The following is an 85,954-nucleotide window of genomic DNA, read 5'->3' as shown; positions in this document are numbered from 1 at the left end:
GCCGCCAGCGTTCAATCTGAGCCATGATCAAACTCTTCAATTTAAGATTTTGTTCGGCTCAATGAATACTGAACATTCCTTTCGCTAATAAATAGCAGAAGTAATGTTTGAATTGACTGTGCTGAATCTTTCGATTCAATGGTCACTTCGTATCATTGAAACCTAATTTGAAGCCTAAGCTTCTAATTGGATTATCATCAACGAGTGCCCACACAGATTGATAGGTCTATATTTTTAAAGAGCACACTTCGAAGTTCTCTTCAAAGTGGACGGCTATTTTAGCTAGATAACTTATCGTGTCAAACACTTTTTTAAGTTATTTATCTGCGAGTTAATTTTAACTCACTAACCGTAGTTGTTTAGGTTCCGCTTCACTTGCTTTCCCGTGACAACGGAGGCGCATTATAGGGAGTTCATTAAAGAACACAAGTGCATTTTTTAAAAAAACTCACCTTTTTAGTTTATTCGTATAGAAAACAGACAAAAGACTATAAAAAACTATAGAAAAGGGGCCAAACGGCCCCTTTAGTGTGATTTTTATCTCAATTTTACTGTATCCATACAATTATTGATGAGCACAAATTTGGTCATTAGTAACAATTAGCTGCACTGTCTTGTCTGGAACGATTTCACCAGAAAGAATTGATTTGGCTAACGGGTTCTCGACATTCTGCTGAATTGCACGTTTTAAAGGACGCGCACCATACACAGGATCGAAACCAACTTGAGCGATCAAGTCGAGTGCTTTGTCGGAAACTTCTAGTTGATAGCCTTTCTCCTCTAGTCGTTTCGCCAAACGTTCCAATTGAATAGAAGCAATGGACTTAATGTGCTCTTGACCAAGTGGATGGAACACCACGATTTCGTCAACACGGTTCAAGAACTCTGGGCGGAAGTGTTTGCTAACCACATCCATCACTTCACTCTTGATACCTTGATAGTCTAATGTTGCGAAATTCTCTTGGATACGAGATGAACCCAAGTTAGATGTCATGATCACAACCGTATTACGGAAGTCAACAGTACGACCTTGACCATCCGTTAAACGCCCATCATCGAGAACTTGCAGCAGAATGTTAAATACATCCGGATGCGCTTTCTCTACTTCGTCTAACAAAATTACCGAATACGGCTTGCGACGAACCGCTTCAGTTAAGTAACCACCCTCTTCATATCCGACATAGCCTGGAGGAGCACCAACCAACCTTGCCACTGAGTGTTTCTCCATGAACTCAGACATATCGATACGGACCATCGCATCTTCACTGTCGAACATAAAGCTCGCAAGTGTCTTACAAAGCTCTGTTTTGCCCACACCAGTTGGACCTAAAAATAAGAAGGAGCCAATTGGTCGGTTTGGATCAGAAAGCCCAGCTCGACTACGACGAATGGCATTCGATACAACAGAGACCGCTTCGCTTTGCCCTACCACACGATTATGCAGCACGTCTTCCATACGAAGTAGTTTCTCTTTTTCCGCTTCTAGCATCTTGGATACCGGAATGCCGGTTTGCTTAGAAAGTACTTCTGCAATCTCGTTGTCGGTTACTTTATTACGCAATAGCGTCATTTCCTGCATTTCAGCTTGGGTTGCAAGATCTAACTGCTTCTCAAGTTCAGGAATACGACCATATTGAAGCTCCGACATACGGTTTAGATCGCCAGCACGGCGAGCAAACTCCATGTCCATACGAGCTTGTTCAAGCTCAGACTTAATATGTTGAGTGCCAGAAAGAGCTGCTTTTTCTGTATTCCAAACCTCTTCTAGTTCAGCGTACTCACGTTCTTTTTCATTGAGTTCTTCATTAAGCGCTTTCAAACGCTTTTCACTCGCTTCATCGTGCTCGTTACTTAGTGCTTGCTGCTCAATTTTGAGTTGGATGATTTTACGCTCAAGCTTATCCAAGGACTCCGGCTTAGAGTCAATTTGTAAACGAATGCTTGAAGCCGCTTCGTCGATTAAGTCGATCGCTTTATCCGGCAACTGACGGTCGGAGACATAGCGATGTGACAAGCTCGCCGCAGCAACAATCGCTGGGTCAGTAATTTCGACGTGATGATGAAGCTCATAACGCTCCTTCAAGCCACGTAAAATCGCCACGGTATCCTCAACGGTCGGCTCATCCACCAGCACTTTTTGGAAACGACGTTCTAATGCTGCATCTTTTTCGATGTACTGACGATATTCATCCAATGTTGTTGCGCCAACACAGTGCAGCTCACCACGAGCTAATGCCGGTTTTAGCATGTTGCCCGCATCCATTGAGCCTTCACCTTTACCAGCACCGACCATAGTGTGTAGTTCATCAATGAAGAGGATGACGTTGCCTTCTTCTTTAGCAAGTTCATTCAATACTGATTTTAAACGCTCTTCAAATTCCCCACGGTATTTCGCGCCAGCAACCAGTGCGCCCATATCCAGTGATAGCACACGGCGACCACGCAGACCTTCAGGTACTTCATTGTTAACTATGCGCTGCGCTAAGCCTTCAACAATTGCTGTCTTACCTACGCCTGGTTCACCGATAATCACAGGGTTGTTTTTAGTACGACGCTGCAATACCTGGATAGTACGACGGATTTCATCATCACGGCCGATAACCGGATCCAATTTACCTTGCTCTGCACGTTCGGTAAGGTCTATGGTGAACTTTTCCAATGCTTGACGAAGCTCTTCTGCATTCGGATCATTGACCTTTTGACCACCTCTGATCTTTTCGATTGCCTGGCTGACTTTTTGCTCTGTTAAGCCGATCTCTTTGAGCAATTGCCCCAATGGTCCGCGATCTTCTAAAGCGGCAAGCAGGAAGACTTCAGACGAGATATAGGAGTCTTGACGCTTTTGCGCCACTTTGTCACACAGGTTAAACAATGTGCCCATCGAGCTAGAGAGCTGAACATCCCCACCGATGCCACTGACTTTTGGTAATCGATCTAACATTTCACTCAATTTAGAGCGTAAATGCGTTACGTCCACATCCAGCATAGTAAGCAATGGACGAATTGGACTGCCATTTTGATCAAGCAAAGCCACCATGAGGTGAACTGGCTCGATATATTGATGATCGCGCCCTAACGCTAGTGATTGAGCATCAGAGATAGCGATTTGAAACTTACTTGTGAATCGATCAAGACGCATATCTACCTTCCTAACCTCAACTAAAGGAAATTCTTTTGACAGTTAGAAAGATGGATACTCGGGTGGGGAATTTCAAGGGAGTGAATGAATAAAGATAGCTTTGCAAAAATAGTAGTATGCATCTTAGCACTTTGGTGCTTATAGCTAGTCTTCGATCCAAATAAAGGTTGCTTGTCGACCAGTCTTACCATCACGGCGATAAGAGTAAAAAGAGGCTTTATCTTGGTAAGTACAAAGTCCAGAATCAAACACTTGTGTCACACCAGCCCGGTTTAGACGTTGCGTTGCCAGCACCGACATGTCAGCAAACCATTTACCGTCGATATCGCGTGGAGCAAATGCTTGATTCGCCTGTGAATCAAAATCAACAAAAGCTTGCAGAACATCTTCACCCACTTCGAAGGCTTGAGGGCCAATGGCGGGGCCAAGCCACGCTATCACTTCACCAGAAAACAACGCTAACGCATTTTCGACAATGCCATTTGCTAAGCCGCGCCAACCTGCGTGAACAGCGGCTACTTGCGTACCTTGTGTATTAGTCAATAATACAGGTAAACAGTCGGCGGTCATCGCTGAACAAATAACATGGCTTGAAGAAGTAAATACACCATCCGCATCAAGCACCTGTGTTGTTGGTTCATTTGCTTGAGCCACAACGGTTGAATGCGTTTGGTTTAACCAGATTGGCGCATTTGGCATGCTTGCCTGTTGCGCCAACCAAGCTCGGTTCTTCTCTACTAAAGACAAATCATCCCCAACGTGAGCACCTAAATTTAGCCCTTGGTAAGGGCCTGTCGAAAATCCGCCTATGCGTGTTGAGGCGAAAGCTTTGACATTTTTAGGCGCTGGCCAATTCGGAATGATCGTCTTCATATTAGAATTCTTCCGGTAAGCCGTGCTCTTCTGTATCTTGACGAAGCGCTTCAGTCATCACAACCATGTCATCAGGCACTGGAGCATGAAACTCAAGAACTTCGCCCGTAATTGGGTGCTCAAAGCGCAGCATTACTGCGTGCAATGCTTGGCGATCGAAACCCCGGATCATTGCCGTTAGCTCTTCAGACGCACCTGTCGGGATGCGAGCACGTCCACCATATGCAATATCACCGAGCAACGGATGCTGAAGGTAAGACATGTGCACACGAATCTGGTGCGTACGACCCGTTTCTAGACGCAAGCGAATACGCGTGTGTTCGCGGAAGCGTTCAGCAACACGGTAGTGCGTTACTGCTGGTTTGCCCATTGGTGCTACCGCCATAAGCGTGCGCTTAGTAGAGTGACGACCAATCGGTTGATCCACTTTACCGCCCGCAGTCATACGACCAATAGCGATCGCTTCGTACTCACGAGTAATATTACGTTTTTGCAGTGCGCGAACCAGACGAGTTTGTGCAGGAACGGTTTTCGCCACCACCATCAAACCCGTTGTGTCTTTATCCAAACGGTGCACGATACCTGCACGAGGTACTTCTGCAATATCAGGGTAATGATGCAACAACGCATTAAGCACAGTGCCATCAGGCGTACCAGCGCCCGGATGAACCACAAAGTCACGAGGTTTGTTGATAACGATAATATCTTCATCTTCATAGACGATATCTAGCGGGATATCTTGCGCTTCCCAGCGTTCTTCATCTTCTAACTCGGCTTGCAATGTAATTTCCTCGCCACCCATTACTTTGGTACGAGGTTTAGTGACAACTTCACCATCAACTTGAACTTTCCCATCAAGCAGCCACTCTTTTAGGCGCGAGCGAGAGAAGTCCGCGAATAATTCGGCGATAGCTTGGTCTAAACGTTGACCTAACTGGCTATCTTTTACGGTATTTGTTAATACAATCTGCTGAGCCATATCGAACTTTTTTAAAAACTGTGAGACTAATGCTCACGACTGTGAAAAAATAGACTATTACGTCATTGTATCTGTTACTGGAAAGAAAGTAACGGCAGCTTAAGAAATATTTAGATTCAAGGAACAGACTCCTGATATGAAACGTCAGACTTTAACAGGCCTTTTAGCGGTATCCCTTCTGTTTGGATGTGCAAGCAAAGAAGAAATCGTTCCTGATGTGCCGCCTTCGGAACTGTATGCAGACGCACAGATTTCTCTTCAAAGTGGTAATTGGCTTTCTGCAATTGAGAAACTGGAAGCATTAGACTCACGTTACCCATTCGGTGCCTACTCTGAACAGGTGCAGCTTGACCTAATCTATGCGTACTACAAAAACGACGACCTTGCTTTGGGCTTGGCAACCATTTCTCGCTTTATGCGTTTAAACCCAACCCATGAAAAGATGGATTGGGTGCTGTACATGCGAGGTCTAAGCCACATGGCGCAAGATCGTAACTTTATGCATGATTTATTCAGCGTAGATCGAAGCGATCGCGATCCTGAACCGGTAAAAAAAGCGTTTGATGACTTCAAAAAACTACTTCAACGTTACCCGAATAGCCCATATGCAGAAGATTCACAAAAACGTATGGTCGCGCTGAAAAACCGTCTAGCGAACTATGATTTAGCGACTGCTGACTTCTACCTTCGCCGTGAAGCTTGGGTCGCTGCTATTAATCGCAGCCAAGAGCTACAAAAAGCGTATCCAGACACAGAAGCTGCACGTAAGTCACTGACTATCCAGCTAGAGGCCTACAAGCAACTTGGTTTGGAAGACGCCGTAGCAAGAACTGAAAAGCTTATAGAGCTCAACCCTGTGAAGTAATTGAACTTGCTTTAAACTGAACCGCCACCGTTTTTACCGTGGCGGTTTTTTATTACTCTCAATAGTGTATTCAGCCCTTTCTTGATGATCTTCCTAGCTCCACATATGCTTAAAGTTCTCCTCCCCCCTTTATAAAAAGGATGTGAACGTGACGATATCTAAGCTTTGCGCAGTTATGCTGCTCCTATTGTCTGCTTCCGTTTGCGCACTGCAAATCTCGCCGCTCAAACAGCCTCCTTATACCGGAGACCTCGATGTCATCAAGGAGAAGAATGTACTGCGCGTCTTAGTTTCTGCTGATTTAGGCTTTTACTACATTGAGGGCGGCACACCAAAAGGCATAGGCGCGGAATTGCTGGCGCATTTCGAAAAAGACCTTCGTAAACTCAAACCAAAGCTTAACGTACAAATTATTCCTGTTGCCCGCGACCAGCTACTGCCAGCCTTAGAAAACGGTTCAGGTGACTTAGTTGTCGCCAACCTGACTATTACCGACACGCGCAAACAGAAAGTGGAGTTCAGTTCACCCATCCTCACTGGTATTCAAGAGTGGGTAGTGACAAACAAAAGCACACCAGCGATGACGAAAATCGAACAATTGAGCGGCAAAGAGATTTGGGTGCGCGCCAGTTCTAGCTACTTTGAAAGCATTCAGACACTAAATAAGAAACTAAACAAAAAAGGCTTACCGCCTGTTATCGTGCACTTTATTGAAGAAACACTTCAAGATTATGAGCTGGTCGGAATGCTCAACAATGGTTACGTCAAAGCCATTGTTCTCGATAGCCATAAAGCCAAGCTTTGGCTGAAAGTGATGGATGATATTCGGGTTCACAAAAAAATCCCTATCCGCAAAAATGGCAAAATTGCTTGGGCAATGCGAGAAAATAGTCCCAAATTAAAAGCCGTCGTGAATAAGTTCATCCAGAAGTCTCGCTCTGGGACACTACTCGGTAACGTTATTTACGGTAAATACATCGATAACACGGGATGGTTGAACAGAGCTCTTAACCCTAAGAAAATTGCTCAACTAGAAAAACTCGCAGCGCTATTTTCACGCTATGGTGAGAAATACGATATCGACTATTTACTGATCGCTGCAATCGCTTACAAGGAATCAGGATTTAATAACGACCTAGTTGGAAGCCGAGGTGCCGTTGGCATAATGCAAGTCCTACCCAGCACCGCTCAAGATCCGAATATCAATATCAAAAATGTTCGACAATTAGAAAACAACATTCATGCTGGAGTGAAATACTTAGCTTTTTTGCGTAAGCAGTACTTCAGTGATCCTGATATTACTGCACAAAATAAACTCTACTTTACATTGGCGGCTTACAATGCGGGCCCCGGCAATGTAGAGCGTATTCGTAAGCGTGCAGCCCAACAAGGTTACGATCCTAATGTTTGGTTTAATAACGTGGAAGTCGTTATGCGGAAAAGTTTAAGCTCAACGGTTGGGTACGTCACAAGCATTAATCGCTACTACATAATATACAAACAACTAGAAAGTTTGGACCAAGTCAAAAGTCTAGAAAGGGTTTCACTAGCCCCAAAAGACCCCATTTTCATGATACCGCTACGAAAAGTCAGCCAAATGCCAGGCAGTAAAAAGCCGCTTGTACAGTAAGCGGCTTTTTAAATGGATTCATTGGAGAGACTCAGTGATCGTCATCACACCTTACGTGTAGTTAAATTTTAACCACCTCAAATATTAGGCCGTAAAACTTCCCTAAAAACGAGGCCGTTTTCAGCTAAGTACTCTATCCAATCTACGGATTTACTAACCGATAACAAGCAATTTCACGATAAATCTCAGAAGTTCTTGAGTGAGATCACATTCATTTTTCATCATAAAAAACCCGAGCAAAATAATGATCTGAATCACATTTTTTTATGCTTAAAGCGGTAATCTGAACTCAACCCATGAGGGATGCAACAGAGGAAAAACACTTATGACAATGAATATCACTGGCAAAAACATCGAAATCACCTCTGCAATCCGAGCTCATATTGAGAGCAAATTTAAAAAACTGGAGAAATGGCAAGTAGACCTAATTGGTTGCCAAGCAACTTTCAGTGAGGAACCAAACAAACAGAAGAAATTCGAAGCGGTTATCAAAGTTCCTAAAGGCCAGCTCATTGCCTCAGCAACTCACGAAGATCTTTACGCAGCTATCAACGAAGTGGAGCAAAAACTAGAACGACAATTGAACAAGCTGACCCACAAACCTGAAGCTCGACGTGCAAGTAAGCCTGAGCTAGTGGAAGAAGAAGAGTAAACTGAACAGATTGAGGAAATAGCGCCGAAAGGCGCTATTTTTTTGCTTGACGCTCTCCCCAGCCTTGCTTATTGTGTTTAAACACTCATAAATTAAGCACTATTTATGCATTTAACCTCACTGTTTATTTTTGACTTCTTTTTCCTCCCATAGTTGGAGGGGCGAACTCGTTTGTGAAAGAAAAGTCAAAAACAAACAGAAAGCCTCCCAAATCGGGAGGCTTTTTTATAAGGAAAGAATTGATGACTGACCAACCTATTTCCCTCGAAGAAATTCGTTTACGCTTGAATGAGTTGGATGACCAACTTCTCTGCTTATTGTCTGAGCGCCGTAAACTCAGCATTGAAGTAGCCAAAAGCAAAGTACAAACCTCAAAGCCTGTTCGCGACGCCGTCCGTGAACAGCAATTATTGGTCAAGCTGATTTCTAATGGCCAAGATAAATACGAACTTGACGCGCAGTACATCACCAAACTTTTCCATACCATCATTGAAGACTCAGTTCTGCTTCAACAAAGTTATCTGCAAAATCTCGTTAACCCACAGCAAAGCCGTAAGCCACTTGCTCGCGTCGCTTTTTTAGGAGCCAAAGGCTCTTATTCGCACTTGGCAAGTCGTGAATACTTCAGTCGTAAAAATACGGAGCTTATCGAGCTCAACTGCGAGCACTTTAAAGAAGTGACTCAAACGGTTGAATCTGGCCATGCTGATTATGGCGTTCTGCCAATCGAAAACACCAGCTCAGGCTCTATTAATGAAGTGTATGACTTACTACAACACACGACGCTTTACATCGTTGGAGAGCTAACTCAACCAATCGAACACTGCTTGGTTGCGAAAAAAGACATTCGTCTGGAAGATATTAAAACGCTGTATTCTCACCCTCAGCCACACCAACAGTGCAGTGAGTTTTTAAGCCGTATGAAAGGGGTAAAGCTGGAGTCCTGCGCGAGCACAGCAGATGCAATGCAGAAAGTCCAAGAGATGGATCGTGATGATGTAGCTGCAATTGGTAATGCATCAAGCGGTAAGCTATATGGCTTGCAAGCAATTCAAGGCAACATCGCAAACCAAACCGAAAATCATACTCGCTTTATCGTGGTTGCTCGTAAACCGGTTGAAGTTTCTACTCAGATTCCAGCAAAAACCACATTGATCATGTCGACCTCCCAAGAGGCAGGCTCATTGGTTGAAACACTATTAGTGCTGCAACGTTACGGCATCAATATGACCAAGCTAGAATCACGCCCAATTATGGGGAACCCGTGGGAGGAGATGTTCTACGTAGACTTGACATCACATCTTGCTTCGACAGAAATGCAACAGGCACTTGAAGAGCTAACAAAAATCACTAAGCACTTGAAAGTATTAGGCTGTTACCCGAGTGAGAACGTAAAGCCTACGCAAGTAAAATTGAGTTAATAGACACCAGTGAGTAAAAAGATCATGGCAACCCAAAAAGTCGTAATCGCATCGCTAAACCCAGCCAAAATTAATGCAGTTCAAAGTGCATTTCGTAATGCATTTCCGCATCAAGAGTTCAACTTCGTTGGCATCAGTGTACCGAGTGAGGTCGCAGATCAGCCCATGACGAATGAAGAAACTCATCGTGGTGCGCTAAACCGCGTTAAAAACGCAAAAGTAGAGATGCCAAACGCGGATTACTATGTCGGTCTCGAAGCGGGAATTGAAGCAAACGTGACGTTTGCTTGGATGGTGGTTGAATCAGAGACTCACCGCGGTGAATCTCGTTCTGCAAGCTTAATGTTGCCGCCAAAAGTCTTGGAAAAACTCAAGGATGCGAATGAATTGGGAGATGTAATGGACGAAGTGTTTGGTACTGATAACATCAAACAGAAAGGTGGCGCTATTAGCCTGCTAACCCAAAACCAGCTAACTCGAAGCTCGGTCTATCACCAAGCCTTGATTCTGGCTTTAATTCCATTCACAAACCCTGAGCACTTTCCTTCAAATTTATAACACTCAGCCTAGTCTCTAGATACGCAAAAAGGGCGGATATTTCCGCCCTTTGTAATATGTAATCTTAGTCACTTGTAACACCAAGGCCTAAAAGCAAATTGGATATACTGTCTACTTAGATACTGCAACTTGTTCTAACAAGACTTTCAACTTGTCTTTTTCTTCATCAGATTTCGACTTTAGTTCGTTAGAGCCACGAGTAATGGTGGCAATGCCCACACCAAGCATCTGACTGATCTGACGTTGAGATAATTCTCCTTTAAGAAGTTCGTTAATTATATTAACGCGTGATATTAATGACTCTCTCTCATCACGTGACATCAGCATAGTTAACAGCATGTCATCTTGCTGGGTGCCCATACTTGTTCGAATTAGCTCAATAATCTGTTGCCAGTCTTTGTACTCGGGTTCGTGCGACATCAAGTTACCTCACTCAATACTTGGTATTGATCTCATGTTGATTCAAGAACGCGCCATCGATACCCAAAAGATCACGATAGTATGTTTCAAACATCAAGATGTTTTGTACATAACCGCGCGTCTCTTTAAATGGAATTGCCTCAATAAAGGCATAAGCATCCACTTTTCCTTGGGTACGCTCTCGCCACGTTTTTACTCTGTTAGGACCTGCATTATAAGCAGCAAGAGCAAAAATACGATTATTATCGTAATCCTCTAATAAACCTTGCAAATAATGGCTACCAATTTCGATATTTTTTCCTACATTGTAGAGGTCCTGCGTACCTTGATAACTCAACTTATATTTACGTGCCGTGTACTTCGCCGTCGCAGGCATGATCTGCATAAGACCACGAGCGCCAACTGGAGAGCGGGCTTCAACATCTAACGCACTTTCCTGTCGAGCGAGAGACATCATCGTGACGGGATCAATGTTGTGCTTTTTCGCATAAAAGTTAAACCACCAGCGGTGTGCTATTGGGAACCTAAGTTCGATATTATCCCACATCTGCGCTTGAATACTCGCGGTCACCGTTAGGTTATGCCAACGTTTAAATGATGCATAAGCCGCCAACATCGCCTTTTCATCTTTTCCTACGCGGCGCAGTAAGTGTGCCCATTCACTCTTCGCTGCTGCGATTTTATCCGTCGCGATCAACTCTTCGATACGAGCTAGCGAGTCTTGATAGGGTTGAACAACTTTCTTGTCCAACTTAACCGTATGCGTTGGGTATTTGATTGATTGCCCGATTGCATTGGCGGCAGCCACACTGTAGAAGTTTCGTTGCCCAAGCAGAGTTGCTAAACGCTGTTTCCCCGCGATGTCATCACCTAACGCTATTTCACTTCTTCCAAGCCAATATTGCCAGCGTAGCGTGGCTTGTTCTTCTTTATTTAGAACAGCAATCCACTCTTGTACGCCTTTCCAATCTGCATTTTGAATCGCTAAGCGGATGCGCGTTTCAATCAACGGTAAGTACTGACTGGTTTTCGTTTTATCATCGCGCCATTTAGCTAATGACTCAGACTCCGTACGAGTCAATCGAAATGCAATATAGTCGGCAAGTTCTTGCGCTTTTTCTGGAGAAAACTTCTGTCCTTTAATGACGGCATCGTACGCACCTTGTGCTTGGCTAGTGTTCATGCGAGCCAACTTTTCTAACGCATATTCACTTTGCGCTCGATTAAAATCATTCGCAGGTTTTTTCTTCGCGAATTCCCCAACACTTGAAGGATTATCAAACAACGCTTTCATTTCTTTGGCTTGTTGCTTTGCCTGCGCTGATTTAGGCAGTTTGAGCAAGTAACTCATCAAACCGCCATTACGAGCATCAAACGCCAGTAACATACGCTGTAGAATCAGTTCATCGGTACGCTCACCCGCCTTGTCCCATGCTTCAAATAATGGGTCACACTCATCAGCAATGCTGATGCCACGTAACCACATATGTTCAGCCCCTTTAAACGCCGCGACTTTCTTGCCTTGCTTTAATTGAGCTACGTAGAAAATACATTGGTAACGCTCACCACTAGGAATGACTTTTTGAAACTCAGTAATGGTTTTCCAATCTTTTTGCTTATAAAGATGATTGAGGTATGGAGCGCGAACTCGACGAGAAAATGGAAAAGACTCGTGCTCAGAAATAAACTCGTTCACCTGTTGTGGTGACTTTTCCGGTAACTGTCTAATAAAAGTGCGGTAATCCACATAAGGCGTTAGTGGATAGTCAGAAATTTTAGGACGAATCGAAAGGTATCCGTCGATGTCATTTTTATCTAATAAATCTTGAGCTTGCTCATATACTTCGCGCTGCTTTTCCAAACTCAGCGCGGCATTAGCACTCAAACTCATAGCACACAACGCGGCGGCGCAGCATACGTTTTTAGCCAATTCAGATACGTTGAATCTCATTTGTGTCATTTTCCCCAGACATATACTGCCCTAAAGCCTAGTTTTGTTAGAGTTCATGTGATGTTAAGGCAATTTTCACACATGCATCTATTTACACAGAATGCAGATGTCCATGTAAAGCAACTTAGTGTATTAAAAATTGTACTCGTCAAACTTTTAAGACGATGGAGACAAAGCGTTTCTAACTCGCATAGAAAACACTTCGTCATTCTTAACGAATAACAAAAGTGTATACCCTAACCGTGTAAGTTTCCGGTCAGCTCAAAATAAGAAATCCATTCGTTAGGGAAATTCTTGCAATGCGGTAACAAAAACAAAGCACTTGGTATAAAATGATGGGTTTGAATGACAGTTAATTTAGGAACGATCGGCAATGGCTGAATACGTATATACCATGTCGCGGGTGAGCAAAATTGTGCCACCTAAGCGTCAAATTCTTAAAGACATCTCTCTGAGCTTCTTCCCTGGTGCGAAAATCGGTGTTTTAGGTCTGAACGGTGCAGGTAAATCCACACTGCTACGTATCATGGCAGGTATCGACACGGATATCGACGGTGAAGCGCGTCCACAACCTGGTCTAAACGTAGGTTACCTACCTCAGGAACCAGTATTAGACGAATCAAAAACCGTTCGTGAAGTTGTTGAAGAAGCGGTTGCTGACGTTGCTGACGCTCTGAAACGTTTGGACGCAGTCTACGCAGCATACGCTGAACCAGATGCAGACTTCGACGCACTTGCAAAAGAGCAAGGCGAGCTAGAAGCCCTTATCCAAGCGAAAGATGGTCATAACCTAGAAAATGCGCTTGAGCGTGCGGCAAACGCACTTCGTTTACCTGAATGGGACCAAAAAATTGCGCACCTATCAGGTGGTGAACGCCGCCGTGTGGCTATTTGTCGCTTGCTACTTTCTAAGCCAGACATGCTATTGCTTGATGAACCTACCAACCACCTAGATGCAGAATCAGTGGCTTGGCTAGAGCGCTTCTTAGTGGATTACACAGGTACCGTAGTAGCCATCACCCACGACCGTTACTTCCTAGATAACGCTGCGGGCTGGATCTTAGAACTGGACCGTGGTGAAGGTATCCCATGGGAAGGCAACTACACCTCATGGCTGGAGCAAAAAGACGCTCGTCTACAACAAGAAGCCTCCCAAGAGAGTGCTCGCCAAAAGACTATCGAGAAAGAGCTTGAGTGGGTACGTAAAAACCCTAAAGGTCGTCAAGCGAAGTCAAAAGCACGTATGGCTCGCTTTGAAGAACTGCAAAGCTCTGATCACCAAAAACGTAATGAAACCAATGAACTGTTTATCCCACCTGGTGAGCGTCTAGGTGATAAGGTTATTGAAGTGAAGAACCTGACTAAGTCATTTGACGGTCGTGTTCTGATTGATGACCTGTCATTCAGCATCCCTAAAGGTGCGATTGTTGGTATCATCGGTGCGAACGGCGCAGGTAAATCGACGCTATTCAAGATGTTAAGTGGTACTGAACAACCAGACTCGGGCACAATTGAGATGGGCGATACAGTAAAACTAGCATCTGTCGATCAGTTCCGTGACAGCATGGACGATTCTAAAACCGTATTCCAAGAGATCTCTGAAGGTGCTGATATCATTAAGATCAACAACTTCGAAATCCCAGCTCGTGCATACTGTTCACGCTTTAACTTTAAAGGCAGTGACCAACAAAAGATTATTGGTGAACTATCGGGTGGTGAGCGTAACCGAGTCCACCTTGCGAAGCTTCTTAAAGCGGGCGGCAACGTGTTGCTACTCGACGAACCAACCAACGACCTTGACGTTGAAACACTGCGTGCTCTAGAAGAAGCATTACTAGAGTTCCCTGGTTGTGCAATGGTTATCTCGCACGACCGTTGGTTCCTTGACCGTATCGCGACCCACATCATTGACTACCGTGACGAAGGCCAAGTTAACTTCTACGAAGGTAACTACACAGAGTACATGGATTGGTTGAAGAAAACATTGGGTCCTGAAGCCGCAGAACCACACCGTATCAAATACAAGCGTATTGCGAAGTAATCGCAACCCACAAAGTTTGATTGTAATTTGTACAAAGGCCGCTATCATAGCGGCCTTTGTTTTCTTTGTTATAAAAAGAGCTCATTAGCCCGTCTCGTTCGTTAAGAACATGACGTTGCACTTACGTCACTCTGTAGCGACCTCGACACTTTTCAAACAACAATCGAACACTTTTTGTTCGTATTGATATACTATTCAATTCTGTTTGACGACCTGACGAGAATATTCATATGACAGAGAGACGACGCTTTTCACGTATTCTCCATCAAGCTCCAGCTAAGATAGAACAACGTGATTTGGCAATTGAAGCTAGGATTCAAGATCTTTCCTTGCATGGTTTACTCATGAAAGTGGAAGAGACTGAGGCTTTGGATCCAACCCTTCCAGTCCATGTGACTTTTTCATTTGATCAATCCGAACAAGTGATTACGTTAAAAGCGCAAATTGTGAATGTTTCTAAGTGTGAGATTAGGTTGAAGATCGCTAAGGTAGACATCGAAAGCATTAGCCAACTAAAACGATTTATAGAATTGAATGTAGGCAATAACGACCTTCTGAATCGAGAGTTAGAGCACCTCTCTGGTTTTTAGGAGAAAAATAAATGAACGCCTATTTAAGTAACAATAACTATGTCTAAAAAAATCATCATGCAGATCCCGACGAAAGACGGCGATCAGCAGTTCTATTTGGGCCGCAGTTCGGTCCTAGCAGTATTTGCTTCAGTATTGGCATTACCCGCCGTCGTTGGTGGCGCGTGGTACCTTAATCAGCAGCAGATGCACAATAAAGACGAACTAACACAAATCATCGCCAAACTGGAAAGTGAAAAGGCCGAAGTGACGGCTCTTTACGAAGAACAGCTTGATACCAATCATTCGCTTTCCCAGTCTTTGACGGACAAAAACAATCAAATTCAGCTATTGGGCAAACGGGTATTCGACGTTGAATCGGTTTTAGGTCTCGCAGACGAAGAGTTGATGATCGATGAGAACAGCATGGGGTTAGAGGAGCGAATTGACGCAGCCGCTATCGATTCTGCTGTTCGAGCGACGATGTTCCGTTTGATACCAAATGACAGTCCAGTCACATACCAACGTATTTCTTCTTCTTACGGCAGTCGTATTAATCCGATTTCAGGTAAGAGGCATGTTCATACTGGTATCGATCTGACTTGTAAAAGAGGAGAAGAGATCCTGGCACCGGCTGACGGTGTGGTGGAAACCGTTCGCCCGAGCAATCGTGGTTATGGTAACTATGTCACCATTCGTCACTCATTTGGCTTTATGAGCTCCTTTGCTCATCTACAACGCTTCAAAGTGAAAAGCGGTCAGTTTGTTAGTAAAGGCGACATCATTGCTCAATGCGGTAACTCTGGCAACTCCACAGGGCCACACTTGCACTATGAAGTACGCTTCCTCGGACGAGCACTCAACCCTCAATACTTAATGGAGTGGACGCCAGAAAACTTCAATGACGTCTTTGAAAAAGAGAAAAAAGTGAAATGGGGACCTTTGGTTCAATTGATTGATAACGTTGTACGTCTACAAGTCAATTTAACCAATTCACCCTATCGCGATACCAGTATCAACACAGTATCAAGTGAAGATACGAGTAATACTGCGACGAACTGATTTGTCCATCAACACGAAAAAGAGCAGCTTACGCTGCTCTTTTTGTTTCGGACTCTGCACGGCTAAATGACCCGTGATTAGCCGCGATGAATATTATCATTCGCCTGTTTGAGTAAGTTTTGGCTCTCATTCATAAATTGTTGAGAATAAGTACCAAACCAATCACTCACCTGCTTAAAGCTTTCGATGAATCGCGCTTTGTCTCTGCTATCCAGAATCGCTACCGCATCACCTAAACGCTGATGGAATCGCTTGATCATATCGATATTCTCTTGAGAAGAGAAAATGATATCACCGTACAAGTTCGGATCCTGACCAAACAGTCGTCCCACCATCGCCAATTCAAGGCGGTAGATTGGCGAGCTTAACTTCAACAACTGATCGATGTTCGGATTCTCTTTGCTAAGGTGCATACCGTAAGCAAACGACGTGAAGTGGCGCAGCGCCTGAATCAACGTCATGCCATGATCGTGCTCTTGTGCATCGATTTGGCACAAGCTTGCGCCCCAAATCCCAAACTGTTGCAATAGCCATTGGTAATGCTCGTGACCACGGCCATCACAGTACACAATAACCTGCTTGGCAAGGCTCGGAACATCTGGGCCAAACATTGGGTGCAAACCAACCACAGGACCTTGGTGCACATTCAACATTGCTTGCAGAGGCTTCGACTTGATAGAAGTCAGGTCACACAGAATGCAGTCTTGCGGCAAGTTCCCCAGTTTTTCGATCACCCCTTCCGTTAGATGAATCGGCACCGTGACCACGACTAAACCCGCGTTGTCTAGAATCTCATCCGCATGATCCCAGTCTTTACTGCCGAGAACTTTGACCTGGTAGCCCGACAATTTGAACATACGCCCAAACAGGCCACCCAATTGACCATTACCACCAATAATAACAACTGAGCGTAAATCAGGGTTCAAACACTTAAAACCGGAATCTTTCTCGCTGGCATAAGACTCACGCATTGTTCGACGCAGAATATCTTCAATAAGCTGTGGAGGAATTCCCATTTTTTCAGCTTCAGCGCGACGAGAAGCTAACATCGCCGCTTCGCGGTCTGGAGCATAAATTGGCAAACCATGTTCGCTTTTTACTTCCCCAACTTTCTCTACGAGCGCTAAACGCTGAGCCAATAGCTCCAACATTTGCTTGTCGACTGCATCAATCTGATCGCGTAATGCGTTAAGTTCAACTGCCATTGATGTTCCTTAAATCCTGTATTAATTAGCCTTTAGACGATTTTCTAAGAAAGGCACTAGCTCTTCATGTGCATGACGTAATAGTGCCTCAGTTGAATCCCAATTGATACATGCGTCAGTGATAGATACACCGTATTTCATCTCTTCAAGAGCTAAGTCAGAAGATTGATTTCCTTCATTGATATGGCTTTCAATCATAAGACCGATAATAGATTTATTGCCTTCACGGATTTGATGAATCACATCCTCCGCGACTAATGGCTGGCGACGGTAATCTTTACGTGAGTTGGCGTGACTGCAATCCACCATTAATGAAGCATCAAGACCAGATTTCGCCATCTCTTGCTCACACTCAGTGACTGATACCGAATCGTAGTTAGTTTGCTTGCCGCCACGTAAGATCACATGTCCATTAGCATTGCCCTGGGTGGTCAACAGTGCGACTTGTCCCTCACGGTTAATTCCCATAAAACGGTGGCTAGAGGACGCAGCTTGCATCGCGTTAATTGCGGTTGCCAAACTGCCATCGGTGCCATTCTTAAAACCGATTGGCATAGACAGGCCGCTTGCCATTTCACGGTGAGTTTGTGACTCCGTCGTACGAGCACCGATGGCTGCCCAGCTAAAAGTATCCGCCAAGTATTGTGGGCTAATTGGGTCTAGAGCCTCAGTCGCGAGCGGGATTTCCATCTCTGCCAACTCCACCAGAAGTTCGCGTCCAACATGCAGACCGTGTTCAATATCGAAACTGCCGTCTAGGTGTGGGTCATTGATCAGGCCTTTCCAGCCGACCGTGGTGCGCGGCTTCTCAAAGTAAACACGCATAACAATATACAGTTGGTCACTTAGTTGTTCAGAGAGTGCTTTAAGTCGCTTTGCGTAATCCTTCGCCGCTTCTACGTCGTGGATAGAACATGGACCGCATACAACAAGCAGGCGGTGATCCTTCTTGTGAATAATATTAGCGATAGTTTGACGAGACTCTTGAATAAAGCGACGTGCTTTTTCACTCAAAGGAAGCTTGGTTTTTAGTTCCTCCGGAGTAATAAGAACCTGTTCTTCGATAATATTAATATTGCTCAACTCACTTTTCTGCATAACTCTAACCTGTATATTTATTTTTACACCCAACCAAACCTTTGGTGAGACAACTAAGCTTTAACGACAAGATAACAGGCTAAAAAAGAAAAACAAGCGTACAGAATAAAAAACATTTAGTGTAAACCTAGGTTTACAGTTAAATAAAAAGCCAAAGTATAATTAACTTTGGCTTCTCATCGCTGTTTTGAATCTTTTACAAGAGGTTTAGCTAGTCAAGCGTTTCATCGCTTCACTCGCCGCTTTCCACTCTTGAGATAGCTTAAGTTCGCTTGGAGAAAATGACTGTTTTTTCAGTAATCCATCCGCGAGTGGCACGGTTGAAACCGGTAAGTTGTCTAATACCTCAACGTGCGCTTCTCGTTTATTACACATTAACAACATATCGCAACCAGCTCTCAATGCTTGAGCACCTCGCTCGGCTGGGCTGCCCATAATCGCAGCGCCTTCCATGGTCAAGTCATCCGAAAAAACCAAACCTTTAAAACCCAATTGCTGACGCAGGACCTGTTTTAACCAGTATTCAGAACCGCTGGCTGGTTGAGCATCATAATGTGGGAAAATCACGTGAGCAGGCATCATGGCATCTAAAATACCGGCATCAATTTGCGCTTTGAAGATCGCCATATCTTGTTCAAAAATATCACTGCGCTCATCGTATGGTGTTTCTAGATGTGAGTCTGCAATCACGCCACCATGTCCAGGGAAGTGCTTGCCTGTCGTTGCCATGCCAACACTCTTCATTCCCTGCATATATGCAGTGCTATAGCGAAGAATGGTATCGGCATCTTCACCGAATGCGCGGTTACCGATCGCTTTACATTGATGGCCTTGGTCAAGTACCGGGGCAAAGCTTAAATCAATATCATGGGCAATCAGCTCTGCTGCCATTAACCAACCGCCCATACGAGCAAGCTCTTCACCATTTTGATGTTTAGCGTACTCATCAGCAGCAGGAATTAATGAGAAACCTTCACGAAAGCGCTGCACTCGGCCGCCTTCTTGATCCACACCGATCAAAAACGGGCGCTTAGCCGCCTTTCGGATGGATTGAGTAAGTGCTTGAAGCTGTTCGCTATCATGATAGTTGCGAGCAAATAGAATTAAGCCACCAACCGTAGGATGCTCCAAGATTTCTTTGTCTTCAGCGGTCAGTTCATACCCCGCAACGTCAACCCATAACGGTCCCATGTTTTCTCCTCAAAATCGGCTGAATATCTCGTATTCGATGAGGTTATTCGCTTCAGATTTGCTTTACAATAAGTGAATGAAGAATTGACGAGATCGGCTATGAAATTTAACGAACTATACATTGGTGTGATGTCTGGAACGAGTATGGATGGTGTTGATACCGCTCTAGTTGAAATAAGCGATGAGCATGTTCGCCTGATTGCGCACGACGACTACCCAATGCCCGCAGCACTAAAAGACATGCTGTTATCTGTTTGTACCGGTCAAGCAACAAATTTAAAAGCCATAGGTGAACTTGACCATCAGCTCGGCCACCTATTTGCAGATGCTGTGTTACAGCTGCTCAATAAGTCTGGTTACGTCGCAGAGCAAATTCGTGCGATTGGTAATCACGGTCAAACAGTGTTCCATCAGCCTACCGGAAACTTGCCGTTTACCACTCAATTGGGCGATGCCAACATTATCGCGGTCAAGACAGGCATTGATACGGTAGCGGATTTTCGTCGTAAAGACATGGCGCTAGGTGGACAAGGTGCCCCACTCGTCCCTGCTTTCCATAAAAGCATTTTTGCGATGCAGGATTCCACAACTGTGGTGCTTAACATTGGAGGCATTGCCAATATCTCTGTACTGCATCCAGAACAACCAGTCATTGGCTATGACACAGGCCCGGGCAATATGTTGATGGACGCATGGTGTGCGCTGCATAAAGGGCAAAGCTTCGACGAAGATGCACAATTTGCACTTAAAGGAACGGTAAACGCTACTTTGTTGACTCAATTACTCAAAGAAGCTTACCTCACCATGCCAGCCCCTAAAAGTACCGGACGAGAACTGTTCAATATTGACTGGCTGCATCAACAAATGGTCCATCACAAGTTACCAATCGAAGACGTACAACGTACACTTTGCGAGTATTCTGCAATTACCATTGCCAACGAAGTCGACAAGTTTTCTCATGGCATCACACCTCAACTATTGGTCTGTGGCGGTGGAGCAAGAAACCCGCTTTTGATGCAACGACTGGCCAAGTTATTGCCACAATGGAGCGTTGCGACAACGGCAGAAAAAGGTGTTGATGGCGATTACATGGAAGCAATGGCGTTTGCTTGGCTTGCGCAGCGTCATATTCACGGCCTCCCCAGCAACTTACCGGAAGTTACGGGGGCAAGTCGTCTCGCTTCACTGGGTGTACTCTATTCAAAAAATTAAGGGCAATAGATCCTAAACAAAAAGGCTTAATTCATTATGACGAACGATGCACTTATCGCAGCTTTATCCCATCTGGTATCTGAAGGGCGAAATCCAGACACCATGGACATCGACTTGCTGCCTTCTCTCGATATTGTTCAACGCATCAACCAACAGGACAAACTCGTTCCTCTTGCCGTTGAAAAAGTATTGCCTGAGATCGCTGAAGCCGTTGATAAGATCACGGAAGCATTTAAGGTCGGAGGTCGGTTGTTTTACATCGGTGCGGGTACCAGTGGTCGACTTGGCGTTTTGGACGCTTCAGAATGCCCACCAACTTTTGGCACAGATCCAGAGATGGTCGTTGGTATTATTGCCGGTGGAAAAGAGGCAATGTTCCGTGCAAAAGAAGGGGCGGAGGACGACCCTACATTAGGCGAGCAAGATCTTAAAGAGAATACGCTAACACAACGCGATGTCGTCGTTGGTATTGCGGCAAGTGGACGAACACCTTACGTGATTGGTGGCTTAGAGTATGCGAACGAGCTTGGTGCCACCACTGTAGCACTATCTTGTAACCCTGACTCTCCGATTGCAGATATTGCCGATATTGCGATTAGCCCCGTTGTTGGACCTGAAGCGTTAACGGGGTCCACTCGCTTAAAATCAGGGACGGCACAAAAACTCGTACTAAACATGCTCACTACCGCAAGCATGATTCGCCTGGGCAAAAGTTATCAGAACTTAATGGTAGATGTGAAAGCGACGAATGCAAATCTAGTTGCAAGAGCGGCTCGTATTGTTATGCAAGCAACAGATTGTACTAACCAAGAGGCTAAAACGGCTCTCAAAGAAACGGACTACGACGCCAAGTTAGCTATTTTGATGATTTTAACCGGGCTGGATAAAGAAAGCGCGACTGAGCAACTGAAAGCCAAACAAGGATATTTAAGAAAAGTCGTGATCGATCAAGCGAATCAATCTTAATCAATAAAGCGCCTCACTTATTTAAAAGTCAGGCGCCTTTTATGGCTTAATTTAGTAGTTCAATCGTTCAATGTGAGTAATACCGACTTTACCTTCAAGGTCGCTGAACATATGAACCATTGCTGGGTATGGTTGTGCTCCAGGGTAGACAACTTCTGCATTACAGAAAAACGCATAGTTTTGTCCGGCTACGACTTGAGTAGCCACAACCAAAGGGGAGTATTTGACACCGACAAACCCCTCGATACCTTTAGCAAATACTTCTTTATTCTCTGCTGTGAGTTCATGAAATGGACTCCAGCCACCAGCCATTTGCGTTGACATAATGTGATTCCTTTTTTTCTGTGCTCACTATCAAGCAATGTGAACATAGTTTAATAAGGAAGATTTTGCCACATTTATGTGATGCAGACAGTGTAACAACGGCTTTATTGACTATTAATTTGAGTATTCATTCCAACCACGTTGCCATTCCATGCGGAATTTTTGCGCTTGCTCAGTACCTTCACAAACCCCTTCGTAATACTGACCAGATAACCCCATTTGATACGCAAAAGCAGGATTACAGTACTCACGTAAACCTTCTAAATAACCTTGGTCGTAGTCACTTTGCTTAACACTACCCAACTCACGAAGCTCGCTCATCGTGCGCGATGTGTGTCCGGTTATGCCATCTTGATATCCGATCTGATGCCAATCTCCCGACTTGGCAAGATCTGCTGTCGTTGCTGTGCATCCTGCAAGTAAAGCCAGTGCCAGACCTACCGTTACCTTTTTCATGGTTCTTCCTTAAGTAATTGTTTTCAAAAATAAGCTTACCACTAATTATTGGCGCTTGCCGCTGAGCTTGCAGATTTAACCACTGATGACTCAAATCAGCCGCTCAAGACTGTCATCAACCTTTCGCCATTTTTAAAAACCGCTCAAGCAGCATATCGACCACTCAGTGCTCTATTCGACCACTCATCTACTAACCGAATGCATTTAACACAAGTGACGCATAACATGCATCCTGAGATTAAAAAATTACCCTACCCAACTAAGACCAAGGACAATTGCTATGATGTGGTTTCTAACCTGTGTCGCAGCCCTAATCGGCGGATACTTCATCTACGGCGCTTTCGTCGAGAAGATTTTCGGCATCAATGAAAAACGCCAAACGCCAGCTCACACCAAATCGGACGGTGTTGACTTCGTTCCAATGTCAACAAAGAAAGTTTACCTAGTTCAACTACTTAACATCGCAGGTGTTGGTCCAATTTTTGGCCCGATCATGGGGGCACTATACGGTCCTGCGGCGATGCTTTGGATTGTAGTCGGTTGTATTTTTGCTGGTGCAGTACACGATTACTTCTCAGGCATGCTTTCAGTGCGTAACGGCGGTGCATCTGTACCTACCATTACAGGTCGCTACCTAGGTAATGGCGCAAAACACTTTATGAATATTTTTGCCATTGTCCTATTGCTTCTAGTTGGCGTAGTGTTCGTTTCAGCCCCTGCTGGCATGATTACCAACCTCATCAATGATCAAACAAGCTTGAGTGTAAGCATGACAACGATGGTTATTGCTATCTTTGCTTACTACATCATTGCGACGATTGTTCCTGTCGATAAAATCATTGGTCGTTTCTACCCACTGTTTGGCGCCCTACTTATCTTTATGTCTGTTGGCCTAATGACAGCCGTTGCTTTCTCTAGCGAACACACAGTAATGGGTGACTTCCAAGTTTCGGACATGTTCTCTAACCTCAACCCAAATGACATGCCGTTATGGCCTGCATTGTTCATCACTATCGCATGTGGCGCTATCTCTGGCTTCCACGCAACTCAGTCTCCACTGATGGCGCGTTGTATGGAAAATGAGAAAAACGGTCGCTTCGTATTCTACGGTGCAATGATTGGTGAAGGTGTTATCGCGCTAATTTGGTGTGCTATCGCTCTGTCTTTCTTCGGCTCTCTAGACGCTCTATCAGAAGCTGTGAAAAACGGTGGCCCTGGTAACGTGGTATACAGCGCATCATTTGGTCTGCTAGGTGTGTTCGGTGGTATCCTTGCGTTCCTGGGTGTGGTTATCCTACCAATTACGTCTGGCGATACAGCGTTCCGTTCAAGCCGCTTGATCCTTGCTGAATACTTCAACATGGAACAAAAAACGCTACGTAACCGTCTACTGATGGCACTTCCACTGTTCGTTATCGGCGGTATCTTAACTCAAGTAGACTTCGGCATTATCTGGCGCTACTTCGGTTTTGCAAACCAAACAACAGCGGTAATGATGCTTTGGACTGCGTCCGCTTACCTACTGCGTCACAACAAGCTGCACTGGATTACCACTATCCCAGCTATCTTCATGACCACGGTATGTGTCACGTTCATCTTAAACAACAGCTCGCTAGGTTTTGGTCTGCCAATGCAACTATCAACTATCGTAGGTATTGTGTTTGCCCTAGCTGTGACAGGTTACGTTATCAAAACCTCTAAGGGTAAAGGTGAAACTGAACTGGCTGACGAAGAGAAACCACAAGCCGTATCAGAAACAGCGTAATACTCGTCACATCTGAGTGACTAAGATAGGAGCCTGCCAATTGCAGGCTCTTTTTGTTTTATACCCAAGTCACTTTAAGACTCAGAAAGCACAGCGCAGCATCATTTACTTAGCTGTTCTTATCTATCTGAGCCAAGCATCTTGAGGTTACTTAGGTATACAATAACAACATTGATTCTAGGTTAGGTTCACTATGGAACTGGTCATCTCCCTTTTACAACAGATGTGTGTGTACTTAGTTTTGGCTTACATGCTAAGTAAAACGCCAATCATCTTACCTTTGCTGAGTATTTCTTCGCGCTTAAGCCACCGCCTAATTTGTTACGTACTCTTCTCTGGCTTTTGTATTCTCGGCACCTATTTCGGTCTGCACATCAACGATGCTATTGCCAATACTCGTGCGATCGGCGCAGTTATGGGCGGGCTGTTTGGTGGACCTGTTGTAGGTTTCGCCGTCGGATTTACTGGTGGCATCCATCGATACTCTCTTGGTGGCTTTACTGACCTAGCCTGCGCAATTTCAACCACCGCCGAGGGCGTAATTGGTGGCTTGCTCCACGTTTACCTTATCAAGCGAAATAAAGGCGCATTGCTGTTTAATCCAAGCGTCGTATTCAGCGTCACGTTTGTTGCAGAAGTGGTGCAAATGATTTTGCTGCTCGCCGTCGCGAAACCTTTTGATCAAGCCTATGAACTGGTGTCCGCTATTGCAGCGCCTATGATCATCGCGAATTCATTTGGTGCGGCGTTGTTCATGAGTATCCTGCAAGACAGAAAAGCAATCTTTGAAAAGTTTTCTGCGACGTTTTCGCGTCGAGCGCTCACCATTGCTGATCGCTCAGTGGGAATTCTAAGCAACGGCTTCAACACCGAAAACGCAGAGAAAATCGCACGTATTATTTACGAAGAAACCAAAGTGGGCGCTGTCGCGATTACTGACCAAGAAAAGATCTTGGCGTTTGTGGGCATTGGCGATGATCACCATAAACCAAACACGCCGATTTCATCGCAAAGCACATTAGACTCCATGGAGAAAAACGACATCATTTATCTTGATGGTGCGGAGCGTCCATACCAATGCTCCATTGCAAAAGATTGCAAGCTCGGATCTGCGCTGATCATCCCACTGCGTGCAGGGAAAGAGGTCATTGGTACCATAAAGCTGTATGAACCGAAGCGTAAATTGTTCTCGACGGCCAACATGTCGATGGCGGAAGGAATAGCCCAGCTTCTATCTAGCCAAATCCTTTATGGCGATTACCAACAACAACAAGCCTTACTCGCCCAAGCAGAAATAAAATTGCTTCACGCTCAGGTGAATCCACACTTTTTGTTTAATGCACTCAATACTATTAGTGCGATTACTCGTCGTGACCCTGACAAAGCGCGCGAGCTAATCCAAAATCTATCGCACTTCTTCCGCAGCAATTTAAAGCAGAACATTAATACCGTGACGCTAAAGGAAGAGCTTGCACATGTGAACTCGTACTTGAGCATCGAAAAAGCGCGTTTTACGGACCGCTTAGAGGTTGAAATCGATATTCAACCTGAATTGCTGGACATCAAATTACCAAGCTTTACACTCCAGCCTTTGGTTGAGAATGCCATTAAGCATGGCATTTCAAACATGCTTGAAGGTGGTAAAGTTCATATATACAGCGAAGCACACCCACAAGGTCACTTGATTACCGTCGAAGACAACGCAGGCAGTTTTGAGCCGCCAAAAGAAAACCACTCAGGGCTAGGTTTAGAAATTGTCGACAAGCGTCTCACTAATCAATTTGGACGTGATGCAGCGCTAAAAATTACGTGCGAGCCACATCAATTTACTAAAATGAGCTTTATCATTCCCCCAAAATCATAAAAGCACGCTGAAGCAATAAAGGTAATGTTGGATGTTAACCGCACTCGTCATTGATGATGAACAGTTTGCTCGTGAAGAGCTAGCAGAGTTACTGGATGAAACAGGCCAAGTTGAGGTCGTGGGCGATGCCTCAAACGCAATCCTCGGCCTAAAAAAAATCAATGAACTTAAGCCTGATGTGGTGTTTCTCGATATCCAAATGCCTCAAGTCACGGGGATTGAACTACTTGGGATGCTTGATCCAGAAACCATGCCTTATGTGGTTTTTGTCACGGCTTATGATCAGTATGCGATTCAAGCATTTGAAGACAATGCCTTTGATTACTTGCTCAAACCTGTCGACCCATGCCGGCTAACTAAAACGGTAAAACGACTAAACAAAGTCATTAGCCAATCCGCCCTAACGCAACAACTGTCTGCTATTACACCTGACACGTTGGATCAGATACCGTGCATCGGACACAACCGCATCGTTATCATGGCCACCGACACGGTGGAATGTGCTTACAGTGATATCAGCGGCGTGCATGTACGCTCCACCAGCCAAACCGCGAGCACCCAACTGACATTAAAAACGTTGGAAGAGAAAACCCCTCTAGTCCGCTGCCATCGTCAATACTTAGTCAGTATTAAAGCGATTAGCGAAATCAAGTTACTGGAAAATGGGTTAGCGGAAATCATCACCAAAACAGGCTTTGAGATACCAGTAAGCCGCCGCTACTTAAAGGTGCTCAAAGAGATGCTCGGCATTAGCCACTAACACAAAAACTTCACACATCATCGCTGAGTTTCCGCTAGCGTATAAATAGGACGCTCTGAAAAGACGAGGCGATGATGTATAAAGTTTTATTCATATGTAAGCACAACGCTGGACGAAGCGTCCTCGCGGAGTCAATCGCAACCAATATCCTGTCAGCGGATTTTAGTGTCACCAGTGGAGGCTCACATCCCACAGGCAAGGTGCACCCAGTGGTGCAAAAATATTTAGATGACCACCAACTCCCCATTCCGCATATCCACACACATTCATGGGAGGAGCGAACTCAGTTTCTTCCCGACATCGTTATTATTCTCTGTGATTCTTTACATCAAGAAACCGCTCCTCAGTGGCTTGCGGGGGGCGTTCGAGTAAACTGGCAAGTTGATGCTTTTCCGACCTATGGTTCTGATGAAGACATGTACGCACATTGCGAAAAGGTTGCTCAATCGCTTGAGCGAAGAATCACGAAGATGTCTGATATGATTATCGATGGTTTAGGAAAAGACCAAATTCGTGATTACCTAAATGAGTTAAGAGAGATGTAAAAAAGGCGACCCACAGGTCGCCTTTTGAATATTCGATAAATGGAGACTAATCCACTTGCTTGATTTGCAATTCTTTAGGTACTTCAAAGAACATATTCTCTTCACGGCCAAGTACTTCATCAACCGCTTCGGCACCAACGAGTTCTTTGATTCGCTCTAGAATCTGATTAACGAGCTCTTCCGGAGCAGATGCTCCCGCAGTCACGCCGACCTTTGTTTTGCCTTCGAACCACTCAGGTTTGATATCTTCCGGACAGTCGGTTAAGTAGCCAGGTGTCCCTAGCTTTTCAGCTAGCTCTTTAAGACGTGTAGAGTTTGATGAGTTTTTAGAACCCACCACAACCATCACATCTACGTCACCAGCTAATTCACGCACGGCATCTTGGCGGTTTTGTGTCGCATAACAGATATCGTCTTTACGTGGACCTTGGATATCTGGGAACACGCGGCGTAGCTCTTCGATAACATCGGCAGTTTCATCGACAGAAAGCGTCGTTTGGCTTACGTAATGAAGATCGGATGGATCTTTCACAATCGCCTTCAGTTTCTCAACATCGGCTGGAGTTTCAACCAAGTACATACCACCGGTTTCACTGGCGTATTGCCCCATCGTACCTTCGACTTCAGGGTGACCTGCGTGACCAATCAGAACCACTTCCATATTACGACGGCTCGCACGCGCCACTTCCATATGCACTTTGGTTACCAAAGGACACGTTGCGTCAAATACGGTCAAATCACGCAGCTTGGCTTCCTGACGAACCGCCTGCGATACACCATGAGCAGAAAAAATCACAATGTTGTTGTCTGGCACTTCATGCAGCTCTTCAACGAAGATAGCACCACGTTGTTTTAGCCCTTCAACCACAAAACGGTTATGCACCACTTCATGACGCACATAAATCGGTGGCTGATACATCTCTAGCGCACGCTCTACGATGCTAATCGCACGGTCTACACCAGCACAAAAGCCGCGTGGGTTAGCTAATAGGATTTTCATTTCATTGCTCATGGAAATTATCTTTATTGGGTTCGCTATTCTACTGACAAAATTTCAACTTCGAAAGTCACGTCTTGTCCCGCTAGAGGATGGTTGAAGTCCACAGTGACTGAATCGCCTGCAATCTCTGTAATAATGCCCGGGATTTCCATGCCATCAGGGCCACTGAAGGCCATGATTGTACCAACTTCCACTTCTGCATCACCTACAAATTTAGTGCGATCCATATAGTGAATATGATCAGGGTTTGGCATACCAAACGCGTCTTCTGCCTTTAGCTCAATCGCTTTTTGTGCGCCTGTTTCGAGGCCGATCAAGCATTGCTCAAAGTTTTCACTTAAGCTTCCATCACCCATAACAAACTTCGCTGGTTTACCCATGTTATGAGTACTATCTGCAACCGATCCGTCTTTCATTTTAATCGTAAAGTGAAGGGTTACTACCGATTCATTGGTTATTGTTGTCACGTTACTGCTTCCTTGTTCTTGGGTTATTACGCTGTCAGCTTGGTCTTTTTATACATTGATATGATGATTGGCGCTCCAACATAATAAAAAGCGTCGCTCGAATCAACGGGCGACGCTTAGGGTTATTCAACTTTTCGCAATATACACTGCCACTACTTAGGCTTTCGCCTCGTCTTTCTTTCGAAAGCCGTCAAGAATAATCATCGCGGCACCAATACAGATCGCCATGTCAGCAAGGTTGAATGCTGGCCAGTGGTAGTTACCCCAGAAGAAGTCTAGGTAATCAACAACAAAGCCATGAACGACGCGGTCAAACACGTTGCCCACTGCACCACCAATAATCAGTGCATAAGCAATGTTGTTCCATTTTTCTTTTGCTGGAAGCTTGCTCATCCAGTAGGTCAAAAGACCCGTCACAACAAACGCGATACCTGTAAATAACCAACGCTGCCAACCAGCTTGATCGCTCAAGAAGCTGAAAGCGGCACCGTAGTTATGAACGTAAAGTAGGTTGAAGAATGGCAACACCTCAATTCGGTTTGCCCATCCGTAGCCCATGTTGTCCATCACCACCAATTTGATGCCAATATCTGCAATAAATACCAGAATTGCTAACCACAGCCAGCGAACTCCAGATTGCTTTAACGTCAGTGCTTTTTCACTCATTACTTTACCTACAAACAGCCCCAGTAAATACTGGGGCTGTTAATTTTAAAAAAAGTTCAGTCGTTCTAGGCAATTACGCGAATTTACGTACTTCACCTTCGCCGTCTACGTTAGACACACAACGACCACAGATCTTCTCGTGACCTTCGATTGTGCCTACGTCTGGCGTGTGGTGCCAACAACGGTCACACTTCTCGCCTTCAGCTGCAGCTACTTCAACAAACAAGCCTTCGATATCCGTCGCTTGTGCTGCATCAGTCTTCTCACCCAGAGGCTTAACTTTCGCCGCAGAGGTTAGTAGAACAAAGCGCAGTTCATCTTCAAGTTTGTTGATCTTCGCCGCTAGTGCGTCATCAGCAAATAGAGTCACTTCAGCTTGTAGTGCACCACCAATGGTTTTCTCTTTACGCGCATCTTCTAGAAGTTTGTTAACCGCACCACGAACCGCTTGGATCTCAGTCCAGAATTCGTTGTTCAGCTCTTCACCTTCAGCAAGACCGAATAGACCGTCAAACCACTCACCAGTGAATACGAACTTGTCGCGCTCGCCTGGCATTTCGTTCCAAATTTCATCTGCAGTGAACGACATGATAGGAGCCATCCAACGAACAAGCGCTTCAACAATGTAGTAAAGCGCAGTCTGACAGCTACGTTGAGCGTTGCCGCCACGTTTTGCTGTGTACTGACGGTCTTTAATTACGTCTAGGTAGAAAGAGCCCATTTCGATCGAACAGAATTGCATTAGACGCTGAGTCACACCGTGTGTGTTGTACTCTTCGTATGCTTTAACGATCTCTTCTTGTGCTGCTAGTGCACGACCAACCGCCCAGCGATCTAGCGCAACCATCTCTTCAACAGGAACGATGTCTGTTTCAGGGTTGAAGCCGCTCAAGTTAGCTAGGAAGAAACGCGCTGTGTTACGGATACGACGGTACGCATCTGCGCTGCGTTTTAGGATTTCATCAGAAACCGCAACTTCACCCGTGTAGTCTGTAGAAGCAACCCATAGACGAAGAATGTCAGCACCTAGCTTGTTGGTTACGTCTTTTGGCGCAACCACGTTACCGATAGATTTAGACATCTTACGACCCTGACCATCAACCACGAAACCGTGTGTCAGTACTTGTTTGTAAGGTGCTTCGTCTTTCATCGCAATAGATGAAATTAAAGAAGATTGGAACCAACCGCGGTGTTGGTCAGAACCTTCTAGGTATAGGTCTGCACTGTTGCCGTTGTACTCTTCACGAGCATCAACAACAGAGAAGTGAGTGACACCTGAATCGAACCATACGTCTAGCGTATCTAGCACTTTTTCGTATTGGTCAGCGTCAGCACCTAGTAGTTCAGCTGCATCGACATCCCACCATGCTTGGATGCCTTTCTCTTCAACCAGCTTAGCGACTTTCTCGATCAGCTCTAGCGTGTTTGGATGAAGTTCTGCTGTTTCTTTATGAACAAACAGAGCAATTGGCACACCCCAAGTACGTTGACGAGAGATACACCACTCAGGGCGACCTTCGATCATACCTTCGATGCGGCTTTGACCCCACTCAGGCATCCACTCTACATTCTTGATTGACTCTAATGCTTTAGCACGTAGGCCAGCTTGGTCCATAGAAACGAACCATTGAGGTGTAGCACGGAAGATGATTGGAGTCTTATGACGCCAACAGTGTGGGTAGCTGTGCTCGTAAGCGTGGTGGTGTAGTAGTGCACCTTTTTCTTTTAGTACTTCTACTACTGCATCGTTCGCTTTAAATACGTGCTGACCAGCAAATAGCTCTGTATCTGGTAGGTAAACACCGTTTGAGCCAACTGGGTTTGCTACTTCTAGGTTGTACTTATTACCAACCGCGAAGTCTTCTTGACCATGACCAGGTGCAGTGTGAACAACACCAGTACCTGAATCAGTTGTAACGTGATCACCAAGGATCGCCGGTACAGTGAAATCGTAGAATGGGTGTTGGAATTGAGAAAGCTCAAGATCCGCACCTTTCGCAAAACCTAGGTTGTGGAAGTGCTCGATACCAGCACGGTCCATTACGTCTTTCGCCAGCTCAGCAGCAACGATGATACGCTCAGCGTTGTCGCCTTCTGTTTGGATAAGCACGTACTCTAGATCATCACGTAGACATACTGCGCGGTTTGCAGGCAGTGTCCAAGGTGTTGTTGTCCAGATAACGATAGATACGTCACCGTGACCTTCATGACCTTCTGTCAGTTCAAATTTAGATAGCAGTGCCGCTTCGTCAGCCGCTTTAAAACGAACGTCGATAGATGGCGATACTTTATCTTTGTATTCTACTTCCGCTTCAGCAAGAGCAGAACCACAGTCTGTACACCAGTGAACAGGTTTGAAACCTTTTAGCAGGTGACCATTGCTTGCGATCTTACCAAGAGCACGAATAATGTTCGCTTCAGTTGCGAAATCCATAGTGCGGTATGGCTTGTCCCACTCACCCATGATACCAAGGCGTTTGAAGCTCTCTTTCTGACCTTCAACCTGACCTGCTGCGTATTCACGACATTTCTCGCGGAATTCCGCTGCTGTCACTTTTTGGCCTGGCTTACCTACTTTCTTCTCTACCATTAATTCGATTGGTAGACCGTGGCAGTCCCAGCCTGGGATGTAAGGTGCGTCAAAACCTGAAAGTGTTTTGGATTTAATAATAATGTCTTTAAGAATCTTGTTTAGTGCGTGACCAATATGAATGTCACCATTTGCGTAAGGAGGGCCATCGTGCAATACGAATGACTTTTTGCCTTTCTTAGCTTTACGGATTTCACCGTAAAGATCTTCTTTGTACCAACGCTTAAGCATTTCTGGCTCACGATTGGCCAGGTTGCCGCGCATTGGAAACCCTGTTTCAGGTAAGTTCAGGGTATCTTTATACTCACTCATCGATTCTTAATTCCGTTATATTGGGCGAAAATTAGACATTATGTTGAACGGTGGAATAAACCGCTCAACGCTTAAGCTGACGCAGCCACACCCTTGCTGCTTCAGCATCCAATTCGATTTGTTGTTTAAGTGCTTCAAACGACTCAAACTTTTGCTCATCTCGAAGTTTATGCAAAAGTTCCACTTCTAGTTGCTTGCCATATAAATTGGCATGAAAGTCGAATAAGTGCACTTCTAACTGTTGGCGAACACCATTGACGGTTGGTCTTTGACCAATATTAGCAACACCACCAACTGGCTTATTTCCTAAGCCAAGCGCTTGAACAACATAGACTCCGGAAACCGGAGAAACACAGCGTTTCAAAGGAATATTTGCAGTAGGGAACCCAATGGTTCGACCTAGCTTTCTTCCGTGAGAAACACGACCGCTGATGCTGTAGTTTCTTCCCAGCATCTGTTGCGCGGAATGCAAATCGTCACGCGCCAGCGCTTGACGGATAGCCGTACTGCTGACACGTAATTGTTGTAAACAAAAGCTCTGGGTACTTACGACATCAAAGCCGTATTTTTCCCCTGCTTCCTGCAGCATTGCAAAGTTACCTGTACGGCCTTTGCCAAAGCAGAAATCATCACCAACGACAAGAAACTTAACACCCAAACGCTCGACCAACAAGTCACGGATAAACTCTTCCGCGGTTAAACTTGCAAAATGGCGATTGAAATTGACACACAGTAAGCGGTCAATATCGAGCTTACTCAATTGCACGAACTTATCGCGTAATCGCGTCAACCTTGCAGGTGCCTTGTCTTTGGCAAACAGCTCCATCGGCTGAGGTTCAAAGGTCATCACAACAGAAGGCAAGGATAGCCTGTCCGCTTGCTCAGACACTTGCTGCAATACTTGTTGATGGCCTTTATGGACACCATCGAAATTGCCAATAGTCAGCACACAACCATGATGTCGCGGGTTGATATTGTGAATGCCTCTAATCAGTTCCATTGGATACTGCTTTCTGCCTCTGTTTTACTTTACACTGTGTGAAACTGACGGATTATATACTAATCACCCTCAGTCTGTCCCAGCTTTTAGGTCTTTTAAACGCGCACCAGTTAAAAATAGAACCACTAGGTAAACTACTGCTCCTAAACCGATCAACATCCCTAGCACCGCGCTTCGGTGAGCAAAGCTCCAGCCCAGCCATACTGACATATCTTCCAGTTGCCATAAGATTGCCGCAACCATCGCCGCGCCAGCAATAGCTAAACGTATAATAAAGAAGACGGTTCGCTTAGTGATTTGGTATACCTCTGCGATGTGCAGGCCACGATACAGCAGTGCCATATTCACAAATGCCGATAGTGCTGTCGCGATAGCCAAGCCAACGTAGCCATAGAAGTACGCAAAAATTGCATTAAATACCATGTTGGTCACCATCGCAATGATGCCGTATTTCACTGGAGTTTTGGTGTCTTGACGCGAGTAATAACCCGGAGCAAGCACTTTAATCAGCATAAAGTTCAACAAGCCTGAAGCGTAAGCAAAGAGTGACAATGATGCTTGATGTACGTCTTGTGGCGAAAACTCACCTCGCATGAATAACACCATCAACATAGGTTTTGCCAGTACCATCAAACCAAGCATTGCAGGAAGGCCAAGTAAGATCACCATGCGCACCCCCCAGTCCATGGTTTGTGCGAATCCTTCATTTTGTGCGTCAACATGTTTGCGTGATAATGCTGGTAAAATCACCGTTGCAATAGCAATACCAAACAGACCTAACGGGAATTCCAACAAGCGATCTGAATAGTACAACCAACTGATCGAACCGGTTTGCAGAAAGCTGGCAATAAAAGTATCAAACAACAAGTTGATTTGGCTTACCGACACACCGAACAAAGCAGGAATCATTAAGGTTCGGATCTTCACCACGCCCGGATCGCGCCAGCCCCATTTTGGCTTAACCATAACCCCCGCTTTAATAAGGAAAGGGATTTGAAATAAGAACTGAACCAAACCACCAAGGAAAACACCGATGGCAAGACCAATCTCTGGCTGTGACATCTGCGGCGAGATAAACCATGCTGCCAAAATGATCATTACGTTGAGGAAGACGGGAGTAAACGAAGAAACCGCAAACTTACCTAGTGTATTAAGAATGGCTCCCGATAGGGCAACAAAAGTGATGAACCATAAATAAGGAAAGGTAATCTTGAGCATCACGCTAGCAAGTTCGAACTTCTCAGCCGCGGGACCACCATGCATCCAGTCTAGGAACCAACCAAAACCAAACAGTGCAGTCACCACACCGGAACCTAGAATACCTAAGATGGTAACAATTGAGACTATCACCCCCAACGTGCCCGCTGCACGAGCAATGAGCTCCCGAGTTTTATCCATGTCGCCTTGAGCATGGCTTTCCGTTAAAACAGGTACAAACGCTTGGGAAAAAGCACCTTCAGCAAACAAACGTCGTAAAAAATTAGGAATTTTATTGGCGAAGAAAAAGACGTCTGCGCTTGCTCCTGCCCCCATTAAATTTGCCACTACAACATCACGAACTAGGCCAAGAACGCGGGAAATAAATGTCATAGCACTGACGATCATGCCAGACTTGAGTAGTCGTTTACTCACTGTAACCTCGGAATATCACCATAAGACAGCTAACCCTATACTGTTTCTCTGACAGGTGCTGCAAATAGACGTCAAAAATCTATCCGCGGGTTGTAAGGAATAAGTGTGCCTTTCGCGGATAATTATTAGCATTGGTATAAAAATGCTGTTAGAATCCCCGCCATCTTAACCGCGATAACCTCTCTTACCAAAATTTGTTTTGGCTTAGATCGGTTTTTGCACAAATCATTTGACATTTAAGCGCAAATGAGGGATATTCCTCGCCCTTAAATTGTCACAGAACTAAGTTTTTGGGAGTTAGACCCTTGGCAAATAGTAAATCTGCTAAGAAGCGCGCTATCCAAGCTGAGAAACGTCGTCAGCACAATGCTAGCCGTCGCTCAATGATGCGTACTTACATGAAGAAAACTGTTGCTGCTATCGAAGCAGGCGACAAAGAAGCTGCAACTGCTGCATTCGCTGTAGTTACACCTATCCTAGACCGCATGGCAACTAAAGGCCTTATTCACAAGAATAAAGCAGCTCGCCATAAGTCTCGTTTCGCTGCACAAATCAAAGCTCTTTAATAGAGTCCTGATTTTACAGTGAAGAAAAAACCGACCTTGTGTCGGTTTTTTTATATCTACAAAATTTTCTTAATAAAAAAAGCTGGCAATGCCAGCTTTTCTTTTTCTGAATGTCCCATTTAAAGACATCAGCTTATTCATTACCCATATAACGCTCATACTAGAAAGCACTAATAAAACACTTGAGAACAAAGCAAATTGATCGATGAGTAGTACCCTATCATCAAAAGTTTAACGCCACTCTCAAATATTCCAACAAGTTAGATTCACACTCTAAGATGAGCAGTATATTAGGACTATTTAATTAATGTTGAGCACTCTCAGCACAATAAAGACTATGCAGTGTTTTTATTAACGCTTTCACTTCATCACTCTTTAATGTGTAGTACACCGTTTGTGCTTCTTTCCTTGTCGTGACTAACTCATCACGGCGAAGCCAAGCAAGATGCTGAGATAATGCCGACTGGCTTAGCTCTAACTTTGCACACAGCTCTCCCACGGACAGCTCTTGGTTATGCAGCATACAAAGGATTTGTAGGCGTCTCTCGTTTGCCATCGCTTTGAGCAACACGACGGCTTTTGCGGAGTTCTGCTCCATTTCTTGTAGATTCATGTGTTGGACCTCTAGCTACAACTTACTTATTCCAACCCTGGCCAGCTTGTTGTGTTGCACTGATTTATATATCTAAGAAAATCAAGATACACTTCCAGAGTCTTCATTATTAGAACCTCTAATTTAGTTGTTAGTGATACACCAATATTATCCACCAAGGATTTTAATTGGTGCGCCATCAATAATTAATAGTTTTGCTCACTAAAACAAGTATCTTGCTTACTTAGATATTATTTAGAATTATATTTTTATTGATAGTAATCTATTTATTTACGCAACGATACGGGTTTACTCAAACATTTGACTGAAATCAGCATCACAAACATTTTTTACCGCGGGGTGTTGGATCATTCGTTCCGCAAAAATCACGTAGTACTCTTCTTTTAGCCCATCGACATGGCCAATTAGCTGTAAATTTCGGTCGTCTTCAATCTCCGACATGTATACGGTCGGTGCCAAGAAAATCACATCATCGTGGTACCGAGCAAAAGCTTTCATCAACGCAACATCATCAAACTCCCCCAGCACATTGGGTTGAAGGCCTTGACGATCAAACCATTGAATAACTTTACGCCCCATAGCCGTTCGGCTCGCGGGAATCAGAAGTTTTTTTTGTTCCAAGATCTCAGGGAATCGCACATTTTCAATTTCAGAAGAAGCAAAAAAGCTCATGCTACTTTCACCTAACTTTTTGCTATAAAGGCCAGGACTTTGAGTAGAATCAACGGGACAATCCGAAAGGATCATATCTAGCTTGTGCTGAGAAAGGCGTTCAAGTAGCAGTTCGTGGGTCGATTCATAACAGCGTAAATGAATACTGTTATCTTCCGGGACGGTCGTCATCAGTACTTTACTGACCAAGCGTTTAGATAATGCATCGGCTACACCAACTTCAAATAGAATGTTCGAGTGCTGGCTGTAATTGACGATATCTAACATCTCATAGCTCAAACCGAACATCCGGTCGGCGTACTTAAACACAAGCTGACCTAACTCAGTGGGCTCAACTGTACGACCATTGCGCTTGGTTAACTTTCCTTTCATGCGCTCTTCAAGCGCTTTAATCTGTCCTGTCACGGTTTGCGGTGTCAGGAAGAGCGCGTCAGCCGCCTTAGTTACAGAGCCCTGTTTGCACACCATCCAGAAATAATAGAGATGGTTGTAGTTTAGATGTGACATGATCGAGTCCCGAAAAGAAAGTGATACTTTTTATACCAAATGTGACAGAGACAAACAATAAACTCGACAAAACCATACAATACCTTACAAAAGCATAAGTTTTACCGAAAGTATAAAGTCAATACTGTCATAAAAGTTGAACTGATGCGCATTTTTTCTACAAAAAAAGCGCAAAAACCAAACAAAACGAAATCAAAATTTAACCATTAAAATCAATAGGTTAAAAATTAATTTTCTTCTTCTTTCACGCCATTATCAAAAAGAACAATAAAAATCTCTCACAGCAAGAAATTTGTAATATTACTGAAATATTTGTTCTCTAACATCGCCCGCAGATTCAACTACAGACCGAAAAATGAACTGAAAGGTCAACGGAGAAAATTATGATGAACCAAGCTACTTCAACAGTGGCACCAATTTCGAGCACAGCTCGTTGGTTACGCTGGGCTAACTTGGCATTCATGTTATATCTGCTTCTTCTAGCAGTATCTATGGTTGGTAGTGGCTTTAAATGGGCAACTGGCGATCAAGCTAAGGTGCTATTTGAATTTGCCGCACACCCAGTTGCAGGTCTAATGATCGGCTTGGTGGCAACAGCCTTAATTCAGTCTTCAAGTACTGTAACGTCTATTATTGTAGGCTTGGTTGCAGGTGGCTTACCTGTAGAAACCGCTATCCCTATGGTGATGGGTGCTAACATTGGTACCACAGTGACCAATACGCTTGTGTCTCTTGGCCACGTGCGCTGTAAAGAAGAGTTCAAACGTGCATTTGCAAGTGCAACCATTCACGACTTCTTCAACTTGCTTGCTGTCGCTATTTTCCTTCCGTTGGAAATGATGTTCGGCATTTTAGAGAAAGTTTCTCACTGGCTTGTTTCTCCACTGCTTGCTACTGGTGATATGAGCATTAAGGGCTTCAACTTTATTAAACCAATTACAAAGCCAGTCGTAGGCGCAATTAAAGAGCCACTTTCTACCTTCGGTGATACTGTTGGCGGCGTCATGCTTATTGCTTTGGGTATTGCGACTATCTTCGTTGCAATCACAGTGATGGGTAAATTGATGAAGAGCCTAATGGTTGGTCGCGCACGTGAAATTTTGAAAAACGCCATCGGTCGTGGTCCTATTCACGGCATCGTATCAGGCTCAATCGTGACTGTTCTAGTACAATCTTCCTCAACCACGACAAGTTTAATGGTTCCGTTGGTTGGTACTGGCGTGTTGAAAGTACGAGATATCTACCCTTTCACTCTGGGTGCTAACATTGGTACTTGTATTACAGCACTACTAGCAGCGACAGCGGTATCTGGAGAGTTCGCAGTATTCGCACTACAAATCGCTCTAGTCCACTTAGTATTTAACATCATGGCGACGCTGTTTATCTTTGGAATTCCATTCCTACGTGAGATTCCGGTTAAAGGCGCTGAGATGATTTCTGAAATGGCTATTAAGAATAAAGCAGTTGTTGGTGGTTACCTAATGTCAGTATTCGTTATTCTACCAGGTGCAATTCTAGCCCTAACAACGTAACAACAACGACATACCATCGCTTATTGTTTAGGCTCCACATAGTGGAGCCTTTTTTATGATAATTAAACTGTTCAAATCGATTGTCCGGTGATAATTTGAGCCACATCAGCATGCTTATGCTGAGCTATCTCATTTGGAGTCGACAACATGACGCAGCTTAATGACGCTATTTCTGATCAGCTACTCGCAATAGACGAAAACCTAACCCAACTGGTTGCTGATATTGATATCCTCAGTAGCGTGAATCCTCTTAATTATGCTCAAGAAAGAGAACGTTTCATTAAAAACAAATATTCTCAAGAGCCTAATTTTCAATATTCAATTACTAACGTAGATACCCACAGCGCAAAGCGACGCCTATATGAGCTACCTCTAGAAAACATTCAAGACACCCAACTGCAGAGGCTATACGCGGATGTAATTCAGTCTTATGCAGATAAACTGGATCAAGTGAATACCATCGGCACGCAAGAGTTTCTTTATAACTCCTTACGCTATTATGGGGAACCGAGCGCCAAAGATATTGCCAACGCCCATTTCATATTGCACCTTCCTACAGAAGAAGAAAAAGAACCTCAGCACGATAGCCGTGCAATAGCACGTTTCATGCAAAATTTTGCTCAACGCAATGGGTATGCATGTGAAATACAGGTGTTGGACGGGATGTTAGCAAACGCACTAGTTTCAGGGTCTCGAGTCAAAATTAACCACGCGGCGTACATCACCACTGATGAGCTGGAGGCTCTTGCACATCATGAAATGGGAGTACATCTCCTGACTACGCTTAACGGTCGTCAACAACCGCTAAAAGTCCTGAGCTTAGGTTGTCCTGCCAATACCAACACTCAAGAAGGGCTGGCTATATTATGTGAGTATCTGTCAGGACATTTCAGTATCAAGCGCCTAAGAACCTTAGCCTTACGAGTTCTGGCAGTAGAGTCGATGATCAAGGATCGCGATTTCCGCCATACGTTCATGCTATTAAAAGAACAGTATAAAGCTTCTGATCTTCAAGCATTTACAACGACTGCCCGAGTGTATCGAGGTGGAGGTTTAACGAAGGATTACTTGTATCTTAGAGGATTCCGAGAGGTGCTCAATGCCTATGATAAATTGGGCGATGACTTTTCACTATTGTTGTGCGGGAAAACGGAGCTGAAGTACTTTGAGCTTATCCGTTCATTAGTGAGTAAAGAAATATTCACTCAACCTAAGTTTATTAGCCCGGCACTGTCCAAACCGATGCAGACCAACCCAATTCACCGTTATATTGTCAGTGCACTAAAATAATACCTTCTAAGTACAAAAAAGAAAAAAGCTCCATTCGGAGCTTTTTCTATATCTTGAAGAACGATACTCGTTACACTGAGAATGGGTAACGAATAGGATCGTGATGCTCGTACCCTTCAACCCAAAAGTCATCCAGTGTGACCCATGTTTCCAAATCTTCTAGAGATTTAATCTCTGGGTTGATATGGAACGTCGGCGCTTTTAATGGCTCACGCTTCAACTGAACATCGCGCATCAGTTCAAGCTGGTCTTCATAAATGTGAGCATTCACAATCTTATGAAATGCCTGACCAGGTTTCTTGCCCGTAATTTGCGCCATAATCGCCAAGAACACGTAAACTTGAACCATATTGAAGTTTAAGCCAAGCGGTACATCACACGAACGCTGAGTACTATTCAGGTAAAGCGTATCATCCAGCAATGAAAAATGGTGACTGTACATACAAGGACGCAAGCACCCCATGTGGAACTCACCCGGGTTGTAGAAGTTCAAGATTTCACCGCGGTCATCAACACCACGCGTTAAGTCATCCACTATCTTACGTAGCTGGTCAACATGACCACCATCAGGTTTCGCCCAGGCGCGCCCTTGAACCCCATAGACACGGCCCATGTCGTCTTCACCTTTACGGTATGGGTTATTCAACCAGGCATCATTTAGGTTGGCATTGGCATCCCAGGTTTTCGTGCCCAGCTTACGAAAATCTTCCGCATTATCGTAACCGCGAATATACCCTAATAGCTCTGCAACGGCCGCTTTCCAAAAACTTTTACGTGTGGTGACCAACGGAAATTGATTGTTCGCAACATCGTAGGTTAAATCCGCGTTGATTACGGTCAGGCAGCGCTTGCCTGTACGCTCATTTTCAACCCAAACACCTTGGTCAACGATGCGTTGACACAAATCTAAATACTGTTTCACACCAATACCTTACTTCGTCTTTTGTGGTAATTCGTCTTTGTAATGACCACGTTTGTATGCCCAAACCATCATGAGGACACCGATAACCACCATTGGCAGGGATAAAATCTGTCCCATGGAAATAAAGCCACCGAATAAACCCAAATGAGCGTCTGGTTCGCGCACGTACTCAACTAAGAAGCGGAATGTACCATATCCAGCTAAAAATAGCCCTGAAACAGAACCTAGAGGACGAGGTTTCTTGATGAACCAATTCAAGATGAAGAAAAGTACGATACCTTCAAGCGCCATTTCATAAAGCTGTGATGGATGACGTGGCAGTGGACCGCCATTTGGGAAAACGATCGCCCAAGGCACATCCGTTACTCGGCCCCACAACTCGCTGTTCATGAAGTTACCTAAACGCCCCATACCCAAACCAAATGGCACAAGCGGCGCGATAAAGTCAGCAACACCGAAGAAAGTTCGCCCGTTTTTGTGTGCATACCAGAACATCGCAGTAATCACACCCAGTAAGCCCCCGTGGAAAGACATACCACCGGTCCACACTTTAAATAGATACAAAGGGTCAGCCAGGAAGAGCTCAAAATTGTAGAAAAGCACGTAGCCTACACGGCCACCAATCACCACGCCAAGGAAGCCTGCGAACAACAAATCAGAAACCTGCTCTCGTGTCCAACCACTTCCAGGCTTATCTGCACGTCGGTTCGCTAACCATAGAGCAAACATAAAGCCCACAAGGTACATCAAACCGTACCAACGAACCGAAACAGGACCAATAGAGATTAAAACCGGATCAATATTGGGAAATTCAATATATCCCTGAGACATAAATCATTCTCTTCTTATCACAACAAAATAAATATACCCAAGTAACCTCTAGATGCTTGGTTCAGCGAGAATGACTTGGGTACAAACTTAGAGCAGCATGGTCGCTGCAACAAACATTAAGAACACCGCGAATATCTTTTTTAATACCGCAGTTGGAAGGCTAGTTGCGAGCTTCGCACCCACTTTTGTTGTGAGCATCGAGGCCATAGCAATCGCTAATAAAGCGGGAAGATAAACATAGCCAATACTGTATGAAGGTAAGCCTTCCACTTTATAGCCATGTAAGATGAAGCCGATCATACCAGAAATAGCAATCACGCAACCACAAACGGAGGATGAGCCCACCGCTTTACGCATCTCTATCCCATGTTTATTTAAAAATGGTACCGACAGTGAGCCACCACCAATACCAGCAAGGCTTGATACGACACCAATTCCCGTGCCGTAAACTACAGTCACAGGGCTGCTCGGCATAGGTTTACTGCTCGTAACTTTAATGGAACGAAACATTTGTACTGACAGGCAAAGAACAATGACACCAAACACTTTCGGCAAATAGTGTGTAGGGATCCACTCAGCAATATTGGCACCAACAAAGCCACCAATGACCACACCAGGCATCAACCATTTTACGACAAACATATCGACATTGCCGAGCTTAAGGTGATTCATCGCCGATGAGCCAGACGTGACAATAATACTCGCTAACGAAGTGGCTAAGGCCATGTGCATACTCATTTCTGGAGAGATCCCAGCAAGAGGAAGCAAATACAACAAGGCAGGAACAACAATCAAACCACCACCGATACCGAGTAACCCCGCCATCACACCCACAAAAGCGCCTAGCGCCAACAATAACAAAAATAAAGAGACGGTCACGATTTCCTACTTTTTACCTGCACGGATAAAGCCCGCAAAGCCCTGTTGAATGAAGAAGTCATGCATCATTTGATGAATGTCCTCCCCATAGGACTTTGTCATTGCTTGCTCCGCTAATTTTTCTAATTCTTCTTGTTGACTATGACGAATCAAATATTTCACCTTAGCCACGTTGGAGGTGTTCATACTCAAACTGGTATACCCTAACCCAAGTAAGAGAAGAGCGCCAAATGGATCACCCGCTAGCTCACCACAAATACACACGGGCACCTGATATTTATCACACACCTCATGGATTTGCTTAAGCGCTAACAGTACCGCAGGATGCATAGATTCATAGACATCCGCTACGCGCGAATTGTTCCTATCTACCGCTAATAAATACTGAGTTAAATCGTTTGTCCCGACAGAAACAAAATCAACACGGTGAGCAATCGTTGGCAACAGATACACCATCGATGGTACTTCAATCATGACCCCAATTTGTGGGAATTGAATTCTATCATCAAGCAAAACGGCTTCGCTGTGAGCTTGATTAATCAAGCTAATGGCATCGTCTAGCTCTTTTACCCCTGACACCATTGGCAATAAGATACTTAAGTTTCCGCTTTCTGCACTCGCTCTTAACATTGCACGCAGCTGGATCAAGAAAATGTCTGGATGATCCAATGTAAAACGAATGCCACGCCAGCCTAGAAACGGATTATCTTCTTCGATGGGCAAATACGGCAAAGGTTTGTCACCACCAATATCCAAAGTACGCATCACTACTCGTTGATTCGGATAGCTGTTAAGTATTGCTTGGTATTGATGATACTGCTCATCTTCAGAAGGAAAGTGATGCTGAAGTAAAAATGCAATCTCAGTTCGGTACAACCCAACACCATCAACACCTGTGTTGATGGCAATATTACTGTCTGCACTGAGTCCCGCATTCAGCATAATTTCGATATGGTGATTATCTTGCGTAACCGCAGGGAGTGCGAGGTCCTTGTTTACCATGGCAAACAATTCAGACTCTTCGCTTACTAAGCTGCGATACTCTCGCAACAACTGGCGGTTTGGCTCTAAGAAGATCTCACCCGTATAGCCGTCGACTATCCCGAGTTTGCCATTAACCACATCCGGATTAATGTTGGCGCCCATGACTGCAGGGACCCCAAGAGCTCGAGATAAAATGGCAGCGTGAGAGTTAGCGCCTCCCTCTAATGATACGACAGCTAACAAAAACTCTTTAGGTACAGAAGCGAGCAAGGTGGCAGTGAGTTCATTCGCCACCAAAATAATGGGACGATCAATTGCAGAATTTTCTTGCTCGCTGTTGTGTAGAAAATAGAGCAGCCTTTGCCCTAACTCTCGGATATCTTGCGCTCTTTCACGCATGTATACATCCGACATTCTGGCAAATCGATTCGAGTATGACTCTACAACTTGGCGTAACGCCCAGTCTGCCCTATCTCCTTTTTCAATCTGCTTCTTCAAATCACCGCGAAGCATCGGATCATTCAGTAAGTGAGTAAACAGATCGAAGATCGCCAGCGCATCTTTGTTGATTTCACTGTCCAGCTTTTTCCGCATACGGCGAAAGTCATTTAACGCTCGCTCTATGGCCACCAGTAGTGTCTCGTGCTCGCGTTCCTTATCTAACGTGGACGAAGGGAAAACATCCGATAAACTCGGCTGGGTATTGTCGAACCAAAACTCTCCAATCGCGACACCAGTAGACGCAGGCAAACCTTTTAATACCGTGGGTTTAGATGCTAACTGCCAATGCCCAAGATTCTGCGCATGTGCAATGAGCACCGCTAACTGAGCGGATAAGGTAACAAGAAACGATTCTTCCATTTCACTAAACAAGCGCGGCGTTTTTTGTTGGATCACCAACACACCTAAAACTTGTTTACGATGAATGATTGGAGTAGCTAAAAAAGAGTGGTAAATCTGTTCGCCGAGTTGAGGAAAGAATTTGAACTCGGGGTGTTTTGAGGCTTCGGCAAGGTTAAGGGGTTCAGCGCTTCGTTTTACCAACCCAACCAAGCCTTCATTGAAGTTGATATGAATACTATCACCTTCAAAAATAAGGCCTTGAGTTGCCATTAACTCAAGGCGCTGCATTTCTTCATTAGCAAGATAGATAGTACAGCACTCAGTACTAAGGGCAGCACAAGTCTCTTTCACCAATATATCGAGTGCCAGATGCACATCATCGACCCTGGAGACTTTCTCAACTATTTCCCTTAGCTGACTGAGCATGATTATCCTCTACGTTGCTTTTTTCTTTTCCCTTTCGCTTTTCTCTCTCGAAAAGGCATGGCTAAGGATGCAAATTCTTTCATCGCTCGTCGATAAACATCTCGCTTGAAAGAAACAACTTGCCTAACTGGATACCAGTAACTTACCCAGCGCCAACCATCAAATTCAGGGGATTTTCCGCGTTGCATATTAATGCGAGACTCATCGCATTCTAATCTCAGCAGAAACCATTTCTGTTTTTGGCCGATACAAACAGGCTTGGAGTCCCAACGCACCAATCGCTTTGGTAGCTTATATCTTAACCAATGACGACTTGTTGCAATGATCTTAACGTCTTTTTTCGTTAAACCGACTTCTTCATATAACTCCCTGAACATGGCTTGTTCAGGGGTTTCACCTTCGTCAATCCCACCTTGTGGAAATTGCCATGAGTGTTGCCCGTATCGTTTAGCCCAGAAGACCTGACCATGGTTATTACATATCACAATACCAACATTAAGTCGGTAACCATCGCCATCTATCACTGGCTAACCTCTATGAATAAATTTTTTATTACCGTGATTTTTCCACATATCCCCATTACTAGCAAACTTACTGATGTGATATGAGCAAGATTTATTACCTTTTCAGCATTTTTGGATATCTTTTAATCAAACCATACCTTATCAACACAAGAGTGAGACATTGCCCACATTTATTCACCTTTTCTGTGAATAACTTTGTGAAGAATTCAATTCAAATGAGTAATTCAGTTCAATCCCATCAAATGAAAAACAAATGAATAAACAAAAAAACAAACATAAAACATTGATAAAAAAGTATTTATTTTTAAAAATAACGATAATTCGATCTTCAATTTCTTGATGATCTTTTCACCAAACTCAGATCGGTCAAAGATCCACCAACAGGCTATTTATCCACACTTACCTGCTATTCGTTTAGATGATTACAACAAAATCAACCCCAAAAATGCATTTTAACCCCTGTTTATTCATACAGACCCCGTCAGGATCTTATCAATACCTCCTCCACCTGTGGATAAGTTATGAATTGATCGTTCTTACACCGCCTCGGTGAAATCTTAAACAGTAGATTTGGTCGGAGTTTGATAAACTATATTTTTTGTAATACCACCTTGTAACTATGAAACCAGAACCACAAACAGAAGCAGAGCTATTGGAACGAGCGCATGATATGGCAGGACTCAGTTTTGCTGAGTTGGCCGCCGAGGCGAATATGATTGTTCCTGAAAACTTAAAACGTGATAAAGGTTGGGTGGGTCAATTACTCGAATGGCACTTGGGCGCTCCAGCTGGCAGTAAACCTCAACAAGATTTCGCAAAACTAGGGATCGAGTTGAAAAGTATTCCGATCAGTTATTCTGGCAAACCTTTAGAAACAACCTTTGTTTCTGTGGCTCCCCTCACTGGTGTTCATGGTCTTACATGGGAAACAAGTCATGTTCGAAACAAGCTATCTCGCGTGCTTTGGGTACCCGTAGAAGGAGAACGAGAAATCCCACTCGCTGAAAGACGTGTGGGCAGTCCACTCATTTGGTCACCAGATGAAGAAGAAGAACGGATTTTGCGAAATGACTGGGAAGAGTTAATGGAGATGATCGTCTTGGGAAGATTTGATCAAATTTCCGCCAGACACGGAGAAGCGCTGCATCTTCGCCCTAAAGCCGCAAATGCAAAAGCGCTCACCGAAGCATACAACTCAAATGGTAAGCCGATGAAAACTCTGCCCCGAGGCTTTTACCTTAGAACACAGTTTACTGAACAGATCTTACTCAAGCACTACATTAACACTCAACCAGAATAAAACCATATCAGCTATTTAGTGCGTCACGAGCGATAACTCAATATCGCAGTATGAGGCTGCCTCTTCAGTGCCACATTCGTCATACGCATTGCGCAGCCTTAAATACGCTTTATCGACCCCTAGCCTCAATAGTTCTTCTTTTACTAAGTCTAGAGAGCCAAAATGTATCGGGTCTTCACCGTCTTTAATCGGCTCAAGTTGATGCTTGTACTCCACAGCTAAAAGATAGTCAGAGACATCAGAACACCCAATCACAAATACTTTGGGAGTTTTATAAGTATCTTTATGTGGACCATGTAGCCACATGTCCAATTGATGCTTCTGCATAACATACCTCCTTCACACGATTATTTAAGTGTAGTTAGGCTAACTGTAGCTTTCGAGTTTGCTCTCCCTTTATACGTAAATCATTTGCGATTGCGGCTAAAAATCCCCTATATTGGAGTCACTTATTTAGTCGGTAACTCTTCAAGGACGTGATATGCAATACACAAAACTACCGCACTCATCACTTGAGATCAGTAAAATCTGCCTCGGCACTATGACGTTTGGCGAGCAAAACACAGAAAAGGACGCCTTTGAACAGCTCGACTTTGCCCTCGATCATGGGGTGAACTTCATCGATACCGCAGAGATGTACCCTGTACCGCCAAGATCGGAAACACAAGGGCTTACCGAGCAATACATCGGTAATTGGTTAGCAAAAAGCGGCAAAAGAGAAAAAGTAGTACTGGCAACAAAAGTGGCAGGCCCTCGCAATGTTCCTCACATTAGAGACAACATGAGCCTTAATCGTCGCCACATCCATACAGCGATTGATGACAGCCTTAATCGTCTACAAACCGATTATGTCGATTTGTACCAACTACATTGGCCGCAGCGTCAAACCAACTGCTTTGGTCAACTCAACTACCCATACCCTGACAAACAAGAAGAAGTCACGTTAATTGAAACGTTGGAAGCGCTTACTGAATTAGTGAATGCAGGTAAAGTGCGCTATATCGGCGTATCCAACGAGACGCCGTGGGGTGTGATGTCGCTACTGCGTTTGGCAGAAAAACACGATTTGCCAAGAATTGTCTCCATTCAAAACCCATATAACTTATTGAACCGCAGCTTCGAAGTTGGCTTGTCTGAAATCAGCCATTACGAAGGCGTTCAGTTACTTGCCTACTCTCCTTTGGCATTTGGCTGCCTGAGTGGTAAATACCTAAACGGGGCAAAACCTGAAGGCGCTCGATGCACTAAGTGGGAGCGTTTTGCGCGCTACTTCACTCCGCAAGGTGTTAAAGCGACCGAAGCTTACGTCAATTTAGCTCAAGAGCATGGTCTAAACCCTGCACAAATGGCGCTCGCGTTTGTCAATCAGCGTCCATTTGTTGCTTCTAACATTATCGGAGCAACAAACCTAGACCAATTAAAAGCCAATATCGACAGTATTGATTTGCAACTTAGCGACGAACTACTTACTGAAATTCAAGCAATAGGTACAACTTACTCGAATCCTTGCCCTTAACAGTACCACCTTCAAACGAAAACAGCTGATCTTCAAGATCAGCTGTTTATCCAATGAAGTCATACTTCATATAAAAAGTTAAGCGTGTTGAATGACTCGTTAGCAACTCAGTCAGCCCAACACGCTAACGATTACGTCATTATTCGCGACGTTAAGACTCGACGAAGGTGACGAACTCGACGTTCAACTTTTACTGCATCCGGAACATTGGCACGTGTAGAACGACCATCGCGATCTAAACCAATATCTCTCAATAGATGAACATTCGTCCATGGAATATCATGAGCAGTTCGACGTATGGTGCGCTGCCATTGCTTTTCTTCGCGTTTAAGGTCTGCTTTCAATAGCAAAGTGGCCAATTGTAGGTAAATAGAGTGACGCATAATATTTTCTCCGATTATCGATGTATTCGACTGGGAAAAATAGTGCGTAAAATGAACAGAAATATTCTGTTGATACTAAGCCGCTACTTTTCCGCAGCCTAGTAATAAATATGATAGGTTACGGATTAATTTTTATCTTGTGAGCCAGTGGTATTGGTATCATCCGATTTAAGGGTTATCGGAGCGATAGGCATACGATCAGCGCAAGCAGTGGTGTTAACAACGTAATGTTTCATCTTGCGCCTCCTAGCTAAAAATTAATCCGTTTATGAAAGGTATAACTCACTGAGTTACGGTTAAATTGTAAGCTTTGATGAATATATATCAAACATTTTTTGCCTTTTTGATTAAAAACAAATCAATACACCTCAATTTAGTTTCATATACTTTTATGTATAACATATTCACCTGAGGAATATATAAATTTGCGGATTTTATAAATCAAACCAAACAAAAAATAAAAAGAGCGGCTCTGTGGCCACTCTTTTATTGTATTTATTCGCCTATTTGACACAGGGAAAGGCCAACTACATGGCTTGTTCGGAAATCAAATTATGTTTATTAAGTAGTCGATACATGGTTGCACGCGAAACTCCTAGCTCTTTCGCCGCATTTGAAACTTGACCAGAATGAGATTCCAAAACAACTAGCAACGCATCACGTTCACTCTTCTCACGGATTGATTTCAAGCTGCGCTTTGAGTCATTACGTTGAGGTAAATCTAAGTGATGCTCTTCAATCATTACGCTGTCGGACATTAATACCGCTCGCTTCACTTGGTTCATCAGCTCACGCACATTTCCAGGCCAGAAATAACGTGTCAGTGCCTTGAATGCATCCTCAGAAAAGCTTTTTGCTTGCGAGTTGTACTCTTTTGAGAACTCTTGTAAGTAGAAACGAGCCAGCAATGCGATGTCACTCGCACGTTCTTTCAAGCTAGGGACATTGATGCGCAAAACGTTGATGTAATGGTAAAGCTCTTCATTGAAGTCACCGTCAATCAAAGCTTTTTCAACATCTGACGAGTTAGCAGCAAGAATACGCACGTTAACCGCTTTTACGCCATCTTTGGTATCAATGGTGCCTTCTTGCAAGAATCTCAGCAGATTCATTTGCTGCTCTTTTGAAATGGTAAGAATGTCGTTAAACAACACGGTGCCGCCATCTGCTTGTTCAAGCAGGCATGCTTCCATATCTTCATCGGCGTTAATACCAAATACTTCAGCTTGGAAACGTTGTTCATTGAGTGCGCGACAGTTAATTGCCATAAACGGTTTATGAGAGCGTGAAGAGACTTTATGGATGGCCCTAGCAACCGCCTCTTTACCAGTCCCACTTTCCCCAGAAATCAGAATACTGACGTCCGTTGGACCAATGCGCTTCACTTGATCGCGTAAACGTTTCATCGGGATAGATTCACCGATCAAACCCATATCTAAACTGCTACCAAAACTAGGCCAAACTTTTTTCTCCAACTTAAGCATGCCAAGCTGGTGACCTATTGTGCTTAATAACTGTGCATCTGGGATCGGCGCTGTGAAAAAATCGATACAAAAGTTAACAATGAACTGGCATATGGTGTCAGTGCCAAGCTGAGATTCACGAATAAACGCTAACCAACGTACGTGTTTGTGAGAGCTGACTAAGTTCGCCAAACCATTCAAGCTGAACTCGTCATGGCTGAGATCAACAATACCGATACATGGACCAATATCTTCTAACAGCGTATTAGCTTTGCGTAAGTCACCTACTTGGTGACACTTCCAGCCCACTTGCTCCAGTACCGATAACCAAGGCTCATAAGTACCGCCAACTACCACAAGCGATCCCGGGATGGAATCCATCTTAAACTGCCCAGCCATTCTCTAACCCTTTTTCATTGTTAATAGAAATTTTGTGCCACAAACTTATCTTTGCGAGCGGGTAACATTATCGAGACTCCGCCCCCTCACGTCTGTCTCAGTATTAAGACTATGCAATAGATTGAGATTTGGCGAATGTTTATTTGCATATCCCATTAAAAGGCAAATGCAACAACTTGAATCAGCTTAACTAAAAGGCAAAAAAAAACCACCCGAAGGTGGTTTTTTACTCATCCTATCGAATTACGCTTGCGGGCGCATTGCAGGGAATAAGATCACGTCACGGATAGTGTGCGTGTTAGTCAGTAGCATAACCAAACGGTCGATACCGATACCTTGGCCTGCTGTTGGCGGTAGGCCGTGCTCTAGAGCAGTGATGTAGTCTGCATCGTAGAACATTGCTTCGTCGTCACCAGACTCTTTCGCTTCAACCTGTGCTTTAAAGCGTGCATCTTGGTCTTCAGCATCGTTAAGCTCTGAGAAACCGTTCGCTACTTCACGGCCACCGATAAAGAACTCAAAGCGGTCTGTAAAGAACGGGTTGTCATCGCTACGACGAGCTAGTGGAGAGATATCTGCTGGGTAGCCAGTGATGAACGTAGGCTGCATTAGCTTAGGTTCTGCTGTTTCACCAAAGATCTCTTCAAGAAGCTGACCACATGTCCAGAAAGGTTCTACTTCAACGTGAACAGATTTCGCGATAGAAACCATTAGATCACGGTTTTGTAGGTCTTCTTCTGTTAGCGCTTGGATTTGCGCGTGGTCTGGGTTGTAGTGCTTGATTGCTTCGAACATGCTCATACGAGTGTAAGTACCACCAAACTCAACCGTTTCATCACCGTAAGGCATTGACGTTGAACCTAGAACTTCTTGCGCCACTGAGCTTAGTAGTTCTTCAGTTAGGTCCATCAGATCTTTGTAGTCTGCGTACGCCATGTAGAATTCCATCATTGTGAATTCTGGGTTGTGGCGTGGAGAAAGGCCTTCGTTACGGAAGTTACGGTTGATTTCGAATACGCGATCAAAACCACCAACAACTAGACGCTTCAGGTATAGCTCTGGCGCGATACGTAGGTACATTGGCATGTCTAGTGCGTTGTGGTGCGTGATGAATGGACGCGCACTCGCACCGCCAGGGATAACGTGCATCATTGGCGTTTCAACTTCCATGAACTGCTTAGAGATCATGAAGTTGCGGATTGCAGACATTACTTTAGAACGTACTACGAACGCTTGACGAGAGTCTTCGTTAACGATCAGATCAACGTAACGTTGGCGGTAACGCATCTCTTGGTCAGTTAGACCGTGGAACTTTTCTGGAAGTGGACGTAGTGCTTTGGTTAGCAACTCGTACTCTTCCATGTTCACGTATAGGTCACCTTTACCAGACTTATGAAGTGCACCTTTAACACCGATGATGTCACCGATATCTAGACCTTGGTATTTTTCTTTAAGTACTTTTTGAACCGCTTTGTCAGCGTAAGCTTGGATACGGCCAGAAGTTTCTTGAATTACCAAGAATGGACCACGTTTAGCCATGATACGGCCAGCGATTGCTACTACGTGGTTAAGCTCTTCTAGCTCTTCCTTCGTCTTTTCACCGAACTCTTTCTGAAGGTCGCCCGCTAGTGCGTCACGACGGAAGTCGTTTGGATGGCCGTTCGCTTTGCAGCTCTTTCGGATTGCATCCAGTTTAGCGCGGCGTTCAGCAATCAGCTTATTTTCTTCTAGTACAGTTTCGTTTTGAACAGCATCAGTCATTTTCGATGTATCCTGTTTTTGTCGGTGAAAAGCTTTATAGACCTGATTTCAGGCTAGCTTCAATAAATTTGTCCAGATCGCCATCAAGAACCGCTTGAGTATTACGGTTTTCAATGCCCGTACGGAGGTCCTTAATACGTGAGTCATCCAATACGTAAGAACGGATCTGGCTACCCCAGCCAATGTCAGACTTAGCGTCTTCATTAGCTTGTTTTTCCGCATTTTGCTTTTGCAATTCAAGCTCAAATAGCTTCGCTCGAAGCTGTTTCATTGCCTGATCTTTGTTCTTATGTTGAGAACGGTCATTCTGACACTGAACCACTGTGTTCGTAGGTACGTGCGTAATACGTACCGCAGATTCTGTGGTGTTTACGTGCTGACCACCTGCGCCTGACGCACGGTAAACGTCAATACGTAGGTCGGAAGGATTAATGTCGATGTCGATGTTTTCATCAATCTCTGGATAGATGAACGCAGAAGCAAATGACGTATGGCGACGACCGCCTGAATCGAACGGAGATTTACGAACAAGACGATGAACGCCCGTTTCAGTACGTAACCAACCGTACGCATACTCACCAGAGATGCGAACTGTTGCCGACTTAAGACCCGCGACTTCACCTTCAGATACTTCAATCACTTCAGCTTTGAAGCCCTTCGCTTCTGCCCAACGTAGGTACATACGCAGCAGCATGTTAGTCCAGTCTTGTGCTTCTGTACCACCAGAGCCAGCTTGCAAATCGATGTAACAATCAGAGCTATCGTGGTCGCCAGAGAACATACGACGGAATTCAAGCTTTTCTAGCTTCTCTTCCAACTCAGCAAGTTCTGGTTCAATTTCGTCAAATGTTTCTTGATCTTCTTCTTCTACAGCCAGCTCAAGAAGACCTTCTACATCTTCCACACCTTGCTCTAGTTGATCAATGGTTTCAACAACCGCTTCTAGTGATGCACGCTCTTTACCCAGTGCTTGCGCACGCTCAGGTTCGTTCCATACATCTGGTTGTTCAAGTTCTGCGTTGACTTCTTCTAGACGCTCTTTCTTCGCGTCATAGTCAAAGATACCCCCTCAGGACATTTGTGCGCTGAGACACGTCCTGCAGACGGTTTTTAATTGGATTGATTTCAAACATGTTTACTCAACATTTTAGAATAGAATTTAACCGAGAAATTCTACTGAAAAATGTGACCGAGATACAGGAAAATTTCGGATGAGAAATCAGATTGCGGTGAGAGAGAGCACGGTCATAAAATTTTACACCCACTTAGGGGCAACCGTACTCTATAAGAAAGGTTAATCTAGGTATTACTTAGCTTCGATATGATCGATCATCAATTGCAATGATTGATTACCACGAAATTCATTCACATCCAGCTTATACGCGAGACGTACTGTTTTAACCGATGCATCTGGCCATCGGCGTAGATCAACATTGAATGCAATGCCGTCGATCATCACATTGGTAGGGTGACCTTTATAAAGCGGCTCTAACATCAATTTAAGATGCTTCTCACCCACCAGCTTTTGATGCAGTACTTTAAACTCACCATCAAAGATTGGCTCTGGGAAAGCTTGTCCAAAAGGGCCACCCGATCGCAGCTGTTCAGCAACATGCATAGAGAACTCTTCCGGCTTAAGTTCACCATCTGACATGATCACGCCTTTTAGCGCCGCTTCATCGAGTTCCTTTTTTACCACTTCATCAAACAAACGACTGAAACGCTCAAAATCCTGCTCTTTAATCGTTAAGCCTGCTGCCATAGCGTGTCCACCAAACTTGATGATCAAACCCGGGTTTTGTGTGTCGATGAAATCCAACGCATCGCGCATGTGTAGCCCCGGAATAGAACGACACGAGCCTTTAATCGTCCCTTCTCCGCCATCAGCAAATGCAATGACTGGACGGTGAAACTTCTCTTTAATACGCGAAGCCAAAATACCAATCACACCTTGATGCCAATCACGTTGGAACAAGGCTAGGCCATAAGGAAGCTCATTGCCTTCACCAAACTGAAGGCGCTCACAGAAAGCCATCGCTTCTTGCTTCATGCCTTCTTCAATCTCTTTACGAGTTTGGTTCAAGCCATCCAATTCACTTGCCATGCGACGAGCAGCGTGGATGTTGTTACACATCAGCAGTTCAACACCGAAAGACATGTCATCAAGACGGCCTGCTGCGTTAATACGTGGACCTAAAGCAAAGCCAAAGTCAGACGCAACTAAACGACGCGCATCGCGCTTCGCGACCTCAATTAATGCCTGGATGCCGGGACGCGCTTTGCCCGCACGAATACGTTGCAAGCCTTGGTGTACAAGAATGCGGTTGTTTTCATCCAATGGAACGACGTCGGCGACGGTACCCAGTGCAACAAGGTCAATCAGTTCCATCAACTTGGGCTCTTGCATCCCCTGTTCTGCAAACCAATTGTGTTTTCGCATATGAACGCATAGTGCCATCATGAGATAAAACGCGACCCCTACACCCGCAAGCGCTTTAGATGGAAAGCTACAGCTCTCAAGGTTTGGGTTCACCATTGCATCCACATCAGGCAACACTTGTCCTGGCAAGTGGTGATCGGTAACAAGCACGGTAATGCCATTTTCTTTTGCGTAACGCACGCCTTCGATTGATGAGACGCCGTTATCCACCGTCATGATCATCTCAGCGCCAAGCTCTAAGGCTTGGTCAACGACTTCTGGGCTTAACCCATAACCGTCTTCAAAACGATTTGGCACTAGGTAATCCACATTGTGACTACCAAGCATGCGCAGCGCGAGTACTGATAATGCTGAGCTTGTCGCGCCATCAGCGTCAAAATCACCGACAACGATGATGCGTTTTTGTTCTTTTATCCCCTGAAACAAAAGATCGACAGCTTGCTCAATCCCCCCGAGTTTTTGATATGAATGCAACCCACGGGCCGACGTTTCTAATTGTGAAAGATCCGTTATCCCACGGTTGATGTAGATACGTTTAAGAATCGGAGGAATGGAATCAGGAAGAAGGGAAAGATCAGGTTCAGGACGTCGTTGAATTTCTATCATGCTTAAAAGAGCCGACAACTTTGCCGACTCTGCTCCTAATGGATTATAGTTGCTTTAAACGTTTCAATAGCTCTGCAGGTGGTAGGTAGCCACCAACCATTTCGCCATTCGGTAAGAAGATTGCTGGCGTACCAGAAATACCCAATTGGCGACCTAGATTGTAATGCGCCTGGATGGTTTCTTTACACTGTTTCAGGTCTTTCGCAGGGTTATCAAATGTACGATTCACTTTCGCGTTGTGCATTGCCGACGCCGGATCTTCAGCACACCAAATCGTTGCCATTTGTTCTGCCACAGGGCCAGTTGCACCTTGGCGAGGGTAAGCCATGTAACGCACTGTAATACCTAGATCATTATAGCCTTGCATTTGGCTATGCAGACGCACACAGTAACCACATGTGATATCGGTGAATACGGTCACAACGTACTTTTCATCGTCGGCTTTGTATTCGATCATGCTATCGGAGAACTGCGCAATTTTCTCGGCGTTAAGCGGCGCTTGACGCTCTGCTATGACATCTTTGTAACTGCCATCATCATTAATGGCATAAAGCGTACCGGCGATAAAATGGCTACCATCATTTGAAGCAAACAGGATCCCGCCATTGGTTTGAATTTCCAATAAGCCAGCAACGTCTGATGGTTGAATATCAACGATAGATAAACCAAGCTTTGAGAACTTAGTTTTTAATGCTGCTTCATCAAAGCCGCTTTGTGCAGCTGGCGCCACTTGTTGCGCAGGAGTCTCCGTTTGAGCCTGACTTTCTTCTGCACCACAAGCGGTAACAAAAAATGGTAAAGTCAGCAGAGTTAGTCGGCGTAATACGCTCATGAAATTCACCTTAATGTAAAATCGTTTTTCCAAGAGGACATGGATGAATCTAACCATTGTTATGCTCTTGGGTGGTGTTGACTGTGGATCTGCTTCAATCGTTCAGTCGCCACGTGAGTATAAATTTGCGTGGTCGATAAGTCACTATGTCCTAAAAGCATCTGTACGACCCTGAGATCTGCGCCATAGTTCAATAAATGCGTGGCAAAGGCATGACGCAGTACGTGCGGCGACAGCTGATCAGTATCAATCCCTGCTATCAAAGCATAGTATTTAATACGGTGCCAAAACGTCTGACGAGTCATCTGTCTTGCGCGTTTACTAGGAAAAACAATATCAGATGATGTATCACCAAGTAACGCAGGGCGCCCTTGTTGAATGAACGTCTCGATCCAATCGACCGCGTTTTCCCCCATAGGAACCAGGCGTTCTTTACCACCTTTACCAGTCACGCGCACCACCCCTTGGCGCAAGCTAACATTTTCCATGGTCAAACTGACGAGCTCTGTCACACGCAACCCTGTCGCGTAGAGTAGCTCTAGCATCGCTTTATCGCGCAATTCTATAGGGTCATTCGGGTCTGGCGCTTCGAGCAACGCGTCCACTTGCTCTTCACTAATATCTTTGGGTAAACGTTGTGGCAGTTTAGGGCTAACCAAGAGCGCACTCGGGTCATCAGCGCGCACCTTCTCACGATGCAGGTATTGAAATAAACGACGAATAGCCGACAACATACGCGCACGGGACGTCTGTTTGTAATCTAAGTCTACAAGGTGGCTTTGATATTCTTGCAAGCCAGACAAACTGATAAAATCAAGACGGTATCGATGTTTTTCCATCCACACGAGCAGCTTCATTAAATCGTTTCGGTAGGAAGCCAACGTGTTCTCTGATAGACCACGCTCCATCCACATCGCATCTAAGAATTGCTCAACAAGCGAAAAATCTTGTTGATTGACAGGCTGTTGTGCCGTCATGAATGCTTCCTTATCTGTTTATATTTACAGTATTTAGATTAAAGCACCTGCCAATCCAATACCATAAAAAATCATCCCACATAGGATATTCGCTGCAATCTTCCTCAATTTATGGTTAGAATCTTCCACAACAGCAACACAAATAACGACGAATATAATGAAAATCGGACTCTTTTACGGCTCAACGACCTGCTACACCGAAATGGCAGCAGAGAAAATTCGTACCCTTATTGGTGAAGACCTTGTCGACATTCACAATGTGAAAGAGACACCGTTATCACTAATGGCGGACTACGACTTATTACTCCTTGGCATCTCAACTTGGGATTTTGGTGAAATTCAAGAAGATTGGAACGCGATTTGGCAAGACATCGCGACCACACCACTGAAAGGCAAAGTTGTAGCGCTGTTTGGTCTGGGTGACCAAGAAGGTTACGGAGAGTGGTATTTAGATGCGATGGGCTTACTTCACGATGAATTGCAAGCCACAGGCGCAACCTTTATCGGTTACTGGCCAAATGAAGGCTACGAATTTGAAGCATCGAAAGCATTGATCGAAGATGGCAGCAAGTTTGTTGGACTTGCGTTAGATGAAGACTCACAGTACGAACTGAGTGATGAACGCATCGAAAAATGGTGTGAACAAGTTCTTGTGGAATTCCACGACACGCTTTAATAGCGCAAACACGTCATCATTAAAAAGTAAAAAGCCCGATGAAGTAATTCATCGGGCTTTTTATTATCTTGATAACGCGAAGTGATTACGCGGTTTCTTGTGCTAGCTCTGGGCGAGGTTTCGCGATGAAGAACATGCACACGATAGCCGCAAATGTTGGAAGCACCCAGCCCATGCCGACTTCGAATAATGGCAACATGTTAAACGCAGAAACATCAATACCCGATACTTTTGCCGCATCAACCAACGCAAACAGCAGAGATACAAGCAGTACTGCACGGTAAGCAAAGCGTGGATTCGGCAGTTTGCTGCGCACAAATGTTAGTGCAACCAACGCAATCGCCACAGGGTACAGCGCAAACAATACTGGCACTGACAGAGAAATCAGCTGCGCAAGACCAACGTTTGCAACCAATGCACAAACAGAACCATTAATCAGTACCCATTGCTTGTATGACAGTGGTGTTTTCGAGCTGAAGAAATCTGAACACGCAGAAATCAAGCCAATCGCGGTTGTCAGACACGCTAGCAATACGATGACAGACAGAACGATTTGACCGTATGGACCAAACAACGCTTGAACGTATTGGCTAAGCACTAGGCCACCATTATCAGCACCAGCAGCAACCGTTGCACTCGTCGCACCTAAGTAAAATAGTGAGATGTAAACAAACGCAAGACCAGCAGCAGCAATACAACCTGCATAGATCAGATATTTAGTAGTTGCAGAGCGCTCAGTAATGCCTTTACCGCGCAGTGCATCAACCATCAGCATACCAAACATCAATGACGCGAACGTATCCATTGTGTTGTAGCCTTCTAAGAAGCCTTTGGTCAGAGGCTGCGTTAGGTATTCACCGTGCGCGCCAATCATATCGCCCTGAGGATCAAGGAAGACAGCGACAGCAAGAATGATCAAACCAACGAACAATGCTGGTGTCAGTACTTTACCGATAAGATCGATCAAACGGCCTTGGAACCATGAGAACATCATCGCTGCGATAAAGAAGATCACTGAGAACGCTGTCAGATGCGTTTGTGATGCCTCAAGGAAGAAAGGTTTCACCGCCATCTCGTAAGCCACTAGGCCAGTACGAGGCGCTGCAAACGCAGGACCAATGATGATGAAAATCAGTGCAGCCATAAGAACTGCCGCTTTTTTCGGAAGGTCTTGCGTTAAGTGATCCCAAGAACCACCAGCAACAGCAATAGCAACGATAGTAATAAGAGGTAGACCTACCGCTGTCAGCAAGAAACCAAACATAGCTGGCATTAAGTTTTCACCCGCTAACTGACCCGCTAGAGGTGGAAAGATAATATTGCCCGCACCTAAAAAGAACGCAAATAGCATAAAGCCTACTGCGATAATATCTGTTAGTTTTAACGTCTGCTTCACAGATAACCCTTGTCTTTTAATTAATGAATGTTGTGTATGCTTAGACCACTTTTTGTATACCTAAAGTCAATAAGTACACGTGGTTCAATCTATAAAATTTTCGCCGCATAATGACGAAAGACTCATCATTTGGCAACCTTTAAGAAAAAAACACCATATTAATTTAGTTTTCAAACTTAAAAGCAGTGGATATAACCAGATCCAAATAACAGACCAGTTCTTTATCTCGATCAATTAACAATACAATTTAATAACCAACAAAACAACAATCTATACAATTAATAAACAATAGAGTAATCCACTTAATTATTGAGCAAATATAAAACAATCATGAAGAACAAAAAACTGAAAACTAAAGGCTTCAATTTTAAGCAATTTTGTATTGAGGGCGGCGAGAGTGGTATGCCAGTCAGCACAGATGGGGTAATGCTTGGTGCTTGGATTCAAAGCCCTAACGACGCTAAAATTCTCGATATTGGCACTGGCACTGGCCTGCTTGCCCTGATGTGTGCTCAACGCTTTACAGAAGCTCAAATAACCGCGGTCGATATCGAATTAACAGCCGTTGCTGCCGCGCAAAAAAATATGGCCCAGTCTCCTTGGTCAGATCGTGTAAGTGTGCACCACACCGACATACTGCACTTTACGCCGACACATCCATTTCAACGCATCATTTGTAATCCGCCCTACTTCAACAGCGGCGAACAATCGAAACACAGTCAACGTGCAACCGCGAGGCACACTGATACGCTAGGCCATAACACATTGCTACAGCGTTGCTATCATTTGCTTGATGACGAAGGGAGGGCTAGTTTTGTGTTGCCAATCACCGAAGGCGAGCAGTTCATTGAGCTAGCATTAAACCAAGGTTGGTATCTATCGCGGATCTGTCGTGTGCAACCATCAGAAAAGAAACCAGTACACCGACTGTTATTTGAACTATCAAAACGACCTTGCGATTCGCAAACGTCACATTTAATTATCCGTTCAAATGACGGCTATAGTGATGATTTCATCCAGTTAACTCGCGAGTTTTATCTTAAGATGTGAAATAACATGTGATCCTTATCACCAATCACTTTATAATGTGCGACCTTTTTGTATTCTATGCTGTTGTGGCGAACCATTAACCAAGCTTTGCTTGTGGAGAACTCATTGTGATCAGAACCTTTGCTGAACTTGATCTAGACCAAAACCTACTTGAAGCCATTGAAGAGATGGGTTACGAACGCCCAACAAAAATTCAGGCAGAAGCGATTCCACAAGCGTTGGACGGTCGTGACATTCTAGCGTCAGCGCCAACAGGAACTGGTAAAACGGCCGCCTTCGTCCTGCCAGCATTGCAATACTTGCAAGACTTCCCTCGTCGTAAGCCTGGACCTGCGCGTATTTTGATCCTAACGCCTACTCGCGAACTGGCGATGCAAATTGCCGATCAAGCACGTGCTTTGGCAAAAAATACCAAACTCAACATTTTCACCATCACTGGTGGTGTTCAGTACCAAGAGCACGCCGACATCCTTGCAACAACGCAAGACATTGTGGTTGCGACACCTGGCCGTTTAAAAGAATACATTGATGCAGAACGTTTTGATTGTCGTGCAATCGAATGGTTAATCCTTGATGAAGCAGACCGTATGCTAGATATGGGTTTTGCTCCTACTGTCGATCGCCTATCTAACGAATGTCGCTGGCGTAAGCAAACCCTTCTGTTTTCAGCAACGTTAGAAGGGAAAGGCGTAGAAGGCTTTACCGCTGATCTGTTGAATGACCCTGCAGAGATCGACGCAAAATCACCGCTGCGTGAGCGTAAGAAAATTGCTCAGTGGTACCACCGAGCTGATGATGCTGAACACAAACTAGAATTACTAAAACACATTATTACTCAGCAAGCTGAGCGCACTATCGTCTTTTTAAAGACTCGTGAGCGTTTGGCTGAGCTACGAGCGCAGCTTGAAAGCGCACAGATTCCATGTTCTTGGATTCAAGGTGAAATGCCGCAAGATCGTCGTAACAATGCGATTTCTCGCTTCCGCGATGGAACTGTGAATGTGCTGCTCGCGACGGACGTTGCTGCGCGTGGTATCGATCTTCCGGATGTATCACACGTTATCAACTACGATATGCCGCGCACGGCTGATGTTTACCTTCACCGTATCGGCCGTACGGCTCGCGCAGGTAAGAAAGGTAACGCTATCTCAATCGTAGAAGCACACGACCAACCAATGATGGATCGCGTTGCACGTTACGTGAAAGAAGACATCAAAGAGCGTTTCGTGAAAGAGATGCGTCCTAAACACAAAAAGCCTGTGTTTAAGAAGAAAAAGAAAAAAGACGACAAGAAAAAAGTAGCGAAAAAGAAAACCGCTAAGAAGAAGTAATCTTGTTGGGGCCAAGTAGCTCAAGCTAGAAAATAACAAAGGGTTGGCAATGCCAACCCTTTTTCGTTTGTGCTGATAGAGATTAACGTCGATTACGTCTCAATCAGCTTTATTTTTGCTCTTCGCGTTTAAATACTAACTCTGTTGGCGTCGATTCATCTTCCACAAAGTAGTAACCCGCCGTATCAAACTTAGTCAGGTCTGCCACGCTCTCAACACGGTTTTCAATGATGTAACGCGCCATCATACCGCGCGCTTTCTTCGCGTAAAAACTGATGACCTTGTATTGACCATTCTTACAATCTTTGAATACTGGCGTGATCACTTGCGCATCTAAATTCTTTGACTTAACCGCTTTAAAGTATTCATTTGATGCAAGGTTGATAAGGACATTATCACCTTGAGCAGAAATCGCTTCGTTAAGCTTGTCCGTAATAACGTTGCCCCAAAACTGGTACAAGTTCGTACCCTTGTCGTTTGCAAGCTTGGTACCCATTTCAAGACGGTATGGCTGCATCAAATCAAGTGGTTTTAGTAAACCATAGAGACCCGATAGCATACGCAGATGATCTTGAGCATATTCAAAGTCCGCTTCAGATAAACTTTCGGCGTCTAGCCCTGTGTAAACGTCACCTTTAAATGCAAGAATGGCTTGTCGTGAGTTTTCCGTGGTAAACGTTTCACTCCACTCTTGAAATCGGCCCACATTTAAATCGGCAATCTTGTCGCTCACTTTCATTAAAGAGGCAACATCAGCAGGAGTCAGTTTGCGGCATACATCGATAAGCTCTTTTGAGTATTCGACCAACTCAGGTTGAGTAAATTTTTCTGTCGCTAACGGAGACTCGTAATCAAGAGTCTTCGCTGGAGAAACTACGATAAGCATGACTTTCCCTTCTCTAATTTTGTTTTTAATAGGGTACAAAAAAAGCCATGCATTGTCTGCATGGCTTTTTACATCGTACTAATAGCTTTCAACTATGAGTGATAGCTCACTTAGTCTTTTTTATCGTTGTACCAAATGCCTTCTTCAAGCTGAGATTTCAGCTCTGGGAAATCATTCGCATCAAATGTTGGCACTTTGCCTTCACCAAGCTGGCGGTTGTAATCTTTGGCCAGTTTAATCACGATGCCAGATAGCAAGATGATAGCCACTAAGTTAACTATCGCCATCAGACCCATAGAGACATCAGCAAGCGACCATACGACTGGTAACGAAGCTAGTGCACCAAACATCACCATACCAAGAACAATAACGCGGAAAATGCTTAAGCCCGCTTTATGATTGTGCTCTAGGAAGATTAAGTTCGTTTCAGCATACGAGTAGTTTGCAATGATTGAAGTAAACGCAAAGAAGAAGATTGCCACAGCAACAAAGATGCCGCCCCAATCGCCAACTTGTGAGCTCAATGCACGCTGAGTTAGCTCGATACCCGTCACTTCTGTTGCTTGACCGACATACTCACCAGACATCAGGATGATAGCCACTGTTGCAGAACAGATAACGATCGTATCCATGAACACGCCTAGCATCTGTACGTAACCTTGAGACGCTGGGTGTGGTGGGTAAGGTGTTGCTGAAGCTGCCGCGTTAGGTGCAGAACCCATACCTGCTTCATTCGAGAATAGACCGCGCTTGATACCGTTAATCATTGCCTGTGCAATTGCGTAGCCAAGACCACCTGCTGCTGCTTCTTGCAGACCAAATGCACTCTTAAAGATAAGCATCAATACATCAGGTAATTTCTCTAGGTTAGAGAACATGATGAACAGCGCTAGGGCTAGATAAAGTAGTGCCATGATCGGAACGATCATCTCAGCTACTCTTGCGATACGCTTGATGCCACCGAAAATAACAATTGCAGACAGTAAAACAACGGCAATACCAACATACAGGTTATTCCAACCAAATGCGTTGCTCATTGCATTGGCAATTGAGTTAGCTTGTACGGCGTTGAATACCAAACCAAAAGCGATGATTAGGAAAACTGAGAACAACACGCCCATCCAACGCATGCCCAAGCCTTTTTCCATGTAGTAGGCAGGGCCACCACGGTAGTTGCCATCATCATCTTTGGTTTTGTATAGCTGCGCCAGTGTGCTCTCAGCAAACGATGTTGCCATACCAAGCATTGCAATCAGCCACATCCAGAAGATCGCACCAGGACCACCCGCAGTCAATGCAACTGCAACGCCCGCCATGTTACCTGTACCAACACGTGCAGCAAGACTAGTACAAAGCGCTTGGAAAGAGGAAATACCAGCTTTGTCTGCTTTACGACTGTTCTTAAGAACAGAGAACATGTGGCCGAAATGGCGGAACTGAATGAACCCTAATCGAACGGTGAAGTAAATACCAACACCAACAAGAAGATAAACCAGAATCGAGCCCCAGAGGAGATCGTTCATCAAATTGATTAAGTCTGTCATGTGTACCTCAAAGTGAGTTGCGCCAGTCTATGCGTCCTAGCCATCCACCAAATTGCCTGCTAAGTGTCAAAGTGTGCTTAGCTTTTTAAGTAATGTTTATGGGCAATCTAGAATCGTAAACGTCGCTTCATGCATCCATTTTACGTACCAGCGTATTTTTTGACGGGCGGATAATGCAACCTAGGAGCGCAAAAATCAATATGCAACAACAAGAATAACATTGTTATTTTTCACTATAAAGTCACCAAAAAATAACATAAATAGAAGACTTAACACTCAAACTGCGCAACATTTCAATTACCAAACGCCAACATAAATAATTATTCTTCATTAAATGGAATGGTAAACCGTATAAACAAGAACAAGCTAGTATTCACAAGGTGTTACATAAATTTACGCTAGTGACTTACCATCTAATTGAACACTATTTCATCAAACTGATTTTATGCAACTTTAACCTTTGCGCAGTGCACCCATTCATCAAATCGAATTAACATAGAAAATCTCTCTATTTAATCGTTTTCTTGAGATCGTTTGTGCATTTTTTATCCACATAGTTGCAATAAAAAGTGTGATTTTGAGAATATTTTTGCACGAAAATGTCATGCTACCGACACAAATGCGAAATATATCATGGTTATTCTCACGGCTATTGTGGTACTTAAAAAACTCCACAAGGACTGGTTACAACAGTTTAGCTTAAGAAAGGTAAAGGTGGCTTATGGAAGGCTTTCAACTAGATGACATTTTTAATCTGGATACTACCTCAACAACCAAATCTCGTGCCAAACCAGTAAAGCGAAAGTGGCGTGAAATAGAAGAGATGAACGACAGACGCAATTTGCTTAAAGAGCTGCGCGAACTTGATGTCTGTACCGATTATAACTTGGAAGACATTAAACTCTAATTCAAACAAAAGGCACCTTACAGGTGCCTTTTGTTTTTTGTTTACAGTGACCGTAAACACCGTGAGTTTAGTACCAAGGTTTAAGTATGAATACCATTATTACTCAATGAGAATCTTCCGTACTTTTTGCCGAAAAATATGCACACGAAATTTTCGGTTGATTCCCAATAAATAAGAAATATATCTCACAAACCCGAGATACGACTTTCGCTCGCTCAGGTTTCATCATTCAGGCTTAAACATACTCAGTATCACTTTGACGAACACGTTCGGCCAACTGTTTATAACGATCAGCAATCGTGTCACCAAACACAGGATCATCCTCACTGACGCTCCATAAGCTCTCGACATGCTGCCAATCTTCTGTGGTAAATAACTCTTCAATGAGAGGCAAAATTTTTCGCTCTTCTAGCTCCAAGTGGTGCCTTTGCGATTCGATGAAATCTTCTAGGTGAGCGACAAACATGTCTTGTGGCACAACAGCATCCTGAAGGATCATCTCTATCACGGATGAAAACTCTCTGGTTTTACTCGCTAACTCTAGATGCTCTTTCTCTAAATTTTCCATGGTTTGTTGCTTACCATAGTGTTCAAGAAAGTGGTGATAGAGGATATCTTCTTTCGGGTGGTGTACTTTCTCCGAATGATTAGAGAGGTAATCAACAATCTCGCTTACTAACGCATAGTTGATTACACGTTCTTTTTTTATCTCATTGAGCTTATGGCGCAGTATCGCCAACAGACGAACCATATAACCATGTTCGCGTCGAATTCTTTCGATCATCATAGCGTCTCTCCTTAACACCTACTTTTAGTAAGTGTACATGAGAAATTTACTATCAGCCTCGAGCGTGCTCAAAAAAACAGCGATCATAGCATCCATGATCGCTGTCTCTTCATTTATACCGTTAATGGCAAATGCCAGTTAATTGGTGCTTTTTCTTGTGATGTAAGCAACTGGTTTGCTTGAGAGAAATGCTTACAACCGAAAAAGCCTCGATGTGCCGATAACGGCGATGGATGCGGTGCTGCCAAGACATGGTGTTTATTGCGATCGATAAAGCGCCCTTTCTTCTGCGCGTGTGACCCCCACAGCAAGAACACTACACCTTCTTGATGCTGATTAATGGCTTCAATAACTCGATCAGTAAACGTTTCCCAACCTGTCTTTGAATGTGAATGCGCTTTACCTTGCTCCACCGTTAATACCGTATTGAGTAACAATACGCCTTGCTCAGCCCAGCTTTGCAAAAAACCATGCTGAGGGATTTGGAAACCTTCAATATCTTGCGCCAGCTCTTTATACATATTAACCAGTGACGGTGGCGTTTTAATGCCAGGAAGTACAGAGAAACACAGGCCATGCGCCTGATTTGGGCCGTGGTATGGGTCTTGTCCTAGAATCACGACCTTAACGTCTTTGAACTCGGTAAAACGAAACGCGTTAAAGACATCTTTTGCGGGAGGAAAAATAGCTTTGCCTGCGGCGCGTTCGGCTTCAACAAAATTCAAGGTGTCTACAAAGTAGCTCTGCTTTTTCTCTTCGCCGATCACATCGTGCCAAGTGGGTGACTGATTCATGGAAAGTTCCTGTCCTAAATTTTGCTTCTATTCTAACGAGCGAAACTCAAACAAACAAAAACTTACCACGAACTTGAGACAAGTAATAAAAGACTAATGCTTCTGTGGCGTTCGAAAGTGCCCCTGTCCGGTAATGTGACGATTAGGCATCGGTAAGCGAAGCACGCGACGAGTATAAGCATAAGGAGTAAAAGAGAGTGGTCGAGACATGTTGGCATCCTTCTTTGCTAATTCAGAGATTGATGTTCAATGACTAAGAAAGAAAGGTGCCAACTTTGTGGTTACGCCATTAACTGTCAATGGCCGCTAAATGGAATTGACGCAACGTGTTGATCTCTTGCTGCCAAATATCTGGATCAATTGTTTCTAAAATCAGAGGGATACCATCAAAACGAGGGTCTTTCGCGATGTACTCAAAGCAATCCCACCCGATCTCTCCTTTACCAAGAGAATGGTGGCGATCTACTTTGCTGGCAAACTCTACTTTTGAATCATTTAGATGCATTGCTCTTAAATAGTGCATACCTACGATACGGTCGAACTCTGCAAAGGTGCGCTCGCAATCTTCTTTTGTACGTAAGTCATAACCAGCCGTAAAGGTATGGCAGGTATCAATACAAACGCCGACACGATCTTTATCTTCCACTTGCTCGATGATTTCAGCTAGGTGCTCAAACTTCCAGCCTAAGTTAGTGCCTTGACCTGCCGTATTCTCGATAACAGCGATCACATTCGGCACCGCTTTATGCGCAAGATTGATCGACTCGGCGATCGTCGCGAGACACTCCTGTTCAGAGACTTTCTTTAGGTGACTACCCGGATGGAAGTTAAGCAAAGTCAGCCCCAACTGATTACAACGCTCCATTTCATCAATAAATGCCGCGCGGGATTTATTCAGCTTTTCTTCTTCCGGCGCACCCAAGTTAATCAGATAAGAATCATGGGGAAGAATATGTTCTGCTCCGAAACCCAGCATTTTACAGTTCGCTTTAAACGCACTGATGGTTTTTGCTTCTAAAGGCTTCGCCACCCACTGGCGTTGGTTTTTTGTAAATAGTGCGAATGCATTCGCGCCAATTTCACGAGCTCTCAACGGAGCTTGATCGACCCCACCAGCAGCAGAGACATGTGCACCAATGAGTTTATTCCCAAGCTTGTTTTTCATGTTTGTCATTTAATCACTTTAGACTTTCAGTATTGCTACCTAAATACAGATAGTTGCGTTAACCAGTTTAAACTTTAATCTCAATTTGTAGTAAATTTACAACAAAGCCAGTTATTAAATATTTTTTATATTATCAAATAAATTGTAATTGGTTTGTTTTCAAAGGTTTTATTGATTTAACTCAATAAAATCACCTTAATAAAAATAATGTTTTTGGTTGTTTTTTGACTTAAATCAATATTAAAATAGTGGATATTAGCTATATAATACTCAGCTCAACGAAAATTCGAAAATTAACACCAATAATCACCACGTAAGTGGTCTAGGAGATAGTGATGATCCAAGGTATCCAAATTACAAAAGCGGCAAACGACGACCTACTAAACTCTATCTGGCTATTAGATAGCGAAAAAAATGAAGCTCGTTGTGTTGCTGCAACTGCTGGCTACGAAGCAGACCAAGTTATCGCAATCAGCGACCTAGGTGAATACGAAAGCCGTGAAGTTGCAATCGAAACTGCTCCTCGTATCGAAGGCGGCCAACACCTAAACGTGAACGTGCTTAAACGCGAAACACTAGAAGATGCAGTTGCACACCCAGAGAAATACCCACAACTAACTATTCGTGTTTCTGGTTACGCAGTACGTTTTAACTCGCTAACTCCAGAGCAACAACGTGATGTAATCGCTCGTACTTTTACTGAGACTCTATAATCTCTCAGTAAACTAGCTCGCTAGAATTTAAAAAGCTTGGTCAGCAATGACCAAGCTTTTTTGTTTCAGAATCCTTCTAACCCCTTTCTATAATGGAAAGCAACTCTCCTCTAAGGTGCATTTCTTTGCGAAGGATCTTTCTGAAACGCTTGCGCTACAGAGGTTGGATCAAGCCTATCTCTTTGCAGTGACGCCCCTTCTGCCCACCAAATCAATTGATGCATCGTGCGATTCATATAGTTGTCCCACTGCGTCTGCTCCGACTCATCCGCAGCAACGCCCTGTTCATCAAAGACTTCTTGCGCTTTCGGAATGTGGATCATCGCAGAGACAGGTAGACATCCAAGTTCAGATAAGAAGGTACGCATCGACACTGCAGCACGAGCGCCACCCCATTGCCCTGCAGAGTAGGTCACGATAGCACTCGGCTTGTAAGAAAACAGCGAACTGCCGAAATGGTTAAGCATGTTCGCCAAAGCAGGACTCATCGAATGGTTATATTCCGGGCTAACCATCACATACCCATCCGCATGTTTGATTTTGTCTGCTAGCTCACTTAGGTGCTGCGGAACTTTAGAGCGGTGATAAGCAAACTCGGGCTTAAACACATCACCAAAGTCGTAATTCAAAGGGTCGATGATTTCGACCGTATGTTGCGAATGTTGACTCGCGATGAGTTTTTCACACGCTTTACTGACTCGCATTCCTAAACGGGCTGGTCGTGGTGGCGTGCTGTCTCTCACTGAGCCAAGAAAAATCAAAAAATGCATGCTTCTCTTTCCATCTCATTTAGTTAAGTTCGTTTCTCAATCATAAAGAGAGTCACAACTTACCGACAATAAAAAAGGTGAATGATTACTCATTCACCTCTCGTTATTTCTGTTTTTGATACTTACTATACTTTGAAGCTTACTGCACGCGGCGCAGTACTTGTTTCAATGCGTCAAAGTCTGCGTCGAGCTCTTCCGATAGCAGCTCCATCGCAGCGTGCTTCGCTAGTGGCGCAGGAAGCTCGATATCGGATTCTAGAATATCATCCACGACTTCTTTGAACTTCGCAGGGTGAGCAGTACATAGGAACAGACCGGTTTCACCGTCTTGCAATTGTTCTTCAAGAACGCGGTAAGCAATCGCACCGTGCGGTTCGCATAGATAGCCTAGAGCATGTAAGTCTTTCACTGACTGTGCGCTTTGCTCATCAGATACTGCACCTTTACCTAACGTCTCCAAGCCCCACTCTTTCACACGGCACAGCTCTTCGATACGAGGCCAGTTGTTTGGTTGGCTCACGTCCATCGCGTTCGATGTTGTTGCGACTGTTGGTTTTGGCTCCCACTTACCTGTTTCTAGGTAGCGAGGAACCGTGTCATTGGCATTAGTTGCAGCGATAAAGCGTTTGATAGGCAAGCCCAACGCTTTTGCCAATAGACCAGCAGTTAGGTTACCGAAGTTACCGCTTGGTACTGATACCACTAGGTTTTCACGCTCTTGCTTGCTCATTTGCGCAGCTGCTTCAAAGTAGTAACAGATTTGCGCCATCAAACGGCTGATGTTGATTGAGTTTGCAGAGTTCAGACCGATCTCTTCACGCAGTGCAGAATCATCAAAAGCTTGCTTAACCAGTGCCTGACACGCATCGAAGTCTCCATCGATCGCGACAGTATGGATGTTCTTACCAAGCGTACAGAATAGCTTCTCTTGCAGTGGGCTGATCTTACCTTTCGGGTAAAGAATCACAACGTTGATGTCTTCCATACCGTAGAAAGCATGCGCAACGGCTGCGCCAGTATCGCCGGAAGTTGCAGTCAGAATAGTGATCTTGCCGCCGTCCGAAACCGCAGCAAGAGATTGCGCCATAAAGCGACCACCAAAGTCTTTAAATGCAAGCGTTGGACCATGGAACAGTTCCAGAGCGTAAACACCGTCTTTGACCTGATTAATTGGCGCAGGGAATTGGAATGCAGCATCAACAAGAGCATTCACTTGCTCCTCTGTAAGTTCATCTCCAATTAACGCCGATAAAATCTTAGTGCTACGAGAGACAAAGTCTTCTGCAAGCAGCGCATCGATATCTTCAAATTTTGGTAATTCCGATGGGAAAAATAGACCTTGGTTACGGCCTAACCCTTGGCGAACGGCTTGGCCAAAGGAAACTTGTTCATCATTTTCTTTTATATTGTAAAGCTTCATAGCTCACTTCCTGTTACTTTCGAACCCTGCTTATCTAGACGACAAACGTGGACGAATCCTTCTTCGTTTTGTACGTAGTTTTGTTCTAACCAGCGAGCAACTCGCTCAGCGACATCTTTCTCTTTGCAAATACTGAACAGTGTCGGACCACTGCCAGAAATACCGGTTGCCAATGCACCCGCAGACGCTGCGTATTGACGTGCATTCGCAAAACCTGGAAGCAGTTTCTCACGATACGGTTCTGCGATCACGTCTTTGATCATTTTTGCAGCAAGTTCTGGCTGACCAGAATGACACGCATGAATAAAGCCCGCAAGGTGGCGACCATGAGCAATGATATCTTGTCGGCGGTATTGAGATGGTAGGATCTCACGCGCTTCCGCCGTTGATACCTTGATACCCGGATAAGCCATCACCCAGTACCAATCATCAAAGCAAGGCACTTCTTGACTGATGATACCCAACTCTTCAAGCATCAGTTGCACACCACCAAGGTAACATGGCGCAACGTTGTCGTAGTGAATACCACCAGAGATCTTGCCTTCCATCTCTCCCATCAGCGCCAATAATTCTGTCTCGTTAAGTGGCTGTCCATGGAATCGGTTCAATGCATCTAATGCAGCGACGATAGAACATGCACTTGAGCCTAAACCAGAGCCAATTGGCATGTTCTTTTCTAGCGTCATTTCAAGTGGTTTTAGCTCAACACCTTTTTTGTCTAACTCACGAGCAAACACAAGCCAACAGTCGTAAACGATGTTCTCTTTTGGTTCAGTTGGCAATTTCTCAACAAAATCACCCGCCGTTTTAAGGCTGAACGGATCAGCCCCAGATTTCACCAATACACGGTCACCCAATAGTGTACCATCCACTGGAGACACGGCAGCCCCCAGCACATCAAAGCCAACGCTTACATTACCAATTGATGCTGGGGCATAAACCACTACATCCATATCACTTGAACTCATTATTGTTATACCCCTAGTTTCCAACCTAAAGTACGCATCACGTCAGAAAATACACCCGCAGCCGTTACTTCGGTGCCTGCACCATAGCCACGTAACACTAGTGGGATTGGCTGATAGTAACGGCTGTAAAATGCCAGTGCGTTTTCACCGTCCTTGATTTTATACATTGGATCGTTTTCATCCACCGCTGCGATGCTTACTGTGCACTTGCCCTCATTAATCTCACCAACGTAGCGCAGTACTTTGCCTTCTTCTGCTGCCTTTGCAGATAATTCTTTAAAGTAAGCGTCTGCTTCAGGTAAACGCGCCATAAATTCATCAACGCTACCAGAATCATCAAAACCTGGTGGCAGTGCTTGATCAACCACAACGTCTTCTAGTTCTAGAGACATGCCTGCTTCACGAGCCAGGATCAGAAGCTTACGCGCAACATCCATACCAGAAAGGTCATCACGAGGATCCGGTTCAGTAAAACCATTTTCTTTTGCGATATTAGTTGCTTCACTTAGGCTCATACCTTCATCTAACTTACCGAAGATGTATGACAGAGAGCCAGAAAGAATACCGCTGAAGCGCTCTAGCTCATCACCCGCTGAGATTAGGTTTTGCAGGTTTTCGATTACCGGTAGACCCGCCCCCACAGTTGTTTCGTACATCAGCTTGCGACGAGAGCTGCGCGCAACATCGCGAAGCTGATGGTAGTAAGCCATGCTTGCTGTATTTGCTTTTTTATTTGGTGTAACGACATGGAAACCAGCAGCTAGGAAATCAGCGTATTGATTCGCAATATCTTCACTTGATGTACAGTCAACCAATACTGGGTTGATGATGTGGTTACGTTGAACCAAAGAAATCAAACGCGCTAGGCTGAACTCTTCTGTCGCTGCCGACATACGATCACGCCAATGATCGAGTGGCAGACCTTCACTATCAAGCAGAAGACCTTTGCTGTTTGCCAAGCCACACACGCGAATAACGATGCCTTTTTCCGCAAGCTTCGCCTGTTGACGCTCGATCTGATCCACCAGCTCACCACCAACGCCACCAATACCAACCACGAATACGTCTAAGAAGTGCTTAGAGTTGAATAGGTTTTCGTGACACGCTTTGATCGCTTCAGAGATTTTATCTTCAGGAATCACGGCTGAGATAGCACGCTCAGATGAGCCCTGTGCGATGGCTACAATGTTTACGTTCACTTCAGCAAGAGATGAGAAGAAGCGAGATGCAACACCGCGCGATGTACGCATGCCGTCACCAACCAACGTTATGATTGAAACATTATCAATAAACTCGACCGGCTCTAATAAGCTATCTTTCAGTTCCAACTCAAACGCATCGGCCAGTACTTGTTGCGCTTTTGCTTTATCTTCTGCCTCAATACAGAAGCTAATGCTGTACTCAGAAGAAGACTGAGTAATAAGAACAATAGACACACCAGCGGAAGACATTGCGCCAAACACGCGGCTTGCCATGCCAACCATACCCTTCATACCTGGGCCGGAGACGTTAACCATAGTTAGGTCGTTTAGCGTCGTGATACCTTTGATCGCCAGGTTGTCTTCACCAGTGTCTTGCCCAATCAGGGTACCTGCACCTTGTGGGTTAAAGCTGTTTTTGATCAGACATGGGATGTGGAACTGCGCGATAGGAGCAATGGTCTTCGGATGCAAAACGGAAGCACCGAAGTAAGAAAGCTCCATTGCTTCTTGGTAGCTAAGAGATTTAAGTAAGCGAGCATCTTCCACTAAACGAGGGTCGCAGTTGTATACACCGTCTACGTCAGTCCAGATCTCACAACAATCTGCGCGCAGACACGCCGCAAGAACCGCCGCCGAATAATCAGAGCCATTGCGACCAAGTGTTACCAATTCACCTTTCTCGTTACCTGCGGTAAAGCCAGGCATGATATTCACATGGCCCAGAGGAAGAGGGTTTTGGCGGAAGTTTTGCGTTGAAACATCTACATCAACCATGGCTTCAAGGTGATCACCTTTTGCGTATAGGTATTCAACTGGGTCGATAAGATGTGCTGGCTGGCCTTTGGCTTCTAACACCGCTTTCATCAATTGAATCGAAACGCGTTCGCCTTTGCTAATAATACGTGCATTAACATTGTTTGGGCACATGCCAAGAAGATTGATGCCATGAACGAATTGGCGTAATTGAGAGAGAGAAGTTTTCACTTGGTTATCGAAAGCTGAACCATCGATATTGGGTAGTACTGCTTGGATTTGAGTGAAGAGCGTTTTAAACGACTCCTCCAACTCTTTGATTTGTAGTTCTGCTTCACCATTGCGCAATGCGCCTTCAATGACCGCAACCAATTTGTTTGTTGTTTTACCAGGAGCGGAAAGAACAACCGCTACTTCTTCTTGTTGAGCGTTATTGGCAATAATGTCTGCCGCTCTCAAAAAGCGATCTGCATCAGCTAGTGATGATCCGCCAAACTTCAATACTCGCATCCCTTCCTCCGGTATATCTTCTTAAATTTGTCTAAATTCTGGATAAAAAAAGCATAAAAAAAGGCCTGTATCTTGTTGGATACAGGCCTTTTTTGTGAATTTCTTTCGCTCAGCAGCCTGCCCCAACATGTGTCGTGTCGGTAATAATAATGGTCGTGGTCATTACTACTAGGCTGTTAGATGGCATAAATAAATATTCAACGTTAATTGTGTTTGCTTAACTCTACGTTTACCGAGTTTCTGATACATAGTCAACAAAAAATTGTTTGTTTTTCCATCTTTCAGAGATTTCTGCTAATCAATGTCATTGATATTTATAGTTAATTACACATTATTGATCATTTGAAAATCTACAGTTAGTTTTTGTAAAGGACTTAACCATCATCACCAGTTCGGTTTTTTTATCTAATAACTAGTCTGATCTTTGCCATAAAACGTACGATCAAATAATTCGAGAGGGTTGTGACACATAACAACAACTTAACTGTGACTTATGTTCATAGGATCGAATTATTTAGAAAATAGGTGAGCTAGCTTTCATATTCTATGCTTTAATAGTGAGAAGCTTTGGGCGCATACTAATAAAAAAGTTGACACAAGGAGTGGTGAACATGAAAAGAGGGCTTTTTCTGTTGCTGTTTTTTGTGCCTGGTGTTTGTCTAGCCAACGAGCTTCCGCCGCTTCCAGGTAAAACATCCCCTTCTCCTCATAAACTGTTCATTTCCAGCGACAGTTATCAGTCTGACAGTTTTGATGTTTGGAATATCGATACGGGTTACGCTTACGAACTTTTTGATTCGGTAGACGTTTATGTCGGTGCACGAGTCAATAACTCTCCTACCCAAAATCAAAGTGGTTTTTTGAGTGGGATCAGCTATCACTTTAATGATCGTGTCACGCTGAAAAGTACAGTTCGCTCTTACAAGAACGAAACAGCGGAAGGTATTCGCCAAGACGACAGTAGCCTCGCGGCTGAAGTCTCAAGTCGCGTAAAAATTACCGATAAACTGGATCTTCACGCGACTCTTGATTACCAAGATTGGCAACAAGGCTTTGAAGTTGGTCTAGGCTTTCGTTTTTAGAAGTCCAGCTTTTGCTTAGAAATCAATACACCGTTCCAGTCCGCGTAAACGTAGTGCTTAGGTTGAACGATTTGGTTTTGCATCGTTAAGGTTACGTTTACCTCTCCTATCCCACGCTTCTCTGTTTTAAACGGGTTGGTGCCAAGAGCTTGAACGCCAATGTCCTTTTGAGATATTTGTGCTACGTCGCGTATTGCACCATAGACAATGATGCCTTCCCACCCATTTTCTATTCCGAGTATCGCTAATTGATCGCCGAGTAATGCTCTCTGACACGATCCATGCCCGTCAACAATCAATACTTTACCCGTTCCATCTTCGCCCAGTACTTCACGCACTTTCGAGTTATCGTGATAGCAGCGCACCGTAACGATTTCACCGTAAAAAGCGCTACGTTGACCAAAGTTCTGCAATGGTAAAGTAAGCAAGCTCACTTGGTCTTCAAATTGGTCACAAATATCGGGTGTAATGTCTCTCATATTTCCTCCGTGAATTTTCTCACCCAAGCGTTGCTTCAGTGAGCAGTATCCTTTTCTATACCTTTTATACGAGCCGAGGCTTAATGGAGCCTAACATATGCAAAACTTTCGGCTGCGAGCACGCAATTAGATAAAGCTGGTCATTAATGACGTAATAAATCGCGTTTTGTTGAAAGTCATTCGCCAATTCAACGGCTACCTCTGGCGACAACTCGACAGCAAAGCTTTCCTCATACCATGTAAAAGCGCTATCACCTACCGTGACAGGCGCGTAATTAACGTGCTGTAGCTGTTTTTCTAACGCGTGATTGTTTATGCTGTTATCTTCTTTGGACCTCAAGTTACTGTATGGGTTCCAAGCGGTTATCACAGCATAGTTTGAAACACGCCACTCGGCTTCGAATCTGAAAAAAGATTCTGAATAAGCATTCCATAACGATGCGTCTATGTTCGTATTACTTTTTTCTATCATAAGTCTTAAACGATTAATAACAGTTACATTTCATCAATTGATATAAATCAACAAACTGAATGGAATTAACATTTGAGCATTGTTAGCATGCTGTTAACAATATAAAATCCGCTCAATATCTTAGGGTGTTTACGTTTCAGGCCCCACTGAAAGCAGGAAATGAAAGGTAAACAAGCCCTTTAGAATAAACGTCGCCATTGGATACTGGTGAGTTGGCAAAATTCCATGGAGGGCGGATAACTGAAAGAAGTGTTTTTTTGATCAACTTGATTTATTATCAAAATCACATTACCTGTATGTTATATTTTTGCCTAGAATTTATTCTATTAGCACAATTTTGTCACAAATTTAGGTACCGCCAATGCAAACCCCGCAGATTCTTATCGTTGAAGATGAGCAAGTAACTCGTAACACTCTTAAGAGTATTTTTGAAGCAGAGGGATACGCTGTTTTTGAAGCCAGTGACGGTGAAGAGATGCACCAAGTGTTGTCTGATAACTCAGTCAACTTGGTTATTATGGACATTAATCTTCCAGGCAAGAATGGCCTTCTACTAGCGCGTGAATTACGCGAGCAAGCGAACATTGCTTTAATGTTCCTGACAGGCCGTGACAATGAAGTAGACAAGATCCTAGGTCTTGAGATTGGTGCAGATGACTACATCACTAAACCATTCAACCCACGTGAACTAACTATTCGTGCACGTAACCTACTTAGTCGCTCAATGAGCTCTAACGCGGTGCAAGAAGAGAAGCGCTCGGTAGAAAAGTATGAATTCAACGGTTGGGTACTAGACATCAACAGCCGCTCTCTAGTAAGCCCTGCTGGTGATAGCTACAAGCTACCTCGCTCTGAGTTCCGCGCATTACTGCACTTCTGTGAGAACCCGGGTAAGATTCAAACTCGTGCAGATCTTCTTAAGAAGATGACTGGTCGTGAACTTAAGCCACACGACCGTACTGTAGACGTAACGATTCGTCGTATCCGTAAGCACTTTGAGTCTGTTTCAGGTACGCCAGAAATCATCGCCACTATCCACGGCGAAGGTTACCGCTTCTGTGGCGATCTAGAAGACTAGATTTAACCGCTAATATGCAAAGGGCTTGCTCATTGAGCAAGCCCTTTTTGTTTTAGGTCTAACGACTAATGCAACATCATTGCGGTTAATAAACCTTGTTAATCTTCACGTACTTTTCGACTAACCAACGCTGTTTACCCGCATCGTCTAGAAGCACTGCGATATCAACCGATTTTTCTGTGTTCACATCAATGTGAGACGAGAACGCCACCTCCCATCGGCTTTCACTGTGCGTTCGAGTATCTAAAGACGCACTGTCCACCAACCACTCTTTTTGCCCCTGTTTAATAATAAGAGCTTCTGCCGTTAGATTTGCAGGAAGTAACTGATCTCCTTCGAGGTAAAGTGCACCTTGAATACTTTGCTCTTCCACGTCCCCAATATTCGGCATGAGGTTCACCCATAAATTACTTTTGAGCTCAACATTAACCTCATTAATCGTAATCTGACTGTTTTGTTGCCAATTCACATTTGGAACGGAACTACAGCCTGCCATCAATGCCATGGCTAATGCCAATGGTGCGATTCTTTTCATGTTATTTCCTTTGTTCCAACCAACTTTTGAGGACTTGAATATCGTTTTGGTATTCATTTTTGATCTCTTCAACCCAGTCTGAAATGTTTTCCCACCATGCTGGCATATCGGGCGATTGCGCTTTTTGCGCCACACTTTGGATACGTTTCAGGCCAATTGAACCTGCAGCACCTTTGATTTTATGCGCTTCAGAAACAATCCCATCTTGATCTTTCGCTGTCATGTTCGAATCTAAGACATCGATATAGTCTGGCATCATATCTTCAAACATTTTTATGCTGTCGTAGACAGGTTTTGCACCAACAATGTCGACGTAAGACTCTAACATATCCATATCGAGCAAATGTGTCTCAATCACAGGAGAAGGCACTGGCTCTTCCACTGTTTCGGGACCGCTCACCACTTCCTTAGGTTGTTCTAACTGGTGAGCGAAGAATTTATCAATCACTGACTGAATAGCATTCACTGCCAGCGGCTTACTGATCGCATCATCCATGCCGTTATCTAAGTATTCACGACGATCTTTCATTACATTAGCAGTTAAGGCGACCAATGGAGGAAGATTGTTATAATGCTTGCGGTAATAATTGGCGACATCAAAGCCCGTCATATCAGGCAGTTGGATATCCAACAACGCTAAGTCGTATTTTTCTGGCACAAAGTTCACTAACGCTTCTTGGCCCGTCATTGCCACGGTGACAGAGTGCCCTAGGCTCTCTAGTAACGATTTAGCCACAGTTACGTTAAGCTCGATGTCTTCGACCATAAATATGTTGAGGCGCACATTGTCGCGTTTCGCATCAATGACTGGCTCAGCTAGTTCAACAATCGGAACGTGGATCGATACAGTAAAAGTGCTACCAAAGCCTTCCTCACTGGTAACCGTAATGTCACCATCCATCATATTGATCAGTTGCTTAGATACCGCCAAACCAATACCTGTACCGACCGCATGCAGGTTGTCCTTGCCTGATTTCACTTGGTAGTACATCGCAAAGATCTTATCTAGCTCTTCGTCTGGGATACCAATACCAGTGTCTTCCACTTCCATAATAATGGTCGCAAAATCGTCTTCGACATCCGCGCTCACTGTCATCACAACGCCACCTTCTTTGGTGAACTTCATTGCGTTGCTGACCAAGTTCCAAATCACCTGACGTAGACGGGTTGCATCCACTTCAATTGCTTTTGGCAAGTCGCTTAAACGTTCTAAGTCAAAGCGTAACCCTTTTTGTTCCGCCATCAGAGCAGAGATACTCTCAATCTCTGCGACGAAGTCTTCGAAGTTAAGTGGCGCAGGTAATAGTTCTAACTTACGGCGATCAAATTTATCCATATCGATAATATCGTTGAAGATGTTACCTAGCGTAATCGCACTCACATTGATGGTCTGCATGTGTTTACGCTGCTCTTCTGTCAACGGACTATCTAGAAGCATACGACTTAAGCCTACAATGCCATTCAGCGGCGTTCGCAGCTCATGACTGATGGTTGAGATGAAGGTAGTTTTGTCGCGGCTTGCTTTCTCTAACGACTCTTCATGGCGCTTACGTTCAGTGATATCACGACCGAACCCAACGAGACCAAGGTGGCGGCCATCTTTGCTGTAAAATGGCACTTTACGCAGCTCAAAGTAATGCTTGCGACCATCTGGGTATTCGAGCCATTGCTCGTAAGTAATCGCTTGATTATCGGCAAAAACCTTTTGGTCAGTATCAACGATATGCTCGGCGATTTCTTTGCTATACACATCCCAAGGGCTTAATCCGACTAACTGGTGCTCTTTCTTGCCCGTTAGCTCTTCCATCGCGCGGTTACAGCCAGAGAAAACACCATCCGCATTGCGGTAGTAAATTAAGTCTGGTGAGGCATCAATAAATGAACGCAGTAATGCGGTACGTTCTGCCAACTCTAATTGAGTACGTTCGCGTTGGAACACCTCGTTTTCGAGGTCTTGCATCGCCTCTTCACGTGCTTCTTCCGCTTTAATACGCTCTTCAATTTCTTGGTTAAGCTTTTCAATGTTTTGTTGAAGTTGGTAATTCAACTCTTGATCTCGCGAACGCATGTCCTTCAGTTTGGACACCAGCTTAGTTAAACGCTGGCGAGACTCTTCTAGTTGATCGACAACCACAGAGAGGAAGTAAACCGCCCAAGGGGTGATCAATAGACCAAAAAACACCGAACGGACAATGTCGATATCATCTACTCGCCCTTTAAGAGCTAAAGTAATCCCTACCTGCACCACAACAGCTAATGCCACCAGCGCAAGGGCTAGCAAAATAGAGAAGCGAACAATCCCCAGTTTGACTAGCAAGTCGACATAATACTGGGCGAGGTTTTTCATGGGTTTCATTAACTACTCCATGGTGGTGGCTAGATAGCGCCATTCGATGATGAAAAACAGGTAAATGCACTCGACCTAACGCAATTTAGGTCTGTTTGATTAGTGAAAAACACACGGTGCGATCTGCGCTTGTGACACGAGATAGAAAGATAAACCAACGAGCGCACAGGCTTCTGTAAGTTTAACGTGTTTAATACGGTGATTTAAACAATCAGCTATCAACTTAGAGCAAGCGGTCACAAAGCGTTAGCAAGAACTGGGGTGAATACAGGTGCGATTACGTCCATCAGCTTTAGCTTGGTATAACGCACTGTCAGCCATAGCGATGCCCATTTCGGGTTCATCACCATGCTGAGGAATGTAAGAGACCAGACCGATACTGACGGTAAGGCGTTCAGATGCTTCTGAACTGTCGTGTTCCATATCAAGCTGTAGAATTTTCTCATGAATACGCTGTGCTACGTTGCGCGCACCTTCCGTGGTGGTATTCGGCAAGATAAAACCAAACTCCTCGCCACCATAACGCGCAACACAATCCGAAGAACGATTGATGACTTGTGTAAACACGGTAGCGACACTGACTAACGCTTCATCACCTTGTTGGTGACCGTAACAGTCGTTGTAATCTTTGAAAAAGTCGATGTCACATAACATGATGGTGAGCGGCAGCTTTTCTCGAGCGTGGTGGTACCACAATACCTGCAGTTGTTCGTCGAAACGGCGTCGGTTCGATACTTGAGTTAAGCTATCCATAAAGCTCAATTTTTCTAACTCTAGGTTGGCTTTTTCCAACTTTTGTTCTGCAAGATAACGCTCAGAAATATCACGCGCCATGATCAGCACACCATTCGTTCCTGATGCTTTATCTTTAAAAGGCGATTTCACCACATCAAACCACGTACTTTTACCATCACTACTCACGACTTTATCTATGTATCGAACTGGCTCTAACTGGCGTAATGCTTCTAAGTCACTGTCTGCTAAGCGCGCGTACATCTCTTTAGGAATCACGTCTTGGAGGCGCTTACCTATCAAATCAGAAATTTTTGAAATGCCTAACGCCTTAACAAAAGGCTGATTACACGCTTGATAGACCATGTTCTCATTGAAAATACCAATAGAGTCCGGACTGGCATCCAGAATCGTTTGTAAGATAGTATCTCTTTGCGCTAGCGCCACCTCTGTATCTTTGCGACGCTCCATTTCATCTCGCAGATTCTGTTGCATCTTGTGCCATTCAGTCACGTCATGACTAATAGACAGCGTACCGATAAGCTCACCACTCGGCGAAACAAGAGAGTTTTGATTGACTTCCAATAAGCAACTTCGACCTTGTGGATCCGTTGTCCATTTACGTTCGCTTTTTCTGGTCATCTCACCCAAGGCCTTGGATGCGCAAGCTTCTTCCCTTCGCCCTTGCCAGAATTGATCAAATGCTCGATTGGTCGTTAATAGATTGCCTTGGCGGTCTTGGGTACAAATCAGCTCTGAAAGTGAGTCTAATGCCGAACGTGCGATGATTAATTGGGCAAGTTCTTGTTGCTGCTCTTGGTGAGTGGCTTGATATGGCTGAGCATAAAGAATCCAAACTCGATGATTGCGCAATAAACTCTTTCTGCCTGACAGCTCCACTTTAATAGATTCACTATCAGATAGTCGCCAGTCAAAAGCCTGCTGACGAAAATGACGACTAGAGAAGCGATCGAGAAACTGCTCAAGCTCATGAATATCGAATAAAGCAGGATACAAATACCCCGTTCCCAAAGAGCGAATGCCTAACAACTGCATCGCAGCCTGGTTAGATAGCAAGAGCTGAGCATGGCTAGTGTCCACCACTATGACTGGATAGGGAGAATCCGTTACTAGTTGCTTAAGTGATGTCTGAAAGTGCAAATAGATCAGTGCTAACGCGCACACGCCTGCGATTAACAACAAGACGACATAGCCATAACCGCCTTGACCACCCCAAAGCCAATTGAGTAACTGATCCATCGTTTAAACCTTCAAAGAACACTGGTTAAAATATATCAGTTATTTATTGAGCGATCTGCTATTAATTCCGGTTTAGTATAGATAAAGGCATTCCCCGTAAGGCTCCCTTGAGCACCATGAGCACTGAGATCTCGACCAATTTCCGTCATCGCTAGCCAACGGTTTTCACACCACAGAGGCGATAATAACGTGGGCCTCCTGGCTGCTGATGAAACGCGATGATAAATCACATCTGGTGGTGTCATACGAATCATTTCACTGGCGATCGCAACATATTCTTCTAATTCAGGGGCTTCTAGCTTTCCAGCACGCCAAGCTTTCGCCATGGTGCTACCTTCGACAATATGCAAGCCATGTAACTTGATGCCATCCGTTCCCACGGCCAACACTTTTTGCAGCGTTTCAATATTTTCGGCGCGGGTTTCTTTGGGTAAACCCACAATTAAGTGAGTACAAACCTTGATTCCGAGTGTTCGAGCACGCTTAGTGATTTCGGCATAACACTCAAAGTCATGACCACGATTGATACGTTTGAGGGTGTCGTTGTTGGCGGTTTGAAGACCTAGTTCTAGCCAAATTTCATAACCTTGCTGTACATAGCCCGACAGTAAATCCAATACCGCATCAGGGACGCAATCAGGACGCGTCCCCACACAAAGACCAACCATGTCTGCAGCCTTTAGTGCTTCCTCATACATGTTTTTGAGAACTTGTACTTCTGCATAGGTACTGGTGTAGGCCTGAAAATAAGCGAGATACTTCTTCGCTCTGTGAATTTCACCTGCGCGATCTTTTAACTGTTCGTGAATGCTTTTTATCTGGACTTCTTCATCTGCAAACGAAGCCACATTGCAAAATGTACATCCTCCCCGCCCAATCGTGCCATCGCGGTTAGGGCAACTAAATCCACCGTGCAATGTTAACTTATGAACCTTTTCACCGTATCGACGCTGAAGATCTTGGCCGATTGTATTGACCAACTCATGTAACTGCATAAATTCTCACCAACAATAAATCGTAATCAATCTCACTACGATCTATGTAAATAAATTACATCCCTGCAAGAAAAAACACACAATATTAATCAATTCAAACACCCATCATGCAGGTCAAAATCAATAAACTTGCATAATTAAAGACAAAAATCGTTCATGTTGCGTAAATGTTAAACTAAAAATGCATAATTAAACGAAAAAATTGGGTCACAACGCCGACTTTTTCATTGCATTCTGAAGTGACAAAATTGTAGGATACTTACACAACCCCGTTATTTTTGTGACTTTTATTACAAAGCACACTGCGGGATTTGTCGGTGTTATCCCACTCCTACCTATATAAATCACTAGATAGTGATAATAAATAAAGGGATACCACCAAGGATTGTTTTTCTCGCAAAACTTTTCCTGCGAGATACGGAAAGGAATCAAGACCGGTCAACCTAGATCGGTGGCGATAATAAATATAAAGGACAAGACGTAATCAATAGTCTAGGTAGTATTTGCTGCCCGGTACTTTTGCGTCGACATTGAACTGGAAGGATGTATCTATGGTAGATAGAGAGCAAAATCCACAGGGTCTGTACACTCCGGAACTGGAGCATGACGCTTGTGGTATCGGTTTTGTTGCTCACCTTAAAAACCGTAAATCTCATGAAGTAGTGACTCAAGCATTGGATATGCTGGCTCGCATGGAACACCGTGGTGGTCAAGGTTGTGACCCATGCAGCGGTGACGGTGCGGGTATCTTGCTACAAAAACCTCATGAATTCCTATTAGAAGAAGCCGTTAAGCTAGGCATTAAACTGCCTTCGTTTGAAAAGTATGGTGTTGGTGTCGTTCTTTTCCCGAAAGACGAATACAAACGCGAACAATGCCGTGACATTCTAGAACGCAACGCACAGCGTCTAGACCTTGAAGTTATCGGCTACCGCGTATTACCAACCGACAACTCCATGATTGGTGCCGACCCTCTAAGCACAGAGCCTCAATTTGAGCACGTGTTTATCTCCGGCGGCCCTGGCATCACGCCTGAAGAGCTAGAGCGCAAACTGTACGTACTTCGTAACTATACTGTACGTGTTTGCCTAGAAAGCGTTTCGAACATTGGTGACGACTTCTACATTAACTCCATGTCTTACAAGACATTGGTATACAAAGGTCAGTTAACGACCGAGCAAGTACCTCAGTACTTCCTTGATCTACAAAACCCGACCATGGTGACTGCACTGGCGCTGGTACACTCTCGTTTCTCTACCAATACCTTCCCGAAATGGCGTCTTGCACAGCCTTTCCGTTACATTGCCCACAACGGTGAAATCAATACAGTTCGCGGTAACTTGAACTGGATGAAAGCCCGTGAAGCAATCCTAGAATCAGACCTGTTTACTCAGGCTGAAATCGACATGCTTCTTCCAATCTGTCAGGAAGGCAGCTCGGATTCATCTAACTTCGATATGGCACTTGAGCTCCTAGTTCTTTCTGGTCGCAGCCTGCCACACGCATTGATGATGATGATCCCGGAAGCATGGCAAGAAAACAAAAACATGGATCCTAAACGTCGCGCGTTCTATCAGTACCACGCGAACATCATGGAACCATGGGATGGTCCTGCTTCAGTATGTTTTACTGATGGTGTTCAAGTTGGTGCGACACTAGACCGTAACGGTTTGCGCCCTTCTCGCTACACAGTGACCAAAGATAACTTCCTAGTGATGGCATCTGAATCTGGTGTTGTGGATATTGAACCAGAGAACGTAGAGTTCCGTGGTCGTCTACAACCGGGTCGTATCTTCGTTGCAGACCTAGAACAAGGTCGAATCATCTCTGATGAAGAAGTGAAAGACACCATCGCAACGGCACAGCCTTACGAGAAGTGGGTAGAAGAAAACCTACTGAGCTTGAAGAAGCTGCCAGATGCGAGCAACCAGTTCAGCCAACCTAAGCCAGAACACCTTCTACACCGCCAACAAGCGTTTGGCGTAAGCACTGAAGAAGTGAACGAAATCATCGTTCCAATGGCGAATGATGCGAAAGAGCCATTATCAGCAATGGGTGCCGACTGGCCTCTTGCGGTTCTATCTCATCAGTCTCAACATCTTTCAAACTACTTCAAGCAGCTGTTCGCACAGGTAACTAACCCACCGATCGACCCGATCCGTGAGCGTATGGTTATGTCGCTGAACACTTACTTGGGTAAAGACCAAAACCTTCTGACTGAAACACCACTTCACTGTCAGAAAGTAGAATTGGAATCGCCTGTTCTAGCCAACTCTGAGCTTGAAAAACTGCGTGCGATCGATAACGAGCACCTACAAGCGAAAACGTTGGATATCGTATTCCAAGCTAGTGAAGATCAAGGCAAACTTGAGCGTGCATTAAAACGTATCTGCCAATACGCAGAAGACGCGGTTATCGATGGTTATTCAATCATCCTACTCACTGACCGCGCAGTGAATTCAAACCACGCGGCGATCCCAGCAATGCTGGCTGTTGGCGCAGTGCACCACCACTTGATCCGTAAAGGTCTACGTGCGAAGTGTGACATCGTGGTTGAAACTGGTGACGCGCGTGAAACGCACCACTTTGCAACGCTACTTGGTTACGGTGCGAATGCGGTTAA

The 85,954-nt window shown here is 44.4% G+C and carries 75 protein-coding genes and 2 other annotated features (1 of these 77 only partly in view); of the genes, 27 read left to right on the top strand and 48 right to left on the bottom strand.

What is annotated here, in order from left to right; translation table 11 throughout:
* Positions 1-565: 565 nt before the first annotated feature.
* The 3 genes from clpB to rluD form a co-directional block, all read right to left on the bottom strand.
* Complete coding sequence (gene clpB, locus R7044_RS08845; RefSeq protein ID WP_005381873.1) at positions 566-3,139, bottom strand: ATP-dependent chaperone ClpB; 2,574 nt, start codon at positions 3,137-3,139, stop codon at positions 566-568.
* Positions 3,140-3,283: 144 nt separating this feature from the next.
* The gene (gene pgeF, locus R7044_RS08840) at positions 3,284-4,012 is read right to left on the bottom strand and encodes a peptidoglycan editing factor PgeF (RefSeq protein WP_225455473.1); all 729 of its coding nucleotides are present in this window, start codon (positions 4,010-4,012) and stop codon (positions 3,284-3,286) included.
* 1 nt (position 4,013) lies between these two features.
* Positions 4,014-4,991, bottom strand: coding sequence for a 23S rRNA pseudouridine(1911/1915/1917) synthase RluD (gene rluD, locus R7044_RS08835; RefSeq protein ID WP_005381875.1), 978 nt, complete (start codon positions 4,989-4,991; stop codon positions 4,014-4,016).
* 136 nt (positions 4,992-5,127) lie between these two features.
* On the opposite strand from rluD, the gene bamD reads away from it, so the two are divergent.
* The 5 genes from bamD (at position 5,128) to yjjX (ending at position 10,117) form a co-directional block, all read left to right on the top strand.
* Positions 5,128-5,856 (top strand): outer membrane protein assembly factor BamD, encoded by a 729-nt coding sequence (gene bamD / locus R7044_RS08830; protein ID WP_005381876.1) that lies wholly within the window; start codon positions 5,128-5,130, stop codon positions 5,854-5,856.
* Positions 5,857-6,004: 148 nt separating this feature from the next.
* Entirely contained in the window at positions 6,005-7,486 is a 1,482-nt protein-coding gene (locus R7044_RS08825; RefSeq protein WP_309474132.1) for a lytic transglycosylase F, read from the top strand.
* Positions 7,487-7,811: 325 nt separating this feature from the next.
* Positions 7,812-8,138, top strand: a complete 327-nt coding sequence (gene hpf, locus R7044_RS08820) for a ribosome hibernation-promoting factor, HPF/YfiA family (protein WP_005381889.1) — start codon at positions 7,812-7,814, stop codon at positions 8,136-8,138.
* A gap of 108 nt (positions 8,139-8,246) precedes the next feature.
* Positions 8,247-8,368: a sequence feature (Phe leader region), on the top strand.
* A 12-nt stretch (positions 8,369-8,380) separates the two neighbouring features.
* A complete protein-coding gene (gene pheA / locus R7044_RS08815; protein ID WP_225455472.1) occupies positions 8,381-9,559 on the top strand; it encodes a prephenate dehydratase in 1,179 nt (392 codons plus the stop codon).
* 24 nt (positions 9,560-9,583) lie between these two features.
* Positions 9,584-10,117, top strand: a complete 534-nt coding sequence (gene yjjX / locus R7044_RS08810) for an inosine/xanthosine triphosphatase (protein ID WP_005381891.1) — start codon at positions 9,584-9,586, stop codon at positions 10,115-10,117.
* Positions 10,118-10,228: 111 nt separating this feature from the next.
* On the opposite strand, the gene trpR is transcribed toward yjjX, so the two are convergent.
* Together trpR and sltY are read right to left on the bottom strand one after the other, a co-directional pair.
* Positions 10,229-10,537, bottom strand: a complete 309-nt coding sequence (trpR, locus tag R7044_RS08805; RefSeq protein ID WP_005381892.1) for a trp operon repressor — start codon at positions 10,535-10,537, stop codon at positions 10,229-10,231.
* Between the two features lie 13 nt (positions 10,538-10,550).
* Positions 10,551-12,497, bottom strand: a complete 1,947-nt coding sequence (gene sltY / locus R7044_RS08800; protein WP_373921413.1) for a murein transglycosylase — start codon at positions 12,495-12,497, stop codon at positions 10,551-10,553.
* A 364-nt stretch (positions 12,498-12,861) separates the two neighbouring features.
* Here sltY and ettA point away from each other — a divergent pair, with 364 nt between their 5' ends.
* From ettA to R7044_RS08785, 3 genes are all read left to right on the top strand, one after another.
* Complete coding sequence (ettA, locus tag R7044_RS08795; RefSeq protein ID WP_005381894.1) at positions 12,862-14,529, top strand: energy-dependent translational throttle protein EttA; 1,668 nt, start codon at positions 12,862-12,864, stop codon at positions 14,527-14,529.
* Between the two features lie 230 nt (positions 14,530-14,759).
* A complete protein-coding gene (locus R7044_RS08790; protein WP_031781006.1) occupies positions 14,760-15,119 on the top strand; it encodes a PilZ domain-containing protein in 360 nt (119 codons plus the stop codon).
* 39 nt (positions 15,120-15,158) lie between these two features.
* Positions 15,159-16,160: a M23 family metallopeptidase gene (locus tag R7044_RS08785; protein WP_005381900.1), complete on the top strand. Its 1,002-nt coding sequence runs from the start codon at positions 15,159-15,161 to the stop codon at positions 16,158-16,160.
* A gap of 77 nt (positions 16,161-16,237) precedes the next feature.
* Here the strand turns inward: R7044_RS08785 and tyrA are convergent, their stop codons facing one another.
* From tyrA to nagZ, 3 genes are all read right to left on the bottom strand, one after another.
* Positions 16,238-17,365 carry a bifunctional chorismate mutase/prephenate dehydrogenase gene (tyrA, locus tag R7044_RS08780; protein WP_005381901.1) on the bottom strand — a complete coding sequence of 376 codons (1,128 nt, stop codon included), beginning with the start codon at positions 17,363-17,365 and terminating at the stop codon, positions 16,238-16,240.
* A gap of 21 nt (positions 17,366-17,386) precedes the next feature.
* Positions 17,387-18,463: a 3-deoxy-7-phosphoheptulonate synthase gene (locus R7044_RS08775; protein WP_005381904.1), complete on the bottom strand. Its 1,077-nt coding sequence runs from the start codon at positions 18,461-18,463 to the stop codon at positions 17,387-17,389.
* Positions 18,464-18,670: 207 nt separating this feature from the next.
* The gene (gene nagZ, locus R7044_RS08770) at positions 18,671-19,654 is read right to left on the bottom strand and encodes a beta-N-acetylhexosaminidase (protein ID WP_005381905.1); all 984 of its coding nucleotides are present in this window, start codon (positions 19,652-19,654) and stop codon (positions 18,671-18,673) included.
* A 99-nt stretch (positions 19,655-19,753) separates the two neighbouring features.
* Between nagZ and R7044_RS08765 the strand changes: the two genes are divergently transcribed.
* A complete protein-coding gene (locus tag R7044_RS08765) occupies positions 19,754-20,866 on the top strand; it encodes an anhydro-N-acetylmuramic acid kinase (protein WP_064377041.1) in 1,113 nt (370 codons plus the stop codon).
* 36 nt (positions 20,867-20,902) lie between these two features.
* The gene (murQ, locus tag R7044_RS08760; protein WP_225455471.1) at positions 20,903-21,832 is read left to right on the top strand and encodes an N-acetylmuramic acid 6-phosphate etherase; all 930 of its coding nucleotides are present in this window, start codon (positions 20,903-20,905) and stop codon (positions 21,830-21,832) included.
* Positions 21,833-21,883: 51 nt separating this feature from the next.
* On the opposite strand, the gene R7044_RS08755 is transcribed toward murQ, so the two are convergent.
* Positions 21,884-22,156, bottom strand: coding sequence for a hypothetical protein (locus R7044_RS08755; RefSeq protein ID WP_005381911.1), 273 nt, complete (start codon positions 22,154-22,156; stop codon positions 21,884-21,886).
* A 114-nt stretch (positions 22,157-22,270) separates the two neighbouring features.
* Positions 22,271-22,612: a DUF2799 domain-containing protein gene (locus R7044_RS08750; RefSeq protein ID WP_005381912.1), complete on the bottom strand. Its 342-nt coding sequence runs from the start codon at positions 22,610-22,612 to the stop codon at positions 22,271-22,273.
* A gap of 280 nt (positions 22,613-22,892) precedes the next feature.
* Here R7044_RS08750 and R7044_RS08745 point away from each other — a divergent pair, with 280 nt between their 5' ends.
* The 4 genes from R7044_RS08745 (at position 22,893) to R7044_RS08730 (ending at position 27,546) form a co-directional block, all read left to right on the top strand.
* On the top strand, positions 22,893-24,377 hold the full coding sequence (locus tag R7044_RS08745; protein WP_005381914.1) for a carbon starvation protein A: 1,485 nt from the start codon (positions 22,893-22,895) through the stop codon (positions 24,375-24,377).
* A 193-nt stretch (positions 24,378-24,570) separates the two neighbouring features.
* Entirely contained in the window at positions 24,571-26,241 is a 1,671-nt protein-coding gene (locus tag R7044_RS08740; protein ID WP_005381915.1) for a sensor histidine kinase, read from the top strand.
* A 31-nt stretch (positions 26,242-26,272) separates the two neighbouring features.
* Entirely contained in the window at positions 26,273-27,001 is a 729-nt protein-coding gene (btsR, locus tag R7044_RS08735; RefSeq protein WP_005381917.1) for a two-component system response regulator BtsR, read from the top strand.
* A 71-nt stretch (positions 27,002-27,072) separates the two neighbouring features.
* Positions 27,073-27,546, top strand: coding sequence for a low molecular weight phosphatase family protein (locus tag R7044_RS08730; RefSeq protein WP_064377040.1), 474 nt, complete (start codon positions 27,073-27,075; stop codon positions 27,544-27,546).
* 46 nt (positions 27,547-27,592) lie between these two features.
* Here R7044_RS08730 and ispH read toward each other — a convergent pair whose 3' ends face one another.
* The 6 genes from ispH to murJ all read right to left on the bottom strand — a co-directional run bounded on the left by ispH (position 27,593) and on the right by murJ (position 35,213).
* The gene (gene ispH, locus R7044_RS08725; RefSeq protein ID WP_017636164.1) at positions 27,593-28,558 is read right to left on the bottom strand and encodes a 4-hydroxy-3-methylbut-2-enyl diphosphate reductase; all 966 of its coding nucleotides are present in this window, start codon (positions 28,556-28,558) and stop codon (positions 27,593-27,595) included.
* Positions 28,559-28,581: 23 nt separating this feature from the next.
* A complete protein-coding gene (fkpB, locus tag R7044_RS08720; RefSeq protein ID WP_005381922.1) occupies positions 28,582-29,013 on the bottom strand; it encodes an FKBP-type peptidyl-prolyl cis-trans isomerase in 432 nt (143 codons plus the stop codon).
* A gap of 156 nt (positions 29,014-29,169) precedes the next feature.
* Positions 29,170-29,679 (bottom strand): signal peptidase II, encoded by a 510-nt coding sequence (gene lspA / locus R7044_RS08715; RefSeq protein WP_025768433.1) that lies wholly within the window; start codon positions 29,677-29,679, stop codon positions 29,170-29,172.
* A gap of 73 nt (positions 29,680-29,752) precedes the next feature.
* Complete coding sequence (ileS, locus tag R7044_RS08710) at positions 29,753-32,581, bottom strand: isoleucine--tRNA ligase (RefSeq protein WP_167415020.1); 2,829 nt, start codon at positions 32,579-32,581, stop codon at positions 29,753-29,755.
* Positions 32,582-32,645: 64 nt separating this feature from the next.
* Positions 32,646-33,581, bottom strand: a complete 936-nt coding sequence (ribF, locus tag R7044_RS08705) for a bifunctional riboflavin kinase/FAD synthetase (RefSeq protein ID WP_005381933.1) — start codon at positions 33,579-33,581, stop codon at positions 32,646-32,648.
* A gap of 69 nt (positions 33,582-33,650) precedes the next feature.
* Positions 33,651-35,213, bottom strand: coding sequence for a murein biosynthesis integral membrane protein MurJ (gene murJ / locus R7044_RS08700; RefSeq protein ID WP_064353635.1), 1,563 nt, complete (start codon positions 35,211-35,213; stop codon positions 33,651-33,653).
* 305 nt (positions 35,214-35,518) lie between these two features.
* On the opposite strand from murJ, the gene rpsT reads away from it, so the two are divergent.
* Positions 35,519-35,779: a 30S ribosomal protein S20 gene (gene rpsT / locus R7044_RS08695; RefSeq protein ID WP_005381938.1), complete on the top strand. Its 261-nt coding sequence runs from the start codon at positions 35,519-35,521 to the stop codon at positions 35,777-35,779.
* 304 nt (positions 35,780-36,083) lie between these two features.
* On the opposite strand, the gene R7044_RS08690 is transcribed toward rpsT, so the two are convergent.
* A complete protein-coding gene (locus R7044_RS08690) occupies positions 36,084-36,392 on the bottom strand; it encodes an ArsR/SmtB family transcription factor (protein WP_005381940.1) in 309 nt (102 codons plus the stop codon).
* 288 nt (positions 36,393-36,680) lie between these two features.
* Complete coding sequence (gene nhaR, locus R7044_RS08685; RefSeq protein WP_005381942.1) at positions 36,681-37,571, bottom strand: transcriptional activator NhaR; 891 nt, start codon at positions 37,569-37,571, stop codon at positions 36,681-36,683.
* 386 nt (positions 37,572-37,957) lie between these two features.
* On the opposite strand from nhaR, the gene R7044_RS08680 reads away from it, so the two are divergent.
* Positions 37,958-39,103: a Na/Pi symporter gene (locus tag R7044_RS08680; protein WP_025768431.1), complete on the top strand. Its 1,146-nt coding sequence runs from the start codon at positions 37,958-37,960 to the stop codon at positions 39,101-39,103.
* 147 nt (positions 39,104-39,250) lie between these two features.
* Positions 39,251-40,393, top strand: a complete 1,143-nt coding sequence (locus R7044_RS08675) for a flavohemoglobin expression-modulating QEGLA motif protein (protein WP_005381946.1) — start codon at positions 39,251-39,253, stop codon at positions 40,391-40,393.
* 70 nt (positions 40,394-40,463) lie between these two features.
* On the opposite strand, the gene R7044_RS08670 is transcribed toward R7044_RS08675, so the two are convergent.
* From R7044_RS08670 to rppH, 5 genes are all read right to left on the bottom strand, one after another.
* Complete coding sequence (locus R7044_RS08670; RefSeq protein ID WP_005381947.1) at positions 40,464-41,315, bottom strand: thymidylate synthase; 852 nt, start codon at positions 41,313-41,315, stop codon at positions 40,464-40,466.
* A gap of 9 nt (positions 41,316-41,324) precedes the next feature.
* Positions 41,325-42,146 carry a prolipoprotein diacylglyceryl transferase gene (gene lgt, locus R7044_RS08665; protein WP_005381948.1) on the bottom strand — a complete coding sequence of 274 codons (822 nt, stop codon included), beginning with the start codon at positions 42,144-42,146 and terminating at the stop codon, positions 41,325-41,327.
* A gap of 87 nt (positions 42,147-42,233) precedes the next feature.
* Positions 42,234-43,025: a sulfite exporter TauE/SafE family protein gene (locus R7044_RS08660; protein WP_005381949.1), complete on the bottom strand. Its 792-nt coding sequence runs from the start codon at positions 43,023-43,025 to the stop codon at positions 42,234-42,236.
* A 6-nt stretch (positions 43,026-43,031) separates the two neighbouring features.
* A complete protein-coding gene (gene ptsP / locus R7044_RS08655) occupies positions 43,032-45,278 on the bottom strand; it encodes a phosphoenolpyruvate--protein phosphotransferase (protein WP_005385966.1) in 2,247 nt (748 codons plus the stop codon).
* 2 nt (positions 45,279-45,280) lie between these two features.
* Positions 45,281-45,802, bottom strand: a complete 522-nt coding sequence (gene rppH, locus R7044_RS08650; protein WP_005381953.1) for an RNA pyrophosphohydrolase — start codon at positions 45,800-45,802, stop codon at positions 45,281-45,283.
* 619 nt (positions 45,803-46,421) lie between these two features.
* Between rppH and mutH the strand changes: the two genes are divergently transcribed.
* Entirely contained in the window at positions 46,422-47,102 is a 681-nt protein-coding gene (mutH, locus tag R7044_RS08645; protein ID WP_017821501.1) for a DNA mismatch repair endonuclease MutH, read from the top strand.
* A gap of 15 nt (positions 47,103-47,117) precedes the next feature.
* Here mutH and R7044_RS08640 read toward each other — a convergent pair whose 3' ends face one another.
* Positions 47,118-47,429: a DUF6482 family protein gene (locus tag R7044_RS08640; RefSeq protein WP_005381772.1), complete on the bottom strand. Its 312-nt coding sequence runs from the start codon at positions 47,427-47,429 to the stop codon at positions 47,118-47,120.
* 154 nt (positions 47,430-47,583) lie between these two features.
* On the opposite strand from R7044_RS08640, the gene R7044_RS08635 reads away from it, so the two are divergent.
* A complete protein-coding gene (locus R7044_RS08635) occupies positions 47,584-48,618 on the top strand; it encodes an NADP(H)-dependent aldo-keto reductase (RefSeq protein WP_017821502.1) in 1,035 nt (344 codons plus the stop codon).
* A gap of 131 nt (positions 48,619-48,749) precedes the next feature.
* On the opposite strand, the gene R7044_RS08630 is transcribed toward R7044_RS08635, so the two are convergent.
* The 7 genes from R7044_RS08630 to xerD form a co-directional block, all read right to left on the bottom strand.
* A complete protein-coding gene (locus tag R7044_RS08630) occupies positions 48,750-49,001 on the bottom strand; it encodes a hypothetical protein (RefSeq protein WP_005381776.1) in 252 nt (83 codons plus the stop codon).
* Between the two features lie 527 nt (positions 49,002-49,528).
* Positions 49,529-50,863: a cyclic-di-GMP-binding transcriptional regulator VpsR gene (gene vpsR / locus R7044_RS08625; protein WP_017635067.1), complete on the bottom strand. Its 1,335-nt coding sequence runs from the start codon at positions 50,861-50,863 to the stop codon at positions 49,529-49,531.
* A gap of 243 nt (positions 50,864-51,106) precedes the next feature.
* Positions 51,107-52,624, bottom strand: a complete 1,518-nt coding sequence (gene lysS / locus R7044_RS08620) for a lysine--tRNA ligase (protein ID WP_005382861.1) — start codon at positions 52,622-52,624, stop codon at positions 51,107-51,109.
* A gap of 34 nt (positions 52,625-52,658) precedes the next feature.
* Positions 52,659-53,757 (bottom strand): peptide chain release factor 2 gene (gene prfB, locus R7044_RS08615; protein WP_100068604.1). Its coding sequence is split into 2 segments (ribosomal slippage): positions 52,659-53,681 and positions 53,683-53,757, totalling 1,098 coding nucleotides; the frame shifts between segments, so codons are not numbered across the junction.
* A 173-nt stretch (positions 53,758-53,930) separates the two neighbouring features.
* Entirely contained in the window at positions 53,931-55,670 is a 1,740-nt protein-coding gene (gene recJ / locus R7044_RS08610) for a single-stranded-DNA-specific exonuclease RecJ (protein WP_017635068.1), read from the bottom strand.
* A gap of 43 nt (positions 55,671-55,713) precedes the next feature.
* Positions 55,714-56,502: a bifunctional protein-disulfide isomerase/oxidoreductase DsbC gene (gene dsbC / locus R7044_RS08605; protein WP_005381786.1), complete on the bottom strand. Its 789-nt coding sequence runs from the start codon at positions 56,500-56,502 to the stop codon at positions 55,714-55,716.
* 59 nt (positions 56,503-56,561) lie between these two features.
* Positions 56,562-57,479 carry a site-specific tyrosine recombinase XerD gene (gene xerD, locus R7044_RS08600; RefSeq protein ID WP_005381788.1) on the bottom strand — a complete coding sequence of 306 codons (918 nt, stop codon included), beginning with the start codon at positions 57,477-57,479 and terminating at the stop codon, positions 56,562-56,564.
* Between the two features lie 157 nt (positions 57,480-57,636).
* On the opposite strand from xerD, the gene fldB reads away from it, so the two are divergent.
* Entirely contained in the window at positions 57,637-58,155 is a 519-nt protein-coding gene (gene fldB, locus R7044_RS08595) for a flavodoxin FldB (protein ID WP_005381790.1), read from the top strand.
* Positions 58,156-58,240: 85 nt separating this feature from the next.
* On the opposite strand, the gene brnQ is transcribed toward fldB, so the two are convergent.
* The gene (brnQ, locus tag R7044_RS08590; protein ID WP_005381792.1) at positions 58,241-59,551 is read right to left on the bottom strand and encodes a branched-chain amino acid transport system II carrier protein; all 1,311 of its coding nucleotides are present in this window, start codon (positions 59,549-59,551) and stop codon (positions 58,241-58,243) included.
* Positions 59,552-59,881: 330 nt separating this feature from the next.
* Between brnQ and R7044_RS08585 the strand changes: the two genes are divergently transcribed.
* Both R7044_RS08585 and srmB read left to right on the top strand, forming a co-directional pair.
* Positions 59,882-60,601 carry a tRNA1(Val) (adenine(37)-N6)-methyltransferase gene (locus R7044_RS08585; RefSeq protein ID WP_171345745.1) on the top strand — a complete coding sequence of 240 codons (720 nt, stop codon included), beginning with the start codon at positions 59,882-59,884 and terminating at the stop codon, positions 60,599-60,601.
* Positions 60,602-60,708: 107 nt separating this feature from the next.
* Positions 60,709-61,932: an ATP-dependent RNA helicase SrmB gene (srmB, locus tag R7044_RS08580; protein ID WP_005381797.1), complete on the top strand. Its 1,224-nt coding sequence runs from the start codon at positions 60,709-60,711 to the stop codon at positions 61,930-61,932.
* A gap of 109 nt (positions 61,933-62,041) precedes the next feature.
* Here the strand turns inward: srmB and yaaA are convergent, their stop codons facing one another.
* The gene (gene yaaA / locus R7044_RS08575) at positions 62,042-62,818 is read right to left on the bottom strand and encodes a peroxide stress protein YaaA (protein WP_151514425.1); all 777 of its coding nucleotides are present in this window, start codon (positions 62,816-62,818) and stop codon (positions 62,042-62,044) included.
* A 110-nt stretch (positions 62,819-62,928) separates the two neighbouring features.
* A complete protein-coding gene (locus R7044_RS08570; protein WP_005381800.1) occupies positions 62,929-64,362 on the bottom strand; it encodes an alanine/glycine:cation symporter family protein in 1,434 nt (477 codons plus the stop codon).
* Positions 64,363-65,083: 721 nt separating this feature from the next.
* Here R7044_RS08570 and R7044_RS08565 point away from each other — a divergent pair.
* Positions 65,084-65,269, top strand: a complete 186-nt coding sequence (locus R7044_RS08565) for a DUF3545 family protein (protein ID WP_005381805.1) — start codon at positions 65,084-65,086, stop codon at positions 65,267-65,269.
* 235 nt (positions 65,270-65,504) lie between these two features.
* Here R7044_RS08565 and R7044_RS08560 read toward each other — a convergent pair whose 3' ends face one another.
* The 3 genes from R7044_RS08560 to nfo form a co-directional block, all read right to left on the bottom strand.
* Positions 65,505-66,056: a hemerythrin domain-containing protein gene (locus R7044_RS08560; RefSeq protein ID WP_005381807.1), complete on the bottom strand. Its 552-nt coding sequence runs from the start codon at positions 66,054-66,056 to the stop codon at positions 65,505-65,507.
* A gap of 113 nt (positions 66,057-66,169) precedes the next feature.
* Positions 66,170-66,850, bottom strand: a complete 681-nt coding sequence (ung, locus tag R7044_RS08555; RefSeq protein ID WP_005382846.1) for a uracil-DNA glycosylase — start codon at positions 66,848-66,850, stop codon at positions 66,170-66,172.
* 289 nt (positions 66,851-67,139) lie between these two features.
* Positions 67,140-68,024 (bottom strand): deoxyribonuclease IV, encoded by an 885-nt coding sequence (nfo, locus tag R7044_RS08550; RefSeq protein ID WP_017821508.1) that lies wholly within the window; start codon positions 68,022-68,024, stop codon positions 67,140-67,142.
* A 326-nt stretch (positions 68,025-68,350) separates the two neighbouring features.
* Here nfo and grcA point away from each other — a divergent pair, with 326 nt between their 5' ends.
* Complete coding sequence (gene grcA / locus R7044_RS08545; RefSeq protein ID WP_005381814.1) at positions 68,351-68,728, top strand: autonomous glycyl radical cofactor GrcA; 378 nt, start codon at positions 68,351-68,353, stop codon at positions 68,726-68,728.
* 110 nt (positions 68,729-68,838) lie between these two features.
* On the opposite strand, the gene R7044_RS08540 is transcribed toward grcA, so the two are convergent.
* The 5 genes from R7044_RS08540 to thrL all read right to left on the bottom strand — a co-directional run bounded on the left by R7044_RS08540 (position 68,839) and on the right by thrL (position 74,538).
* On the bottom strand, positions 68,839-69,498 hold the full coding sequence (locus R7044_RS08540; protein ID WP_005382842.1) for an NADPH-dependent FMN reductase: 660 nt from the start codon (positions 69,496-69,498) through the stop codon (positions 68,839-68,841).
* A 139-nt stretch (positions 69,499-69,637) separates the two neighbouring features.
* Entirely contained in the window at positions 69,638-70,918 is a 1,281-nt protein-coding gene (gene thrC / locus R7044_RS08535) for a threonine synthase (protein ID WP_005381818.1), read from the bottom strand.
* A complete protein-coding gene (gene thrB, locus R7044_RS08530) occupies positions 70,915-71,871 on the bottom strand; it encodes a homoserine kinase (protein ID WP_017635074.1) in 957 nt (318 codons plus the stop codon). Before thrB ends, thrC begins: the two co-directional genes overlap by 4 nt.
* Positions 71,872-71,891: 20 nt before the next feature.
* Positions 71,892-74,351 (bottom strand): bifunctional aspartate kinase/homoserine dehydrogenase I, encoded by a 2,460-nt coding sequence (gene thrA / locus R7044_RS08525; protein WP_065274188.1) that lies wholly within the window; start codon positions 74,349-74,351, stop codon positions 71,892-71,894.
* 54 nt (positions 74,352-74,405) lie between these two features.
* Positions 74,406-74,525: a sequence feature (Thr leader region), on the bottom strand.
* Positions 74,461-74,538 carry a thr operon leader peptide gene (thrL, locus tag R7044_RS08520; protein WP_074192076.1) on the bottom strand — a complete coding sequence of 26 codons (78 nt, stop codon included), beginning with the start codon at positions 74,536-74,538 and terminating at the stop codon, positions 74,461-74,463. It overlaps the preceding feature by 65 nt.
* 424 nt (positions 74,539-74,962) lie before the next feature.
* Here thrL and R7044_RS08515 point away from each other — a divergent pair, with 424 nt between their 5' ends.
* A complete protein-coding gene (locus R7044_RS08515) occupies positions 74,963-75,433 on the top strand; it encodes a ribonuclease regulator (protein ID WP_167415017.1) in 471 nt (156 codons plus the stop codon).
* Here R7044_RS08515 and R7044_RS08510 read toward each other — a convergent pair.
* Complete coding sequence (locus R7044_RS08510; RefSeq protein ID WP_225455470.1) at positions 75,430-75,912, bottom strand: putative 4-hydroxy-4-methyl-2-oxoglutarate aldolase; 483 nt, start codon at positions 75,910-75,912, stop codon at positions 75,430-75,432. The two genes, R7044_RS08515 and R7044_RS08510, sit on opposite strands and share 4 nt — an antisense overlap.
* 64 nt (positions 75,913-75,976) lie before the next feature.
* The gene (locus R7044_RS08505) at positions 75,977-76,384 is read right to left on the bottom strand and encodes a DUF3293 domain-containing protein (protein ID WP_065274186.1); all 408 of its coding nucleotides are present in this window, start codon (positions 76,382-76,384) and stop codon (positions 75,977-75,979) included.
* 361 nt (positions 76,385-76,745) lie between these two features.
* Between R7044_RS08505 and arcA the strand changes: the two genes are divergently transcribed.
* Positions 76,746-77,462, top strand: a complete 717-nt coding sequence (gene arcA / locus R7044_RS08500) for a two-component system response regulator ArcA (RefSeq protein WP_005381824.1) — start codon at positions 76,746-76,748, stop codon at positions 77,460-77,462.
* An 85-nt stretch (positions 77,463-77,547) separates the two neighbouring features.
* Here arcA and R7044_RS08495 read toward each other — a convergent pair whose 3' ends face one another.
* The 4 genes from R7044_RS08495 to R7044_RS08480 all read right to left on the bottom strand — a co-directional run bounded on the left by R7044_RS08495 (position 77,548) and on the right by R7044_RS08480 (position 83,331).
* Entirely contained in the window at positions 77,548-77,997 is a 450-nt protein-coding gene (locus R7044_RS08495; RefSeq protein ID WP_005381825.1) for a hypothetical protein, read from the bottom strand.
* Position 77,998: 1 nt separating this feature from the next.
* Entirely contained in the window at positions 77,999-80,353 is a 2,355-nt protein-coding gene (gene arcB / locus R7044_RS08490) for an aerobic respiration two-component sensor histidine kinase ArcB (RefSeq protein ID WP_005381826.1), read from the bottom strand.
* Positions 80,354-80,590: 237 nt separating this feature from the next.
* Positions 80,591-82,336, bottom strand: a complete 1,746-nt coding sequence (locus R7044_RS08485) for a GGDEF domain-containing protein (RefSeq protein ID WP_005381828.1) — start codon at positions 82,334-82,336, stop codon at positions 80,591-80,593.
* A gap of 35 nt (positions 82,337-82,371) precedes the next feature.
* Complete coding sequence (locus R7044_RS08480) at positions 82,372-83,331, bottom strand: TIGR01212 family radical SAM protein (RefSeq protein ID WP_005381829.1); 960 nt, start codon at positions 83,329-83,331, stop codon at positions 82,372-82,374.
* A gap of 551 nt (positions 83,332-83,882) precedes the next feature.
* Between R7044_RS08480 and gltB the strand changes: the two genes are divergently transcribed.
* Positions 83,883-85,954 carry the beginning of a glutamate synthase large subunit gene (gene gltB / locus R7044_RS08475; protein ID WP_205390715.1) on the top strand. The gene runs 2,479 nt beyond the window's last position, so 2,072 of the gene's 4,551 nt are visible here — the first part of the coding sequence; its start codon is at positions 83,883-83,885; its stop codon lies off the right edge, out of view.

The sequence above is a fragment of the Vibrio sp. 1402 genome (assembly GCF_033340275.1).
The sequence above is the reverse complement of the archived record's forward strand: the minus strand, read 5'-3'. Positions and strand labels throughout refer to the sequence as shown.

Bases quoted from the DNA above. Each gene is read 5' to 3' on its own strand.
- vpsR (WP_017635067.1), bottom strand. From the start codon at position 50,863: ATGGCTGGGCAGTTTAAGATGGATTCCATCCCGGGATCGCTTGTGGTA.
- thrC (WP_005381818.1), bottom strand. From the start codon at position 70,918: ATGAAGCTTTACAATATAAAAGAAAATGATGAACAAGTTTCCTTTGGC.
- ptsP (WP_005385966.1), bottom strand. From the start codon at position 45,278: ATGCTCAGTCAGCTAAGGGAAATAGTTGAGAAAGTCTCCAGGGTCGAT.
- arcA (WP_005381824.1), top strand. From the start codon at position 76,746: ATGCAAACCCCGCAGATTCTTATCGTTGAAGATGAGCAAGTAACTCGT.
- thrB (WP_017635074.1), bottom strand. From the start codon at position 71,871: ATGGATGTAGTGGTTTATGCCCCAGCATCAATTGGTAATGTAAGCGTT.
- recJ (WP_017635068.1), bottom strand. From the start codon at position 55,670: ATGATAGAAATTCAACGACGTCCTGAACCTGATCTTTCCCTTCTTCCT.
- R7044_RS08690 (WP_005381940.1), bottom strand. From the start codon at position 36,392: ATGAATCTACAAGAAATGGAGCAGAACTCCGCAAAAGCCGTCGTGTTG.
- R7044_RS08785 (WP_005381900.1), top strand. From the start codon at position 15,159: ATGTCTAAAAAAATCATCATGCAGATCCCGACGAAAGACGGCGATCAG.
- grcA (WP_005381814.1), top strand. From the start codon at position 68,351: ATGATCCAAGGTATCCAAATTACAAAAGCGGCAAACGACGACCTACTA.
- nhaR (WP_005381942.1), bottom strand. From the start codon at position 37,571: ATGTCACATCTAAACTACAACCATCTCTATTATTTCTGGATGGTGTGC.
- bamD (WP_005381876.1), top strand. From the start codon at position 5,128: ATGAAACGTCAGACTTTAACAGGCCTTTTAGCGGTATCCCTTCTGTTT.
- nfo (WP_017821508.1), bottom strand. From the start codon at position 68,024: ATGACAAACATGAAAAACAAGCTTGGGAATAAACTCATTGGTGCACAT.
- clpB (WP_005381873.1), bottom strand. From the start codon at position 3,139: ATGCGTCTTGATCGATTCACAAGTAAGTTTCAAATCGCTATCTCTGAT.
- rluD (WP_005381875.1), bottom strand. From the start codon at position 4,991: ATGGCTCAGCAGATTGTATTAACAAATACCGTAAAAGATAGCCAGTTA.
- btsR (WP_005381917.1), top strand. From the start codon at position 26,273: ATGTTAACCGCACTCGTCATTGATGATGAACAGTTTGCTCGTGAAGAG.
- pgeF (WP_225455473.1), bottom strand. From the start codon at position 4,012: ATGAAGACGATCATTCCGAATTGGCCAGCGCCTAAAAATGTCAAAGCT.
- arcB (WP_005381826.1), bottom strand. From the start codon at position 80,353: ATGAAACCCATGAAAAACCTCGCCCAGTATTATGTCGACTTGCTAGTC.
- R7044_RS08635 (WP_017821502.1), top strand. From the start codon at position 47,584: ATGCAATACACAAAACTACCGCACTCATCACTTGAGATCAGTAAAATC.
- R7044_RS08480 (WP_005381829.1), bottom strand. From the start codon at position 83,331: ATGCAGTTACATGAGTTGGTCAATACAATCGGCCAAGATCTTCAGCGT.
- ribF (WP_005381933.1), bottom strand. From the start codon at position 33,581: ATGGAACTGATTAGAGGCATTCACAATATCAACCCGCGACATCATGGT.
- R7044_RS08775 (WP_005381904.1), bottom strand. From the start codon at position 18,463: ATGCAGAAAAGTGAGTTGAGCAATATTAATATTATCGAAGAACAGGTT.
- R7044_RS08790 (WP_031781006.1), top strand. From the start codon at position 14,760: ATGACAGAGAGACGACGCTTTTCACGTATTCTCCATCAAGCTCCAGCT.
- lgt (WP_005381948.1), bottom strand. From the start codon at position 42,146: ATGTCTCAGGGATATATTGAATTTCCCAATATTGATCCGGTTTTAATC.
- R7044_RS08680 (WP_025768431.1), top strand. From the start codon at position 37,958: ATGAACCAAGCTACTTCAACAGTGGCACCAATTTCGAGCACAGCTCGT.
- pheA (WP_225455472.1), top strand. From the start codon at position 8,381: ATGACTGACCAACCTATTTCCCTCGAAGAAATTCGTTTACGCTTGAAT.
- R7044_RS08570 (WP_005381800.1), bottom strand. From the start codon at position 64,362: ATGACAGACTTAATCAATTTGATGAACGATCTCCTCTGGGGCTCGATT.
- sltY (WP_373921413.1), bottom strand. From the start codon at position 12,497: ATGACACAAATGAGATTCAACGTATCTGAATTGGCTAAAAACGTATGC.
- thrA (WP_065274188.1), bottom strand. From the start codon at position 74,351: ATGCGAGTATTGAAGTTTGGCGGATCATCACTAGCTGATGCAGATCGC.
- trpR (WP_005381892.1), bottom strand. From the start codon at position 10,537: ATGTCGCACGAACCCGAGTACAAAGACTGGCAACAGATTATTGAGCTA.
- R7044_RS08750 (WP_005381912.1), bottom strand. From the start codon at position 22,612: ATGAAAAAGGTAACGGTAGGTCTGGCACTGGCTTTACTTGCAGGATGC.
- R7044_RS08505 (WP_065274186.1), bottom strand. From the start codon at position 76,384: ATGATAGAAAAAAGTAATACGAACATAGACGCATCGTTATGGAATGCT.
- R7044_RS08745 (WP_005381914.1), top strand. From the start codon at position 22,893: ATGATGTGGTTTCTAACCTGTGTCGCAGCCCTAATCGGCGGATACTTC.
- R7044_RS08485 (WP_005381828.1), bottom strand. From the start codon at position 82,336: ATGGATCAGTTACTCAATTGGCTTTGGGGTGGTCAAGGCGGTTATGGC.
- R7044_RS08515 (WP_167415017.1), top strand. From the start codon at position 74,963: ATGAAAAGAGGGCTTTTTCTGTTGCTGTTTTTTGTGCCTGGTGTTTGT.
- R7044_RS08585 (WP_171345745.1), top strand. From the start codon at position 59,882: ATGAAGAACAAAAAACTGAAAACTAAAGGCTTCAATTTTAAGCAATTT.
- mutH (WP_017821501.1), top strand. From the start codon at position 46,422: ATGAAACCAGAACCACAAACAGAAGCAGAGCTATTGGAACGAGCGCAT.
- murQ (WP_225455471.1), top strand. From the start codon at position 20,903: ATGACGAACGATGCACTTATCGCAGCTTTATCCCATCTGGTATCTGAA.
- R7044_RS08510 (WP_225455470.1), bottom strand. From the start codon at position 75,912: ATGAGAGACATTACACCCGATATTTGTGACCAATTTGAAGACCAAGTG.
- nagZ (WP_005381905.1), bottom strand. From the start codon at position 19,654: ATGGGACCGTTATGGGTTGACGTTGCGGGGTATGAACTGACCGCTGAA.
- ispH (WP_017636164.1), bottom strand. From the start codon at position 28,558: ATGAGCAATGAAATGAAAATCCTATTAGCTAACCCACGCGGCTTTTGT.
- thrL (WP_074192076.1), bottom strand. From the start codon at position 74,538: ATGCCATCTAACAGCCTAGTAGTAATGACCACGACCATTATTATTACC.
- R7044_RS08640 (WP_005381772.1), bottom strand. From the start codon at position 47,429: ATGCAGAAGCATCAATTGGACATGTGGCTACATGGTCCACATAAAGAT.
- ettA (WP_005381894.1), top strand. From the start codon at position 12,862: ATGGCTGAATACGTATATACCATGTCGCGGGTGAGCAAAATTGTGCCA.
- lspA (WP_025768433.1), bottom strand. From the start codon at position 29,679: ATGAGTGAAAAAGCACTGACGTTAAAGCAATCTGGAGTTCGCTGGCTG.
- dsbC (WP_005381786.1), bottom strand. From the start codon at position 56,502: ATGAGCGTATTACGCCGACTAACTCTGCTGACTTTACCATTTTTTGTT.
- R7044_RS08560 (WP_005381807.1), bottom strand. From the start codon at position 66,056: ATGATGATCGAAAGAATTCGACGCGAACATGGTTATATGGTTCGTCTG.
- ung (WP_005382846.1), bottom strand. From the start codon at position 66,850: ATGAATCAGTCACCCACTTGGCACGATGTGATCGGCGAAGAGAAAAAG.
- R7044_RS08630 (WP_005381776.1), bottom strand. From the start codon at position 49,001: ATGCGTCACTCTATTTACCTACAATTGGCCACTTTGCTATTGAAAGCA.
- xerD (WP_005381788.1), bottom strand. From the start codon at position 57,479: ATGACGGCACAACAGCCTGTCAATCAACAAGATTTTTCGCTTGTTGAG.
- ileS (WP_167415020.1), bottom strand. From the start codon at position 32,581: ATGAGTGAGTATAAAGATACCCTGAACTTACCTGAAACAGGGTTTCCA.
- yaaA (WP_151514425.1), bottom strand. From the start codon at position 62,818: ATGCTTATCGTAGTTTCTCCAGCGAAGACTCTTGATTACGAGTCTCCG.
- yjjX (WP_005381891.1), top strand. From the start codon at position 9,584: ATGGCAACCCAAAAAGTCGTAATCGCATCGCTAAACCCAGCCAAAATT.
- R7044_RS08540 (WP_005382842.1), bottom strand. From the start codon at position 69,498: ATGCATTTTTTGATTTTTCTTGGCTCAGTGAGAGACAGCACGCCACCA.
- hpf (WP_005381889.1), top strand. From the start codon at position 7,812: ATGACAATGAATATCACTGGCAAAAACATCGAAATCACCTCTGCAATC.
- tyrA (WP_005381901.1), bottom strand. From the start codon at position 17,365: ATGGCAGTTGAACTTAACGCATTACGCGATCAGATTGATGCAGTCGAC.
- R7044_RS08740 (WP_005381915.1), top strand. From the start codon at position 24,571: ATGGAACTGGTCATCTCCCTTTTACAACAGATGTGTGTGTACTTAGTT.
- R7044_RS08495 (WP_005381825.1), bottom strand. From the start codon at position 77,997: ATGAAAAGAATCGCACCATTGGCATTAGCCATGGCATTGATGGCAGGC.
- R7044_RS08730 (WP_064377040.1), top strand. From the start codon at position 27,073: ATGATGTATAAAGTTTTATTCATATGTAAGCACAACGCTGGACGAAGC.
- R7044_RS08565 (WP_005381805.1), top strand. From the start codon at position 65,084: ATGGAAGGCTTTCAACTAGATGACATTTTTAATCTGGATACTACCTCA.
- fldB (WP_005381790.1), top strand. From the start codon at position 57,637: ATGAAAATCGGACTCTTTTACGGCTCAACGACCTGCTACACCGAAATG.
- lysS (WP_005382861.1), bottom strand. From the start codon at position 52,624: ATGACTGATGCTGTTCAAAACGAAACTGTACTAGAAGAAAATAAGCTG.
- R7044_RS08675 (WP_005381946.1), top strand. From the start codon at position 39,251: ATGACGCAGCTTAATGACGCTATTTCTGATCAGCTACTCGCAATAGAC.
- R7044_RS08755 (WP_005381911.1), bottom strand. From the start codon at position 22,156: ATGTCAACGCAAATGGCTGGTGGCTGGAGTCCATTTCATGAACTCACA.
- R7044_RS08765 (WP_064377041.1), top strand. From the start codon at position 19,754: ATGAAATTTAACGAACTATACATTGGTGTGATGTCTGGAACGAGTATG.